General features: G+C 59.4%; 103 protein-coding genes, 3 tRNA genes, 3 pseudogenes and 1 riboswitch. Of the genes and pseudogenes, 69 read left to right on the top strand and 40 right to left on the bottom strand.

Annotated elements, in window-relative coordinates; translation table 11 throughout:
* The first annotated feature begins 183 nt into the window (after positions 1–183).
* The 11 genes from edd (at position 184) to AC07Y2_RS12175 (ending at position 13576) form a co-directional block, all read left to right on the top strand.
* On the top strand, positions 184–2010 hold the full coding sequence (gene edd, locus AC07Y2_RS12225; protein WP_103386017.1) for a phosphogluconate dehydratase: 1827 nt from the start codon (positions 184–186) through the stop codon (positions 2008–2010).
* The gene (locus tag AC07Y2_RS12220) at positions 2007–2960 is read left to right on the top strand and encodes a glucokinase (protein WP_103386018.1); all 954 of its coding nucleotides are present in this window, start codon (positions 2007–2009) and stop codon (positions 2958–2960) included. Before edd ends, AC07Y2_RS12220 begins: the two co-directional genes overlap by 4 nt.
* Before the next feature lie 172 nt (positions 2961–3132).
* The gene (locus AC07Y2_RS12215) at positions 3133–3864 is read left to right on the top strand and encodes a response regulator (RefSeq protein WP_074688312.1); all 732 of its coding nucleotides are present in this window, start codon (positions 3133–3135) and stop codon (positions 3862–3864) included.
* Positions 3865–3895: 31 nt separating this feature from the next.
* Positions 3896–5323, top strand: a complete 1428-nt coding sequence (locus tag AC07Y2_RS12210; RefSeq protein WP_163976892.1) for an ATP-binding protein — start codon at positions 3896–3898, stop codon at positions 5321–5323.
* A 104-nt stretch (positions 5324–5427) separates the two neighbouring features.
* Entirely contained in the window at positions 5428–6687 is a 1260-nt protein-coding gene (locus AC07Y2_RS12205) for a D-mannose isomerase (protein WP_103386019.1), read from the top strand.
* 118 nt (positions 6688–6805) lie between these two features.
* Positions 6806–8107, top strand: coding sequence for an ABC transporter substrate-binding protein (locus AC07Y2_RS12200; protein WP_074688308.1), 1302 nt, complete (start codon positions 6806–6808; stop codon positions 8105–8107).
* Positions 8108–8216: 109 nt separating this feature from the next.
* Positions 8217–9125 carry a carbohydrate ABC transporter permease gene (locus tag AC07Y2_RS12195; RefSeq protein ID WP_007951166.1) on the top strand — a complete coding sequence of 303 codons (909 nt, stop codon included), beginning with the start codon at positions 8217–8219 and terminating at the stop codon, positions 9123–9125.
* A complete protein-coding gene (locus AC07Y2_RS12190; RefSeq protein ID WP_007951164.1) occupies positions 9118–9963 on the top strand; it encodes a carbohydrate ABC transporter permease in 846 nt (281 codons plus the stop codon). Before AC07Y2_RS12195 ends, AC07Y2_RS12190 begins: the two co-directional genes overlap by 8 nt.
* Positions 9964–9965: 2 nt before the next feature.
* Positions 9966–11126 carry an ABC transporter ATP-binding protein gene (locus tag AC07Y2_RS12185; protein WP_103386020.1) on the top strand — a complete coding sequence of 387 codons (1161 nt, stop codon included), beginning with the start codon at positions 9966–9968 and terminating at the stop codon, positions 11124–11126.
* Positions 11127–11258: 132 nt separating this feature from the next.
* Positions 11259–12605, top strand: a complete 1347-nt coding sequence (locus AC07Y2_RS12180; protein ID WP_039766091.1) for a carbohydrate porin — start codon at positions 11259–11261, stop codon at positions 12603–12605.
* Positions 12606–12721: 116 nt separating this feature from the next.
* Positions 12722–13576, top strand: coding sequence for a D-hexose-6-phosphate mutarotase (locus AC07Y2_RS12175; protein WP_103386021.1), 855 nt, complete (start codon positions 12722–12724; stop codon positions 13574–13576).
* Positions 13577–13709: 133 nt separating this feature from the next.
* Here the strand turns inward: AC07Y2_RS12175 and AC07Y2_RS12170 are convergent, their stop codons facing one another.
* Positions 13710–14570 carry a MurR/RpiR family transcriptional regulator gene (locus AC07Y2_RS12170; RefSeq protein ID WP_169842436.1) on the bottom strand — a complete coding sequence of 287 codons (861 nt, stop codon included), beginning with the start codon at positions 14568–14570 and terminating at the stop codon, positions 13710–13712.
* Between the two features lie 226 nt (positions 14571–14796).
* Here AC07Y2_RS12170 and zwf point away from each other — a divergent pair, with 226 nt between their 5' ends.
* The 4 genes from zwf to AC07Y2_RS12150 all read left to right on the top strand — a co-directional run bounded on the left by zwf (position 14797) and on the right by AC07Y2_RS12150 (position 18563).
* Positions 14797–16263 (top strand): glucose-6-phosphate dehydrogenase, encoded by a 1467-nt coding sequence (zwf, locus tag AC07Y2_RS12165; protein ID WP_039766097.1) that lies wholly within the window; start codon positions 14797–14799, stop codon positions 16261–16263.
* The gene (gene pgl / locus AC07Y2_RS12160) at positions 16250–16963 is read left to right on the top strand and encodes a 6-phosphogluconolactonase (protein WP_103386022.1); all 714 of its coding nucleotides are present in this window, start codon (positions 16250–16252) and stop codon (positions 16961–16963) included. The genes zwf and pgl overlap by 14 nt, the downstream gene beginning before the upstream one ends.
* A gap of 17 nt (positions 16964–16980) precedes the next feature.
* A complete protein-coding gene (locus AC07Y2_RS12155) occupies positions 16981–17646 on the top strand; it encodes a bifunctional 4-hydroxy-2-oxoglutarate aldolase/2-dehydro-3-deoxy-phosphogluconate aldolase (protein WP_103386023.1) in 666 nt (221 codons plus the stop codon).
* Positions 17647–17846: 200 nt separating this feature from the next.
* Entirely contained in the window at positions 17847–18563 is a 717-nt protein-coding gene (locus tag AC07Y2_RS12150; RefSeq protein ID WP_103386024.1) for an intradiol ring-cleavage dioxygenase, read from the top strand.
* Here AC07Y2_RS12150 and AC07Y2_RS12145 read toward each other — a convergent pair.
* Both AC07Y2_RS12145 and AC07Y2_RS12140 read right to left on the bottom strand, forming a co-directional pair.
* Positions 18560–19741, bottom strand: coding sequence for an aminotransferase class V-fold PLP-dependent enzyme (locus tag AC07Y2_RS12145; RefSeq protein WP_085667962.1), 1182 nt, complete (start codon positions 19739–19741; stop codon positions 18560–18562). The two genes, AC07Y2_RS12150 and AC07Y2_RS12145, sit on opposite strands and share 4 nt — an antisense overlap.
* A 30-nt stretch (positions 19742–19771) precedes the next feature.
* Positions 19772–20008 (bottom strand): DUF3820 family protein, encoded by a 237-nt coding sequence (locus AC07Y2_RS12140; RefSeq protein ID WP_003213031.1) that lies wholly within the window; start codon positions 20006–20008, stop codon positions 19772–19774.
* Positions 20009–20213: 205 nt separating this feature from the next.
* Between AC07Y2_RS12140 and AC07Y2_RS12135 the strand changes: the two genes are divergently transcribed.
* The gene (locus AC07Y2_RS12135; RefSeq protein ID WP_039766107.1) at positions 20214–20681 is read left to right on the top strand and encodes a PA2169 family four-helix-bundle protein; all 468 of its coding nucleotides are present in this window, start codon (positions 20214–20216) and stop codon (positions 20679–20681) included.
* 68 nt (positions 20682–20749) lie between these two features.
* Here the strand turns inward: AC07Y2_RS12135 and AC07Y2_RS12130 are convergent, their stop codons facing one another.
* Together AC07Y2_RS12130 and AC07Y2_RS12125 are read right to left on the bottom strand one after the other, a co-directional pair.
* On the bottom strand, positions 20750–21220 hold the full coding sequence (locus AC07Y2_RS12130; protein ID WP_003227420.1) for a MaoC family dehydratase: 471 nt from the start codon (positions 21218–21220) through the stop codon (positions 20750–20752).
* Between the two features lie 43 nt (positions 21221–21263).
* Entirely contained in the window at positions 21264–22208 is a 945-nt protein-coding gene (locus AC07Y2_RS12125) for an alpha/beta hydrolase (RefSeq protein WP_103386025.1), read from the bottom strand.
* 248 nt (positions 22209–22456) lie between these two features.
* On the opposite strand from AC07Y2_RS12125, the gene fadD2 reads away from it, so the two are divergent.
* Both fadD2 and fadD1 read left to right on the top strand, forming a co-directional pair.
* Complete coding sequence (gene fadD2 / locus AC07Y2_RS12120; RefSeq protein ID WP_103386026.1) at positions 22457–24145, top strand: long-chain-fatty-acid--CoA ligase FadD2; 1689 nt, start codon at positions 22457–22459, stop codon at positions 24143–24145.
* A gap of 345 nt (positions 24146–24490) precedes the next feature.
* Complete coding sequence (fadD1, locus tag AC07Y2_RS12115; RefSeq protein ID WP_074688296.1) at positions 24491–26188, top strand: long-chain-fatty-acid--CoA ligase FadD1; 1698 nt, start codon at positions 24491–24493, stop codon at positions 26186–26188.
* Positions 26189–26355: 167 nt separating this feature from the next.
* On the opposite strand, the gene AC07Y2_RS12110 is transcribed toward fadD1, so the two are convergent.
* Entirely contained in the window at positions 26356–26733 is a 378-nt protein-coding gene (locus AC07Y2_RS12110) for a hypothetical protein (RefSeq protein ID WP_007951149.1), read from the bottom strand.
* A 197-nt stretch (positions 26734–26930) separates the two neighbouring features.
* On the opposite strand from AC07Y2_RS12110, the gene AC07Y2_RS12105 reads away from it, so the two are divergent.
* The 3 genes from AC07Y2_RS12105 to def all read left to right on the top strand — a co-directional run bounded on the left by AC07Y2_RS12105 (position 26931) and on the right by def (position 28792).
* Entirely contained in the window at positions 26931–27122 is a 192-nt protein-coding gene (locus AC07Y2_RS12105) for a CsbD family protein (protein WP_039766114.1), read from the top strand.
* A gap of 177 nt (positions 27123–27299) precedes the next feature.
* The gene (locus AC07Y2_RS12100; protein ID WP_039766115.1) at positions 27300–28250 is read left to right on the top strand and encodes a YihY/virulence factor BrkB family protein; all 951 of its coding nucleotides are present in this window, start codon (positions 27300–27302) and stop codon (positions 28248–28250) included.
* 2 nt (positions 28251–28252) lie between these two features.
* Complete coding sequence (gene def / locus AC07Y2_RS12095) at positions 28253–28792, top strand: peptide deformylase (RefSeq protein WP_103386027.1); 540 nt, start codon at positions 28253–28255, stop codon at positions 28790–28792.
* On the opposite strand, the gene AC07Y2_RS12090 is transcribed toward def, so the two are convergent.
* Positions 28793–29212, bottom strand: a complete 420-nt coding sequence (locus AC07Y2_RS12090) for a GNAT family N-acetyltransferase (protein WP_074688294.1) — start codon at positions 29210–29212, stop codon at positions 28793–28795.
* 351 nt (positions 29213–29563) lie between these two features.
* Here AC07Y2_RS12090 and AC07Y2_RS12085 point away from each other — a divergent pair, with 351 nt between their 5' ends.
* From AC07Y2_RS12085 to AC07Y2_RS12060, 6 genes and pseudogenes are all read left to right on the top strand, one after another.
* Positions 29564–30505, top strand: coding sequence for a fatty acid desaturase (locus AC07Y2_RS12085; RefSeq protein ID WP_103386028.1), 942 nt, complete (start codon positions 29564–29566; stop codon positions 30503–30505).
* A 7-nt stretch (positions 30506–30512) separates the two neighbouring features.
* Complete coding sequence (locus tag AC07Y2_RS12080; protein ID WP_103386029.1) at positions 30513–31304, top strand: phosphate/phosphite/phosphonate ABC transporter substrate-binding protein; 792 nt, start codon at positions 30513–30515, stop codon at positions 31302–31304.
* A gap of 127 nt (positions 31305–31431) precedes the next feature.
* Positions 31432–31977, top strand: a complete 546-nt coding sequence (locus AC07Y2_RS12075) for a sigma-70 family RNA polymerase sigma factor (RefSeq protein WP_074688288.1) — start codon at positions 31432–31434, stop codon at positions 31975–31977.
* Positions 31974–32987 carry an ABC transporter substrate-binding protein gene (locus AC07Y2_RS12070; protein ID WP_103386030.1) on the top strand — a complete coding sequence of 338 codons (1014 nt, stop codon included), beginning with the start codon at positions 31974–31976 and terminating at the stop codon, positions 32985–32987. Before AC07Y2_RS12075 ends, AC07Y2_RS12070 begins: the two co-directional genes overlap by 4 nt.
* 589 nt (positions 32988–33576) lie before the next feature.
* Positions 33577–34347: pseudogene (locus tag AC07Y2_RS12065) on the top strand (PAS domain-containing protein); the annotation flags it as partial.
* A gap of 9 nt (positions 34348–34356) precedes the next feature.
* The gene (locus AC07Y2_RS12060; RefSeq protein ID WP_371914057.1) at positions 34357–34896 is read left to right on the top strand and encodes a methyl-accepting chemotaxis protein; all 540 of its coding nucleotides are present in this window, start codon (positions 34357–34359) and stop codon (positions 34894–34896) included.
* A gap of 46 nt (positions 34897–34942) precedes the next feature.
* On the opposite strand, the gene AC07Y2_RS12055 is transcribed toward AC07Y2_RS12060, so the two are convergent.
* The 4 genes from AC07Y2_RS12055 to AC07Y2_RS12040 form a co-directional block, all read right to left on the bottom strand.
* On the bottom strand, positions 34943–35404 hold the full coding sequence (locus AC07Y2_RS12055) for a hypothetical protein (RefSeq protein ID WP_103386031.1): 462 nt from the start codon (positions 35402–35404) through the stop codon (positions 34943–34945).
* Between the two features lie 154 nt (positions 35405–35558).
* On the bottom strand, positions 35559–36125 hold the full coding sequence (locus AC07Y2_RS12050) for a hypothetical protein (RefSeq protein ID WP_039766131.1): 567 nt from the start codon (positions 36123–36125) through the stop codon (positions 35559–35561).
* A 153-nt stretch (positions 36126–36278) separates the two neighbouring features.
* Positions 36279–37700, bottom strand: a complete 1422-nt coding sequence (locus AC07Y2_RS12045; protein ID WP_039766134.1) for an MFS transporter — start codon at positions 37698–37700, stop codon at positions 36279–36281.
* 125 nt (positions 37701–37825) lie between these two features.
* Positions 37826–38266, bottom strand: a complete 441-nt coding sequence (locus tag AC07Y2_RS12040; protein WP_103386032.1) for a PACE efflux transporter — start codon at positions 38264–38266, stop codon at positions 37826–37828.
* Positions 38267–38387: 121 nt separating this feature from the next.
* Here AC07Y2_RS12040 and AC07Y2_RS12035 point away from each other — a divergent pair, with 121 nt between their 5' ends.
* Positions 38388–39260, top strand: coding sequence for a LysR family transcriptional regulator (locus tag AC07Y2_RS12035; protein WP_103386033.1), 873 nt, complete (start codon positions 38388–38390; stop codon positions 39258–39260).
* 127 nt (positions 39261–39387) lie between these two features.
* Here the strand turns inward: AC07Y2_RS12035 and gntR are convergent, their stop codons facing one another.
* The gene (gene gntR / locus AC07Y2_RS12030) at positions 39388–40419 is read right to left on the bottom strand and encodes an HTH-type transcriptional regulator GntR (RefSeq protein WP_039766142.1); all 1032 of its coding nucleotides are present in this window, start codon (positions 40417–40419) and stop codon (positions 39388–39390) included.
* Positions 40420–40635: 216 nt separating this feature from the next.
* On the opposite strand from gntR, the gene AC07Y2_RS12025 reads away from it, so the two are divergent.
* Positions 40636–41169, top strand: coding sequence for a gluconokinase (locus tag AC07Y2_RS12025; RefSeq protein WP_011335582.1), 534 nt, complete (start codon positions 40636–40638; stop codon positions 41167–41169).
* 82 nt (positions 41170–41251) lie between these two features.
* On the top strand, positions 41252–42604 hold the full coding sequence (locus AC07Y2_RS12020; protein ID WP_011335581.1) for a GntP family permease: 1353 nt from the start codon (positions 41252–41254) through the stop codon (positions 42602–42604).
* A 192-nt stretch (positions 42605–42796) separates the two neighbouring features.
* Here AC07Y2_RS12020 and alaC read toward each other — a convergent pair whose 3' ends face one another.
* Complete coding sequence (alaC, locus tag AC07Y2_RS12015) at positions 42797–44005, bottom strand: alanine transaminase (protein WP_074688274.1); 1209 nt, start codon at positions 44003–44005, stop codon at positions 42797–42799.
* 139 nt (positions 44006–44144) lie between these two features.
* Between alaC and AC07Y2_RS12010 the strand changes: the two genes are divergently transcribed.
* From AC07Y2_RS12010 to AC07Y2_RS12000, 3 genes are all read left to right on the top strand, one after another.
* The gene (locus AC07Y2_RS12010; RefSeq protein WP_039766147.1) at positions 44145–44807 is read left to right on the top strand and encodes a LysE family translocator; all 663 of its coding nucleotides are present in this window, start codon (positions 44145–44147) and stop codon (positions 44805–44807) included.
* 68 nt (positions 44808–44875) lie between these two features.
* Positions 44876–45370 (top strand): GyrI-like domain-containing protein, encoded by a 495-nt coding sequence (locus AC07Y2_RS12005; RefSeq protein ID WP_103386034.1) that lies wholly within the window; start codon positions 44876–44878, stop codon positions 45368–45370.
* 317 nt (positions 45371–45687) lie between these two features.
* Positions 45688–46176 (top strand): GNAT family N-acetyltransferase, encoded by a 489-nt coding sequence (locus tag AC07Y2_RS12000; RefSeq protein ID WP_103386035.1) that lies wholly within the window; start codon positions 45688–45690, stop codon positions 46174–46176.
* 178 nt (positions 46177–46354) lie between these two features.
* Here AC07Y2_RS12000 and AC07Y2_RS11995 read toward each other — a convergent pair whose 3' ends face one another.
* Positions 46355–46960, bottom strand: coding sequence for a pyridoxamine 5'-phosphate oxidase family protein (locus AC07Y2_RS11995; protein WP_074688270.1), 606 nt, complete (start codon positions 46958–46960; stop codon positions 46355–46357).
* A gap of 17 nt (positions 46961–46977) precedes the next feature.
* Positions 46978–47463, bottom strand: coding sequence for a GNAT family N-acetyltransferase (locus tag AC07Y2_RS11990; RefSeq protein WP_103386036.1), 486 nt, complete (start codon positions 47461–47463; stop codon positions 46978–46980).
* Between the two features lie 142 nt (positions 47464–47605).
* Here AC07Y2_RS11990 and AC07Y2_RS11985 point away from each other — a divergent pair, with 142 nt between their 5' ends.
* The 3 genes from AC07Y2_RS11985 to AC07Y2_RS11975 are packed head-to-tail and all read left to right on the top strand — an operon-like array spanning position 47606 to position 49653.
* Positions 47606–48031, top strand: a complete 426-nt coding sequence (locus AC07Y2_RS11985; RefSeq protein ID WP_103386037.1) for a YybH family protein — start codon at positions 47606–47608, stop codon at positions 48029–48031.
* A 40-nt stretch (positions 48032–48071) separates the two neighbouring features.
* A complete protein-coding gene (locus AC07Y2_RS11980; RefSeq protein WP_007951101.1) occupies positions 48072–48416 on the top strand; it encodes a YciI family protein in 345 nt (114 codons plus the stop codon).
* Positions 48409–49653, top strand: a complete 1245-nt coding sequence (locus AC07Y2_RS11975; protein WP_103386038.1) for an RNA polymerase sigma factor — start codon at positions 48409–48411, stop codon at positions 49651–49653. The genes AC07Y2_RS11980 and AC07Y2_RS11975 overlap by 8 nt, the downstream gene beginning before the upstream one ends.
* A gap of 188 nt (positions 49654–49841) precedes the next feature.
* On the opposite strand, the gene AC07Y2_RS11970 is transcribed toward AC07Y2_RS11975, so the two are convergent.
* A complete protein-coding gene (locus AC07Y2_RS11970) occupies positions 49842–50567 on the bottom strand; it encodes an SDR family oxidoreductase (protein ID WP_039766160.1) in 726 nt (241 codons plus the stop codon).
* 111 nt (positions 50568–50678) lie between these two features.
* On the opposite strand from AC07Y2_RS11970, the gene AC07Y2_RS11965 reads away from it, so the two are divergent.
* Positions 50679–51515, top strand: coding sequence for a LysR family transcriptional regulator (locus tag AC07Y2_RS11965; RefSeq protein WP_074688263.1), 837 nt, complete (start codon positions 50679–50681; stop codon positions 51513–51515).
* 1 nt (position 51516) lies between these two features.
* On the opposite strand, the gene AC07Y2_RS11960 is transcribed toward AC07Y2_RS11965, so the two are convergent.
* Positions 51517–52371, bottom strand: coding sequence for a LysR family transcriptional regulator (locus AC07Y2_RS11960; protein WP_074688261.1), 855 nt, complete (start codon positions 52369–52371; stop codon positions 51517–51519).
* A gap of 88 nt (positions 52372–52459) precedes the next feature.
* Between AC07Y2_RS11960 and AC07Y2_RS11955 the strand changes: the two genes are divergently transcribed.
* Entirely contained in the window at positions 52460–52897 is a 438-nt protein-coding gene (locus AC07Y2_RS11955; protein WP_103386039.1) for a multidrug/biocide efflux PACE transporter, read from the top strand.
* 61 nt (positions 52898–52958) lie between these two features.
* Here AC07Y2_RS11955 and AC07Y2_RS11950 read toward each other — a convergent pair whose 3' ends face one another.
* Positions 52959–53714 (bottom strand): SDR family NAD(P)-dependent oxidoreductase, encoded by a 756-nt coding sequence (locus tag AC07Y2_RS11950; protein ID WP_103386040.1) that lies wholly within the window; start codon positions 53712–53714, stop codon positions 52959–52961.
* Positions 53715–53834: 120 nt separating this feature from the next.
* Here AC07Y2_RS11950 and AC07Y2_RS11945 point away from each other — a divergent pair, with 120 nt between their 5' ends.
* The gene (locus tag AC07Y2_RS11945; RefSeq protein WP_103386041.1) at positions 53835–54731 is read left to right on the top strand and encodes a LysR family transcriptional regulator; all 897 of its coding nucleotides are present in this window, start codon (positions 53835–53837) and stop codon (positions 54729–54731) included.
* A gap of 54 nt (positions 54732–54785) precedes the next feature.
* Here AC07Y2_RS11945 and AC07Y2_RS11940 read toward each other — a convergent pair whose 3' ends face one another.
* Together AC07Y2_RS11940 and AC07Y2_RS11935 are read right to left on the bottom strand one after the other, a co-directional pair.
* The gene (locus AC07Y2_RS11940) at positions 54786–56399 is read right to left on the bottom strand and encodes an inorganic phosphate transporter (RefSeq protein WP_103386042.1); all 1614 of its coding nucleotides are present in this window, start codon (positions 56397–56399) and stop codon (positions 54786–54788) included.
* Positions 56400–56655: 256 nt separating this feature from the next.
* Positions 56656–57678: a transporter gene (locus AC07Y2_RS11935; protein WP_103386043.1), complete on the bottom strand. Its 1023-nt coding sequence runs from the start codon at positions 57676–57678 to the stop codon at positions 56656–56658.
* Positions 57679–57900: 222 nt separating this feature from the next.
* On the opposite strand from AC07Y2_RS11935, the gene AC07Y2_RS11930 reads away from it, so the two are divergent.
* Complete coding sequence (locus AC07Y2_RS11930) at positions 57901–58344, top strand: hypothetical protein (RefSeq protein ID WP_074688251.1); 444 nt, start codon at positions 57901–57903, stop codon at positions 58342–58344.
* A 276-nt stretch (positions 58345–58620) separates the two neighbouring features.
* On the opposite strand, the gene AC07Y2_RS11925 is transcribed toward AC07Y2_RS11930, so the two are convergent.
* Together AC07Y2_RS11925 and AC07Y2_RS11920 are read right to left on the bottom strand one after the other, a co-directional pair.
* Positions 58621–58926: a PepSY domain-containing protein gene (locus tag AC07Y2_RS11925; protein ID WP_103386044.1), complete on the bottom strand. Its 306-nt coding sequence runs from the start codon at positions 58924–58926 to the stop codon at positions 58621–58623.
* 141 nt (positions 58927–59067) lie between these two features.
* Complete coding sequence (locus tag AC07Y2_RS11920) at positions 59068–60195, bottom strand: glycerophosphodiester phosphodiesterase (protein ID WP_103386045.1); 1128 nt, start codon at positions 60193–60195, stop codon at positions 59068–59070.
* A gap of 217 nt (positions 60196–60412) precedes the next feature.
* Between AC07Y2_RS11920 and AC07Y2_RS11915 the strand changes: the two genes are divergently transcribed.
* Positions 60413–60739: a DUF2025 family protein gene (locus tag AC07Y2_RS11915; protein WP_039773311.1), complete on the top strand. Its 327-nt coding sequence runs from the start codon at positions 60413–60415 to the stop codon at positions 60737–60739.
* Positions 60740–60795: 56 nt separating this feature from the next.
* Here AC07Y2_RS11915 and AC07Y2_RS11910 read toward each other — a convergent pair whose 3' ends face one another.
* On the bottom strand, positions 60796–61110 hold the full coding sequence (locus AC07Y2_RS11910) for an antibiotic biosynthesis monooxygenase family protein (protein WP_039773310.1): 315 nt from the start codon (positions 61108–61110) through the stop codon (positions 60796–60798).
* Entirely contained in the window at positions 61107–61814 is a 708-nt protein-coding gene (locus AC07Y2_RS11905) for a CTP synthase C-terminal region-related (seleno)protein (RefSeq protein ID WP_039773309.1), read from the bottom strand. Before AC07Y2_RS11905 ends, AC07Y2_RS11910 begins: the two co-directional genes overlap by 4 nt.
* 15 nt (positions 61815–61829) lie before the next feature.
* Here AC07Y2_RS11905 and AC07Y2_RS11900 point away from each other — a divergent pair, with 15 nt between their 5' ends.
* Positions 61830–62771 (top strand): LysR family transcriptional regulator, encoded by a 942-nt coding sequence (locus AC07Y2_RS11900; RefSeq protein ID WP_103386046.1) that lies wholly within the window; start codon positions 61830–61832, stop codon positions 62769–62771.
* Positions 62772–62777: 6 nt separating this feature from the next.
* Here AC07Y2_RS11900 and AC07Y2_RS11895 read toward each other — a convergent pair.
* The 4 genes and pseudogenes from AC07Y2_RS11895 to AC07Y2_RS11880 form a co-directional block, all read right to left on the bottom strand.
* A pseudogene (locus tag AC07Y2_RS11895) lies at positions 62778–63215 on the bottom strand (methyl-accepting chemotaxis protein); the annotation flags it as partial.
* Positions 63216–63323: 108 nt separating this feature from the next.
* Positions 63324–64007 (bottom strand): annotated as a pseudogene (locus AC07Y2_RS11890) (PAS domain-containing protein); the annotation flags it as partial.
* A gap of 265 nt (positions 64008–64272) precedes the next feature.
* Positions 64273–65325 carry a diguanylate cyclase gene (locus AC07Y2_RS11885; protein ID WP_103386087.1) on the bottom strand — a complete coding sequence of 351 codons (1053 nt, stop codon included), beginning with the start codon at positions 65323–65325 and terminating at the stop codon, positions 64273–64275.
* Between the two features lie 145 nt (positions 65326–65470).
* A complete protein-coding gene (locus tag AC07Y2_RS11880; RefSeq protein WP_103386047.1) occupies positions 65471–66079 on the bottom strand; it encodes a TetR/AcrR family transcriptional regulator in 609 nt (202 codons plus the stop codon).
* A 213-nt stretch (positions 66080–66292) separates the two neighbouring features.
* Between AC07Y2_RS11880 and AC07Y2_RS11875 the strand changes: the two genes are divergently transcribed.
* Entirely contained in the window at positions 66293–67345 is a 1053-nt protein-coding gene (locus tag AC07Y2_RS11875; RefSeq protein ID WP_103386048.1) for an MBL fold metallo-hydrolase, read from the top strand.
* Positions 67346–67357: 12 nt separating this feature from the next.
* On the opposite strand, the gene AC07Y2_RS11870 is transcribed toward AC07Y2_RS11875, so the two are convergent.
* The 4 genes from AC07Y2_RS11870 to AC07Y2_RS11855 form a co-directional block, all read right to left on the bottom strand.
* Entirely contained in the window at positions 67358–67678 is a 321-nt protein-coding gene (locus AC07Y2_RS11870; protein WP_039773303.1) for a helix-turn-helix domain-containing protein, read from the bottom strand.
* Positions 67679–67680: 2 nt separating this feature from the next.
* The gene (locus AC07Y2_RS11865; RefSeq protein WP_103386049.1) at positions 67681–68034 is read right to left on the bottom strand and encodes a type II toxin-antitoxin system RelE/ParE family toxin; all 354 of its coding nucleotides are present in this window, start codon (positions 68032–68034) and stop codon (positions 67681–67683) included.
* Between the two features lie 42 nt (positions 68035–68076).
* Positions 68077–68394, bottom strand: a complete 318-nt coding sequence (locus AC07Y2_RS11860; protein ID WP_103386050.1) for a helix-turn-helix domain-containing protein — start codon at positions 68392–68394, stop codon at positions 68077–68079.
* Positions 68395–68487: 93 nt separating this feature from the next.
* Positions 68488–69255, bottom strand: coding sequence for an AraC family transcriptional regulator (locus tag AC07Y2_RS11855; RefSeq protein WP_103386051.1), 768 nt, complete (start codon positions 69253–69255; stop codon positions 68488–68490).
* Between the two features lie 112 nt (positions 69256–69367).
* On the opposite strand from AC07Y2_RS11855, the gene AC07Y2_RS11850 reads away from it, so the two are divergent.
* From AC07Y2_RS11850 to AC07Y2_RS11840, 3 genes are all read left to right on the top strand, one after another.
* Complete coding sequence (locus tag AC07Y2_RS11850; protein ID WP_103386052.1) at positions 69368–70183, top strand: sulfite exporter TauE/SafE family protein; 816 nt, start codon at positions 69368–69370, stop codon at positions 70181–70183.
* 55 nt (positions 70184–70238) lie between these two features.
* Positions 70239–70958 (top strand): DUF6933 domain-containing protein, encoded by a 720-nt coding sequence (locus AC07Y2_RS11845; RefSeq protein ID WP_103386053.1) that lies wholly within the window; start codon positions 70239–70241, stop codon positions 70956–70958.
* 86 nt (positions 70959–71044) lie between these two features.
* A complete protein-coding gene (locus tag AC07Y2_RS11840) occupies positions 71045–72241 on the top strand; it encodes a hypothetical protein (protein WP_103386054.1) in 1197 nt (398 codons plus the stop codon).
* A 3-nt stretch (positions 72242–72244) separates the two neighbouring features.
* On the opposite strand, the gene AC07Y2_RS11835 is transcribed toward AC07Y2_RS11840, so the two are convergent.
* The 3 genes from AC07Y2_RS11835 to AC07Y2_RS11825 form a co-directional block, all read right to left on the bottom strand.
* Positions 72245–73231: a hypothetical protein gene (locus tag AC07Y2_RS11835; protein WP_103386055.1), complete on the bottom strand. Its 987-nt coding sequence runs from the start codon at positions 73229–73231 to the stop codon at positions 72245–72247.
* Positions 73232–73399: 168 nt separating this feature from the next.
* Positions 73400–74113: an HNH endonuclease gene (locus AC07Y2_RS11830; protein WP_103386056.1), complete on the bottom strand. Its 714-nt coding sequence runs from the start codon at positions 74111–74113 to the stop codon at positions 73400–73402.
* A 116-nt stretch (positions 74114–74229) separates the two neighbouring features.
* A complete protein-coding gene (locus AC07Y2_RS11825) occupies positions 74230–74763 on the bottom strand; it encodes a BRO-N domain-containing protein (protein ID WP_103386057.1) in 534 nt (177 codons plus the stop codon).
* Positions 74764–75360: 597 nt separating this feature from the next.
* Between AC07Y2_RS11825 and AC07Y2_RS11820 the strand changes: the two genes are divergently transcribed.
* Positions 75361–77535, top strand: coding sequence for an AAA family ATPase (locus AC07Y2_RS11820; RefSeq protein WP_103386058.1), 2175 nt, complete (start codon positions 75361–75363; stop codon positions 77533–77535).
* Between the two features lie 2 nt (positions 77536–77537).
* Positions 77538–78401, top strand: coding sequence for a DUF3226 domain-containing protein (locus tag AC07Y2_RS11815; protein WP_103386059.1), 864 nt, complete (start codon positions 77538–77540; stop codon positions 78399–78401).
* Positions 78402–78522: 121 nt separating this feature from the next.
* Here AC07Y2_RS11815 and AC07Y2_RS11810 read toward each other — a convergent pair whose 3' ends face one another.
* The 3 genes from AC07Y2_RS11810 to AC07Y2_RS11800 all read right to left on the bottom strand — a co-directional run bounded on the left by AC07Y2_RS11810 (position 78523) and on the right by AC07Y2_RS11800 (position 81861).
* Positions 78523–79680, bottom strand: a complete 1158-nt coding sequence (locus AC07Y2_RS11810; RefSeq protein ID WP_103386060.1) for a hypothetical protein — start codon at positions 79678–79680, stop codon at positions 78523–78525.
* A gap of 114 nt (positions 79681–79794) precedes the next feature.
* On the bottom strand, positions 79795–81045 hold the full coding sequence (locus AC07Y2_RS11805; RefSeq protein WP_039772059.1) for a ribonucleotide-diphosphate reductase subunit beta: 1251 nt from the start codon (positions 81043–81045) through the stop codon (positions 79795–79797).
* A 555-nt stretch (positions 81046–81600) separates the two neighbouring features.
* Positions 81601–81861: a DUF2790 domain-containing protein gene (locus AC07Y2_RS11800; RefSeq protein ID WP_011335542.1), complete on the bottom strand. Its 261-nt coding sequence runs from the start codon at positions 81859–81861 to the stop codon at positions 81601–81603.
* A 452-nt stretch (positions 81862–82313) separates the two neighbouring features.
* Here AC07Y2_RS11800 and acs point away from each other — a divergent pair, with 452 nt between their 5' ends.
* The 7 genes from acs (at position 82314) to argR (ending at position 90071) form a co-directional block, all read left to right on the top strand.
* Positions 82314–84269, top strand: a complete 1956-nt coding sequence (acs, locus tag AC07Y2_RS11795; RefSeq protein ID WP_007951065.1) for an acetate--CoA ligase — start codon at positions 82314–82316, stop codon at positions 84267–84269.
* 558 nt (positions 84270–84827) lie between these two features.
* Positions 84828–85601 carry an ABC transporter substrate-binding protein gene (locus AC07Y2_RS11790; RefSeq protein WP_011335541.1) on the top strand — a complete coding sequence of 258 codons (774 nt, stop codon included), beginning with the start codon at positions 84828–84830 and terminating at the stop codon, positions 85599–85601.
* A 91-nt stretch (positions 85602–85692) separates the two neighbouring features.
* A complete protein-coding gene (locus tag AC07Y2_RS11785) occupies positions 85693–86382 on the top strand; it encodes an ABC transporter permease (RefSeq protein WP_007951063.1) in 690 nt (229 codons plus the stop codon).
* Complete coding sequence (locus tag AC07Y2_RS11780) at positions 86379–87077, top strand: ABC transporter permease (RefSeq protein ID WP_039772064.1); 699 nt, start codon at positions 86379–86381, stop codon at positions 87075–87077. Before AC07Y2_RS11785 ends, AC07Y2_RS11780 begins: the two co-directional genes overlap by 4 nt.
* A gap of 1 nt (position 87078) precedes the next feature.
* On the top strand, positions 87079–88191 hold the full coding sequence (locus tag AC07Y2_RS11775; RefSeq protein ID WP_103386061.1) for a succinylglutamate desuccinylase/aspartoacylase family protein: 1113 nt from the start codon (positions 87079–87081) through the stop codon (positions 88189–88191).
* A 23-nt stretch (positions 88192–88214) separates the two neighbouring features.
* Positions 88215–88979 (top strand): ABC transporter ATP-binding protein, encoded by a 765-nt coding sequence (locus AC07Y2_RS11770; protein WP_003227281.1) that lies wholly within the window; start codon positions 88215–88217, stop codon positions 88977–88979.
* 111 nt (positions 88980–89090) lie between these two features.
* Complete coding sequence (gene argR, locus AC07Y2_RS11765; RefSeq protein WP_011335538.1) at positions 89091–90071, top strand: transcriptional regulator ArgR; 981 nt, start codon at positions 89091–89093, stop codon at positions 90069–90071.
* 56 nt (positions 90072–90127) lie between these two features.
* Here argR and AC07Y2_RS11760 read toward each other — a convergent pair whose 3' ends face one another.
* Complete coding sequence (locus tag AC07Y2_RS11760) at positions 90128–98086, bottom strand: dermonecrotic toxin domain-containing protein (RefSeq protein WP_256586986.1); 7959 nt, start codon at positions 98084–98086, stop codon at positions 90128–90130.
* Between the two features lie 68 nt (positions 98087–98154).
* On the opposite strand from AC07Y2_RS11760, the gene AC07Y2_RS11755 reads away from it, so the two are divergent.
* The 7 genes from AC07Y2_RS11755 to astE all read left to right on the top strand — a co-directional run bounded on the left by AC07Y2_RS11755 (position 98155) and on the right by astE (position 105862).
* Positions 98155–99375, top strand: a complete 1221-nt coding sequence (locus AC07Y2_RS11755) for an aspartate aminotransferase family protein (RefSeq protein WP_103386063.1) — start codon at positions 98155–98157, stop codon at positions 99373–99375.
* A gap of 132 nt (positions 99376–99507) precedes the next feature.
* Positions 99508–100527: an arginine/ornithine succinyltransferase subunit alpha gene (aruF, locus tag AC07Y2_RS11750; protein ID WP_011335535.1), complete on the top strand. Its 1020-nt coding sequence runs from the start codon at positions 99508–99510 to the stop codon at positions 100525–100527.
* A 51-nt stretch (positions 100528–100578) separates the two neighbouring features.
* Positions 100579–101604, top strand: coding sequence for an arginine N-succinyltransferase (gene astA / locus AC07Y2_RS11745; protein ID WP_027612638.1), 1026 nt, complete (start codon positions 100579–100581; stop codon positions 101602–101604).
* A complete protein-coding gene (gene astD, locus AC07Y2_RS11740; RefSeq protein ID WP_178082850.1) occupies positions 101601–103070 on the top strand; it encodes a succinylglutamate-semialdehyde dehydrogenase in 1470 nt (489 codons plus the stop codon). Before astA ends, astD begins: the two co-directional genes overlap by 4 nt.
* Before the next feature lie 73 nt (positions 103071–103143).
* Complete coding sequence (gene astB, locus AC07Y2_RS11735; RefSeq protein WP_103386065.1) at positions 103144–104490, top strand: N-succinylarginine dihydrolase; 1347 nt, start codon at positions 103144–103146, stop codon at positions 104488–104490.
* A 59-nt stretch (positions 104491–104549) separates the two neighbouring features.
* Entirely contained in the window at positions 104550–104840 is a 291-nt protein-coding gene (locus AC07Y2_RS11730; RefSeq protein WP_011335531.1) for a hypothetical protein, read from the top strand.
* A gap of 11 nt (positions 104841–104851) precedes the next feature.
* A complete protein-coding gene (astE, locus tag AC07Y2_RS11725) occupies positions 104852–105862 on the top strand; it encodes a succinylglutamate desuccinylase (protein WP_007951052.1) in 1011 nt (336 codons plus the stop codon).
* Between the two features lie 131 nt (positions 105863–105993).
* Here the strand turns inward: astE and AC07Y2_RS11720 are convergent, their stop codons facing one another.
* Positions 105994–106503: a 6,7-dimethyl-8-ribityllumazine synthase gene (locus tag AC07Y2_RS11720; RefSeq protein ID WP_011335530.1), complete on the bottom strand. Its 510-nt coding sequence runs from the start codon at positions 106501–106503 to the stop codon at positions 105994–105996.
* Between the two features lie 102 nt (positions 106504–106605).
* Positions 106606–106777: riboswitch (FMN riboswitch) on the bottom strand.
* A 197-nt stretch (positions 106778–106974) separates the two neighbouring features.
* On the opposite strand from AC07Y2_RS11720, the gene ltaE reads away from it, so the two are divergent.
* The 7 genes from ltaE to AC07Y2_RS11685 all read left to right on the top strand — a co-directional run bounded on the left by ltaE (position 106975) and on the right by AC07Y2_RS11685 (position 112944).
* The gene (ltaE, locus tag AC07Y2_RS11715) at positions 106975–107979 is read left to right on the top strand and encodes a low-specificity L-threonine aldolase (protein ID WP_039772078.1); all 1005 of its coding nucleotides are present in this window, start codon (positions 106975–106977) and stop codon (positions 107977–107979) included.
* A gap of 146 nt (positions 107980–108125) precedes the next feature.
* The gene (gene alaS, locus AC07Y2_RS11710) at positions 108126–110750 is read left to right on the top strand and encodes an alanine--tRNA ligase (protein WP_039772080.1); all 2625 of its coding nucleotides are present in this window, start codon (positions 108126–108128) and stop codon (positions 110748–110750) included.
* Positions 110751–110840: 90 nt separating this feature from the next.
* On the top strand, positions 110841–112082 hold the full coding sequence (locus AC07Y2_RS11705) for an aspartate kinase (protein WP_007951048.1): 1242 nt from the start codon (positions 110841–110843) through the stop codon (positions 112080–112082).
* A gap of 187 nt (positions 112083–112269) precedes the next feature.
* Positions 112270–112458 carry a carbon storage regulator CsrA gene (csrA, locus tag AC07Y2_RS11700; protein WP_002554426.1) on the top strand — a complete coding sequence of 63 codons (189 nt, stop codon included), beginning with the start codon at positions 112270–112272 and terminating at the stop codon, positions 112456–112458.
* A gap of 62 nt (positions 112459–112520) precedes the next feature.
* Positions 112521–112611: transfer RNA gene (locus AC07Y2_RS11695), tRNA-Ser, on the top strand.
* A 107-nt stretch (positions 112612–112718) separates the two neighbouring features.
* Positions 112719–112795, top strand: a tRNA-Arg gene (locus tag AC07Y2_RS11690).
* A gap of 72 nt (positions 112796–112867) precedes the next feature.
* Positions 112868–112944, top strand: a tRNA-Arg gene (locus tag AC07Y2_RS11685).

The raw sequence follows: 112944 nt of genomic DNA, 5'->3' as shown, positions 1-112944 counted from the left end.
AGATTATTCGCATAAAAATAGAAAACAAGCCTTTTTAGTGGCAATATTTTGTTTTATCTACAACGAGTGACCTGAATCAACTGGTCCGAATGATCAAGAAAACCGTTCGTCATCCCACGCGAACGGGCTTTTGATCAGCATAGACAATCAGGTCGCCACATCCGTTAGCCTGGAGTTCTACACATGCATCCCCGCGTTCTTGAGGTCACCGAACGGCTTATCGCCCGCAGCCGCGCCACGCGTCAGGCTTACCTTGCACTGATTCGCGGCGCCGCCACCGACGGGCCGATGCGCGGCAAACTGCAATGCGCCAACTTTGCCCACGGCGTGGCCGGGTGTGGCAGCGAAGACAAGCACAGCCTGCGGATGATGAACTCGGCGAACATCGCAATTGTTTCGTCATATAACGACATGCTTTCGGCGCACCAGCCGTACGAAGTCTTCCCGGAACAGATCAAGAACGCCCTGCGCGAAATCGGCTCGGTCGGCCAGTTCGCCGGCGGCACGCCTGCGATGTGCGACGGCGTGACCCAGGGCGAGCCGGGCATGGAGCTGAGCCTGCCGAGCCGCGAAGTGATCGCGATGTCGACGGCGGTGGCGCTGTCTCACAACATGTTCGACGGCGCGCTGATGCTCGGCATCTGCGACAAGATCGTGCCGGGCCTGATGATGGGCTCCTTGCGTTTCGGTCACTTGCCGACGATCTTCGTACCGGGCGGGCCGATGGTCTCGGGGATTTCCAACAAGGAAAAAGCCGACGTGCGGCAGAAGTACGCCGAAGGCAAGGCGACTCGCGAAGAGCTGCTGGAATCGGAAATGAAGTCCTACCACAGCCCGGGCACCTGCACTTTCTACGGCACCGCCAACACCAACCAGCTGCTGATGGAGGTGATGGGCCTGCACTTGCCGGGCGCGTCCTTCGTCAACCCGAACACACCACTGCGCGACGCCCTGACCCGCGAAGCCGCGCACCAGGTCACGCGCCTGACCAAACAGAACGGTAACTTCCTGCCGATCGGCGAAATCGTCGACGAGAAGGCGCTGGTCAACTCGATCGTCGCGCTGCACGCCACCGGCGGTTCGACCAACCACACCCTGCACATGCCGGCCATCGCCATGGCGGCGGGCATTCAGCTGACCTGGCAGGACATGGCCGACCTCTCCGAAGTTGTGCCGACCCTGAGCCACGTTTATCCAAACGGCAAGGCTGACATCAACCACTTCCAGGCAGCGGGCGGCATGTCGTTCCTGATCCGCGAACTGCTCGAAGCCGGCCTGCTGCACGAAGACGTCAACACCGTGCTCGGCCACGGCTTGAGCCAATACACCAAGGAGCCGTTCCTCGATAACGGCAAGCTGGTGTGGCGCGAAGGCCCGACTGAAAGCCTCGATGAAAACATCCTGCGTCCGGTGGCCCGAGCGTTCTCGGCAGAGGGCGGCTTGCGCGTGATGGAAGGCAACCTCGGTCGCGGCGTGATGAAGGTGTCCGCCGTCGCGCTGGAAAACCAGATCGTCGAAGCGCCGGCCATGGTGTTCCAGGATCAGCAAGATCTGGCGGACGCCTTCAAGGCCGGTTTGCTGGAGAAGGATTTTGTCGCGGTGATGCGCTTCCAGGGCCCGCGTTCCAATGGCATGCCGGAGCTGCACAAGATGACGCCGTTCCTTGGTGTGCTGCAGGATCGCGGCTTCAAGGTGGCACTGGTGACGGACGGGCGCATGTCCGGCGCATCCGGGAAAATTCCGGCGGCCATTCATGTCAGTCCCGAGGCTTATGTAGGCGGCGCTTTGGCGCGCGTGCAAGAGGGCGATATCATCCGCGTCGATGGCGTCAAAGGCACTTTGGAACTCAAGGTGGACGCCGCCGAATTCGCAGCGCGCGAACCTGCCAAAGGCCTGTTGGGCAACAACATCGGCAGCGGTCGCGAACTATTCGGCTTCATGCGTTTGGCCTTCAGCTCGGCGGAGCAGGGCGCCAGCGCCTTCACTTCTGCCCTGGAGACGCTTAATTGAAACTGGCTTTGGTCGGTGACATCGGAGGCACCAACGCGCGGTTCGCGTTGTGGAAAGATCAGCAGCTCGAATCGGTTCAGGTGCTGGCCACGGCCGACCACGCCAGCCCGGAAGAGGCGATCAGCCTCTACCTCGGCGGGCTCGGTCTGGCGCCGGGCGCTATCGGCTCGGTGTGCCTGTCGGTGGCGGGGCCGGTGAGCGGCGATGAGTTCAAGTTCACCAACAACCACTGGCGCCTGAGTCGCAAGGCGTTCTGCCAGACCTTGCAGGTCGAGCAGTTGTTGCTGATCAACGATTTCTCGGCGATGGCGCTGGGCATGACCCGTTTGCAGCCCGGCGAATTCCGCGTGGTTTGCGAAGGCACGCCGGAGCCGTTGCGTCCGGCAGTGGTGATCGGCCCGGGCACTGGCTTGGGCGTCGGTACGTTGCTTGATCTCGGTGAAGGGCGGTTTGCCGCGTTGCCGGGAGAGGGCGGTCACGTCGATCTGCCGCTGAGCAGTCTGCGTGAAACCCAGCTCTGGCAGCACATCCACAACGAGATCGGCCACGTCAGCGCGGAAACCGCGTTGAGCGGCGGTGGCTTGCCGCGGGTCTACCGGGCGATCTGCGCGGTGGATGGTCATGAGCCCAAGCTCGACACGCCGGAAGCCATCACTGCGGCAGGTCTTGCAGGCGACCCGATTGCCCTGGAAGTGCTGGAGCAGTTCTGCTGCTGGCTCGGTCGCGTGGCCGGCAACAACGTGCTGACCACGGGCGGCCGTGGCGGGGTGTACATCGTGGGTGGCGTGATTCCGCGTTTTGCCGATTTCTTCCTCGAAAGCGGTTTCGCCCGCAGCTTCGCCGACAAGGGCTGCATGAGCGATTACTTCAAGGGGATTCCGGTGTGGCTGGTGACAGCGCCGTATTCCGGTCTCGTCGGTGCAGGAGTGGCGCTCGAACAGGAAGGCTGAAGAGCGTTCCCACGTCGAGGAGTCGAACCCTCTGCGTGGGAATACAGCCCGTGACGCTCCGCGTCACTGGACGCGGAGCGTCCCTTGATACATTCCTACGCAGAGCGTGGGAACGATCGGTCTACACATCAGGCATAATCCGCCCAATTCCAACAACAAGGATGCCTTCGAAGTGAGCTCAGTCAACAAGTCGATTTTGTTGGTCGATGACGACCAGGAGATACGCGAGTTGCTGGAAACCTACCTGACCCGCGCGGGTTTTCAGGTACGGGCCACGGCGGATGGCGCCGGTTTCCGTCAGGCGCTGAACGAAGCGCCGAGCGATCTGGTGATCCTCGATGTGATGCTGCCGGATGAAGACGGCTTCAGCCTGTGCCGCTGGGTGCGCCAGCATCCGCGTCAGGCCCAGGTGCCGATCATCATGCTCACCGCCAGTTCCGACGAAGCCGACCGGGTCATCGGCCTGGAGCTCGGCGCCGACGATTACCTCGGCAAACCTTTCAGCCCCCGCGAACTGCAAGCCCGGATCAAGGCCCTGCTGCGTCGCGCCCAATTCGGCCAGGATCGCGGCGGCAGTGAAGTGCTGGCGTTCGATGAATGGCGGCTGGACATGGTCAGCCATCGGCTGTTTCACGCCGACGGCGAGGAGGTGATTCTGTCCGGCGCCGACTTCGCCCTGTTGAAACTGTTTCTTGATCATCCCCAGGAAATCCTCGACCGCGACACCATCGGCAACGCCACCCGTGGCCGCGACCTGATGCCCCTCGACCGGATCGTCGACATGGCCGTCAGTCGTTTGCGCCAGCGTCTGCGCGACACTGAAAAACCGCCACGCCTGATCCGCACCGTGCGCGGCAGCGGCTACCAACTGGCAGCCAATGTGGTTGCCGGCAATGGTCACTGAGTTCCTGCGCACCACCGCGCGCAAAGTGCCGATGCCGCGTTCGCTGCTCGGGCGGATGCTGCTGCTGACGTTGCTCGCGGTGTTGTTCGCCCAGACGCTGTCCAGCGTGATCTGGGTGTCCCAATTGCGTGCGACGCAGCTCGAAGGGTTGGTCACCAGCGCCCGCAGCCTCGCCCATTCGATGACCGCTAGCGTCAGTTACTTCCGCTCGTTGCCGGTGGCCTATCGGCCGCTGGTGCTCGACCAATTGCGCAGCATGGGCGGCACGCGTTTTGTGGTGACGCTGAATGACAAACCGCTGGGCATGGAAGTGCTGCCGGTGACGCCACGCAAGGCGGCGGTACTGAAAGCGGTGGATGAAGTGCTGCGTCAGTCGCTGGGCCAGGACACCGACATTCTGGTGACCTTCGTCAGCCCCGATGACTTACGGATTTTCAACGCCGGGTTGAAACTCGATGAGTTGCCGCGCTCCTGGGCGCATTACGCCTTGACCCTGGAACCGGTGAATCCGCCGGTGCTGGTGACCCAGATTCAGTTGGCGCCCGGTGAATGGCTGTACATCGCCTCGCTGCTGCCCGAGCCCTACACCAGTCTCGAAGAACAAGGCCTGCCGACTCAGCAGGTGTGGTTCATCGTCTTCACCAGTGGTTTTCTGTTGTTGTTCATCGGCCTGCTGGTGCACTGGCAGAGTCGGCCGCTCAAGCGTCTGGCACGGGCCGCGCGGGATTTGTCGCTGGGCGCCGATGTCGAGCCGGTGGCCGAGGGCGGCGGCAGCGAAGTGGTGGAAGTGGGCCGCGCCTTCAACACCATGCGCGAGCGGATCAGCCGTTACCTGACCGAGCGCAGCCAGTTGTTCAGCGCGATTTCCCATGACCTGCGCACACCGATCACGCGACTGCGCCTGCGGGTCGAACTGCTGGAAGACGAAACGCTGCAGACCAAGTTCGGCCGTGATCTGGATGAGCTGGAGCTGCTGGTCAAAGGCGCGCTGCAATGCGTTAAGGACACCGACATTCACGAAAACATCGAGCCGGTGGACCTGAACCATGTGCTCGACTGTCTGGTGGAGCCGTATCTGGCGCCGGCCGGCAATGGTCGCGTGACGCAGCAGGGGCGGGCGTTGGCGGCGTATCCGGGCAAGCCGCTGGCGCTCAAGCGTTGCATCGGCAACCTGATCGACAACGCGTTGAAGTACGGGCAGAACGCCCACCTGCACATCGATGACGATGATCGTGCGTTTGTGCTGCATGTCGACGATGAAGGGCCGGGCGTGCCGGAGCAGCGGCTGGAGCAGGTGTTCGAGCCGCACTTCCGCTTGGCGGGACAGCAGCAGGGTTACGGTCTCGGTTTGGGGATCGCCCGCAACATTGCCCATAGCCATGGCGGTGAAGTGACGCTGCAGAACCTGCGCGAAGGCGGATTGCGCGTGACCCTGCAATTGCCGCGTTCGGCGGATTGATCTGATTGTCACCAGTCGGTGACAAAACCCGCCCCCTTCGTTACAAGCCCCTCCCGGCCCGTTGTTTAGACTGCCCGCAGTCATAACAACAAAAAAGGCCACCCATGGATCATTTCAATCCGGGCTTCAGCAGTTGGCTGAACGCCCCTGCCCACCAGCAATGGCTCGCCGATGAAGGCCTGCGCCTGCTGGCATTTGCCAAGGCTTCACGGCTGCCCGAAGGGTTTGGCAATCTCGATGAGCGCGGCCAGCTTCAGGCCGGCGCGCAAGCCGAAACCATGAACACCGCACGCATGACCCACAGCTTCGCCATGGCCCACATTCAGGGCCTGCCGGGGTTCGCCGAGCTGGTCGATCACGGCATCGCGGCCCTGCGCGGCCCGTTGCGTGATGCGATGCACGGCGGCTGGTTCGCTGTCGCCGAACACCGTGACGGCAACACCGGCAAGAACGCTTATCTGCATGCTTTCGTCGCTCTGGCGGCGAGTTCCGCAGTGGTCGCGCAACGTCCGGGCGCGCAGGCGTTGCTGGATGACGCCATCGACATCATCGACACGTATTTCTGGAGCGAGGAAGAGGGCGCCATGCGCGAGTTCTTCAATCGCGACTGGCGCGAAGAAGAAGCCTATCGCGGCGCCAACAGCAACATGCACGCCACCGAAGCCTTCCTTGCCTTGGCCGATGTCACCGAAGACCCGCGCTGGCTGGTGCGTGCGAAACGCATCGTCGAGCGGGTGATTCACGGGCACGCCGCCGCCAACGATTACCTGGTGATCGAGCATTTCGATCGCAACTGGCAGCCGCTGCGCGACTACAACCATGACAATCCCGCCGATGGTTTCCGTCCCTACGGCACCACGCCGGGCCATGGTTTCGAGTGGGCGCGGCTGTTGCTGCACCTCGAAGCCGCGCGGGTCCAGGCCGGCATGCTCACGCCCGGCTGGCTGGCCACCGATGCGCAAAAGCTGTTCGAACAAAACTGCCGTTATGGCTGGGACGTCGATGGTGCGCCGGGCATCGTCTATACCCTCGACTGGAACAACAAAGCGGTGGTGCTCCATCGCCTGCACTGGACCCACGCCGAGGCCAGCGCTGCCGCCAGTGCCTTGCTCAAACGCACCGGCGATGCGCAGTACGAAACCTGGTATCGCCTGTTCTGGGAATTTTGCGAAATGTATTTCATCGACCGCTGCGACGGCAGTTGGCACCACGAACTTGATCCGCAAAACCGCCCGAGTGCCGATATCTGGGCGGGCAAACCGGATCTGTACCACGCCTGGCAGGCCGTTCTGATTCCGCGTCTGCCGCTGGCACCGAGCATGGCCAGTGCTCTGGCACACCTGTCTCGAAGCGTTCCTGTGTAACCATGTGGTGACATTCGCGCGTCCCTTCGTTACCTGCGGGGGGAAACGCTCTGTTTAAACTCGTGTGCAGCGCAAGCACCAGACTTGCATGCATAACAACAAGAAAGGTACATCTCAGATGAATGCGATTTCTCGCCTCGCTACTGTCATTTCTGTCGCCTCCCTGTTCCCGCTCGCTGTGCTGCCCCTGAGTGTTTCCGCTGCCGAATCCAAAGGTTCGGTGGAAGTCGTGCATTGGTGGACGTCCGGTGGCGAAAAAGCTGCCGTCGATGTGCTCAAGGCACAAGTCGAGAAAGACGGTTTCACCTGGAAAGACGGCGCTGTCGCCGGCGGTGGCGGTGCGACTGCCATGACCGTGCTGAAAAGCCGCGCAGTAGCCGGCAACCCGCCAGGCGTTGCCCAGATCAAGGGCCCGGACATCCAGGAATGGGCGTCGACCGGTCTGCTCGACACTGACGTGCTGAAGGACGTTTCCAAGTCCGAGAAGTGGGACAGCCTGCTCGACAAGAAAGTCTCCGACACCGTGAAGTTCGAAGGTGATTACGTGGCCGTGCCGGTGAACATTCACCGCGTGAACTGGCTGTGGATCAACCCGGAAGTCTTCAAGAAAGCCGGTATCGAAAAAGCCCCGACCACCCTCGAAGAATTCTACGCCGCCGGCGACAAGCTGAAAGCGGCGGGCTTCATCCCGCTGGCCCACGGCGGTCAGCCATGGCAGGACAGCACCGTGTTCGAAGCGGTCGTGCTGTCGGTGATGGGTGTTGATGGTTACAAGAAAGCCCTGGTCGACCTGGACAACGCTGCCCTGACCGGTCCGGAAATGGTCAAGGCCCTGACCGAGCTGAAGAAAGTCGCGACCTACATGGACCCGGACGGCAAAGGCCAGGACTGGAACCTGGAAGCGGCCAAGGTCATCAACGGCAAGGCCGGCATGCAGATCATGGGTGACTGGGCCAAGTCCGAATGGACCGCCGCCAAGAAAGTCGCCGGCAAGGACTACGAGTGCGTAGCGTTCCCGGGCACCGACAAGGCGTTCACCTACAACATCGACTCGCTGGCCGTGTTCAAGCAGAAGGACGCGGGCACCGCGGCCGGTCAGCAGGACATCGCCAAAGTCGTGCTGGGTGAAAACTTCCAGAAAGTCTTCAGCATCAACAAGGGCTCGATCCCGGTGCGTAACGACATGCTCGCCGACATGGGCAAGTACGGTTTCGACTCCTGCGCCCAGACCGCTGCCAAGGACTTCCTGGCAGACGCCAAGAGCGGCGGCCTGCAACCGAGCATGGCGCACAACATGGCGACCACGCTGGCCGTGCAGGGTGCGTTCTTTGATGTCGTGACCAACTACATCAACGACCCGAAAGCCGACCCGGCCGACGCTGCCAAGAAACTCGGCACTGCCATCAAGGCTGCCAAGTAAGCGGTAGCGACGAGCTGCGAGCTACAAGCTGCGAGACAAGAGCGCTGCTCTGCTGGTCTTGCAGCTCTCAACTCGTAGCTGCTCTTCTCTTTTTTTATTGGATCTTCCCATGAGTTCTGTTGCTGTGTTCAGCAAGGCCTCGCCGTTCGACGCATTGCAGCGCTGGCTACCGAAACTGGTGCTGGCGCCGAGCATGTTCATCGTTCTGGTGGGCTTCTATGGCTATATCCTCTGGACGTTTGTCCTGTCGTTCACCACGTCGACGTTCCTGCCGAACTACAAGTGGGCAGGCCTGGCGCAATACGAGCGTCTGTTCGACAACGACCGCTGGTGGGTGGCGAGCAAGAACCTGGCCGTGTTTGGCGGCATGTTCATCGGCATCACCCTGGTAATCGGCGTGACACTGGCGATTTTCCTCGACCAGAAAATCCGTCGCGAAGGCTTTATCCGCACCATTTACCTGTACCCGATGGCGCTCTCGATGATCGTGACCGGTACTGCGTGGAAATGGCTGCTCAACCCGGGCATGGGCCTGGACAAATTGCTGCGGGACTGGGGCTGGGAAGGCTTCCGTCTCGACTGGCTGATCGACCCGGATCGTGTGGTGTACTGCCTGGTGATCGCGGCGGTCTGGCAAGCCTCGGGCTTCATCATGGCGATGTTCCTCGCCGGTCTGCGTGGCGTTGATCAGTCGATCATCCGTGCTGCCCAGATCGACGGCGCGAGCATGCCGCGCATCTACTGGAAAGTGGTGCTGCCAAGTCTGCGTCCGGTGTTCTTCAGTGCAGTGATGATTCTGGCGCACATCGCGATCAAGAGCTTCGACCTGGTGGCGGCCATGACGGCCGGCGGCCCGGGTTATTCCTCCGATTTGCCGGCGATGTTCATGTACTCGTTCACCTTCAGCCGTGGACAGATGGGCATGGGCTCGGCCAGTGCAATCCTGATGCTCGGTGCGATCCTCGCGATCATCGTGCCTTACCTGTACTCCGAGCTGAGGACCAAGCGTCATGACTAGTCTCGCCTCCAAACCGGCCATCAGCCTGAGTCGCATCGCGATCTACGCGGTGCTGATCCTCGCGGTCCTGCTGTATCTGGTACCGCTGGTGGTCATGCTGCTGACCAGCTTCAAGACCCCGGAAGACATTTCCACCGGCAACCTGCTGAGCTGGCCGACCGTGGTCAGCGGCATCGGCTGGGTGAAAGCCTGGGCCACCGTTGACGGCTACTTCTGGAACTCTATCAAGATCACCGTTCCGGCCGTGATCATCTCCACCGCTATCGGTGCGTTGAACGGTTATGTGCTGTCGTTCTGGCGCTTTCGCGGTTCGCAGCTGTTCTTCGGCCTGCTGCTGTTCGGCTGCTTCCTGCCGTTCCAGACCGTGCTGCTGCCGGCCTCGTTCACCCTCGGCAAGATGGGCCTGGCGAGCACCACCACGGGCCTTGTGTTCATCCATGTGGTCTACGGTCTGGCGTTCACCACGCTGTTCTTCCGTAACTACTACGTGAGCATTCCGGATGCGCTGATCAAGGCTGCGCGCCTCGATGGCGCGGGGTTCTTCACGATCTTCCGCCAGATCATCCTGCCGATGTCGACGCCGATCATCATGGTCTGCCTGATCTGGCAGTTCACCCAGATCTGGAACGACTTCCTGTTCGGCGTGGTGTTCTCCAGCGGTGATTCGCAACCGATCACGGTGGCGCTGAACAACCTGGTCAACACCAGCACCGGGGCCAAGGAATACAACGTGGACATGGCGGCGGCGATGATCGCCGGGCTGCCGACCCTGCTGGTCTATGTGGTCGCAGGCAAGTATTTCGTGCGCGGGCTGACGGCCGGCGCAGTCAAGGGGTAATCATGGCTACGCTCGAACTTCGCAATGTAAACAAGACCTACGGTACCGGCCTGCCGGACACCCTGAAGAACATCGAACTGTCGATCAAGGACGGTGAGTTCCTGATCCTCGTCGGGCCCTCGGGCTGCGGCAAGTCGACCCTGATGAACTGCATCGCCGGCCTGGAAACCATCACCGGCGGCGCAATCATGATCGGCGACCAGGACGTCAGCGGCATGAGCCCCAAGGATCGTGACATCGCCATGGTGTTTCAGTCCTACGCGCTGTACCCGACCATGAGCGTGCGCGAGAACATCGAGTTCGGTCTGAAGATCCGCAAGATGAGCCAGTCGGCGATCGACGAAGAAGTCGCCCGCGTGGCCAAGCTGTTGCAGATCGAGCACCTGCTCAATCGCAAGCCGGGCCAGCTCTCCGGCGGTCAGCAGCAGCGCGTGGCGATGGGCCGTGCGCTGGCGCGTCGTCCGAAGATCTACCTGTTCGACGAACCGCTGTCCAACCTCGACGCCAAGCTGCGCGTCGAGATGCGCACCGAAATGAAACTGATGCACCAGCGCCTGAAAACCACCACGGTCTACGTGACCCACGACCAGATCGAAGCGATGACCCTGGGCGACAAAGTGGCGGTGATGAAGGACGGGATCATTCAGCAGTTCGGTACGCCGAAAGAGATCTACAACGACCCGGCCAATCTGTTCGTGGCGAGCTTCATCGGTTCGCCGCCGATGAACTTCATCCCGCTGCGCCTGCAACGCAAGGACGGTCGTCTGGTGGCGCTGCTCGACAGCGGCCAGGCCCGTTGCGAATTGCCGATGGCGATGCAGGACGCCGGTCTCGAAGACCGCGAAGTGATCCTCGGCTTGCGTCCGGAGCAGATCGCGCTGGCGAACGGCGAGGGCAATGGCCTGCCGAGCATCAAGGCTGAAGTGCAGGTCACCGAGCCGACCGGTCCGGACACCCTGGTGTTCGTCAACCTCAACGACACCAAGGTCTGCTGCCGTCTGGCGCCGGATGTGGCACCGCAGGTGGGCGAAACCCTGACCCTGCAGTTCGATCCGTCGAAAGTGCTGCTGTTCGACGCCCAGTCCGGCGAACGCCTGGGGATTGCGGGCCTGCCGAAAACCGAATCGCACAGCGCCAACGTGGCCCAGTTCAAGGGTCGCTGATGAACACAGGCGGGAGCGGGCAGGCCCGTTCCCGCAGGGAGCACGCGGTGCGTGGCCTGTCGCGCGCCGCATCCGATGTAAACCGCGTTAAATAAGAAGAATAGTTAATAACAATAAAACGAGGATGTAGGGATGAAGAAGAACAACAACGCTCAGCGAATCGGCCAGTTGTCAGCAGTTGCGGCAATGATGCTGGCCGGCAGCGTCCACGCGGCTGACGCGTTCAGCTCCGATTCGGAGTGGATGACCGGGGACTGGGGTGGCGAGCGGACCAAGCTGATCGAGCAAGGCATCGACATCAAGATGGACTACGTCGGTGAGGTGGGCGGCAACCTTCACGGCGGCTACAACAACGACAAGACGGCGCGTTACTCCGACCAGTTCGGTCTGGGCGTGGCGCTGGACCTGCAAAAACTGTGGGGCTGGGACAACACCCAGGCCAAGATCCAGCTGACCAACCGTAATGGCGAAAACATTTCCAACGACCGTGTTGGCGATCCGCGTGCCGGCACACTCAGCTCCTCGCAGGAAGTCTACGGTCGTGGCCATATGGTGCGTCTGACCCAGTTGTGGATCAAACACCAGTTCTTCGACAACAAACTCGACGTCAAGGCCGGTTACTTCGGCGAAGGCGAAGATTTCAACACCTTCCCGTGCGAGTTCCAGAACCTGGCGTTCTGCGGTTCGCAAGTGGGTAACTGGGCGACCAACATCTGGTACAACTGGCCGGTCAGCCAGGCGGCCATTCGCGTCAAATACAACATCAACGACGAACTCTACGCACAGATCGGTGCGTACAACCAGAACCCGTCGCAGCTGGAACACGGCAACGGCTTCAAGTTGAGCGGCAGTGGCACCAAAGGCACCGTATTGCCAGTGGAACTGGTCTGGTTGCCTAACCCGAACAGCCTGCCGGGCGAATACCGTGTCGGTTACTACAAGAGCACGGCTGATGCCGACGACGTTCGCGAAGACGTCAACGGTTTCGACGCAGCGACCACCGGTGATGCCTACCGTACCCACAGCAGCAAACACGGTTACTGGTTCGTTGCGCAACAGCAACTCACCAGCCATAACGGTGACAAGAGCCGTGGTCTGAGCATCGCTGCCAACGCCACGTTCCACGACAAGGACACCAACTTCATCGACAACTATCAGTCCGTGATGTTTGTGTACAAAGGCCTGTTCGATGCGCGTCCGAAGGATGACTTCGGTATCGGTGCTGCGCGTATTCACGTCAACGATGACGTGAAGAAAAACGCCGAGCTGCTCAACGTCTCCAACGGTGTTTCGGACTACGACAATCCGGTGTTCTCGCCGATTCGCGAAACCGAATACAACTACGAGATCAACTACGGCTTCCACGTGACCAACTGGCTGACCGTGCGCCCGAACCTGCAATACATCACTCATCCGGGCGGTGTGGATGAAGTGGATAACGCTTTGGTCGCTGGCCTGAAAATTCAGTCTACGTTCTGACGCGTCTGCGATAAGCTCCTCTCTATGTGCGCATATTTGCGGACAGCCAAGGCTGTCCGCTTTTTTTTGGACAGGGGTGTCGCAGCCCATGAAAGTTGAATCTGGAACCGTGGCCCATGCATGAGCATCCGCTGCAACGCTTCTTCAAATCCTTGCGTGAACGACCGGTGTTCGCCTGGGAGCGCTATCAGATGCGCGATGTGCTGGTGATCGATCATCCGCTGTGTCAGGCGGTGTTCAGTCGCCAGGGCGCGCAATTGCTGCATTTTCAGCCGCGCGGGCAAAAACCGTGGCTGTGGTGCGCGGCGAAGTGGCCGCATGTCGGCGCGATTCGCGGCGGCGTGCCGGTGTGCTGGCCGTGGTATGGCCGTCACCCGAGCGAAAACGCGTGGCCGTCCCATGGCTGGGCGCGACTGCTGGACTGGAAACTGCTCGACAGCAGCACCGGCGATGACGGCGTGCGCCTGCATTGGCAATTGCAGTTGTGCGATTGGCAGGTGGACCTGCACGCGCACCTGGGCGAACGCATGGAATTGCGCCTGAGCACCGAGCATCAGGACGACATGCCGTGCCAGTTGAGCCAGGCTTTGCATGCTTACTGGCGTATTGGCGATGTGAGTGAGATAGCGCTGTCTGGGCTCGAAGGGGCGCAGGGTTACGACCAGTTGAACCGTGAGATTTGTCAGCAGGAAGGCGAGTTGCGGGTCGATGGCGGCTGTCAGCGGGTGTTTCAGCACGACGGCGAATTGCAGCTCAAGGATCACGCCTGGCAGCGCGAACTCTGCATCGATACCGGCGACAGCGCGGACACCGTGGTGTGGCATCCGGGGGCGCGGCCGTTGCTGGGCGTGACCTGGGATGAGATCTCGGAGTTTGTCTGTGTTGAAGCGGCGGCGGGTGGCACCGACAGTCTGCATCTGGCGCCGGGGGAGAAGGCGCATCTGAGTTTGCAGGCGTGGGCTGCTGCGTAATGATCGCTCCCATGCAGAGCGATGATCGTTCCCACGCTCCGCGTGGGAATGCAGCCCGTGACGCTCCGCGTCACTGGACGCAGAGCGTCCCTTGAGGCATTCCCACGCAGAGCGTGGGAACGATCAGCGCGAACTAGTTGAACTCGTCACCCACCGGATACCGGCTCGCATTCAAGCTCTCTTTGATCTTGCGCAAATGCGGCTGGAAATCCACCCCGCGACGCAGCGTCATCCCCGTCGCCAGCACATCCAGCACGGTCAACTGAATGATCCGCGAAGTCATCGGCATGTAGATGTCGGTGTCTTCCGGCAGCGGAATATTCAGGCTCAGCGTACTGGCCTTCGCCAGCGGCGAATTCTCTGCCGTCAGGCCCAGTACCGAAGCGCCGTTCTCCCGGGCGATGCGCGCCACTTCCACCAGTTCGCGCGTGCGGCCGGTGTAGGAAATGATCACGAACAGCTCGCCGGTGTGCGCCACCGAGGCAATCATCCGTTGCATCAGCACATCGGCGTGGGCGGTGACTGCCAGGTTAAAGCGGAAGAACTTGTGCTGCGCATCCAGCGCCACCGGCGCCGAAGCACCCAGGCCGAAGAAGTGGATCTGCCGGGCCTGGATCAACAGGTCGACGGCGCGGCTGATCAGGTTCGGGTCCAGTGCCTGGCACGCGCTGTCCAGGGAGGCGATCGCACTGCCGAAAATCTTCTGCGTATAGGCCTCGGGATTGTCGTCAGCTTCCACTGCGCGGCTGACATAGGCCGCGCCGCTGGCCAGGCTCTGCGCCAGTTGCAACTTGAGTTCGGGGTAGCCGCTGACGCCGAACGAACGGCAGAAACGGTTGACCGTCGGTTCACTGACCGACGCCGCCTGGGCGAGGGCGGCGATGCTGAAGCGGGTGGCCTGCTGTGGGTTGAGCAGGATCACTTCGGCGACTTTGCGTTCGGCCTTGTTCAGCTCTTCAAGGCGACTCTGGATCTGTTCCAGTAAATTTCGCACGCGGTCCATAAGAATTCCTAGATTCACCGGCGCCGATAAGCGCGCGGCTATGCAAATTGGGCCTTTGATGTGGCCCGTGACGGTGGCCTATCCTACTGATGGCTCCGACCGACCACCACTCGGAATCTGTATTTTGCGAAAATGTTGTGGTTATTACTACATTTTCCCTTGAGTGATGCCTTGAAAAAAGGTATTTGTAGCTTAACTTGATAAAAGAACAAACATCATGCCTTCGATTACGGTTGAACCGTGCACCTTCGCCTTGTTCGGCGCCTTGGGCGATCTGGCCCTGCGCAAGCTGTTTCCTGCCCTTTATCACCTTGATGGCGCCGGCCTGTTGCACGAGGACACGCGCGTTATCGCACTGGCCCGTGAGACGGGCACCGAGCAGCAGCACCTGGCGTTCATCGCCGCCGAGCTGCGTCGTTATGTGGGCAAGGAGCTGGACGAGGCCGTGGCCGAGCGCTTTCTGGCGCGCCTGACCTACCTGCACGTCGACTTCCTCAAGGCTGAAGATTACGTGGCGCTGGCCGAACTGGCCGGCAGCACGCAACGCATGATTGCCTACTTCGCCACTCCGGCGGCGGTGTACGGCGCGATTTGCGAGAATCTGGCGAACGTCGGTCTGGCGGAAAACACCCGCGTGGTGCTGGAAAAACCGATCGGCTCCGACCTCGAATCCTCGCGCAAGGTCAACGACGCGGTGGCGCAGTTCTTCCCGGAGAACCGCACCTACCGCATCGACCACTACCTGGGCAAAGAGACTGTTCAGAACCTCATCGCCCTGCGTTTCGCCAACAGCCTGTTCGAAACCCAGTGGAACCAGAACTACATCTCCCACGTGGAAATCACCGTGGCCGAGAAAGTCGGTATCGAAGGCCGCTGGGGTTACTTCGACAAGGCCGGCCAGTTGCGGGACATGATCCAGAACCACCTGCTGCAACTGCTCTGCCTGATTGCCATGGATCCGCCGGCCGACCTGTCCGCCGACAGCATCCGCGATGAAAAAGTGAAAGTGCTCAAGGCCCTGGCGCCAATCAGTCCCGAAGGCCTCACCACGCAGGTGGTGCGCGGCCAGTACATCGCCGGGCACAGCGAAGGCAAGTCCGTGCCGGGCTACCTCGAAGAGCCGAATTCCAACGCCCAGAGCGACACCGAAACCTTCGTTGCCCTGCGTGCCGACATCCGCAACTGGCGCTGGGCCGGCGTGCCGTTCTACCTGCGTACCGGCAAGCGCATGCCGCAGAAACTGTCGCAGATCGTCATCCACTTCAAGGAACCGTCGCACTACATCTTCGCCCCCGAGCAGCGCCTGCAGATCAGCAACAAACTGATCATCCGCCTGCAACCGGACGAAGGCATTTCCTTGCGCGTGATGACCAAGGAGCAAGGCCTGGACAAGGGCATGCAACTGCGCAGCGGCCCGCTGCAACTGAATTTTTCCGACACCTGGCGCAGCGCTCGGATCCCCGATGCCTACGAGCGGTTGTTGCTGGAAGTGATGAACGGCAATCAGAACCTGTTTGTCCGTAAAGATGAAATCGAAGCCGCGTGGAAATGGTGTGACCAGCTGATCGCCGGGTGGAAAAAATCCGGCGACGCGCCCAAGCCGTATGCGGCCGGGTCGTGGGGGCCGATGAGCTCCATTGCATTGATCACGCGGGACGGGAGGTCGTGGTATGGCGATATCTGATGTGAAACTGCCCGAGGGCGTGAATGCCCGCGAATTCAAGAGCCCGGTGCTGCTCGCCGAAGGCCTGGCGCTGAATGTCGCCAAGCAATTGAGCGAAGCGCTGGCGGCACGTGGCAATGCGGTGCTGGTGCTGTCCGGCGGTCGTAGCCCGGTGGCGTTTTTCCAGCACCTGGCCAAGCAGGAACTGGACTGGTCGAAGGTCGTCGTGACCCTCGCCGACGAGCGCTGGGTGCCGGTCGAACATGCCGACAGCAACGCCGGTCTGCTCAAGCAATATCTGCTCAGGGGCCCGGCGGCCAAGGCTCAGTTCCTCAGCCTCTACAGCGCGGCGGCCAACGTCGAGCAGGCTGCGGAGCAGGCTGATCGTTTGCTCGCCGAATTGCCGCCCATTGACGTGCTGGTGCTGGGCATGGGTGATGACGGTCACACCGCATCACTGTTCCCGGACAGCCCGAACCTGGCCGAAGCCCTGCAAGCCGACGGCACCCGTCGCTGCTGGCCGATGCTCGCACCAAGCGTGCCACGCCAGCGCCTGACCATGAGCCGGGCGCTGCTGGCGTCGGCGCGGCACAAGATTCTGTCGATTTCCGGTCAGTCGAAACTGACCACCCTGAATGCCGCACTGGCATCCAACGACGTCGCCGCCATGCCGGTTCGCGCGTTTCTGCAACCTACGTTAGAGATTTACTGGTGCCCATGAGCCAAGGAACAGCCGCTATGACAATTCCATCCCCGACCGTTTCCATGGCGGACAAAGTTGCCCTGATCGACAGCCTCTGCGCCAAGGCGCGGATCCTGCCGGTGATCACCATCGCCCGCGAACAGGACGTGCTGCCATTGGCCGACGCCTTGGCCGCCGGTGGTCTGACCGCGCTCGAAGTCACCCTGCGTTCGCAGTTCGGCCTCAAGGCGATCCAGATCCTGCGCGAACAGCGCCCGGAACTGGTGACCGGTGCCGGCACCGTGCTCGACCGCAATATGCTGGCCGCGGCCGAAGCTGCCGGTTCGCAATTCATCGTCACCCCGGGCATCACCCGTGATCTGCTGGAAGCCAGTGTCGAAAGCCCGATCCCGCTGCTGCCGGGCATCAGCAATGCCTCCGGCATCATGGAAGGTTATGGCCTGGGTTATCGCCGCTTCAAGCTGTTCCCGGCGGAAGTCAGCGGCGGCGTGGCTGCAATCAAGGCACTCGGCGGCCCGTTCGGCGAAGTGAAATTCTGCCCGACCGGCGGCGTCGGCCCGGCCAACATCAAGAGCTACATGGCGCTGAAAAACGTCATGTGCGTGGGCGGTAGCTGGATGCTCGATCCTGAGTGGATCAAGAACGGCGACTGGGCCCGCATTCAGGAATGCACCGCCGAGGCGCTGGCGCTGCTGGGCTGATACTTTTCAATTAGTTGCAACCCTACACTTCGTTGTGTGTTCTACGGCTTTAACGGTGCGCTTGGTCGGTGCGCCGTTTTTTTTTGCCCGCAAAAAGCTTTTGTTATTTCGAGAAACGTTATTTCGAGATACATAGTTACCGCACCAAGCTTCGAATGTGGCGTTAACCTGCGTTCATCTTATGGAAGAGAGAACGCGTCATGGACAACCAGCCTTCAGCTCCATCGGTTTATCAACTAGCCCCCGAGCAAGTCGCGGGGCCCTATTTTCGCAATCCCAAACTGCTGCGCCGCAACATCAGCGAAGGCGCCGAGGGCCTGCCTTTGCTGCTGCGCCTGACCATCGTCGATGCCATGACCGCCGAGCCGGTCACCGGTGCGCTGGTGGATATCTGGCACTGCAACGCCCGCGGCGCGTACTCCGGCTGGAGCCGGGTGAACCCGGATCTGGAAGTCGACGTCGAGGACATCGGCTCGATCCCGCGAACCGACGACGACACCTATCTGCGCGGCGGTCAGTTCAGCGACCACAAGGGCAGGGTGCGCTTCACAACGATCTATCCGGGTTTCTACGCCGGGCGAGCCCTGCACATTCACGTGGCGGTGCGTATCGTCTGCGGTAATGAGTATCTGGATGAGCGCAATGTGGCCTGGGTCGGCCAACTGTATTTCCCGGAGGTGGTCTCCCGCGGCGTGCTCAACAACAAGGCCTATCGCGGGCGAGGCTCGGCGCCGGTGTGTAACGCCGACGATGCCTACTACACCACTATGGGCGGAGAAGCATCGACCCTGACCGTCTGGCCGATCGGCCGCGACTCGCACGAGGACGGCTACTTCGGCCACCTCACGATCGGCATCGACACCTTTGCGGTGTCGTCGCAGATCAAGCCCGAGGACTTCGACAAGTACACGGTTTAACGCAGTTCGTTCAGCGCCTGAACCAGCAGCTGGATTTCCGCCGCCGTGGTGGTCAGCGACGGCGTGATACGGATGCATGGCCCACAGGCCGAGCCATTGCGCACCACGGTGAACAGGTTGTAGTCGTTGAGCAGGCGTTCGACCATCACCTGCTGGTCGGCATGCCGGGTAAAGCGTAGCGAGGTGATGCCGCAATACAGACGCGGATCGTCCGGGGTCGTGACTTCGATGCCCGGCAGATTGCGCACGGCGCTCACCCACAGGTTGCGCAAGTAATTCATCCGCGCGCCTTTGGCGGCCGCGCCACCCAGTGCGCGGTGTTCCTCGAACACCAGTGGCAAGGTCATCAACGCCGGAATGTTCGGCGTGCTGTAAGGCGTGCGCGAACGGATGTCGTCAGCCGAAAAATGCATCTCGCCCATGTCCGGGTCGATGTCGGCCAGGCGCTGCGGGGCGATGTAGATAAAGCCGAGGGTCAGCGGCGAGCCGATCCACTTGTGCAGGTTGTACCCGGCGAAGGCGATGCCCAACGCTTCGAGGTCGAACTCAATCTGCCCGAGCGCATGGGCGCCATCAAGGATGATATCGACGCCATGCTCCCTGGCCAGCGAGGCAATGGCCTGCACCGGCATTACCAGCCCGGTGCGGTGGGTAACGTGAGTCAGCGCCATCAGCTTGAGCTTCGGATAGCGGGTAAAGGCTTCGCGGTAAGTCGCCAGCAGGCTGTCGAAGCTGGCCGGGTGGGCGTGCTCGATCTCGATCACTTCGACCCCGCGATGCTGCGCCAGCCAGCGCATGGCGCCCTTGACCGTGTCGTACTCCAGGTCGCAGATCAGCACCTGGTCGCCCGGCTGCAGGCGGTTGTAGTTGCGGATCAGAGATTGCAGGCCGGCAGTGGCGTTGTGGGTGAACGCCACGCTTTGCGCGCGGACGCCGATCAGCTCGGCCAGTTGCGCGCGGATATCGAGGCTGTCGTGCTGTTCGAAACGCTGGCGCACGTAGATCGAGTTGCTGTTGTTGATCAGCTCGATGTTGCGCTGGTACTCCTCGACCACGGTGCGGGACATCCGTCCGAAGTAACCGTTCTCCAGGTTCACGGGGCCGGGATGGCGGTCGTATCGGTCAGCGAAGGTTTGCCAGAAGGCTTCGTCTCGGGCGCGGCGGGTGTTATCGGGCATGGTCGACTCGACTCGGATCAGGGTGACGCCTCAGTGGCGCGGGGCAGGTTTGCCATGTTTGGCGCGCAGCGGTTCGAGCAGTTCCGACAGGCCGTTGTGATCGATTTCCTGCATCAGGGCCAGCAGCCCGCCCAGTTCGCCATGGGGAAATCCTTCCCGGGCAAACCAGTTCAGGTACGGGCCCGGCAGGTCGGCAATGATCCGGCCCTTGTACTTGCCGAAGGGCATTTCGCGGGTGATCAACAGTTCGAGCTTTTCGGGGTTCATCGTTGGAATCGTCTGGGTTGTAAAACTCGTTGGAAAATACAGGCATTCTGCATGCAGGCCAAATGACAGATCATGCAAATAACAGGCATACAGATTTGCGCTTTATTTGTAAGCTCTTGAAAAATAACGATTAAATTCTTTAGCGAAAGCTGGCACGACCACTGCAACACTCCTTGCATCTTTCACCCACGCAAGGAATTGAAAAATGACTGACATGAATAAAGAAGCCATCTCCGTCCTCAACGACCTGATCGAAACCAGCAAGGACGGTCAGGAAGGCTTCAAGACCTGCGCTGAAGACATCAAGCACCCTGAACTGAAAACCCTGTTCACACAGCGCTCCGCCGATTGCGCAACGGCTGCGGCCGAGCTGCAAGCCGCCGTGCGTTCGATGGGCGGCGATCCGGAAACCTCGACCAGTGTCAGCGGTGATCTGCACCGTCGCTGGGTCGACGTCAAAGCAATGTTCACCGGCAAGGACGAAGAAGCGGTGCTCAACGAAGCCGAGCGCGGTGAAGACCACGCCCTGAAGGCTTATCGTGAAGCAATCGAGAAGATCAACAAGCACAACCTGGTCGGCATCCGTGATCTGGTCGAACGCCAATACCACGGCGTGCAACGCAATCACGATCAGGTGAAGGCGCTGCGTAACCAGGCTCGCGCACGCTCGTAAGCGTTCGAGGCCAACAAAAACGCCAGCTGGTCTGGCGTTTTTTTGTGCCCGGATTTAACCGAGGACGATCAGCCGATGCTGATGGCCGGCAACGTCGGGAGGGTAACGGTCTGTTGCTTGCGCGGCGCCAGGATCTCGGCCTCGCCGTCCACCACCAGCTCATCGCGCTGGTTGAATACGCGCGTGGCGATGCGCACACGGAATTTCGGCAGTTTCTCGAGGATTTCCAGGCGTACGGTCAGGGTGTCGCCGATCTTCACCGGTTTCTGGAAGCTCATCTGCTGGCCGATATAAATGGTGCCCGGCCCAGGCAGCTCGCAAGCCACGGCCGCACTGATCAGCGCGCCGCTGAACATGCCGTGGGCGATACGTTCCTTGAACATGCTGGCGGCGGCGAACTCGGCGTCCAGGTGCACCGGGTTGTGGTCGCCGGACATCGCGGCGAACAGCTGAATGTCGCGTTCCTCGACAGTCTTGCTGTAGCTCGCGGTCTGGCCCACTTCGAGGGCTTCGTAAGGGATGTTGGTAACCTGGGTCATGGGTCTGAATTCCTGTGACGGATGAAATGAATCCACAAAAAAATTATTCGCTGCGGTGCGGCCGGCGATGGCTCAGGGCCTGTTCGATCCAGGCCAACACATCGGCGGTCACTTCGTCGCGGTTGCTCTCGTTGAACAATTCGTGCCGCGCCTGCGGGTAGATCTTCAGTTGCAGGTTCTGGCTGCCGGCCGCGCGCAAGGCATTGGCCAGATCAGTCAGACGCTTGCCTTCGCTCACCGGATCACATTCGCCGCCGATCACCAGCAGCGGCAGGCCCGGATCAATCTGGGCGAGATTGGACGCTTTGCTGATTTGCTGCAACCCGCCGAGCAGGTCGATCCACAACTGATTGGTGCAGCGAAAGCCACACAGCGGGTCGGTGGCGTACTTGTCGACCTCGGCCGGGTCGCGACTGAGCCAGTCAAACGCGGTGCGCGCCGGTTTGAATTTGTTGTTGAACGAGCCGAACGACAGCCACTCGATCAGCGCGCTGCGACCCTTGGCGCCCTGGCGCAGCTTTTCGAACCGGGCGATCTGCCGGGCCGCACGGTACAGCGCAACCGGCTGGAAATTCGAACCGCTGAGAATCGCGCCATGCAGGCTGGCGCTGTGATGCAGCAGATAAGCCTGTGCAATGTAACTGCCCATGCTGTGCCCGAGCAGCACGATCGGTACTCCCGGATGACGCTGGCCGAGGAACTGGTTGAGACTCGCGAGATCTCCAACCACCTTGCACCAGCCATCGTCGTCGGCGAAATGCCCCAGAGTCCCATGATCGGCGGTTTTGCCATGCCCGCGCTGGTCGGGTGCGTACACACCGTAGCCTTCGGCGCAGAGCGCCTCTGCCAGCCGAGCGTAGCGTGCGCTGTGTTCCGCCATGCCGTGGGCCAGCAGAATCACCGCCTTCAGCGGCGCGTTCGGCAGCCACAGGTTGACGAAGAGGCGGCTGCGGTCACTCGCGTCCAGCCAGAAGGTGTCGTGGATCATGGCGATTCCTTTTGCGGCCTGTTTTTGCTCAAGCGTCTTGCAGAGGTTGCATTGTATAGCGCGTCCGATCAGCTCACGCCACGGCAGGAAGATTCACACGATCAATGACGACCTTGCCCATATTTGCCTGATTGACCATAGCTGCTAGTGTCCGTGAAGCCCCGCTTTTTGCTCTCGGCTTTTTCACGGACGGAAAGAAATGACAGCGAAGCGGCCCCGGATCGGCTCAGGTAAAGAGGACAAGAACAATGCAACCTGATTTCTGGAATGACAAACGCCCGGCGGGCGTACCCCTGGACATCGACGCGGGTGAATTCAAGTCGGTGATCGAGGTGTTCGAGCGTTCCTGCAAGAAATTCGCTGATCGCCCGGCGTTCAGCAACATGGGCGTGACCCTGACCTACGCCGAGCTGGAGCGCCAGAGCGCCGCGTTCGCCGGTTATCTGCAAGCCCACACCGATCTGGCGCCGGGGGATCGCATCGCGGTGCAGATGCCCAACGTCCTGCATTATCCGATTGCCGTGTTCGGCGCCTTGCGTGCCGGGCTGATCGTGGTCAACACCAACCCGCTGTACACCGCGCGGGAAATGCGCCACCAGTTCAAGGATTCCGGTGCCCGGGCGCTGGTGTACCTGAACATGTTCGGCCAGAAAGTCCAGGAAGTGCTGGCGGACACCGACATTCAGTATCTGATCGAAGCGAAGATGGGCGACCTGATGCCTGCCGCCAAGGGCTGGCTGGTCAACACCGTGGTCAGCAAAGTGAAGAAGATGGTGCCGGCGTATTCGCTGCCCCAGGCGATTTCCTTCAAGAGCGCTCTGCGCATGGGTCGGGGCCTGGGCATCAAGCCGCTGAAGGTCGGCCTGGACGACATTGCCGTCCTGCAATACACCGGCGGCACCACCGGCCTGGCCAAGGGCGCGATGCTGACCCACGGCAATCTGGTGGCGAACATGCAGCAGGTGCGCGCCTGTCTCGGCCAGTTCGGCAGCGACGGCCAGCCGTTGTTGCGCGAAGGGCAGGAGGTGATGATCGCGCCGCTGCCGCTCTACCACATCTATGCCTTCACCGCGAATTGCATGTGCATGATGGTGTCGGGCAACCACAACGTACTGATCACCAACCCGCGTGACATCGGCGGCTTCATCAAGGAGCTGAAGAACTGGAAGTTCTCGGCGCTGCTGGGGCTCAACACGCTGTTTGTCGCGCTGATGGATCATCCGGACTTCAAGACCCTGGATTTCTCCACCCTCAAGCTCACCAACTCCGGCGGTACCGCGCTGGTCAAGGCCACGGCCGAACGCTGGGAACAGATCACCGGTTGCCGGATTACCGAAGGTTACGGCCTGACCGAAACCTCGCCGGTGGCCTGCACCAACCCGTACGGCGAGCTGTCGCGGATCGGCACGGTCGGCCTGCCGGTGCCGGGCACCTTGCTGAAAATCATCAACGACGACGGCGTCGAGCAGCCGCTGGGCGAGCGCGGCGAGTTGTGCATCAAGGGCCCGCAGATCATGAAGGGCTACTGGAACAAACCCGAGGCCACCGCCGAAGTGCTGGATGCCGAGGGCTGGTTCAAGTCCGGCGACATTGCAGTCATCGACCCGGACGGTTTCGTGCGCATCGTCGACCGCAAGAAAGACATGATCATCGTCTCCGGTTTCAACGTGTACCCGAACGAAATCGAAGACGTGGTGATGGCCCACCCGAAAGTTGCCAACTGCGCAGTGATCGGCGTGCCGGACGAGCGTTCCGGCGAGGCGGTGAAGCTGTTTGTGGTGGCGCGGGAAACCGGGGTGAGCCTGGAAGAGCTTAAGGCCTACTGCAAAGAGAATTTCACGGCGTACAAGGTGCCGAAACACATCGTGCTGCGTGAGTCATTGCCGATGACGCCTGTCGGGAAAATTCTGCGCAGAGAGTTGCGCGATATCGCATAAAAGAATTGCGCTTCACTCTATCGCGAGCGGGTTCGCTCCCACAGGATCATCAGTGAACCTGTGGAAGCGAGCCCGCTCGCGATTTTTTGTTTCAAGGCCCCGAAAACCGGGACTTTCAAGGTGTTATAGGATTTTTGCTCTAAAATGACTGCCAGTAGTTCTTGAGTCATGAAAATGACTGTAGGGGCCGCTTTTGGCTCTAGTCGACCCTTGGCAAAGCTGCTACTCTCGGCGCGCTTTGTGACTTCTCGGCCTTGTAAAAAGCCAGACTCACCAATAAACAAACACCAATAATAATCGCATCAAATGCGGTGCTGAATTCGCGTTGCTGAGGAGTGGGCTTCCATGATCGAAGACTTTTGGAAGGATAAGTACCCCGCTGGAATTGCTGCCGACATCAATCCAGACGAGTACCCGAATATTCAGGCAGTGTTGAAGCAATCCTGCCAACGCTTCGCCGACAAACCGGCGTTCAGCAACCTGGGCAAAACCATCACCTACGGTGAACTGTACGAATTGTCCGGTGCGTTTGCCGCTTATCTGCAACAGCATACCGATTTGCAGCCCGGTGATCGAATCGCCGTGCAACTGCCCAACGTGCTGCAGTACCCGGTCGCCGTCTTCGGCGCCATCCGCGCCGGGCTGATCGTGGTCAACACCAACCCGCTGTACACCGCGCGGGAAATGGAGCACCAATTCAACGACTCCGGTGCCAAGGCGCTGGTGTGCCTGGCAAACATGGCGCACCTGGCCGAAGCCGTGGTGCCGAAAACCGGCGTCAAACACGTCATCGTCACCGAAGTCGCCGACCTGCTGCCGCCGATCAAGCGCCTGCTGATCAACAGCGTCATCAAGTACGTGAAGAAAATGGTTCCGGCCTACCACCTGCCCAAAGCCGTCAAGTTCAACGACGTGCTGAGCAAGGGCCAGGGCCAGCCGGTGGCTGAAGCCAACCCGGACAGCGGCGACGTCGCGGTGCTGCAATACACCGGCGGCACCACCGGCGTGGCCAAGGGCGCGATGCTCACCCATCGCAACCTCGTCGCCAACATGTTGCAATGCAAGGCGCTGATGGGCTCCAACCTCAATGAAGGTTGCGAGATCCTGATCACGCCGCTGCCGCTTTACCACATCTATGCATTCACCTTTCATTGCATGGCGATGATGCTGATCGGCAACCACAACATCCTGATCAGCAACCCGCGTGACCTGCCGGCGATGGTCAAGGAACTGTCGAAGTGGAAGTTCAGCGGTTTCGTCGGCCTCAACACGCTGTTCGTGGCCCTGTGCAACAACGAAGGTTTCCGCAAGCTGGATTTCTCGGCGCTGAAAGTCACCCTGTCCGGCGGCATGGCCCTGCAACTGGCCGCAGCCGAGCGCTGGAAAGCGGTCACCGGTTGCCCGATCTGTGAAGGTTACGGCATGACCGAAACCAGCCCGGTGGCCACGGTCAACCCGATTCAGAACATTCAGATCGGCACCATCGGCATTCCGGTGCCGTCGACCCTGTGCAAAGTCATCGACGATGCCGGTGTCGAGCAGCCGCTGGGCGAAATCGGCGAGCTGTGCGTCAAGGGCCCGCAAGTGATGAAGGGCTACTGGCAGCGTCAGGAAGCCACCGATGAAATGCTCGACAGCGAAGGCTGGCTGAAGACCGGTGACATCGCGCTGATCCAGCCGGACGGCTACATGCGCATCGTCGATCGCAAGAAAGACATGATTCTGGTGTCCGGTTTCAACGTGTATCCGAACGAACTGGAAGACGTGCTGGCGGCCCTGCCGGGCGTGTTGCAGTGTGCGGCCATCGGCGTTCCGGACGAAAAATCCGGCGAGGCGATCAAGATCTTCATCGTCGCCAAACCGGGTGTCACCCTGACCAAGGAACAGGTGATGGAGCACATGCGCGCCAACGTCACCGGCTACAAGGTGCCGCGCTCCGTGGAGTTCCGCGATGCGTTGCCGACCACCAACGTCGGCAAGATCCTGCGTCGCGAACTGCGTGACGAAGAGCTGAAGAAGATCAAGGCGAAGAACGCCGCATAAAACAAAAAGCCCCGCAGATGCGGGGCTTTTTGTGGTTTACCGCTTGATCGTTCCCACGCTCCGCGTGGTAACGCATCCCGGGACGCTCTGCGTCCCTGCCGTGCTGGACGCGGAGCGTCCTGGGCGGCATTCCCACGCAGAGCGTGGGAACGATCAGCTTGAGTGTCTTATTGGCGGAATGGCGCGAAGTTCACATTGGTGCCCGCCGGGCGCATGTCCTGCAGGTACGAGTCCTTGTCGGCGCTCAGTTCCAGGCTCAGGGCGGCCTTGCGCTTGCCTTCGTTTCGGATCACCAGGCCTTCGAGTTTCTCGCGCAGGAACACGGTCGGCACTTTCAGGTGCAGCAGTTCGTCGGTGGCCGGGGTGTGCATCAACAGGTGAATCCACTCGTACTGCCCGATCGCCAGACGCGACACCGGCAAGTCGAACCACCAGATGTTGCGGTTGCGGTTCAGTTCGGCGAAGTGGCAGTTGTTGGTGCCGAGCACGGCACCGCCCAGTTCCTGGTTGCGACGGGCGATGGCCTGCTTTTTATCGAGTTTCATAACATTCCTGCGGGATCGGTTCTGTGGCGCCTGGCGCCCTTGTGGTGGGCATTCTCGGGGCAACGCTCGCAAACATAAAGCCCAACCTGCACGCCGCGACGAAATGAAGCCCTGAAAATAAATGAAACTTGGCGCAAACCGGGCCAGTCAATCTTTACGTACTGACTTTCCCCGTTAATGTTCCAAGGAGAATCACCATGGGTAGCACGAGCGATAAAGTGAAAGGCATGGCCAACGAGGCGGTCGGCAACGTCAAGCAGGGTGTCGGCAAAGCCACCGACAACACCAAACTGCAAGCCGAAGGCAAACTGCAAGAGAAGAAAGGCGAGGCCCAGCAAGCGGTGGGCAAAGCCAAGGACGCGGTCAAGAAGGGCGTCGACAAGGCCTGATCCGGCCTTGAACGAAACAGCGAAGCGGCCATCCAAGGATGGCCGTTTTCGTATCCCGCTCACATGCGGTCACGGAACACAGTGTTTCAAAGTCGCCAAGTGAGCTACTTTGATGAGAGAAAAACGGCCCCTGAGTCGCCACGACTTCAACCTGTTCTGCGGCGAAAGGAGACGCGAATGATTTTTCCGGACATGAAAGGTCTGCCCCTGCACCGGGTGATGGTGCGCACGGTCACCGAATTCGTCGACGACGAGATGTCGACCTATGCCTCGGCACTGGCCTACCAGATGCTGTTCTCGCTGTTCCCGTTCATTCTGTTTCTGATTGCCCTGATCGGTTTCCTGCACCTGCCGGACTTCTTCTCCTGGCTGCGCCTGCAATCGGAGCTGGTATTGCCGCCCCAGGCGCTGGAGCAGGTCAACCCGGTGATCGATCAGTTGCAGCAATCCAAGGGCGGCCTGCTGTCGGTGGGTATCGTCATCGCCCTGTACACCGCGTCCGCCGGCGTGCGCCTGATGATGAGTGCGATGAACGCCGCCTACGACGTGGTCGAGGGCCGGCCTCTGTGGAAGCGGTTTCCGCTGTCGATCATCTACACCGTCGGCATCGCCGGCATGTTGCTGGTGGCCGCAGCGCTGATGGTGCTCGGCCCGCAGGTGATGGGGTGGATCGCCGCGCAGGTCGGTCTCGAAGAAGTCATCGTTACCCTGTGGACCATCGCCCGCTGGCCGGTGATCGTGATTCTGATGATGGTGGCCGTGGCGCTGATCTATTACGTGATGCCCGACGTCAAACAGGAATTTCGTTTCATCACCCCCGGCTCGGTGCTGGCGGTGGTGGTGTGGATCATCGCGTCCCTGGGCTTCGCGTTCTACGTCAAGACGTTCGCCAACTACAACGCCATGTATGGCAGCATCGGTGCAATCATCGTGCTGTTGCTGTATTTCTACATTTCCGCCGCCGTGTTGTTGCTCGGTGCGGAGATGAATGCGGTGATCGAACACATGTCCAGCGAGGGCAAGGATTCGGGCGAGAAAGTCCCCGGCGAACTCGATGAACATCCCAAACAACACGTTTCCGGCCTCGGGCGCGATCATTCGCTCAAGCCGAACACTGACGAAGCCTGATCATGATCCGTGAAATCCTGAAGATGGGCGACGAACGCCTGCTGCGCATCGCGCCGCCGGTGCCCGCTGAAATGCTCGACAGTCCCGAGCTGTGGCAATTGATCGACGACATGTTCCAGACCATGGAAAGCGTCGGCGGCGTCGGTCTCGCCGCGCCGCAGATCGGTGTCGATCTGCAACTGGTGATCTTCGGTTTCGAGCACAGCAAGCGTTATCCGGACGCCGAAGCAGTGCCGCAGACGATCCTGATCAACCCGCTGATCACGCCGCTCAGTCCGCTGATGGAAGAGGGCTTCGAAGGCTGCCTGTCGGTGCCGGGCCTGCGGGGCGCGGTGGATCGATACCAGCGGATCCGTTACGAAGGCGTCGACCCCAAGGGTGAGCCGATCTCGCGGGAGGCCTCAGGGTTCCATGCGCGGGTGGTACAGCATGAATGCGATCACCTGATCGGGCGCCTGTACCCGTCGCGCATTACCGATTTCAGCAAGTTCGGTTTTACCGAAGTGATGTTTCCGGATCTCGATCCCAACGCTGACGACTGACTAGCCCGCGCGCGGTGCCAGTTCCATGGCAATCATCGGCTTGCTCCGCGCATACCGGCTCAAGCGCTCGGCCATGGCCTGGGGCAGGTCAGGATCGAAAGTGAAGCCGCGCCGCTCGTAGAATTCGCGCAAGTCCGGGTGGCAGAACAACCACACCGGCCCCTCGACGTCCTTCACCGCTTCGGCAATCAGCTGTGCGGCAATGCCTTGCTCACGGCAGGCCGGATCGACGAATAACCCGGTCAACCAATGTCCGCCGAACACCGGCCGCAGGCACAGCGCCGCCACGATTTCCTCCCGCCGCGCCACCCACAATTGCGCCTCCCGCACCGCTTTCATCGACGATTGATGCTGGCGGTAGAACTTGTTCATCAGAGGCCAGGACAGGTCGTCGAGCTGGCTGTAACGGATGTCGGTCATGAATCGGACTGCCGGTGCAAAAGCCGCGGATTATAAAACAACGTGCCCGCCGGGATAGGTGTATACCTGATCTCACATCCCCTCTGAGTGGAGTACGCATCATGTCCAAAGGTATGGATTCGAAAAAAGCCGCGAAGAAGAAACCGGCCAAGACCGCCATCGAAAAACGCCACGAAAAGAGGGCGAAAAAAGTCGACATTTTTGGCCATTGATCACGCCTCTCGGGAGCCCGGATTCGGGCTCCTGTCTTGTCCTTGAAATCAGCGTCCTTAAAAAAAACCGCAAAAATAATCTGCAAGATTTCCCGTTGGTGTTGCACAGAACGATCAGACCCTCGTTCCGAGCCACGCCATGCCCCACTATTTCGACGATGCCCATCGCCAACAGATCGAAACCCTGCGCCAGCGCTTCACCGCCCGCACCGAGTGGCCGACCTGGCTGCTGCTGATCGGCGTGTACGGCGGCTGGTTCGCGATTGTGCTGGGCAGTGAATGGCTCGGCCTCGGGTGGAGCACGCTGCTGCTGATTCCGTTACTGGTGCTGTGGCTGTCGGTGCAGCACGAATTGCTCCACGGTCATCCGACGCGCTGGACCTTCGTCAACAAAATCCTCGGCTATGCGCCATTTGCGGTGTGGTATCCCTACACGCTCTATCGCGACAGCCATTTGCAGCACCATCGCGACGAAGACCTGACGATTCCCGGCGTCGATCCCGAAAGCCGTTACCTGAGCGCCGAGCGCTGGCAGGGCCGTTCGTTGTTCGAACGCAGTCTGCACTGGCTGAACAAGACCGTATTGGGCCGCTTCATTCTTGGTGCGCCGCTGGCGTTGCTGGCGCTGGCCGGTGAAGAACTGCAACGTCTGAAAAGCGGCGAGCGCCAGGCTTGGCTGATGTGGTTGACCCACGGCGCCTTGACCGTGCTGATGCTGTTCTTCATCGCGCGCTACAGCGTGTTGCCGGTGTGGCATTACCTGTTTTTGATCAGTGTGCCGGCGCTGTCGATCGCGATGGTCCGCTCCTACTATGAACACCGACCGCACGAGAGGCCGGAACAGCGCACGGTGCTCAACGAAGCCGGATGGCCGTGGCGCTGGCTGTTCCTCAACCTGAATTTCCATCTGGTGCATCACGACTTGCCGAAGCTGGCGTGGTACGACTTGCCCGAGGCCTACCGCATGCGCCGGGAACAGTGGGTGGCGCGCAGCGGCGGGTTTCTGGTGCAAGGTTATGGGCAACTGTGGCGCCGGCACGGCATCAAACCGATCGACAGCCCGCAGCATCCGTTTATTTGAGGCCAGCATGACGTCAGGTTACGCAGAGCTGTTGATGTACATCGCACCCGAGCCGATTCGCGCGGCGAACGAGCAGTGGCTGGCGCGGATTCTCGAACACCTGGGCCGTTCGCGGCTCGATGTCGACGGCTTGTCGTTGCTTGAACTTTGGCGCTCGCCTGATTTGTTGCTGACCCAGACCTGCGGCTATCCGCTGATGACCGCGCTGCGTGGGCAGGTCAGGATTGTCGGTCGTCCGCGTTACGAATTGCCTGACGCCACTGCCGGCAACCATTGCAGCCTGATCCTCGCCCGCGCCGAGGATCCGCGCCGCAATCTGGCGGAGTTCTTCGACAGTCGCGGGGTGATCAACAGCGAGGACTCCAACAGCGGCATGAACCTGTTGCGTCAGCGTTTGGCGCCGCTGCATCGGGACGGTCAGTTTTACGCCTCTGTGGGCATCAGTGGCGGGCATCGCGAAAGCCTGCGCTGGTTGCGCGAAGACCGCGCCGATCTGGCAGCCATCGACAGCGTGACCTTCGCGTACCTGGCGCAGTACGCCGCCGCAGAGGTCAGCGGCTTGCGGGTGGTGGCACGCAGTGCGTTCAGCCCGACCTTGCCCTTCATCACCGCTGCCAGCACGACGGACGAACAGATTGAACACCTGCGCCGGGCGATGAATCGCAGCCTTCAAGACCTGCCCGATGTGGCCCGCATCCTCGGTTTGCCCGAAGTCCTGCCCGCCAGTGAAAGTGATTACCTCGTCCTGCTGGATTATCAGCGCGAGGCCGAAGAACTGGGTTATGGCCGCTTGCGCTAGCAGTCTCTTGTAATTCACTAATGGAATATAAAAATTCTTTTTAAGTATTTTTAACGCATAAGGCGCCTTGCTAGGATCGCGCCACCGGACGACCGGACATTCAGCGACCCTTGACCAAGGAGCCCCCATGTCCGGCGCCGACTCATCCCATCGCAATCATGTGCACACGTTGTTTGGCGACCATTACCAGTGGTTGTGCACACGTCTGCGTCGGCAATCGAATGATGCGGCCACCGCCGAAGACATCGCCGCCGAAACCTTCGCGCAACTGCTCGAAGCCCCGGGCCTGACCGCCATCCGTGAACCCCGCGCCTTGCTCACCACCATCGCCCAACGCCTGCTGTACGAGCGCTGGCGGCGGGGCGATCTGGAGCGTCGACATCTGCACCAACTGCAACAGGGCGACCTCGATCACCCGCCGTCTCCCGAAGAACTCGCCGACCTGTCGCAAAGCCTCAAGCATTTGGACCGCACGCTCCAGCGCCTGCCGGGCAAAGTCCGCTCGACCTTTCTGCTGGCGCGCATTGACGGCCTGACCTACCCGCAAATCGCTGCCGAACTGGGCATCTCCCAGCGTTCGGTGAGCCTGTACATGACCCGTTCCCAGGCACTGTGCAACCGCCACAGCGCCAACCAAACCCTGATTTCCTCCCAGAACAAGAGGTCCGCATGAGATCGCTCAAAACCCTGCTCGGCAGTTCGCTGCTGGCCCTGACCCTGACTGCCGGGCACGTTGTCGCCGCGGAAACAAAAGCGCCGATCCACTTCGGCGACATCACTTGGGAAAGCGGCAGTTTCATCACCGAAGTGCTGCGCCTGATCGTCGAGAAAGGCTACGGCTACCCGACCGACACGCTGCCGGGCAGCACCGTCAGCCTGGAAGCGGCGCTGGCGAAAAACGATATTCAGGTGATCGGCGAAGAGTGGGCCGGGCGCAGTCCGGCGTGGGTCAAGGCTGCCGCCGAAGGCAAGGTGTTCGGCCTTGGTGACACGGTGAAAGGCGCCACCGAAGGCTGGTGGGTGCCGGAATACGTGATCAAGGGTGACCCGGAGCGCGGGATCAAACCGCTGGCGCCGGAACTGAAATCCGTGGCCGATCTGCCGCGCTACAAGGATGTGTTCAAGGACCCGGAAGACCCGAGCCGCGGGCGCTTCCTCAACAGCCCGACCGGCTGGACCTCTGAAATCGTCAACAGCCAGAAACTCAAGGCGTATGCGTTGAACGACAGTTACGTCAACTTCCGCACCGGCTCCGGCGCGGCGCTGGATGCCGAGGTGGCGTCGTCGATCAAGCGGGGCAAACCGGTGCTGTTCTACTACTGGTCGCCGACGCCGCTGCTCGGTCGCTTCAAACTGGTGAAGCTGGAAGAGCCACCGTTCGACGCCGAAGCCTGGAAAACCCTGGCCGATGCCAACAACCCCAATCCGAGAGGCACCCGCTCGATGCCGGCGAGCCTGGCGATTGGCGTGTCGGCGCCGTTCAAGGCGCAGTATCCGGAACTGGTGACGTTCTTTGAAAAGGTCGACTTGCCGATCGATCTGCTGAACCAGACTCTGGCCGGGATGAGCGAGAAACGCCAGCAGCCACGGCAGGTGGCCGAGTCGTTCCTGCGCGATCAGCCGCAAGTGTGGAAGCCTTGGGTGCCGGGTGATGTGGCAAACAAGGTGAGCAGCAGTTTGTAGTTCTTTCCGATGTTTTTGTAGTGCTGCACCGACACCATCGCGGGCAGGCCCGCTCCCGCAGGGTTGTGCGCAATGTTAAAGCCAGCGTGGTACCTGTGGGAGCGCGGCTTGCCCGCGATGGCGTCCGACCGGCAAAAACGTTTTTGCGCTGAACCGTTTCTCGTCCGCTTCCTGTCCGAACTCCCGCATTACTGGCCGACTAGTGGCCTTGCGCAAGGCCTTGCGCTGTCTATGCTCATTCATAACTAACTATGTCGACCGCCATTCAAAGCGCTCCGACGACAATCGGTTAGCCGTGAACAAAGCTGCCAGAGTGCGCAATCCAAGGCACCGACACTTGACCGACAAGGAGCTGTTTTTTAAATGGAAGTTCTTCTGCATGTTAGGAATGGCCCGCCCGCGGGCTATCAAGAAAAGGATGTCTTGATTAGAGCGTCGCTGCATGGACTCTTTGATTAATCATCGCTTATCACCTGACAACTTCCTCCCGTGGAGGAAGGCGTGTGCCTGTTCTGTGGAACGTAGTGGTGGATTCTGAAAGACCTGAACTTTCATCAAATCAAAAGAACGCGCGGAAGGTGATAGAGACATGTTCAACCTACATCACAAGGCTGATCTGCAGGAAATCGAACGTTTCAGCTGTGCCCTGACCGAAGCCAACGCCAAGCTGGCGGCGATCAGCCGTTCGATGGCAATGATCGAATTCACCCCCGAGGGCATCGTTCTGGATGCCAATGAGAACTTCTGCAAGACCATGGGCTACAGCGCCGATGAAGTGCGTGGCAAACATCACCGGATTTTTTGTGAAGAAGAATTTTATCGCAGCGAGGAATACGCCAAGTTGTGGCGTGACCTGGCCCGTGGCGAACCCATCAGCGGCACTTTCCTGCGCTTGAACAAGAGTGGGCGGGAGATCTGGCTCGAAGCCAGTTACATGCCGGTGTATGGCCCGGACAAACAAGTCCGCAGTGTGATCAAAGTGGCGGCGGACATCACCGCGCGCGTGAACAAGGAAAAAGAAGAAGAGAGCATGCTGGCGGCGATCGGTCGCTCTATGGCGGTGATCGAGTTCACCCCGGAAGGCAATGTGATCACGGCCAACGACAACTTCCTCAAGACCATGCAGTACTCGCTCAACGAAATCGTCGGCCATCACCACAGTCTGTTCTGTCATCGGGTCGAAGCCGAGTCCGCGCAGTACAAGGCGTTCTGGGCATCGCTCAATCGCGGCGAATATCACTCGCACCGCTTCGAGCGCAAGAACAAGTCCGGGCAGACCGTTTACCTCGAAGCCTCATACAACCCGCTGTTCGACGCCAAGGGCCGTTTGTACAAAGTGGTGAAGTTCGCCAGCGATATCACCCACCAGATGACTACCTTGCAGACCGCCGCGGAATCGGCCCACAGCACCTCGGTACAAAACGACGCCTGCGCGCAAAAAGGCTCACAGGTCGTGCAGCAAACGGTGCAGATCATTCAGGACATTTCCCGCGACCTCAACGAAGCGGCGCTGAGCATCGATGCGGTCAGCAAGCAGTCGGACATCATCGGCACCATCGTCCAGACCATTCGCGGCATTGCCGACCAGACCAACCTGCTGGCGCTCAACGCGGCCATCGAAGCGGCGCGCGCGGGTGAACACGGGCGTGGTTTTGCGGTGGTGGCGGATGAAGTGCGCAGCCTCGCGGCGCGAACCAGCCAGGCGACCGTGGAGATCGTCGACGTGGTGCGCAAGAACCATGAGCTGTCACTGAGCGCAGTGTCGAGCATGCAGTCGAGCCTGAGCCGCACCGGGCTCGGGGTGGAACTGGCGAACGAGGCGGGGGATGCGATTCGGGAGATTCAGCAGGGCTCGCGGCATGTGGTGGATGCGATCAGTCAGTTCAATGAGACGTTGAGATTAGAGTAGCGACTTGGGAATTGCCCCTCTGTATAGAGGGGCAAAATTTTCTCGATCACTCTTTTTCGGTCAAGGAAAAGCTACCAATGGCATTTGCATAATTGGACGCGTTGTCACGCTCTTCTGCCCTGAACTTGAAGGTTCCTCTTGCAAACCTTTTCGTAACGTCTACTTCCAGAATTGTTATTTCCCCGCCCTCTGTAACTGCAGGCCAAGAGCTGACCAATCCGCTTTGATTATAAAAACCAGTGACGCTAAGGTCCTTTGTGAAGGGATATGTGCCAGTTTTGATCTCACCATTGATGTCCACTTGGGCACCTCGTAACCCGTTGGGACCTACTTGGAAACCGCCGACACGTAGCTTTTTTGAGGTGACGATGAAAAAGAGCTCAGTAGTGGTGATGGTTTCTTCCGGGCCACCGTTTTCGCTCACTTTTAAACCAAATAGCCCACCTGCGTTGTTTTCCACGTTCATTTTTAATTCCTTTTCTTGGCTGAGCTGCTGGCGGAGCGGCATTGCTCCTTCACGGTTGATGTTGTTTCAGCTTTGATGGGGAGGACAACTGTCAGAACTTACAGGTATCGACTCTCGGGAGTAAGAAATCGACTAGCGGTAACCGGACGGTGAGGTCAGAGTCTCGAGTGAGACTCTGCTGAGGGAAGGGATCTTCTTAGAGCGAAGCGAGGAACTTGTCCGCCGACTCGTCGCTGATCTTCGCCGAGTTGGCGTCTTGCTTGTTCTGCTTCTCGGCTTCGGCCAGCTTCATCTTGTCCTGCAGTCGCTCGGCGATTTCTTTGCCGATGGCCAGTTGTTTCTCCGGCGGCATGGCTTTGATGTCGTCCTCGGTCAGGCCCATTTCCTGGAGGATACTGTCGCGCAGACGCTGTTCCGGCGTTTTGCTCATGTAGTCCTTGAACTCATCCATAGCCGATGAGCCCGTGGATTTGCTCGGCGAAGTATCGGAGGTTTGCAGGGCGACACGGGTCTTGGCGAACGCTTCGTCGACGTTGTCGCTGATACGCGTGGCTTCGCTGACTTGCTGGGTCGCCAGTTGGGTGGCTGATTCCTGCACTTTGGCGTTGGCTTCGGCGGTTTGCGCCTGGGCCTGGTTTTGAAGGGTCTGCAGCATCGCGCCATGCAGACCGCCTTGCAGGCCGGCCGCGGCCGTGGCGGTTGCATCGTCATTCAGCGGCTTGGGCAGGTGGATGATTTGCTGTTGTTTTGCACTGACCAACATGATGAAAGGACCTGTAGGTAATGACTGTCAGCCCTAGGGAGCAATTACCATGCCTATCTAATAATTTCTTTTATTTCAATGGCTTGTGGTTTTTGGTGAACCGGCAAAGCGGTCATCCCTTGCCGGAGGGCGGCAGGGGATGACCGTTGTCCGTCAGCGATGAGCGATGTTTTCCAGCGCCAGGTTACGGGTGCGAGGGCCGAAGTAGCCGATGGTCAGCATCACGATCAGCATGCTGGCGACGATGAACGCCAACACGCCCGGTGTCCCGAAGTGATCGAGGAACAGACCGATCAGCAGGCTGCTGAACACCGTCGACAAGCGACTGAACGAATAGCAGAACCCCACCGCCCGGGCGCGGATGTTGGTGGGGAACAGTTCGCTCTGATAGGAGTGGTAACTGAAGCTCAGCCAGGCGTTGCAGAAGGTGATCATCACCCCGCAGAAGATCAGGCCGAAGGCGCTGGTCTGCAACGCGAACAAGGTACCGAAAGTCATGGCACCGAGGGCTGAACCGACGATCTGCCATTTGTTCTCGAAGCGGTTGGCGAATTTGACGAACAGCAGCGGCCCGAGCGGGTAGGCGAGGGTGATGATGAACGCGTACATCAGGCTGTGCGTGACGCTGACGCCCTGGCCGGAGAGCAATGCTGGCAGCCAGTTGCCGAAGCCGAAGAAACCGATCGCCTGGAAGATGTGAAAGACGATCAGCATCAGTGCCCGGCGCCGGTACGGTGGCTGCCAGATATCGGCGAAACGGCCCTTGCCTTCGACGTCGACGGCTACCGCTTCCGGCGCATCCAGTGGCTGGCGGTGATCCTTTTCGCAGCGCGCCTCGATGCCGTCGAGAATCCGGTTCGCCTCATCGAAACGGCCATGCTGGGCCAGCCAGCGCGGTGACTCCGGCAGACGCTTGCGCAGCCACCAGATGAACAGCGCAAACACCGCACTGGCCAACACCACCCAACGCCAGCCGGAAACCCCGAACGGCGCCTGTGGCACCAGCCACCAGGACATCAGCGCCACCGCTGGCACCGACAGGAACTGCACGAAAAACGCGAAGGCAAACGCCGAACTGCGCATGCGCTTGGGCACCAGTTCCGAGAGGTAGGCGTCGATGGTCACCAGTTCGATGCCGAGGCCGATGCCCACCAGAAAACGCATGCAGATGATCCCCAACGCCGAACTCTGCACGCCCATCAGTACCGTGGCCACGGTGTACCAGACCAGCGCGAAGGTGAAGATCGCCCGCCGACCGAACCGATCGGCCATCGGGCTCAGCAGACTGGCGCCGAGAAACAAACCGAGGAACGTCGCTGAGGCGAACGCAGCCTGATCGGAGAAACCGAACACGCCCTGATTGCCGGTGGCGAAGATGCCATCGCGGATCAGGCCGGGGCTGATGTAGGCGGTCTGGAACAGGTCGTAGAGTTCGAAAAAACCACCGATCGACAGCAGCGCCACCAGCCGCCAGAGGGTGGCGACTGCGGGGAGGCGGTCGATGCGGGCGGAAATCTCGGCGGCGCGTATCGGGTCGATGCCGTCGCGTTGCGCGGCGGGGGCGTGTGCAGTCATGGGCTGATCCATTTTTTATTGATGGAAAAGCTTAGCCTGCTATCGGAAATCAAGGATTGTTTATATCGGCGGTTGGTGAGGGAAAACCGCCGATTTCTTGCAATATCCGCTTACCAATTAACGATTTATGTCGCGGGCTGCGGATCCCGTAGTGCCGATGCCGGAAGGCCGAACACCTTATCGAACAGCCAGTTGAACGCGAAGGTGTAGCAAGGGATGAACACGATCAGTGCCAGATCCAGCAAAAAGGCCTGCACCAGACTGATGTTCATCCACCAGGCGATCAGCGGAATCAGGAACACGATCAGCGTCAGCTGGAAGCCGACGGCGTGGGCGATGCGCCGTTTCACCGTGCGGGTGCGCGACACCTGACGGCTTTCCCAGCGCTCGAACAGCGAGGTGTAGATGAAGTTCCAGGTCACGGCGATGCTGGTGATGATCACCGCCAGCGGGCCGGTGCTGCCGGGCGAGGTGCCGGACAACAAGGCCAGGCCCAGGGCGGAGAAGGTCATGCCGATCACTTCATAGAGCGACACATAGACCAGTTTGCGTTTGACGCCTTGCATGGGGAATTGCCTCTTTCTTGCGACTTGTGGCCAGTGGGGCTGGCGAAGGCGACGAAAGATAGCTTCAATGCAGGTGACAGAAAAAGTCAGTAGCTTTCAGTTTTATTGATAGGTGTGTGAAGTGAATTTCAACAGTGAAAGCATCGAACTGTTTCTCGCCGTGATTGAGCGCGGCTCGTTTTCCGCAGCGGCCAGGGCATTGGGCAAAGTCCCGTCGGCGGTGAGCATGGCCATCGGCAATCTGGAGGCCGAACTCGGTTACTCGTTGTTCGACCGCAGCCACCGCGAACCGCAACCGACGGCAATGGCGCTGTCGCTGGTGCCCCATGCGCGGCTGATCGCCGATCAGCTCAAGCAATTGCAGGTGCACGCGGTGCAGTTGTCGCTGGGGCTGGAGAGCACGTTGTCGATCGGCGTGGCGGCGGATATCGACCGCCGACGTTTGCTGACAGCGATCAAGGACATCAGCGAGCGTCATCCGTTGCTCGACATTGAAGTGCTGACCGCACCGCAGGATGACGTGCTGGCGATGCTTCACAGTGGTCGGATCAGTGTGTGCCTGGCGTTCGCCGGGTTGAGCGTGAATGTGCTGGAGCGTTTTCAGTTCGTCGGCAGTGAACGGATGATCGCCACGCTGGCGGCGGACAGCCCTTTGTTGCAGGGGCAGGATCTGTTTCTCGAGGACTTGGTGCATGTGCGGCAGATCGTCGTCGGCAGTCGTGATTTGCCGATCAGCGAAACCCGGCCACTGGTGGCCGAATCCCACTGGCGCACCGACAACCTGGAAACGGCGCTGGAGATGGTCGAGGCAGGGTTGGGCTGGGGCAATTTTCCGCTGTCGGTGGTGCAGCCCTGGCTTGATAGCGGACGGCTCAAACGCCTGAATTTCCGCAACATCGAAAACGGTCTGGTGCTGCCGGTGCATGCGGTATGGCTCAAGAGCCAGCCGCTACAGAAGGGTGCGGCGGCATTGGTTGAAATACTCGGACGGTGATCGTTCCCACGCTCCGCGTGGGAATGCCTCAATGGACGCTCTGCGTCCGGCTCTGGAAGGGACGCGGAGCGTCCCGGGCTGCATTCCCACGCGGAGCGTGGGAACGATCAAACAGAAGGCTCAGAGGTCAGGTGCTCTCGCGGATTTTGAGTTCGAAGCCCATGTCTTCGACCGGCCGCGCCACGCTGTTGCCCGCCATCAATGTCAGCATCTGTTCCGCTGCACGCTTGCCGATCGCTTCGCGGGGCGTGTTGATGCTGCTCAGGCGCGGCACCATGTGTTCCGACATCGGCAGGTCGTTGAAGCCGAGGATCGCCACTTGCTCGGGGATCCTGATCCCGTTGCGCAGCGCTTCGAGCAGGGCGCCCTGAGCCAGGTCGTCGTTGCCGAAGAAGATCGCATCGACATCCGGATGCGCCGCCAGCAATTGCAGGAACAACTCGCCGCCCAGGCCCACGGACGATGAACGCGGGGTCAGCACTTCCAGATCCGGGTCGTAGCGACCGGCCTTCTGCAACGCCTTGCGAAAGCCTTCACCGCGCAGCAGGGTGCGCTGATCGAGTTGCGCGCCGATGTACGCCAGACGCTTGCGGCCACGGGACAGCAAATGTTCGGCAGCCGTTTCGCCGGCGCTGAGCTGGGAGAAACCGACGCAGTTCACCCCGGCGGCGCTGTCCAGCTCCATCATGTAGACGCAGGGAATATTGCTGGCCTCGATCATCCGCCGCGAACTTTCGGTGCGGTCGAAGCCGGTCAACAGCAAGCCGCGCGGCTGATAAGCCATGTAGTTGCGCAGCAGGTTTTCTTCTTCATCGCGGGAATAGTGGAAGTTGCCGATCAGCACTTCGAAGCCCTTCGGCGTGAGCACCCGATGAATGGCTTCCAGGGTGTCGATGAACAGCAGGTTGGACAGCGAAGGCACCAGAACCACCACCGAATGGCTCTGGGCCGAGGCCAGGGCGCGGGCGGCGGGGTTGACCACGTAGTTGAGTTCCAGCGCGGCTTTCTGGACTTTTTCCACCAATTCGGTGGCGACCGTGCTGACCCCACGCAGGGCGCGGGACGCGGTAATCGGGCTGACGCCGGCCAGGCGGGCGACTTCATTAAGGGTGGGACGGCCGGTGGTGCGGGTGTTTTTATCGTTTTTAGGGGTGGTCATCGGGCAGCTTGCCAAACAAAAATCAAGGCACTAAGGTAGCGCTGTCCTTATGCAGCTGCAAATGCGTAAGCGAGGTCCTGCCTGATCCTCGCTTTTTGGCGTACGGACAAAACCTGCTGCAACCCAAAAAAACGACAAGAAGGCGTCGGCAACTTCTGCCTGTGCACTAGAGTCATAGCTAGCAAAGGTAGCGCTGTCTGCGCGCTGAGGTGTTACATGAATCATCCCATCACCGCCCTGGTCATCATGGGCGTTGCCGGTTGCGGCAAGACGTGCGTCAGCGAGGCCCTGTGCCAATTGAGCGGCGCCACTGCCATTGAAGGCGATACTTTCCATCCGGCCGCGAACATCGAAAAGATGAGCGCGGGGATCCCCCTGAATGACGAAGACCGTGCCGGCTGGCTCGACAGCCTGTGCGATGAACTGCGTCGCGTCGATGCCCTGGGCGAACGCCCGGTGCTGACCTGCTCGGCCCTCAAGCACAGTTATCGCGAAGTGCTGCGCAGCGCCTTGCCGGGCCTGGGTTTCGTGTTCCTCGAATTGACGCCTGAAGTCGCCGCCGAACGTGTATCCCACCGTCCGGGCCACTTCATGCCGGCCACCTTGATCGAAAGCCAGTTCGCCACCCTCGAATCGCCCAAGGGCGAGCCGTTGACCCTGGCCCTGAATGCTTCGATCCACAGCGTTGAAGAACTGGCGGCGCAAGCCCACGTCTGGTGGCAGGCCCATGGCCTGAAACAGGCGGTATGAGTGTGATTGCGAAGATAGCGCTGTCCTTTCGACTTCTGATTAACCCGCTTTAATAACAACAACAAACCAGGAGACACCCCCAATGTTTGGCATGTCCCATGACGCCTACCTGCTGCTCGATGCAGTGGTCACGGTGATCGGACTCATCGTCCTGATCACCAAATTCAAGATTCACCCCTTCATTGCCCTGACCATCGCCGCCGCGTTCCTCGGCCTGACGTCCGGCATGCCGATCGGCACCATCATCAAGGCGTTCCAGGACGGCTTCGGTGGCGTGCTCGGTTTCGTCGGCATCATCCTCGCGCTGGGTACGATGCTCGGCAAGATGATGGCCGAGTCAGGCGGTGCCGATCAGATCGCCCAGACCCTGATCCGCGCGTTCGGCAAGGACAAGGTCCAGTGGGCGATGATGTTCGCGGCGTTCCTGGTGGGCATTCCGCTGTTCTTCGAAATCGGCTTCGTGTTGCTGATTCCGCTGGTGTTCATTGTGGCTCGCCGCACCGGTGTGTCGATCATCAAGATCGGCATCCCGCTGCTCGCCGGCCTGTCCGCCGTGCACGGTCTGGTGCCGCCGCACCCGGGCCCGCTGCTGGCCATCGGCGTGTTCGGTGCCGACATCGGCAAGACCATTCTGTACGGTCTGATCGTCGCGCTGCCGACCGCCATCATTGCCGGTCCGATCTTCGGTACGTTCATCGCCAAGCACATTCCCGGTACGCCAAATCAGGAACTGGTCGATCAACTGGCCCGTGAAAACGATTCGGCCAATCTGCCGAGCTTCAGCATCACCCTGGTCACCGTGCTGCTGCCGGTGTTCCTGATGCTGCTGAAAACCTTCGCCGACGTGGCGCTGCCGGACGGTCATTTCTTCCGCACCTGGATGGACATGATCGGTCACCCGATTTCGGCACTGTTGCTGGCATTGCTGCTGTCGCTGTACACCTTCGGTCACAAGCAGGGCATCGGTTCTCAGCAGATGCTCAAATGGCTGGATGCGAGCCTGGCGCCGACCGCGGCGATCATCCTGATCATCGGTGCCGGCGGCGGATTCAAGCAGATGCTGGTGACCAGCGGCGTGGGCGACGTGATCGGCCACATGGCGGTCAGCGCGCAGATCTCGCCGATCCTGCTGGCGTGGCTGGTGGCGGCGGTGATCCGCATCGCGACCGGTTCGGCCACCGTGGCGACCATTACTGGCGCGGGCATTGTGGTGCCGGTGGTAGGGATGATTCCGGGCGTGAACCGTGAGCTGCTGGTGCTGGCCACCGGTGCCGGCTCGCTGATCCTGTCCCACGTCAACGACGCCGGTTTCTGGCTGGTGAAGCAGTACTTCAACATGACCGTGGCCGAGACCTTCAAGACCTGGACGGCGATGGAAACCATCCTGTCGGTGGTGGGTCTGGGCTTTATTCTGTTGCTGTCGCTGTTCGTTTAACGTCGAACGCAAGACACAAAAAAACCGCAGCGATGCGGTTTTTTTGTGGGTGCAATTCGCGAGTGATCGTTCCCACGCTCCGCGTGGGAATGCCTCAATGGACGCTCTGCGTCCGCTTTCGGCAGGGACGCGGAGCGTCCCGGGCTGCATTCCCACGCGGAGCGTGGGAACGATCAGGTGGGGAGGAGGCAGTTACTTAGTGCCCAGGCCATCAGCCCGAAACATCCCGCGAATCCCGCGTACCGCCTGACGAATCCGATCCTGGTTTTCGATCAGCGCAAAGCGCACGTGATCGTCACCGTACTCGCCAAAGCCGACACCCGGCGAGACGCAGACCTTGGCCTCGGCCAGCAGCTTCTTGGCGAACTCCAGCGAACCGAGGTGCGCGTAGGCGTCGGGAATCTTCGCCCAGACGTACATCGAGGCTTTCGGATTTTCGACCATCCAGCCCAGCTCATGCAGGCCTTTGACCAGCACATTGCGGCGCTGGCGATATTGCTCGGCGATGTCGCGCACGCATTGCTGATCGCCTTCCAGCGCAGCAATCGCGGCCACCTGCAGCGGGGTGAAGGTGCCGTAGTCGTGGTAGCTCTTGATCCGCGCCAGGGCGCTGACCAGTTCCGGGTTGCCGACCATGAAGCCGATGCGCCAGCCCGCCATGTTGTAGCTCTTGGACAGGGTGAAAAACTCCACCGCAATGTCCTTGGCGCCCGGCACCTGCATGATCGACGGGGCTTTCCAGCCGTCATAGACGATGTCGGCGTAAGCCAGGTCGTGCACCACCAGCACGTCGTACTGTTTGGCGAGAGCAATCACCCGCTCGAAGAAATCCAGCTCCACGCACTGCGCGGTCGGGTTCGACGGGAAGCCGAGGATCATCATCTTCGGTTTCGGGATCGAGCCGCGAATCGCCCGTTCCAGCTCGGCGAAGAAATCCACGCCCGGCACCAGCGGCACCGACCGCACCTGGGCGCCGGCAATCACGGCACCGTAGATGTGAATCGGGTAGCTCGGGTTCGGCACCAGTACGGTGTCGCCCTGATCCAGGGTCGCCAGCATCAGGTGCGCCAGGCCTTCCTTGGAACCGATGGTGACGATGGCTTCGCTTTCCGGGTCGATCTCGACCTCGTAGCGTTCCTTGTACCAGTTGGAAATCGCCCGGCGCAGGCGCGGAATGCCCTTGGACGTGGAGTAACCGTGGGTGTCTTCGCGTTGTGCAACCTGCACCAGTTTTTCAACGATGTGCGGCGGCGTGGCGCCGTCGGGGTTGCCCATGCTCAAGTCGATGATGTCTTCGCCGCGACGTCGGGCAGCCATCTTCAGCTCGGCGGTGATGTTGAAAACGTAAGGGGGGAGTCGATCTATGCGCGCAAAGCGGCGCGGCGAACCTTGTTCAGCCATTGTTGCCTCGGATAACGTAAGCGCCCGGAACCGTCCGAGCGACGCTGGTCACTGCGGTGACCTGTGGCGGACGATAAGGGCAGCGATGGCAGACTGTCCAGCGCCTTTGTAAACAAATTTTTCCCAAGGAAATCGGTTAATGGAATTCACCAGCGGCTTCTTGCTGAGCCTTTCGCTGTGCCTGGATATCGGCGTGGCCAACATCGCGATGATCACCCTGGCGATGCAGCGCGGCTATTTTCAGGGCTTCGCGCTGGGTCTCGGCACCTGCGTCGGCGACCTGATCTACGCGGTGCTGGCGCTGGCCGGAATGACCGTTCTGCTGCAATACGAAACCGTGCGCTGGGTGCTGTGGATCGGTGGTTCAGCGCTGTTGATCTACTTCGCGGCGAAGATGATCTATTCGGCGATCCACCACGAGGCGCAATTGGCGGCGACCGCCGAAGTCGGCCAGAACTCCCATCGCAAGGAATTCTTCCGTGGGATCTTTCTCGCCATGTCATCGCCGAGCGCCATCCTCTGGTTCGCGGCCGTGGGCGGCACGTTGATCGCCCGTTCCGGTGGCGGCGGTCCTTTGAGCTCGGCGCTGTTTCTCGGTGGTTTCCTGTGCGCCGGGCTGCTGTGGTCGGCGGGACTGTGTTTTGCCGCGAGCCATGGCGGCAAGTTGCTGGGCGACAAACTGCTGCGCTATTCCTACATGGCATCGGCAGCGATCTTCTGCTATTTCGCGGTCTACGTGATCGTATCCGGTTATAACGAGTTCGTCGGTTCCGGCGCCGCCGAGGCCCTGCATACGCTGTAAATGTGCGAATCGGGTTTGGCTTCTATACTCCCAGCCGAACCCACTTTTTTCGTTCAAGGAGTCGAGTCATGGATGAGCAAAAACGCGTCGAAGTGGCTGAACCTCGCTTCGAACATGGACACTTCCTGCTGATTGCAGGATTTCGCGATCGCTTCACCAAAGAGACCGTTCGGGACATCTATGCACTGTGGGAAAAACTCATCCCGCACATCGGGCATATTCCGGGGCAGAAGAGCGAAGTGACTTACGGTGTCTGCAGCAATTTCGACGGTAATGGCGGTTTTGACTACATGGCCGGGGTCGAGATCAGCAAGCTCGATGAGTTTCCACAGGAAAAGTATCCGTGGATCGAAATCCTGCCACGCCAGTACGCGGTGTTCGAACACAAGGGTTCGCTGGATCAGCTGCCGCAGACCATTGACTACATCTACAACACCTGGCTGCCGAATTCCGAATACAAAGGGCTCAACGCCCCGGAGCTGGAACGCTACAGCGCCGATTTCAATCCAAAAACCAATACCGGCAAGCTGGAAATCTGCGTCCCGGTGGAAAAGAAAACCTGACGAATAACCGGCAGCGCGAACCCGCTTCGCGCTGCCGATCAGGCTTTATTTGCCCTTGATCCGTCGTGCCCGCAACAGGTCGATGCCCAGAGTAATAAACCCGAAGAAGCTGATGCCCAACACCATCAACAAACCGATTTCCACGCTGCTCATAAACGGTTCCCCCCTCGGGTGATCAGAGACAGGCACCAGAAATAGACCGTCCCGAATCCGAAGAAAAGCGCTTATACGCAGGCTTTACGCCGCCCGTGCGGATCGATATGAACACCTTATTCCTTTATCCTTGGCGGCCTTGTTTCCTCTGATTTCGAGTCGCCATGAACACCGTCATCCGCCACGTCACCGCCGCCGACCTGGACCGCTGCTACGCCATCGAAACCCTCGCCTATGAAGGCGACGAAGCCGCGACCCGCGAAAAGATCGCCACGCGCATCGCCACCTGGCCGGACGGTTTCATCGTCGCCGAAGTGGACGGGCAGGTAGCCGGCTTCATCAACTCCGGCGCGGCATTTGACGTGCAGATGTCCGACGAGGCGTTCAAGGAGTTGATCGGCCACGACCCGGCGGGGCCGAACGTGGTGATCATGTCGGTGGTGGTGCACCCGGACTATCAGGGCCAGGGCCTGGCCAAGCGTCTGCTGGGCGAATTCATCGAACGCATGCGCGAGCAGGGCAAGGCGACGATTCACCTGATGTGCAAGGAGCGGCACATCCCGCTGTACGCCGGATTCGGTTTTGCCTACATCAAACCGTCCGAGTCCGACCACGGCGGGATGGCGTGGCACGAGATGATCCTGCCCCTCTGAAGAAGAACCCCTGACCTGATCGTTCCCACGCTCTGCGTGGGAATGCAGCCCGGGACGCTCCGCGTTCCTGCCGCACCACTGATGCAACGCCTGGCACCGTCGTGACGCAGAGCGTCAAAGTCTGCATTCCCACGCAGACGGTTCGACGCCTCGACGTGGGAACGATCGGTGGGCGGGGTCAGTAGAGGGTGTCACGTACTCTGGCCGGGGCCTCGCGATCATAGGCCTCGGCATCAAACTGCCCATCATTCAGACGCTTGTGAAACGCACCCGCCGTCGGCAGCGCCGAGCGCGGTAAGTGGGTTTGCGGATTCCACGCATCCGAACGCACGAATGCCTTGGAGCAATGAAAAAACGCCGCCTCCACCGTCACCAGCAACACCGTGCGCGCCGGTTTGCCGTTCACCGCGAAGCTATCCAGTAACTGCGGATCAGCGCTGATGGACGCGGTGCCGTTGACCCGCAACGTCTCGCCAATCCCCGGAATGATGAACAGCAGCGACACCCGCGGATCGTGCAGCACGTTGCGCAAGGTATCGATGCGGTTGTTGCCCGGGCGATCCGGCAGAGCCAGAGTGCGCTCGTCGATGATCCGCACAAACCCCGGCGTATCGCCGCGCGGGGAACCGTCGATGCCGTCGGCACCCACCGAGCTGACAATCACCAGCGGCGAGACCCGGACCATCGCCTGATAGTCCTCGTTGAGAAAGCCGATCTGCTTGCGCACCGCCCGTTCGTGGGGCAAGCCGTAGATGGCTTCCAGCGCTTCGATTGAATCGATCATCGTTGCTCCCCCGACGATTAGAAAAACAGCCCCATGCGCCGCTCGTAACCGATGCGGCCCTTGTAGGCCTCGCCGCTGTCGACGAAGCCGTACTTGGCGTACAGCGCAATCGCGGCGTCGTTGTCGGCGTCCACCGACAGTTCCAGCCCTTTGATCTCCGGCCAGGCCTGACGCGCAACTTCCGGCAACGCCAGCAGGCAGGCCTTGCCATAACCCTTGCCCTGAGCGCGGTGATCGACCTGCAACGCATGCAGGGTGGCGCTGTGTTCATCGGCCCATTCCGGCAGAACCGGCGGGCGCTTGAGCAGCAGGAACGCCACTGGCTTATCTTCGGCCAGCAGCGCAAAACCCTTCACGCCGGGGCCGGGCTTCGACAGCAGGGTGTGCAACGCACCGTGGATGTCGCCGGAGAACTTGATCTGCTCGGCGTGGATTTCAATGGCCTCGACCTGTTGGCGTTGGGTGGCGTTCAGGCTTTCGTAAGGCACGAGTCGGGCTGACACGGGAATTTCCTTTTTCCTACAAAGATGAGCCTCGGATTCTAGCGAGTTTGTCTTCTCCGGAATTTTTTTGTTTCAACTGTCGATCCGGCAAATCGCCGAACGACTAAGGGTGTCTTCACAACAAAAACCAGGGAGAAACACCATGAGTACGCAAGCGCAGATTCAAAGCCTGATCGATACCTACCGCGAGGCGGTGATGACCAAGGACGTGGAAAAAGTCATGGCCCTGTACGCCGACGACATCGTTTCCTTCGATGCGATCAAGGCCCTGCAATTCAAGGGCAAACCGGCCTACCGCGCGCACTGGGTGGACTGCATGGAAATGTGCCCCGGCCCGCACATCTTCGAGTTCCACGAAATCGCCATCGAGACCGCCGACAACATCGCCTTCGCCCACTGGGTCGCCAATTGCGGCGGGACCAATGAAAAGGGCGAAACCCAGAGTTGCTGGATGCGCGTCACCGCCTGTTACCGGCAGGTCGGCGGGGCGTGGAAGATCGCCCACGAACACTGGTCGGCACCGTTCGACCCGATGAGCGGCTCGACCCTGTTCGATGCGAAACCCTGATCTTCAGCCATAGTTGATCCGTCCGATTCAGGAGAACGCCATGAAGTATTTATGCCTGGTCTACAGCGATGAGCGCCTGCTGCATTCGTCGCCCGACAGCCCGGAAGACGCCGAGTGCTGGGCCTACGCCGAGTCGATCCAGGGCAGCGGCCGGATGGTCGCCGCCGAAGCGCTGGAGTCGGTGCAGACCGCCACCACGGTGCGCATGCGCAACGGCAAACTGTCGATCACCGACGGCCCGTTCGCCGAGACCAAGGAACAGCTGGCCGGTTTCTACCTGATCGACGCGCGGGACCTCAACGAAGCGATTCAGGTCGCCGGCAACATTCCGGCGGCCCGGGTCGGCAGCGTCGAAGTGCGTCCCGTGCGCCAGTTGAATGTCTGAAGTCAGGGCGCGGGTCGAGCAGGTCTATCGCGAAGACTCGCGGCGGATCCTCGCGACCCTGATCCGCCTGCTCGGCGATTTCGACCTCGCCGAAGAAGCCTTGCACGAGGCGTTCTTCGTCGCGGTCGAACGCTGGCAGCGTGACGGCGTGCCGGACAATCCGCGGACCTGGCTGGTCTCTACCGGGCGCTTCAAGGCCATTGACGTGTTACGCCGTCGCGCGCGGTTCAAGGCCTCGCAGCCGTTATTTCTGGCGCAACTGGAAGAGCTGGAACAGTCCGAATGGGACGCTGAAGACGTGGAAGACGATCGCCTGCGCCTGATCTTCACCTGCTGCCACCCGGCGCTGGCGGCGGACGCGCAAGTGCCGCTGACCCTGCGTGAAGTCTGCGACCTCACCACCGAAGAAATCGCCCGGGCATTCCTCTCGGCGCCGGCGGCGATTGCCCAACGCATCGTGCGCGCCAAGGCGAAGATTCGCGATGCGAAAATCCCTTATCAAGTTCCAGCCCTCAGCGAATTGCCCGAGCGCCTCGACAGCGTGTTGCGGGTGATTTATCTGGTGTTCAACGAAGGCTATTCGGCATCCGGCGGCGCCCAGGTGACCCGCGAAGACCTGACCCGTGAGGCGATCCGCCTCGGGCGGTTGCTGCTGGAGTTGTTGCCGGACCCGGAAGTCATGGGGCTGCTGGCGTTGATGCTGCTGCATGAATCGCGGCGCTCGGCGCGCTCTTCGCCTGATGGTGAACTGATTCTGCTGGATGATCAGGATCGCGGATTGTGGAATGCCGAGTTGATTGCCGAAGGCTGCGGTCTGGTGGAAAAAGCGCTGACCACGGGGCGCTTCGGGCCGTACTGCCTGCAAGCGGCGATTGCTGCGGTGCATGCCGAAGCGCCGACGGCAGGGGAGACGGACTGGGAGCAGATCGTCGGGCTGTATGACGTGTTGCTGCGGGCGGTACCGTCGCCGGTGATCGAGTTGAACCGGGCGGTGGCGGTGGCCAAACGTGACGGGGCGCTGGCGGGGTTGACCCTGGTTGAAGGGATTCTGGACCGTGGGGAATTGCAGGATTACCACTTGGCGCATTCGGCGCGGGCGGAGTTTTGCCGGCAGTTGGGGCGGGTTGAAGAGGCGCGGGCGGCTTACCGGCGAGCCTTGGAATTGACTCGGCAAGAGCCGGAGCGGCGGTTTATCGAGGGGCGGCTTTCGGCTTTGGACCGCTTGCCCTCACCCTAGCCCTCTCCCGGGGGGAGAGGGGACCGATCCGGGGATATTGGGGATATACGCCGACCTGAACGGTTCGCTGTGAATCCATAATCGACTCGATTTTTCAGGTCGATGTATGACGTAAGACACCTCGGTCAGTCCCCTCTTCCTCCGGGAGAGGGTTAGGGTGAGGGCGCTTTTGATTTTGCCTTTCGCTTTTAGGCCTGCTGCCGAGTAGCAGCCATCACAATCTCCCGAATACAAACCCCCTGCGGCTGCCCATACGCATAAGCAATCGCCGTCGCCACATCCTCGGCACTCAACACCGTGCCACCCATGTCCTGCTTCCAGGCCTGGTACCCGCTCTTGATCGCCTCATCCGTGGTGTGGCTCAGCAACTCGGTCTCTACCGCGCCCGGCGCAATCGTGGTCACCCGCACGTTATGCGGCGACAATTCTTCACGCAGGTTTTCCGACAATCCATGCACCGCAAACTTGGTGCCGACATACGCCACATGGTTCGGGAAGGTCTTGCGTCCGGCCACCGAGCTGACGTTGATGATCGTGCCGTGCTTGCGCTCGATCATCCCGGCCACCACCGCGTGCACGCCGTTGAGCAGACCTCTCACGTTGACGTCGAGCATCTGGTCCCACTGTGCCGGGTCCTGCTTGCTCATCTCGCCCAGCAGCATCACCCCGGCGTTGTTGATCAGCGCATCGGCCGGGCCGAACTGCGCTTCCGCTTCGGCCACAGCGGCCAGCAATGCGGCGCGGTCGGTGATGTCGACGCGGCGGCTGAGGGTGTTCGGCAGGGCCAGTGCTTCGAGGCGTTCGATGCGCCGGGCCAGCAACAGCAGCGGATGGCCGGCAGCGCTCAAACGGCGGGCGGTGGCTTCGCCGATGCCCGAGCTGGCGCCGGTGATGATGATCAGTGGCTTGCTCATGATTGAACTCCTGAGATAAGAAAAACAAATAACCAGATTCGTGACGCAGTATATTTAGCCCGTTGGAGGCTGAAAAATGCCTTATTCCTCTGTCTGCTATCGGAATTTCCTATGGATATCCGCCATCTCAAAGCATTCCTCGCGGTGTTCGAAGAACGCAACATTACCGCTGCCGCGCAACGGCTATTCATCAGCCAGCCCACGTTGTCGGTGACCATCAAACAGCTGGAAGAAGAACTTGGCGCGACGCTGTTCGTGCGTCAGCCTCGTGGTGTGGACGTCAGCGACGAAGCGCGACTGCTGTACCCGCAGGCACGTCGGATGGTGGCCGAATCCGAGGCGCTGAGCCGGATGTTTCGCGGCCGCGAAAACCGCGCGCCGCTGACCCTCGGCATCGAGGGCGACATCGCCGCCAGTCACATCGAAGCCTTCGTGCGGATGGCTCATCAGGCGATGCCCAATCTGCTGCTGACCCTGGAGGAGGGCTGTCATGGCGACGGTCGGTTGGCGGTCGAGGAAATGTGCTGCGAGGACGAACTGTTCCTGCCGCTGTGGGAAGAGTCCTATGTGATGGCGCTGCCTCTCGATCATCCGATGGCCAACGCGCAGGCCGGCTGGGCGCCGATCGAGGACTGGATCACCTGCCCACAGCATCCTTCACATCAGCGGTTGATGGCGCTGTACGGACGCTCGCCGGAAGCGGTGGCGGGACATGCCGGTTCACTGCAACAGGCGTTGCATATGGTGGCGGCGGGTGTCGGTGTGGCGATGTTGCCGCAGTCACTGGTCAGCGGGCATGAGCGCATCGTCGTGCGCGCGCTGCACCTGCCGGCGCCGACCCGGCGGGTGGGATTGTGTTACGCGGCGCAGGCGCTGGAGTTGCCGACGATGCGTGGGTTGCACGAGTATTTTCAGGTGAACCGCCCGGCAGCGATCGAGGCGGCCTGAGCTATTCCAGCATCTTGCTCAGCAACCAGCTCCCCGCCGGCCCCGGCGGGTACAGCCGCGACCACAGGGCATCGACGAACACCGGTTTCGGCCAGCCGCGCACCTTCAGTTCCACCAGTAAGTCATTGCCGAAACGCTCCACCAGCCAGCGCGGCAGCGGCGCCCAGCCGAAACCTTTCTCTGCCATTTCCAGCAACATCAGATAACTCGGCGCCGACCACACCCGGCCTTTGCCGCGACTGTCATAGGGATTGACGATGGTCGCCAGGCGCAGCTCGCGATGCTGTTCAAGGATCGTTTGATCGATGGATTCCTGTGTCGCCAACGGATGGCCGCGCCCCACGAACAAGGCGATTTCCGTACGCTCGGCGACGGTCGCGCTCGCCAGATCCGGTGGGTAGTTGTCCTGCATCTCGGCGAACGCCAGGTGCGCCCGCCCGCGCTGCACCAGTTCGATCAGGTCATCGCACTCGGCGATCAGGCATTCAAGCTCCAGGTCCGGATAACGTTGTTCGAAGCCCACCAGTGCCGCTTCGAAACGGTCGGACTGATAAGTGTCGGAAATCGCCACCGTCAGTTTCGGCTCGACGCCCTGAGCCAATTGCCGGGCGGTCATTTCCAGGCGGCTGGTGGCCGCCAGAATCGCCTCGGCCCGTTGCAGCATCACGTGCCCGGCCGGGGTCAGCGTCGGTTTGCGGCTGCTGCGGTCGAACAGCACCAGGTCCAGATCGATCTCAAGGCTGGCCACCGCCGCACTCACTGTCGACTGACTGCGCCCGAGCTTGCGCGCTGCCGCTGAAAACGAGCCTTGAGTCGCCGCCTGGACAAACGCCAGCAACACTTCCTGAGAAGCCATGAACTATCTCCTTGATCGATGGTTATTGGTTATGAAGTATCGGTGCGGTGCTGGATCATGGCAACCATCTTCACAGAGGACTTCGGCCATGACTGCCAACAAATCCATCACTGAGCGTATCTTCCAGGCCATCGGTTTCGAACTGCTGGCGATCCTGATCTGTACCCCTTTGCTGGCGTGGATCATGGGCAAACCGCTGGTCGAAATGGGCGCCGTCACCATCGCAATCGCGATGCTGGCCCTGGGCTGGAACGTGGTGTTCAACGGCTTCTTCGACCGGATGCTCAAACGCTGGAACATCGCCCACAACGCCTGGGTGCGAGTGGCGCACGCGCTGCTGTTCGAGGGCGGGTTGATCGTGATGGGCGTGCCGCTGATTGCCTGGTGGCTGTCGGTCAGCCTGTGGCAGGCGTTCCTGCTCGACATCGGCGTGCTGCTGTTTTTCCTGCCGTACACCTACGTTTACCACTGGGGTTATGACGTGGTGCGCGAGCGGCTGGTGATGCGCAGCGTCTGCCAGAACTGAAAACAAAAAATCGCAGCCTGTGAGGGCTGCGAATTTTTTTTGTCCGGGTTTTTTGCAGGGTTTAGAGAAACATCCCGCCCGACGCTTCAATCCGCTGACCGTTGATCCACTGCGCCCCCGGCGACAGCAGCAGCGCCAGCGCACCGCCAATGTCATCCGGCTGCCCGGCACGGCCCAGGGCGGTGTTGCTGGCGACCATGGCGTTCAGTGCCGAATTGTCGCGCACCGCGCCGCCGCCGAAATCGGTTTCGATGGCACCCGGTGCCAGGATATTCACCGCGATCTGCCGCGCCCCCAGCTCCTTGGCCTGATAACGGGTCAGCACTTCCATCGCGCCTTTCATCGCAGCGTAAGCGGCATAACCCGGCAGGGTGAAACGCGCCAGACCGCTGGAGATGTTGATGATCCGCCCGCCATCGTTGATCAGCGGCAGCAGTTGCTGAGTCAGGAAGAACGGCCCTTTCAACTGCACGTTCATCAGCAGGTCGAACTGCTCCGGCGTGGTGTCGGCGAACGACGCATGCACACCAATCCCGGCGTTGTTGATCAGGAAATCGAAGCGCGGACGCTCCAGCTGTTGCAGCGCCTGCTCGACTCGCACAGCGAAATCGGCAAAGCCTTCGCTGCGCCCGACATCCAGTTGCAGCATCACGGCGTTGGCGCCGAGTGTTTGCAGTTCCTGCACCAGCGCCTGGGCTTCATCGGCGCGGCTGTTGTAGGTGCCGATGATGTCCACGCCTTGCGCGGCGAGGTGCAGGGCGGCGTTCTTGCCCAGGCCACGGCTGGCACCGGTGATCAATGCGATTTTGCGGTTCATGGGTTTTCCTCGATGGCGGTGACGGTTGATGGGGCAAAGTTTATTTATCCGCCATGAGGTGATAAACAGACTGAAACCGGAATCACTGGTCGAACTGTCCGAACAATCAATGGGTGGCCCATGAACAAACTGGAACTGCTGCGCACCTTCGTCCGGGTCAGCGAATTGTCGAGTTTTACGATGGCGGGGGAGAGTCTCGGGCTGCCGCGCTCGACGGTGTCCGAGCAGGTGCAGGCGCTGGAAAGCCTGCTCGGCACGCGCCTGCTGCAACGCACCACGCGCAAGGTCCAGGCGACTCAGGACGGCCTCGCGCTGTATGAGCGGAGCAAGGATCTGCTGTCGCACATGGACGAAATCGAAAACCTGTTCCGTCAGGACGAAGCGTCGCTGACCGGGCGGATCCGGATTGACATGCCGAACATTCTGGCGCGGCGGCTGATCATGCCGAAGTTGCCGGAATTCATGACCCGTCATCCGAACCTGGAACTGGAAATCAGCAGCACCGATCGCCGGGTCGACCTGCTCGCCGAAGGTTTCGATTGCGTGCTGCGCATCGGCGCGCAGCCCGATCAATCGGTGGTGGCGCGGCATCTGGGGGATTTCAGCATGATCAACTGCGCCAGCCCCGCGTATCTCGAGCGTTACGGCGTGCCGCAGACTCTGGAAGACTTGGCGCAGCATCGGCTGGTGCACTACGTCGGTGTGCTGGGTTCGCGTTCGGAAGGGTTTGTCTACGAGCAGGACGGACAGGTCCACCGAGTGCCGATGGCCGGCAGTGTGACGGTCAACAGCACCGATGCCTACGAGTCGGCATGCCTTGGGGGCTTCGGTCTGATTCAGGTGCCGCGTACCGGGATGAACTCCTATCTGGATACCGGTGAGGTGGTGACGGTGTTGCCGCAATACACCGCGCCGGCGATGGGCATTTCACTGTTGTACGCGAGGCAGCGGCATCTGCCATTGCGGGTGCGGGTGTTCATGGACTGGCTGGGGGATTTGATTCGTTCGACGCTCTGATTCCTGCCGCAAATCCCTGTGGGAGCAAGGGCTCTCACAGGGATTTGGGGTGGATCAGAAAATCTGGGTAAACAGCCAATACAGGCTGCCCGACAACAGAATCGCCGCCGGCAACGTCAGTACCCACGCCATCAGCAGATTGCGGATGGTCTTCATCTGCAAACCGCCACCGTTGGCGACCATGGTCCCGGCCACACCGGACGAAAGCACATGAGTGGTCGACACCGGCAGACCGAACATGTCGGCAGCGCCGATGGTCAGCATCGCCACGGTTTCCGCCGAGGCGCCCTGGGCGTAGGTCAGATGGGTCTTGCCGATCTTCTCGCCGACCGTGACCACGATCCGCTTCCAGCCGACCATGGTGCCCAGCCCCAAGGCAATCGCCACGGCAATCTTCACCCACAGCGGAATGAACCGCGTGGCGTTGTCGATCTGCTGTTTGAACAGTTGCAGCTTGCCTCTGGTGTCGGCGTCGAAGCTGCCGACATTGTTCTTGTCCATCAGGCGAATGGTTTCGCTGGCCAGGTACATGTCGTTACGCACGTTGCCCATGGCCTCGGCCGGGACTTTCGCCAGCGAGCCGTAGCCCTTCACTTCTTCACCGATGTGCCCGGCCAGGACGGCGAGGGCGGGGATCAGTTGTGGCGTGGCTTCCTTGCTGCGCACGTAGTCGGAGAGCACAGCGCGCGGATCGGCCGGTGCCGGCAATGGCGCACTTTTCACCAGCGCTTGCTGGGTCACTTGAGCGACAGCGGCGAATTGCAGCGATTGTTCTTCCGGCATGGTGCGGTTCAGTGCATAAGCCATCGGCAGGGTGCCGACCAGAATCAGCATGATCAGGCCCATGCCTTTCTGGCCGTCGTTGGAGCCGTGGGCGAACGACACGCCAGTGCAGGTCAGGATCAGCAGACCACGAATCCACCACGGCGGCGGGGTGTTGCCTTCCGGTGCCTTGTACAGCGAACGGTTCTTCACGAACGCGCGCAGCGCCAGCAGCAACAGCGCTGCGCAACCGAAACCCACCAGCGGCGACAGCAGTAGCGCGTAACCGATCTTGGTCGCCTGGGCCCAGTCCACACCGCTGGTGCCGTCGCGACCATGCATCAACGCGTTGGCCACGCCGACGCCGATGATCGAACCGATCAGCGTGTGCGATGACGAGGCCGGCAGGCCCAGCCACCAGGTGCCGAGGTTCCACAGGATCGCCGCGATCAGCAGGGCGAAGATCATCGCGAAACCGGCGGACGAGCCGACTTGCAGAATTAACTCTACTGGCAGCAGCGCAATGATGCCGAACGCGACTGCACCGCTGGACAGCAGCACGCCGAGGAAGTTGAAGAATCCCGACCACACCACGGCCACATTCGGCGGCAGAGAGTGGGTGTAGATCACCGTGGCCACGGCGTTGGCGGTGTCGTGGAAGCCGTTGACGAACTCGAAGCCCAGTGCAATCAACAGCGCTACGCCGAGCAGCAGGAATGGGGTCCAGGTGGTGACCACCGTGCCGAGTTCGTGCATGTCGTGCATCAGGCTGTAGGCGGTGAACAGCATTCCCATGGCCAGCACGGCGAAGAACACCACGTAAGTGAAGGGGCCGGTTTTTTTGTCGAGCGCCGGTCTGCCACTGGCAGCGGAGGCCGGGCTGACGGTCAGGGAGGGAGTAGCCATGGGCGGACAATCCTGAGCGGGGGAAGGAGTGTTGCCCATGATCGTTGCTAAATATTACAGAGAGACTGCGACAGATCAGTGTTTGGCGGATTAGCCGCGCCGCTGGTCTTCTGACTGAAGACGGTGATCGTTCCCACGCTCTGCGTGGGAATGCATAAGGTGACGCTCCGCGTCACAGGGACGCGGAGCGTCCCGGGCGGCATTCCCACGCAGAGCGTGGGAACGAGCGTGCGACTGTAGCGGCGCTGAAGAAAGGTCAGTAATCCCGTCGCTTGCGAAACGCCCAGCGCCCGGCGATCACGGTAAACGTCGCCACCAGCGCCACCAGAATCCAGAACCCTTCCGGATCGGTGGCCAGCGGCACGCCGCCAACGTTCATGCCGAAGAAACCGGCGATGATGTTGATCGGCAGCGCCAGCACCGTCACCACGGTCAGAGTGAACAGCGTGCGGTTGCTCTGTTCGTTGAGGTTGGCGGCGATCTCTTCCTGCAACAGCTTGATTCGCTCGCCGAGTGCGGTCAGGTCGTTGATGATCAGCGCGAACTCCTCGGTGGATTTGCGCAGCTCCTTCACGTCGTCCTTCTGCAACCAGGGCGGCGGCCGATTGAGCAGGCGCAGCAGCGAACCCGGTTCCAGCGCCAGCAGTCGTTGCAGGCGCACCAGCACTCGCCGGTTGGCGCCGAGTTCGGCGCGGTTGGTCGACAGTCGCGAGGACAGCAATTCGTCTTCGACCTGATCGACACTCATGCTGGTCTTGCGCACGATCTGGGTCAGCACTTCGCCCTGGTCGCGCAGCAGGTGCACCAACAGTTCTGACGGCGAACGAAAGCACTCGCCGGCCTTCACCGAAGAACGCAGCTTGTCCACCGAGTGCAGCGGTTGCAGGCGCGCACTGACGATCAGTTTGCTGCGCACGCAGACCCAAAGCGTCGAAACGTCCGACGACACCATGCTGCTGAGGTTGAACACCACATCGTTGACCACCGCCAGCAACGCCGAATCGACATGCTCGATGCGGGTCGAACGTGAACCTTCGTGCAGCGCTTCGAAAAATTCCTCGGGCAATTGCAGATGGCTTTTCATCCAGCGCTCGCACGCAGCGTGGGCCAGGTTCAGGTGCAGCCAGAGAAATTCTTCGCTGTCGCTGTCGTCTTGCAGGCAGCGCAGGGCGGTCGCCGAATCCACCTCGCGCCCGCGTTCGCCGGGGCGAAACCGAAAGCCGTAAAGCAGGCCGAACAGGTCAGGGTCACGATGACTGATATCGAGGCTGTGGTTCATGAAGGCTCGCTGCGAAAAGGCGTCTGTCGCGGGATTTGCAGATTCACCTGAGCCGCATCATCGCAATGTCACATGACGCTTGTGTGACGGCAGGGTGACGTGAAATCTGACCGGCCAGGGACTGTGTACCGGTTCGGATACCGAGTCGGTACACAGTCGATCTCAATTCGTGCAGGCCGCCGCCGATGCCCGGTTATCTATCACCGGCATTGGAGATTCCCCATGGTCAGCATCACGTCTGTTTCGATCAATCAGACCGTCACCACGCCCACCAGCAAAACCTCGATTGCCGACACCGGTGACGACACCTCGACCACCGCGGCGGCCAGCACCGGCGTGAAAGCCGACACCAGCAAAGTCACGGCGGGCGGTGGTGCGGCGCCGGCGGGCGACAGCAGTTCCAGCAGCGATGAATCGGATACGGTGAAGGAACTGCGCAAGCAGATCGCCGAGTTGCAGAAGCAGTTGCAGGAAGAGCAGCAGGCGTTGCAAGCGGCTCAGGCCAAGCAGGAAAGTCAGGACGCCAAGGCTGCGGATGTCGCGGCTGCGCAATCGCAGATCGCGACGACGTCGGCTTCGTTGCAGACGGCGACGGCGGCGTTGTTGGCGGCTTTGCAGGATTCGGACAGCGGTACTTCCGGTTCGTTGGTCAGTACGACCGCGTGAAGCCTTTTCCCCTCATCGGAACGCCGCCCGCCTAGCCCTCTCCCAAAGGGAGAGGGGACTGACGGAGTTGAATGTTCGAGTTGCGCCGACCTGACAGTTCTGAGTCGAACTCAGGTTTGAACAGCATGAAAATCGGCTCCCTTTCCCCCTCGCTCTCTTGGGGAGAGAGCTGGGGTGAGGGGATGGTTCTCACAGGCGAAACCGGAGTTTCGTCAAACGCCAGACACAAAAAAGCCGCACAACCCAAAAGTCGTGCGGCTTTGTCTTATCAGCCAATCAAGTGTCTTGCTTGTTGCTCAGCACCTTGCCGGTGGTCGCATCGAAGTCCACATCGAACTCCTTGCCATCAGCAGCACGCAGTTCAACTTCATACTCATAACCATTGAAGTGGTTATCCAGATCCGTGTCGGTAATGGTCGCACCCGGATGCAGTTTCAGCGCTTCTGCGTTCATCGACTCCAGCGACTTGATCTTGCCTTCCTTGACCAGTTGCGGGATCTGGTCAACGCGAACGTCAGCCTGGGCCAGGCCAGCGGTGAGGGTCAGGGCGGCAGCGGTAAACAGGGCAGTCAGGGTTTTCATCGGTTATTCCTTTGGGTGATTCGTTTAAGTGAGTTCAGGTTAATCGCCGCAACTTAACTCACCCTTAAAACGCAGCGAGCAGGCTGGACTCCCGAGGGAGCGAGCCTGCTCGCGATACTGACTGACGCGCAGATTTACAGATCAGAAACCGTTGTTCTTCAACACCTGATCCACACTGGCGGCGGCCGGGCGTTTGAAGAATTTCAGCAGTTCGCTGGCGCGGTTGGTGAAAATGCCGTCGACGCCGGCGGCCATGACTTTTTCGAAGTCCACCGGCTCATCCACGGTGTAGACGTGCACCAGCAGGCCCTGATCGTGGGTGTATTTATTCATCCATGGCTGCACCAGATCCGAATAGCTCTGATCGCCGCCGTGGGTCAGCTTCGCCGAAGGGCCGGTGCCGATTGCACCCTGTGCCTTGGCGTAGTCGATCCACTGCTTGAACTCGGCTTCGGATTTCGGCTCTTGCTTGCCGTAGAACGCGTTCTTGTCCTTCTCGCCGGAGTCGGCAAAGGTCACTTTGGATTTCGGCTCGATGCTGCCTTCGCCGACCCACAGCAACAGGATTTTCGGCACCTGCGGCATTTCCTTTTGCAGCATTTCCAGGCTGCTCTTCTCGAACGTTTGCAGGATCACCTTGCCGTTGCTCTCGCCGACGCTGGCGACGTTTTTAGCCTGTTTGGCGCCGGCCGGTATCAGCCAGCCGCGGGCCTGGAGTTTTTCCTTCAGGTCATGTTCGATCCCCGGGAACAGCTTCGGCTCCTTGGTTTCGATGTACAGGCCGGGTTTGTGCTTCGGGTTGGCCTGGGCGATGTCGATGATTTCATCGAGGGTCAGAATCTTCAGGCCGACGTAGGACGGGCGGGCGCGATCCGGGTACTTGGCGTTGTACCAACTGCCGGCGTCGAGGGTTTTCAGTTCGGCCATGGTGAAGGCATTGGCCGGGCTGTCCTTGCGCTCCGGGAACTTGGTCGCGACGTCGGTGGTGCGCTGCAGGTTGTCGTCGTGCAGGGCGAACAGCACGCCGTCCTTGCTGCGCTGCAAGTCCATTTCCAGGTAATCGGCGCCCAGGTCGCGGGCCAGTTTGTAGGACGCAGCGGTGGATTCCGGGGCATCGAAGGACGCGCCACGGTGGGCGATCACCGCCGGGTGCGGAATGCCCTCGGAGGCAGCGAGCGCAACCGGGGTTGGCTGGCCGGCGGCGTGGGCCTGACCGAGGCCGAGCATCAGGCTCAGCAGCAGTGCGCTTTTGGTGAACGTGGCGGGCATGTCGAGGTCCTTTCGCAGGTATTTTCGAAGATGTACCTTTTAGCAACTCAAACGAAAACGTGCTATCGCGAGACCGACATAAACGTACTGAAAGCGAAAATTTGCGCACTTTTGTGCGTTCGTTTGCAGTACGCTTGGCCACGGCAACCGCCCCGGCAGAGGGCGCGCCACCCATTGCCCTGCGTGTAGACCATCGATTCTTTTCGTGAGGTTTACCATGCGCATCACATCGCAACTCATCTGCCAGGCCGCCGACGACCTCAAAGGCTTCGTCGGCCTCAACCGCAAGACCGGCCAGTACATCGTGCGCTTCAGTGAGGACTCGTTCGGCATGGACGTGGCCGATGACGGCATCATTCCGTGCAGCGAATTCGTCTGGGCGCCCACCACCGAACAGACCATGACCCTCAAGCGCGAACTGATCCAGTTGCTGCTGGACCAGAACATCGATGACCGGATCAACATTACCGAGCCGTTGCGCGTTTATATGAGTAAACGCGAAGTGCCGGAGATTGAGGCGGTGCGTAGTCTGGTGAAGGGCTGAGATGCTTCGGTGAATCATTTGCCGCCATCGCCAGCCTGCTGACGATGGCGCAATATTCATTTCCCGAACCGATACTCCCGCTCCACCCGACACACCCGCGTATGAAACGCCGAATACCACTCGGCCCGTCCACGCGCCTGAATCACCCGGTGCTCCGGATGCTCGCGCCAGGCCAGAATTGCCGCCTCACTCTCCCAGTACGAAACCGTAATCCCCGCCCCGTCCGCGCCCCGGATCGAATCGATGCCGAGAAAACCCGGTTGCTCGGCAACCAATTGCATCATGCGCTCGGAGGCCTCGGCATAGCCGTTGTCGCCCTCGGTGCGGGTCGACGTGAAGATCACGGCGAAACACGCAGTGTCCGGTTTCATCGACAGTGCTCCGAGCAGGCTTCAACAAACGCCCGCACCAGCGGCGGCAATTGCCCCTTGAGCGCCGCACGTTCCGGCTGGAACAGTGTGGCGACAAAGAACACATGGTTTTTAAGTTCGATGGCACGCAGATCGCCTGCCGAATCGTGACCCACGGCGTGTAGTTCATGGGTCAGCAACTCCCGTTCGAACTGCGGATTCACACCGTAGCGGCAGCGATAACCTTCGCGAATTACCGACGTTTCGTACGCCCTAGCGATCAACGAACCGGGCACCAGATGAATGCTGTCCACTGCTTCCACCAGCGAGCAGGTCAGCGGTGTGAGCACTGCGCGGCTCGAGTCAGGCGAAGTTTCGCCATGCTCGGCGTCGGCCCAGCCCAGCACGTTGCGGGAAAACTCCAGCACCGCATGCTGAAAACCGCCGCAGGTGCCGAGGAAAGGGCGCTGCTGCTCGCGGGCAAAGCGGATGGCCCGCAGGGCGCCGTCTTCACTTTTATAGGGGCTGGCCGGCACACACCAGAAGCCGTCGAAATGTTCCAGCGGTGTCTCGGGCAGGATTCGGTCGGTGGCCAACCATTGGAAATCGACCGGACGGCGAAGGTGTTCCGCCGCCAGTCCAAGGGCGACCGGGATGGCCTGGTGGGCGGTGACTTGCGGATCGTAATCACCGATCAGGGCGATGCGCAGGGCTCTGGATTCCATGAGGACTCGCTGTGCTTGTTGAGGGATGACGCTCACTATAGATTGGCGTTCACGCACTCTAAATTGGCGTTTGCCCAAGTGATCAATGCAGCCACGCAATACCAACTGGATTTCCCGGATCTGGCCCTGATTCTCGCCTTAGTGCGCGGCGGCTCTCTGGCCCGAGCCGCGCAGTTGTTGAAGGTCGATGTGTCGACGGTGTTTCGCGCCGTGCGCCGACTGGAAGCGTCACTCGGCCAGCAACTGTTCGAAAAAAGCCGCGCCGGTTATTTGCCCACCAGCCTCGCGCAGACACTGGCCGAGCAGGCCGAACGTGCCGAGCAAGCACTGGAAGCAGCGCGTATCGGTGTGGAGCAGGGCGGCGAAGTGGTCAGCGGTACGGTGCGCCTGACCTGTACTGATTCGGTGTTGCAAGGTCTGCTGCTGCCGGCGCTGGCGCAGTTCATGCCGAACTATCCGGCGCTGACCATCGAGCTGAGCACCTCCAACGATTTCGCCAACCTCAGCCGCCGCGATGCCGACATCGCCCTGCGCCTGACGCGTACACCGCCGGAGCATCTGGTCGGACGAGAGCTGGCGAAGATTTCCTACCGGGTCTGCGCCAGTCAGCGTTATCTACAAAAGGTTGAAGCGACCGATCTGGCGGCGCTGACCTGGATCGCCCCGGACGACTTTTTGCCTGATCACCCGACCGTCGCCTGGCGCCGTCAGCAGTTGCCGGGTGTGACGCCGAGCTATCGCTGCAACAGCATGTTGTCGGTGACGGAACTGGTGCGTGCGGGGCTGGGCGTGGCGGCGTTGCCGGACTTTCTCATCAACGAAGGGCTGCAAGCCCTGAGCGAACCCTTGCACGGTTACGACACCGCGTTGTGGTTGCTCACCCGCCCGGACTGCCGCGCATTGCGCTCGGTGGTCACGCTGTTCGATGAACTGGGGCGGGCGCTGCGGTTGCCGTGATCGCGTTTAACCCGGCGCCCGGTCATTGGCGAACATGCTCACGGCTTCCACCGCTTCGCTGGCGCCGTCACGAATCTGCAAAATCACCGTACCGGCCTGATCCGCCAGTTCGACACCCTGCGCCGCGCGACCACGGGTGCCGTCCATGCTCTTGATCGCCTGACGGGTTTCGGTCTGGATCAGGCCGATCATGTTGGAAATTTCCGCTGTCGAGCCGCTGGTGCGCGCCGCCAGTTGCCGAACTTCATCGGCTACAACGGCAAAGCCACGACCCTGCTCGCCGGCACGCGCAGCTTCGATGGCGGCGTTCAGGGCCAAAAGGTTGGTCTGATCGGCAATAGCGCGGATGGTGTTGACAATGGCGGTGATCTGCTCGGAGCGCTCGCCGAGTTGCGCGATCAGGGTTGAGGATTCGGCGATGTCGTCGGCAATTTCGCGCATTTCACTGGCCGCTTGCTGAATCACTTGCGTACCTTGCTCGGCAACTTTTCGGGTGGCTACCGAGATGTGATAGGCGGCGCTGGCACTGCGCGCATCCTGCTCGTGCTGCTCGACCCGGGCGGTCACGTCCGACGCGAACTTCACCACTTTGCACAAGCGGCCGGCAGCGTCATAGACCGGGTTGTAGTTGGCTTCAAGCCACACGGTCTGCCCGCGTTTGTCGACGCGTTCGAATTGGCCCTGAAACAGTTCGCCCTGATTCAATCGGCGCCAGAAATCCTGGTAGGCGCTGCTGTTGACCAGTTGCGCGGGGCAGAACAAACGGTGATGTTTGCCTTTGAGTTCGGCGAGGGTGTAGCCCATGCGCGTCAGAAAATTCTGATTGGCGGTGAGGATATTGCCGTCGAGATCGAATTCGATCACCGCCATGGCGCGGTCGATCGCCTGCAATTTCGCATTGGCTTCGCTTTCCTGCTGCACTTTGGCGGTGACATCCATGGCGTACTTGACCACTTTCACCACGCGACCCGAGTCATCCTTGATCGGGTTATAGCTGGCTTCGAGCCAGATTGGTCGGCCCTGGCTGTCAATACGTTCAAAGGTGCCGGACTGGAACTGGCCGCTTTTCAATCGCGACCACAACTCGGTGTACTGATTGCCACGGGCAAACTCTGGAGAACAGAAATGGCGATGGGGCTGGCCGACTACCTGTTCACGGGTGTAACCCATGGTTTTCAGGAAGTTGTCGTTGGCGCGCAGAACGACACCGTCGACATCGAATTCGATCACTGCCATGGAGCGGTTGATCGCCTCCAGCAGGCCGGCTTGTTGGTTGATGGTGTTTTGGAGATCGACGAGGGCAGTCTTGTGGCGGTTGAAAATCATGTTCATGGCACTCTGGAAATAGGACTGAAGGTGGGGTCCCTGTTTCCGCGTCAGCCAGCCAGATATATCGATGGCTGGAAGCAGTGTGCCAGCATCCCGGCTGGCGGATTAACTTATACAAAACTTTATAAACTTGTACAAGAAATCGATTTTTCTCAATTTTGTACAAGTTTTTTCAGGCGGGTGATCGGCTCAACGCTACGCTGATTGTGTTACGTCCCGTGTGCTTGGCCGTGTACAGCGCCTTGTCGGAATCTTCGAACCACTCAAGGGCATCGGCGTACGAGGTTTGATAGCGAGCAAGCCCGATACTCAGGCTGACTCGCAGCTCGGGGACGTCGGGATGGCGGTATTGATCCATTCCCTGACGCAGGTGCTTCATCAGCGCTTCGGCCTTGCTCAGGGGCAGGTTGGGCAGGATCACGCAGAATTCGTCGCCGCCGTAGCGTCCGGCCAGCTCGCTTCCGTCGAGCACGAACTTCAGCTCGTGACTCAATTGCCGCAGCACCGCATCGCCGACGATGTGTCCGTAACTGTCGTTGATCGACTTGAAATGATCGATGTCGATCAGCGCCAGAATCGCTTGGGAATTGTGCTGGCGGCACTGCTGGAACTTGAGATGCAGCAGGTCTTTCCAGGCGCCGTGGTTGAGCAGGCCGGTCAGGCTGTCGGTGCGGCTCAGGGCGCTCAGAGTGCGTTTGTGTTCGGCGAGTTTGATCGCCAACCGGTAGCAAACCATTCCCAAAGCCAGCGGATAAAGCGTCAGCATCGGCAGGCAGGCCCAGACTTGAGTCTGCGTGGCCGTCAGAGTGAACTTGACCCCGAACATTGACCAGCCCAGCAGCACGCCGATCACCTGGGCGAGCGCGCCAAGCCAGAACAGGCGCACGCCACCGGCGGCCACGTTGTTCATGGTCATCATCGACAGAATGGTCACGGTGGTCAGTGGGTTGAACTGGAAACAGGCGGTCCAGAAACCGCCAAACATCGAGTCATAGAGCAGGTTGCGGCGTTCGGCGCGATAGGGAAAGGCCGAGCGGGTCGACCATTGATAGGCCACATGCGGCCAGAGAAAGCCATTAAACAGCAACAAGGTCCAGAGCCAGGACGGCATGTTCAACGGATACACCGCGGCGCCCACACTGAAGAAGCCGATGCCCAGCCCGATGGCTCGCGGCAGGTAAATGCGTCTGGCGAATGACAAGCCTTTGCCGCGTTGGTTTTCCATGGTGTTCTGCGCCAGATTCATCTGAAACACTTTGCAGTGTAATTCTTCAGCGTGACCGTTCATCGGCCAATGGCAGGCATTGTCATTTATTCCAGCGGGGAAATTCAGTGTCCTTGTGAGCCATTTACCGTGGCGCAGGCCTGATCTAGAGCTGATAGCAGGCCAGGAACATGTCGATTGCAGAATCGACCACGGCATTTTGCATCGTGTTCTCGAGCGAGGGCTGGCCCAGGGAGATCTGCGGCCAGAAGGCAAAGGTTTTCAGCAGCCCCTGCACTTGATGGGCGGCGAACTCTGGATCGACCGGTTTCAATCGACCATCCGCCTGGGCGGCACGGATCCACACGGTCACGCTTTCCTCACGTTCGCCCATGCGCGCCACCATGTTCTGCGCGCGTTCCGGCGAATGGATTGCGGCGGCTATGGCGACACGGGCCAGATTCATGAAATTGTCGTCTGCCATCATCTGCAGCTTGGCCATCAGCATCGTTCGCAATTGATCGCGCAAAGGCTGATCCGGCTGATAGGACACGGCTTGCTCAGTGCTGATTCGTGCCCACAACTGATTGAGAATTTCGGCGAAAAGCTCTTCCTTGCTGGGGAAATGGTTATACACCGTACGCTTTGATACCCCGGCCGTGGCCGCGATCTTGTCCATGCTGGTGACCTCAAACCCGTTGGTTCGGAATTCGGCGATCGCGGCCTGGATGATGGCTTCGCGTTTACGGTCGGTGAGGCGCTTTGGAGCTGTCATAAATTCGATTCGGCAGAAAAAGGTGAAATTACACTCGGCAGTTTACTTGTCACCGGGTTTGATGCAACCTAGAAAGTACACCGATCAGTGTAATGTTGCCTTAATCGGTGCACCCTAAAACCAGATGTCCGGCTGATGCGTGCGTGCCTTGGCCCTCTTTCGTCCCACCGTGGAAAGCCGTGAGTTGCGCGGTGTTTCCGGAGTCATTCAGTCATGGCCAAATCCATTGCTTCTGCGGGCAGTCAATCACCTGAACCTTCGCGTCAGGCCGATGGTGTGTTCCGTAACCACGCGCCGGTGCAGCGTGAAGGCTTGCGCAAGATGCTGCGCATCATGTGGAACATGATCTTCCACAAACCACGTAACACTCGGCCGGCGGCAGCCATCCCGGTGCAGCCACTAACCCGCGCCGACCTGATCGCCGCTCCCAACCAGAGTGTCTACCGCCTCGGCCACTCGACCTTGCTGCTGAAGCTGCAAGACAAGTTCTGGATCACCGACCCGGTGTTTGTCGAGCGCGCTTCGCCTGTGCAATGGGCCGGCCCGAAACGCTTCCACCAGCCACCGATCAGCATCGACGAGTTACCGCCGATCGAAGCCGTGATCCTGTCGCACAACCACTACGACCACCTCGACTATGAAGCTGTGTTGAAACTGGCGGACAAGGTCAACGTGTTCCTGACCCCGCTGGGCGTCGGTGACACCCTGATCAAATGGGGCATCGATGCCGGCAAGGTTCGCCAGTTCGACTGGTGGCAAGGCACCGAAGTCGCCGGCATCCGCTTCATCGCCACCCCGTCGCAGCACTTCTCCGGACGTGGTTTGTTCGATGGCAACCAGACGCTGTGGGCTTCGTGGGTCATCATCGACGGCGACACTCGCATCTTCTTCAGCGGCGACAGCGGTTATTTCGACGGCTTTAAACGCATTGGGGAACAGTACGGCCCGTTCGACGTGACCCTGATGGAAACCGGTGCCTACAACGTCGAATGGCCTCACGTGCACATGCAGCCGGAAGAGACCCTGCAAGCCCACATCGATCTCAAGGGCCGCTGGCTGTTCCCGATCCACAACGGCACGTTCGACCTGGCGATGCATGCCTGGCATGAGCCGTTCGACCGCATTCTTGCGCTGGCCTGGGAACGCAGTGTGTCCATCACCACGCCGAAAATGGGCGAGGTGTTTAACCTGGCACAACCGCAACGAGGTAATGCATGGTGGTTGGCGGTTGAAGGGGAGAATGAGGCAGTGGTTCAAAGGGCGTAGTGGAGCTTCGCGTTATGCGAACACCACCTCAATTCGGCCCTCTTTGCGAGAGCGGGGGGCCGGTTTGACCACAATCTGCACATCTCGGCCGAGGTGGGAAAGGCATTCCATCATCTTGGCCTCACTGATGCCGCGGAATTTTCCTCTCAGCATTTCGGATAGCTTGGGTTGTGATAACCCCAAGATTTCAGAAGCTTGAGATTGAGTGAGATGACGCGCTTTGATGATTTCACCGATCTTTGCGGCGAGTTGAGACTTGACCTGCATTTCACTGGCGTCGGGCAAGCCGAGGTCTTGATAGACGTTGCCGCTGCCTTCTTCGATTTCAATCATTTCTAAGTTCCTTTCGCGTGGTCCTGAGCGGCTTGAAGTCTCTTTCGGATCAGATCGACATCGCACTGCGCGGTTTTTATACCGGTGGTCGACTTTTTCTGAAAACAATGCAGGACGTAAATTGCATTGCCAAAACGGACCGTGTAAACGGCGCGGTAGGTATTCGTATCAAAGTCCTCAATCAACTCGAGGACACCCGCGCCTCCAAACCCCTTCAGAGGTTTTGCATCTGGATGTCTGAGACCGCTTTGGGCCAAATCCAGTGCGTAACCAAAAACATCCTGTACATCAGTGGGCATCTGCTTGAGATCTTTCTTGCTACTGCTAACCCACAGGAGTGGCTTCCTTGTACTCATGCGAAAAATATACCTATATTGGGATAATCTCAATCAATTGGTTCAGTCAGCCATCGCATAATCTCCATGACTCGCTGATTCCGGCATCGCACTTCTGACATTTCCCCCACGCCCCGGCGCAAACCCCGGAAAGAACACCAACCCCTGCGCCTCAAACCGATAGGTCAACGCCAGCCGCACCTCATCCGCCACGTCCTGCTGCGCTTCGAACCGCTGAATGTCGTCTGTTGAAACCTTGGCCTCCCGCGACAACTGTTCAATGCTCCAGCCCAACATCCCTCGGGCCTGGGCGCAATGGGTCGGGGTGAACTGGAAAAGGGCGATACGTTCGAGGATGAGGTTCATCGCTGAAGAGGCCATGGTGTGCTCCGGGCTCGAGAGTGCTGATGGAAAATGTACTGTGTTTTTGTACAGTTGTTTTCGGCCGGGATCAAATGCATTTTTTGATTTGCCCTAGTTCGCCGTCTCCAACCAGACGGACGGTGCCTGACCGAGGATCCGGCGGAACATCGTCGAGAACGCCGCCGGGCTGTCATAGCCGAAATCCAGGGCAATCCGCGTCACTGCTTCACCCGCCGCCAGGCGTGCCAGCGCCAATACCACGCAGGCGCGCTGGCGCCATTGACTGAAACTCAGGCCGGTCTGCTGACGAAACAGTCTGTTGAAGGTGCGTAAGCTTACGTGCAGCTGATCGGCCCAATGCTGGGGTGATTGGTGAGTATTCGGCTGATGCAGAAAGGTCTGACACAATTCGAGCAGTCTTCCGTCAGACGGCAGCGGGATATGCAACGGAAGCGGTGCACTGCGCACCAATTCATGCAGCAACAAGTCGATCAGCACGCCGTCACGCCCGGTCAGGTCATAGGCCAACGGCAGCTCCACTGCTTCCATCAGCAAGTGCCGCATCAGCGACGACACGCTGATCACCTGACAACGCTCACCCAGATCCACCGCCCCCGGCTCTATATACAAACTGCGCGTGCTGACCCCCAGCATCAACACCTCATGCGCCACACCCGGCGGAATCCACACCGCTCGCTGCGGCGGCACCACCCAGTTGCCATCATGCGTGCTGACCTGCATCACCCCCGTCGCGCCGTACAACAATTGCGCCCGTCGATGCGTATGACGTGGCAACAGATAGCCGTGGGAATAATCCGTACCGATCGCCACCACCGGGCGTGGCGTGTCATCCAGCAGATTGATCGAAACATTGCGCATCGAGCGGCACCCGGCAGTTGGCGTAAACGCGAACATTATTGGCTGACTTGCTGAAGCAGGCCAAGCACCGACGCTCTATCGTCGACCGCTCCCCAACCACGGACGACGCGCCATGTTCTACCTCTTGCTGACACTTTTCGGCTGCCTGACCGGCATCACCGCCGTGCTCTTCGGCTTCGGCGGCGGCTTCGTCGTCGTGCCGCTGCTGTACCGCATGCTCACCGCGAGCCACGGCGCCGACGACCCGATCAACCAATCCGCCATGCACATCGCCGTCGCCACCTCGACCTGCGTGATGATCGTCAACGCCCTGGTCGCCACCGGCAAACATCGCCGTGCCGGCAACCTCATCCGTGATTACCTGTGGCCCTTGGGCGGGTTCATCGGATTGGGCGCGGTCGTCGGCGCAATCGCAGCGGTGTGGGTCAGCGGCGAAGTCATTCGCTATGCCTTCATCGCCTACCTCGGCGTGACGATTGTCGATTGCCTGCTGCGACGCGGATTTCTTACGCAGTCCGAAGGCGCCATCCCACGGCGATTGGGAACACTGGAAACTTCTGGCGGCGGTGTAGGCATCGGCGCCATCGCAACCTTCCTTGGTGTAGGAGGAAGCGTCATGACCGTGCCGTTGTTGCGGCGTTGCGGGTTGAGCATGTCGCAGGCGACTTCGATGGCCAATCCATTGAGCGTGCCTGTGGCATTGGCGGGGACGCTGACTTACATGTTGTTGGCGGGGTTCAGCGAGACAGAAATCGGGCCATGGTTTATCGGGTATGTGGATCTGCTGGCGTTCGCGGTGCTGACGTTGGGCTCGATGCTGGGGATTCGACTGGCCACGCCGTGGATCGGGCGGATACCGGATCGGGTGCATGCTTGGGTTTATATTGGATTGTTGGTTATTGTGATGTTGGGAATGTCGATGAAGTAATCGTCTACCGACAGACCCATAATCCATCGTCCCCAGTATTTATCAGAGATCAAGGATGCTGATCTTCAACTGCACCGAAGCTGCCAGCAAGTTCTTCAGTCGCGTCCATCAGGGTAAAAAAATCACCCCGGTGGATTTCGCCCCGCCATCATCAACCATCGAAGATGATGAGATGGACAGTGGTGTCGAACAGTGGCTGGTGCATGCGATCACTGTGCAACGAAAGCATGTGCTGTTCGCCATGCATATCAAGACTCGCTATTGCATGGTTTTCGCCGACATGAAAAAGGCTGATCTGGATGCATTTGTGGGGCAATTCGCTGATCGCTGGTTCAACGGTGTAATGCTTCATGCAACCCATCACGGGCTCTCCGAGTGGATTGATATCGAACCGTTGATTGAGCGATTCCAGTGGATGTGTCGACCGCAGCAGTTCTATCGCCGCAGCCATCGCAGCGCACAAAAACACATCGATGAAATTGCCTGGGTCTTCCAGGACAAGGCCGCAGGGGCCGGTTGTTTACCGCCTCATGAAGTCGCAGCCATGGTGTTCGACGCGCAGATGAACGACACCCCAAGAAACAGCAAGGGCGCCAAGGGTTACTACTACCCGGATGAGGAGATGACCGTTCATTGGCTTCGTCGTTATTGCGCGCTGGATGAGGACGAAGTTCAAGCGGCCAAGGACCGGCGCAAGCAAGTGTATCGGGAGATCGCAGCAGTCGAGCGCGCAGCCTGGCTGGAAGAATACAACCGACGAAACTCGATTACTTGAGCAACCCTCGCCATAATCCGCCCCGCATTCAGTAGCGCCGGCATCAATGTCCCGGCGCGACCTCCGACTCACTCAGGGATCGATCCATGCTCAAGGGACTGTTGCGCCTGGCGCCATATGCCGCCGCGTTGTTTTCACTGCTTTCCACTGCTCAGGCTGACGATGGCAGACGTGTGTTTACCGGCACGCTGGGCAAGACGCCGATTGTGGTTGAGCTCAATACCCAGCAGCAAGATGAAGTGACCGGCCGCTACTTCTATGAGAAATACCATCGCGATCTGCCTCTGAGCGGTGCGTTGCAGGACAGTACGCTGACGTTGGTCGAGGGCAACAATCGCTATGGCGATGACAAGCCTTTGCCGACCCTCAAGCTGGAAGAAACTGCCGACGGCTGGCACGGCGAATGGCAAAGTCCTCAGGGCAAAAAGCTTACGGTGCAACTCTCCGAGGCCAAACTTGCGGCGCCGGTCTCCACAACTTTGCCCTTCATCGCCACGCTGCCCGCCAGCGAACCGTACGAATATCTGCGGCTGCAGGGGCTCAAGCTCAAAGCCACGAAGAAAGAAGACTTCATGGGCTACACCTTGCAATGGTGGACGGAGCCCGAGTCGAAGATCGCGTTGTTTACCGTGGAATCCGGCCTGCCGAAAGATGACCTGCAGCGGGTCAACCAGCAGTTGCTCGGGCGCTTGTGGAGCGAAGTCATCAGCTATCACGGCTGCCAGTTGCAGGGCGGGGAAAACGTCGAGTTCATGCAGCAAGCCCAACCGCAACTGATCTCGCCAGCCGTGGTCAGCCTGAACATCTCGACCAGCTATTACTGCGGCGGCGCGCATCCGGACTTTGGCGATTCGCCGCTCAACATCGACGTGAACACCGGCCATCCGTTGTCGCTGGAAGATGTGTTGTGGGTAGGTGAGGGCAAACCTTTGCTGCACGCCGAGCGCGACAGCTTGGGCGATCAGCCGCTGAACGAAAAAGAAAGTGCAGCGCGCTCGACTTACCAGCGCGAAGTGCTGGTGCCGTGGCTGATCAAACAACTCACCGCGCTCTACCCAGATGAAATGAAGAAACCGGCGGAGAGCGATGAAGACAGTTGCGACTACACCGATGAAAGCATCTGGGGTTATCCGTCCTGGCACTTCACCCCGAAAGGCCTGTACCTGGGCGCCTACTTCGCCCGCGTCGCCCGCGCCTGCGATGCGCCGGAGTGGTCAGTCCTGCCGTACTCCTTGATCAAACAACACCCAGGCGCCGTCAAACTCCAACTGCCCCAGGGTTAACCATCACGCCAAACCCGGCGCTTCACGAATGATGAAGTGATCCAGGTTCTCGATATTGGCATTGAAGACCTCGAAAGGTTTTTCGGGGTTCTTCTTGCCCGGCACCTGCTTCAACTCCGGCGTCACGCCATAAAAGAAACAGAACAGCTCTTTGTCGCTATCAATGGCGTGCTTGATCTCTTCCAGAAACGCCTTGCGCTTGCGGTAGTTGTCGATCAGCTTTTTGTTGAGATAGACACTGACCGGATAAGGTTTCTTCTTGCTGTCATCCGGCTTCTTGAACCAGACCTTATCCTCGAAATCGATCCGGAAACTGGCGCTGTGGAAGTCCTCGATCTTCTTGATCCGACCCCAATAAATCAGCCCCTTGTTGTCCATCAAGTACTCGATCTTCTTGAAGAACGAACTGTACGGCGCCGTATGCTCGCCAATCTTCAACGGCATACGCTTGAGCAAATCCTTGTCCGCGAAGTTCGACACAAAACACTCCACGGGATGGGCGAAGACACTGGTCTTGTCCGGCGCCGTCTCACGACTCGGCGACTCTTTCGAGGGGGGAGCCGCCACCCGCACCGGATCATCCCGCAATACATCCGCCGCCCCCGCTGGCGCGGCAGGCTTGCGTACATACTCACGGCGCGTCAGCAACAACTCCGAAGGGAAATGCTCCTCCCGCCCGTCATCCGATTCCCCATCCGCCGCCTCAACCCCCGACGCCGACGGCTTCAAACTCACATACGGACAACCCGCCACATGCTGCGTACCGGGCAGATTCTTGAAGTGCGGCGTGCGCACGTAATTCACGTTCTTGGCGTTGAACGTGCCCAACTCGTTGGAAGCATCGAACGCCGAACGACAGGCGTCGTTGGGGCACTGGAAGTGTTCCTTCGCAGAATCGAACGCCACCGTCTCATCAAAATTGAGATCGCGAACGTCATAGATCGACAGTTTGTCGTCGAGGCTGAGGCAGTAGGCGAGGTCGAATTTCATGGTGGGGCTCGGATCCTTGAGTGGGGAGGGGTATTAATAGCGGGTGGTGGGGTGGGTTGCACTGTTTGTTTTCGGGGTGATGCTGGATTTGTGGGGGATGAGCCTCACCTCAATCCTTGATCTTGAATTCCCAATCCCGCAGCAATGCTGTGAAGTGAGGTGATCCCTTCACTCCCGTCTCAGCCGCTTCACGCTCAGATATAGCGACTCAGTGAACGCCTCGCTGTCATTCGAATGGTGACAGCGTCGATGGCAGTTTGGACAGAGCGCCACAGCATTGCTGGTTCGATCAGACCCTTTATTTGCCAAGTGCTTAACATGGTGGACTTCAAGATAGGGTGAGTCATTTTTGGTGAACGGCGCAGGTTGCTTACATCCCTCGCATACACCTTTAGCCTTCTTTCGAACCCAAGCTCTAACTTTCGGGTCACGGATGTAGGCAGTGCCTGATGATGGAGCACGCTTGGGCTTCAGAATCCCAGCCGGTTCATCTCCAAGTGGCAGTTTTTCCAGTGCTACCGCCCTTTGCTCCAGCGTTTCCTCATCAGCAGTAGGAGCTGTCGGGTCTCCAGGCTTCACGCCCTTTTCAATCAGCACTGCTCGAATTGACTGCTCGACATTTGAGCCAACGTTTCGGGCGGGTTTATATCCTTTGATAAATTCTCGATGCATTTTCATCAGAACGGCGGAGATGTTCTGCATCCGGAATTCGACCGAGCCTTTTGTTCGATTCGGTAGTGCCGTTTCACGCAGCGCAAGATTCTCTGCGGTCTTAACAAATTTTTGACCGCGTTTCTCTAACGCGAGCATCTTCAGATAGGCAGCTACTGCGGCCCTAACCTCAGCAATGCTCCAATCGCTATCTTTGTTCGTTGTGCTCATAAAATCGCCGAGGGCTAAAAACCCTCGGACGATACTGAGTGGCCATCACTGCTGTCTAGGAAAACTCCTACAGATGTTGGCGATAGATCTCGCAAGCGATCTTACAAACACAACACTTAGCCCATCGAATGCTTTGACGACTGAAACATCTTCGAAACCTTTTGCCACCAAGGCTTAGGAACCGTTGCTCGCTTCTGTGTCTGATTTTGCAACAGATACGGCATGTCTCGGAGTCGAATCCAACTCTCATCCTGCCAGTGCAGCAGACTCACTGACATCTCCGGCCAATTCAGAAAACTCAACATAGGTCGATCCGAGTTCTCTGAGGATGCGGCATCGCGTAAGGCTGGCACCACCTGATGGGTCAGCCATTCCCGCAGCAAACGATTCCCAGGGACGTAGTGGTACACCAACAGTGCATACACCCCGGACTCACTGAGCATTAACTGCTTGTCAGGTTGCCGGTAATACTCAATCCACAAAAAACGATGCTGGTCCTTGTCCAGTTTGCTGACCATGCGATCACTGAGATGGACGCCCATCAAACGACCGATATCGCGTGCGCAAAACCATGGCTGGTTTTCGAGGAGGAGGGCGTGGAGAGAAAGCTTGTGCAGGGTGAAGAGTTTTGAATTGTGGGGTTCAGACATGGCGGGCCTCCTGTGCTGGAAGCATGCAGTCCGTGCTGATGTTGAAGCTGATTTCCTTCGTGCCGAAGGAGACATTCTTAGGCATATCCTTTTACCTCTGTGTGATGTCAGCTTTCTTAGGGCTGGGTGCCGGGAGCTAAGAAACCCCACACAGAGGGCCGGACATATTCCCCTTTCGGGTCTTTTATTCGCCCACTCCCGGCATAACAGAGATTTTTTGATGCGCACGGGGAAACCATAGGCACAAAAAAGCCGCGACTGTCGGGTGCGGTGAGTCCGCTGTGTGAGGTGTTTCTTAGGCACCAGGGAACAGAGATTATTGGCGTGTGAAGCTTAGGTCAATATCGATTTATTAGAAAAGGTGTAAAGCTATAAGCGGCTGTAATGCTGCTGTAGGAATATTCGCGTGGGTCGGATGTGGAACGGTTGAATTGTTGCACATGTAGCATCAGAAAAAGAATTGTCAATCGCGGTGAATCTATTTGAATATCCGTCTTTTTTATAACGCGAAAATGTGGGATAGTCACCAGTATATGCGTGTTTGATTAGCTATATGAAGACCGTTTCAATTGGTTTCTTGGAAAAGAGGTTAAGTCAATGAGTGATTTGCCAAAAAATATTGATTCCAGTTCAAAAAGATTTAGTTTAAAAAATTTATACTTAGATCCAAATAACTATCGGCTGATTCATGAAAAAGAACAGGTCGAGGTTTCTGAAGATAAAATAAAAGATAAAAACGTAGCGCAGCGCACATTAAGATTGATTAGTGGGGATCGCAATCAAAATATTCAGGATCTGATTGATAGCTTCAAGTCTAATGGATACTTGCCGGTAGATCAGATACAGGTGCGTGAGTTAGCAGATGGCGGTTACGTTGTAGTTGAAGGTAATAGGCGTATTGCGGCGTTAAAGTATTTAGAAAATGAATTTGAACAGCGAAGTGTAGAGCTAGGTCGATTGGATCCTGCTATTTTCACAAGAATTCCTGTTGTTCTATATGCTGATGCCGACGAAATGCATCACTTAACTCTTATGGCTTTGAAACATATCAGTGGTAATAAAAAGTGGGGGGAGTGGAATCAAGCAAAGCTTTTAGAAAAAATGCATACTACCTATCAATTAGGTGAGGGTGAGATTTGCAATAGAATTGGAATTTCAAAAATAGAGCTGCGCAGGAGTTTAAGAGCATTGTCGCTGGTTCAACAGTATGCTGAATCAGATTATGGAGATCAGTTTGATGAGGCGAAATTTCCGATATTTCGCGAAGCTGCAAGAAATTCTGCTTTGAAAAATTGGCTGGTGTGGGATGAATCAACATTTAAAGTAACTCATAAAACTAATGCTGATTTGTTTTTTTCGTTGATGTCATTGGAGCCTTTAGAGGAAGAGGATGATAGTGGGCAGGTTAGTTTCAATGATAAGTATCTAGAGCCTGCGATCACTAAACGAGATGATATAAGAATATTAGGCCAGATTATTGGTGATGAAAGAGCTTTGGCGAATTTGATCGCACATAGAGATCTAAACGCAGCTTATCGTGCAAGTGATTTGGTATTTAAGGAGCGACAGGAACTGGCGATCAAGTCAGTTACTAGTGATATCGCTATTTTGAGTCAGCTAGCGATCGATAGCAAACAACTACCAGACCTTGAGAGCGCGCTGGGTCGTTTGCAGGGGATAGTTGATAAAACACGTGGTTCAGGGTTGTTGGGTGTAGAGCAAAAAACTGTTTTTCATGATCGTGTAGATCGGCACTATAGCTCGCTTTATATCGATTCTTATAAGAAGCTAAAAAATCTAAAATTGAATAAGCTGTCGAAAATCAACATATTTGCTGGTTTTAATAACTGCGGTAAAACCACCCTGCTTGAGTCGATATACTTGTTAAGTCGTCAAAATGATTTCGCCGGTATTCTCGAGGTTATTCGCAGAAGAGGGAAAATACCCGAGGATCACATAAATCCAGAGTGGTTAATGGAGCAGTTGTCCGGCGAAATAAAGATATCTGGTGTTTTTGATAATCAGAACGCATCTGTTGCGGTTAGGGACTTCTCTGATAGTAATGGGAATTTAGATCGTACTAGGTATTTAGGTAGTGTCGAAATTGTTTCTGAGTTTGGGGGTAATAAACAGGAGTCACTAACTAACTTGTTTAAAGGTCGGGATCGAGAGACGCTCGCGGACTCCATTAAAATTATCAGTCATGTGGTTTACAGTAGTCCATTCTTTCTAAATGAGCCTCATAGATACACTGCTTTTTACCATAAAAGTTTCCAGTCAAAAGCATTGCCAAAAATATTTGATTTTATTCGGTTTGAAATATTGCCGACTTTGAATGATATTCGGCTTGTGGATGAGTTACAGCGATTTTTGGTTGATGATGGAAATTACTCAACAGCTCTAGATTTAATGGTTTATGGAGAAGGGTTGCAGCGGATATTCTTTATTTGTTTGCTGTTCGCTTCAGCGCAAAACGGGGTTCTTTTGATTGATGAATTCGAAAACGCAATTCATGCGGATCTCATTGAGAAATTTGCGCCTTTTGTACATGGTCTGGCAGAATTGTTTAATGTCCAAGTTTTTCTTACTAGTCACAGTAAAGAGTGTATTGATGCGTTTGTCTTGGGGACACCATCAAGCAAAGATCTTTCGTGTCATGCGTTAGTTACGAGTGCTGATGATCCATCCGTTATAGAAGTGCGAGAGTTTTCAGGTGGTGAGTTTAAACAGCTTGTATTGGCTGGTAACGTTGACTTGCGGAAGGCTAAATAATAATGAAAGCACTTTTAGTTTTTTGCGAGGGGCCACATGACGTCGCATTTATCAAAAAGATCATGGAGTCAATCTTTGCTTTTGAGCGAGTGACCTGGAAGTTTAGTGAGTATCCATCGCCATTTAATCAGTTGTTCAAGAGTAGCGTGGATAAACATGCCGCCCGAGATATGGCACTAGATATGGCCCATAAATTTTTCCTTCCTGATCAGGTTTTTAAGCGTAAAGATGATTTGGTATTACTATTCAATAGTGGCGGAAAAGAGCAGATCGTAAAAATAAAAGAGCTGTTGTCTGATGTTGTTCCAATGCTCAATAATGCTAGCGTTTTTTTGCAAGGTGCCACTGAGTTTATTAGTGAGAGTAGATATCTTTTCTTTTACGATGCCGATGATATCGGCGCTGAACGTGTGAGAAATCAAGCTTTTGCATCATTTGAAGAAGTAGTTGATGGTGAGCGTTGGATGCTTTCTCCCTGGACTCCAGATGAGACCAATCCGTTCGCTGCTGTCAGTGATAACAAAGCTATATATATATGGGGGGAGACGCCTGAAAAAGGTACATTAGAAGATTTGTTGCATCCGATTTTTGCAGTAGAAAACTCCGAGTGCATGGAAAGGGCGGAGAGCTATATAGATGGAGCCTTCAACTGGGATCTCGGTAGCGAAGAATTAAAAAAATCTGTGGCGGAAATCGCTCGAAGGAAAAAGGCAATCATTACTGCGATTGGCCAAAGAAAAAAGCCGGGCTCATCAATGAATGTAGTGCTTGAACAAGCTAAATTAATTAGCAATAAGACTCTTCGTGAAAATAGGTCTGTGAATGATTTAGTTGTTTTTATAGATGGATTTGCCCAGTTTGAGTGAGTTCCTCGAAGCCTTGCGCTGTTGTGAGGCTATTTATCGATTTTATATTGGCTCGGTTTTTGAGATTTTCATCCATAAAAGAATTGGGCCACATAGGTGGCCCAGGAGAATCTGTTATATTTTAAGCTTGCAGTGCAGCTTTGAATACGGCTTCTTCTGGTGTCCTTATAGCGGATAGTATATTTTCAGCTATTTTTTCTATTAGCTTGTTCCCCCAGAAGGGATCCGTAACGTCGTAGTAAATAACCCGTATGTGCTGTAGGTCAAATGGTACATCTGACTCATTTGAGCAAATGAGAACTACTGGTTTGTTCAAAGCGTGAGCAAGACCAAGCTCATAGAAAACATTTGGATTTCTATGGGTCAGTTCCGCTACGAGTATTTTTGAATTGTTAATGCCTTGCCAAATCTGGTCAATTATTTTTCCAGTGCCAAATATATCTGCGTCTGCTCTTATCGGAGTGAGTCCAGCCTTCTGAATAGCCGGCTCATAGATCGTAGAGTAATAGGAACCAATAGGGTTCGCAAAAGGCATCATAACAAAGCATGTGTCAGTACTTTTAATTGAAACTTGTCTTCCCAGTTTCTTCAGTCTGTCGTCGCTTGCGTCTTTTGAAGGCTCATTTGAAATGTCTAAAATTCGCCTTTTTCCATTATGTTCATCTAGCAACTTAGCTTCACGCATTGTTTCTAAGAAAATGTTCTCAAATTCTGACGCTTTATCCTCCGGTAGGTTGAATTTGTCAATTAGAGCATTTCTGAAAAATTGTGCGTCTGGAAGATTTTCGCCACGATAGTGTTGGTAAACTTCGCCAATGTCAGGGGCATTTATAGCCGCCTCTCTTAACCCAATTACTTCGTCTTCGGTTTGTTGCGGCCGTATTATTCTGCGCGCTAGATCCGTGATAGCTATCTGACCAGTTCCCTTACGCTCAAGTAATCCGTATTTTAATGCTGAGCTGACTTCTACTCGGAAAGGACCGCCGAATCCTACACCAACAAACTGAGCAGCTTCTCGTTCAGAGCATGTTTTTCCTGCATTTTGTTCTTGTATTGCGCGCGGGATTCGGAGAACTTTTTCTATGGTGTGGCGAGGGAATTTTGCCGTCTTTGAACTGGAGGCAATTGGTTTTTTTTGGCCCTTCGTTGTTGTTACTTTTTTGAGTGGTGAAGCTTTTTTAATAACTTTCTCGACTCTGGTGCTATTTTTTTTTCGCGTAATAGTTGGTTTAGAGACTGGCGGACTATCTGTTGAAGTTTTTTCGACACCGTCGACCATTTTTCTTCCTCTCTATCGTCACTCTCATAGCATGATTTAAAAAAAAGCCCTGCATCGAGCAGGGCTTTTTTTGTTTCGGCCCAAGTTAAAAACTTTAGGTCACGGAAAGCGGCATCAATCCCAGCTCAAAGCCCCACCAGTCTGATACTCAATAACCCGAGTCTCAAAGAAATTCTTCTCTTTCTTCAAGTCCATAATCTCGCTCATCCAAGGGAACGGGTTAGTCGTCCCTGGGTACTCTTCCTTCAAACCGATCTGCGACAGACGACGGTTAGCGATGAACTTCAGATAGTCCTCCATCATCGCCGCGTTCATGCCCAACACACCGCGAGGCATGGTGTCGCGGGCGTATTCGATTTCCAGCTGAGTGCCCTGCAGGATCATCTGCGAAGCTTCTTCCTTCATTTCGGCATCCCAGAGGTGTGGGTTTTCGATTTTGATCTGGTTGATCACGTCGATGCCGAAGTTCAGGTGCATGGATTCGTCGCGCAGGATGTACTGGAACTGCTCGGCGACGCCGGTCATTTTGTTGCGGCGGCCCATGGAGAGGATCTGGGTGAAGCCGCAGTAGAAGAAGATGCCTTCCAGAACGCAGTAGTAGGCGATCAGGTTGCGCAGCAGTTCTTTGTCGGTTTCGACGGTGCCGGTGTTGAATTCCGGGTCGGAGATGGCGCGGGTGTATTTCAGGCCCCAGGCGGCTTTTTTCGCGACCGACGGGATCTCGTGGTACATGTTGAAGATCTCGCCTTCATCCATGCCCAGCGATTCGATGCAGTACTGGTAGGCGTGGGTGTGGATCGCCTCTTCGAACGCCTGGCGCAGGATGTACTGGCGGCATTCCGGGTTGGTGATCAGGCGGTACACGGCCAGGGCCAGGTTGTTGGCCACCAGGGAGTCGGCGGTGGAGAAGAAGCCGAGGTTGCGCATCACGATGCGGCGCTCGTCGTCGGTCAGGCCTTCCGGGTTTTTCCAGAGGGCGATGTCGGCGGTCATGTTGACTTCTTGCGGCATCCAGTGGTTTGCGCAACCGTCCAGGTATTTCTGCCAGGCCCAGTCGTACTTGAATGGCACGAGCTGGTTGAGGTCGGCGCGGCAGTTGATCATGCGCTTTTCGTCAACGGCGACACGGGCGGCGGAGCCTTCGAGTTCGGCGAGGCCTTCGGCGACGTCGAGGGAGTCCAGTGCAGCCTTGGCGCGGGCCACGGCGGCCGAGTCTTCGGCGGTCACGGCGCGGGCTTCGAGGGCGGCGGCACCGCCGGCGGTGTCGAGGCGGTCCATGTTGGCTTCGCTAGCGTGGCCGGCGTTGGCGCCTTTCACTGCTGCTACTTCACTGTCTTCTTTGTCGAATTCGTCCCAGCTCAGCATGACGTGTCGTCTCCTGCGTGAGGGCCTGTGCCCGTGTGAAAACTGATTGGTTGGTTTTTCACACGGCCGTACAGGCCGCGTTGGATGTCGTTTTTTGCAGCGGTGCTACGCAGGCAATAAACAGAAAATTTTTACGGGTTTCCGAGAGCCTCTGACGGGCGCAGGTCAGCGTTGTCGCTACTGCGGGGCTTCAGAATGGCTTTGATCCCTGTAAGGGAATATTGCTGACCCGATTGGGGCGGCATTATAGGGAAAAAAACACGGGCGTGGGGGAGGGCGAAACAGCGCAGGGCGGTCGAGCGCGCGGGTGATTTCGATCGGAGCGAGGGTTTACAGGGCTTTCGCCGGGATTGGCCCCGGAGAATTTTTTTTCATTAATTTTTTGGCGTGTGATTGATTGCTCAAAAAACGAGCAAAAAACCGCGTTTTTCACTATATCTTGTGTTTTGCAACCCTTTTGCGCCGCTTCAAACACAACTGAGCCCGACCGAAGCCGGGCTGGAATCGACCCTCGATGTTGCGCTGAGTGATCCGATTCGGTGCAGTCTCAACGCATCAATTGGTGCAGCCGTTGCCCATGATGCTGTAACGCAGGATGTGACGCTGACCCTTGGAGTCGTCGTATTCCATTTTTGCCGGAACAACTTCGCAGACATTCGGAACTTCGCTCATGGAAACAACTTTGGCGATGTCCAGGTGAGTGGAGTAAGTGTATTCCTCGATAGCCGGTTGTTGCTGTGCGACATCAGTCGGAACCTCGTCTGCCATGGCGGTTGCGCACAGACTGCTGAGGGCCAGAACCAATAAAGCTTTCATTTGAAATTTACCTTCTTGAGGTCGAGTGGGGTCACGCAACCTTTTTGGGGTTGCGTGTGGAACTTCATCGTTTTGCTTTGTTACTTCAGAACTGGATTAACGGCCTTCGTGGGGGCTGTAACCTTGTTAATCGCTTTGCCTTGTCGGCGAGGTGAATTTTAGGGAGGCGGGGCAGGGGTAAACAGACCCGGTTTTGATAAACACCTTTGGCAGATTTGGTAACAATCCTTGGATGCGGTGTTACCGGCGCTGCGGCTTTCCCGGGAAACCGGGTCGTCTGAATCGCTGGCAGGCCAGCTCCCACAAGGGTTGCGTGCGTTGCTTCAAAGGTGGTTCGGGCATTTCTGGATGTTTTGTAGGGGCTTGTTACTACCATCGTCGAATGGTTCTATACGGGCGCCCCGGCTACAACAGGGTCATACAAAAACAACTATTACACCGAGGTAGGAAAGATGAGTGCGGCTTCCCTGTATCCCGTTCGTCCCGAGGTTCTGGCCAATACGCTGACCGACGAGGCGACCTACAAAGCCATGTACCAACAGTCGGTCGTCAACCCTGACGGCTTCTGGCGTGAACAAGCCAAGCGCCTCGACTGGATCAAGCCTTTCACCACGGTGAAACAGACTTCGTTCGACGATCACCATGTCGACATCAAGTGGTTTGCCGACGGCACCCTGAACGTTTCCTACAACTGCCTCGACCGTCATCTGGCCGAGCGCGGCGACCAGGTCGCCATCATCTGGGAAGGCGACGATCCTTCCGAAAGCCGCAACATCACCTACCGCGAACTGCACGAACAAGTGTGCAAACTCGCCAACGCCCTGCGTGGCCAGGACGTGCACCGCGGCGACGTGGTGACCATTTATATGCCGATGATCCCCGAAGCCGTGGTCGCCATGCTGGCCTGTACCCGGATCGGCGCGATTCACTCGGTGGTGTTCGGCGGTTTCTCGCCGGAAGCCCTGGCCGGTCGCATCATCGACTGCCGCTCGAAAGTGGTGATCACCGCTGACGAAGGCATTCGTGCCGGCAAGAAGATTTCCCTCAAGGCCAACGTCGACGACGCCCTGACCAACCCGGAAACCAGCAGCATCCAGAAAGTCATCGTGTGCAAGCGCACCGGCGGCGACATCAAGTGGAACCAGCATCGCGACATCTGGTACGAAGACCTGATGAAAGTGGCGGGCACTGTCTGCGCGCCGAAAGAGATGGGTGCCGAAGAAGCGCTGTTCATCCTTTATACCTCCGGCTCCACCGGCAAGCCGAAGGGCGTGCAGCACACCACTGGCGGCTACCTGTTGTACGCAGCGATGACCCACGAGCGCGTGTTCGACTACCGTCCGGGCGAAATCTACTGGTGCACCGCTGACGTGGGCTGGGTCACCGGTCACTCCTACATCGTCTACGGCCCGCTGGCCAACGGCGCGACCACGCTGCTGTTCGAAGGCGTGCCGAACTATCCGGACATCACCCGGGTGGCGAAGATTGTCGACAAGCACAAGGTCAACATCCTCTACACCGCACCGACCGCGATCCGCGCGATGATGGCCTCCGGCACCGCCGCTGTTGAGGGCGCGGACGGCAGCAGCCTGCGTCTGCTCGGTTCGGTGGGCGAGCCGATCAACCCGGAAGCCTGGGACTGGTACTACAAGAACGTCGGCAAGTCCCGTTGCCCGATCGTCGACACCTGGTGGCAGACCGAAACCGGCGGCAACATGATGAGCCCGTTGCCGGGTGCTCATGCGCTGAAACCGGGTTCGGCCGCACGTCCGTTCTTCGGTGTGGTGCCGGCGCTGGTGGACAACCTCGGCAACATCATCGAGGGCGAGGCCGAAGGCAATCTGGTGATTCTCGATTCGTGGCCGGGTCAGGCGCGCACTCTGTACGGCGACCACGACCGTTTCGTTGACACCTACTTCAAGACCTTCCGTGGCATGTACTTCACCGGTGACGGCGCCCGTCGCGATGCCGACGGTTACTACTGGATCACCGGTCGCGTGGACGACGTGCTCAACGTGTCCGGCCACCGCATGGGCACTGCCGAGATCGAAAGCGCGATGGTTGCTCATCCGAAAGTCGCCGAAGCGGCGGTGGTCGGTGTGCCGCACGACATCAAGGGGCAGGGCATTTATGTCTACGTCACTCTGAAGAATGGCGAAGAACCGAGCGAGCAACTGCGCCTGGAGCTGAAGAACTGGGTGCGCAAAGAGATCGGGCCGATTGCTTCGCCGGACGTGATCCAGTGGGCGCCGGGGCTGCCGAAGACCCGTTCGGGCAAGATCATGCGCCGCATCCTGCGCAAGATCGCTACCGCCGAATACGAAGGGTTGGGCGACATCTCCACCCTGGCGGATCCGGGTGTGGTGCAGCATCTGATCGATACGCACAAGACCATGAACGTCGCGTAGCGGCGGGTCTGAAGGCTGAAAAAGCCCCGTCCGGCATCGCGCCGGGCGGGGCTTTTTGTTTTCCAATAATTATCGGTTTCATCCGTCAGACACTTCCCACTGTTACCCGTCCGCCTTCAAGTAACTGAATGTGTAACCGCCCGCTCCGCAACGGGGCATCCGGAAACGCATCGCCCCGTTTTAGAGCCTCAAAACACCCGGTGAAAAATAAGACATAACCCCGCGCTTGCCGGATTAGAAGGGTTTGCGAATAATAGGCCCGCAATTTGCAGCATAGATCGGTTCACTGTCTTTCGCTCTTGCATGAAATTGCAGGGCTGTCAATGTGCTCAAGCGGGTTTCTCGGTGCATCTGTAATTAGTTGTCGCATTGAAGAAATATCGGCTTCGGGCCTGTCGTTAGAATGCCGATCACTCGCTCGTCGTGGCTTGCGTTGAAGCCGTCGCGGTTTTGACTGGAACTGTCCCACGCACGCAGCAACCGATTTCGTTACACCCATTCGCATATTGGGCTGTCGCTCACTCTGCCGTTTTTGCCCTTTACCGATGGAGTCCCAAGATGAAGAAACTTGTGCTGCTTGGCGCCCTGGCACTGTCCGTGCTGTCCCTGCCGACGTTCGCCGATGAAAAGCCTCTGAAAATCGGTATCGAAGCGGCTTACCCTCCATTCGCCTCCAAAGCGCCGGACGGCAGCATCGTCGGTTTCGACTACGACATCGGCAACGCGCTGTGCGAAGAAATGAAGGTCAAGTGCCAGTGGGTCGAGCAAGAGTTCGACGGTCTGATCCCGGCACTGAAAGTGCGCAAGATCGACGCGATCCTGTCGTCCATGTCGATCACTGACGACCGCAAGAAGTCCGTGGACTTCACCAACAAGTACTACAACACCCCGGCCCGCCTCGTGATGAAGGAAGGCACTCAGGTCAGCGAAGGTCTGGCTGAGCTGAAGGGCAAGAACATCGGCGTGCAGCGTGGTTCGATCCACGAGCGTTTCGCCCGCGAAGTCCTGGCCCCGCTGGGTGCCGAGATCAAGCCGTACGGCTCGCAGAACGAAATCTACCTCGACGTGGCCGCCGGCCGCCTCGACGGCACCGTGGCGGACGCTACGCTGTTGAATGACGGCTTCCTGAAAACCGACGCCGGCAAAGGCTTCGCGTTCGTCGGCCCGGCGTTCACCGACGTCAAATACTTCGGCGACGGCGTAGGCATCGCGGTACGCAAGGGCGACGCCCTGAAAGACAAGATCAACACCGCCATCGCGGCCATCCGCGAGAACGGCAAGTACAAGGCAATCCAGGACAAGTATTTCGACTTCGACATTTACGGCAAGTAAAGACGTCGCTCGACCCGTCCGAAATGGCGCAAGCAACAGGATCTCTGCGGTTTGCGCCATTTTTTCATCCCAACTTTCGAGGACCTGAATCATGTTGAAAGGCTACGGGGCTGTCATCCTCGATGGCGCTTGGCTGACGCTTCAGCTCGCCTTGTCGTCCATGGCCCTGGCCATCGTTCTCGGGCTGATCGGCGTCGCGTTGCGCCTGTCGCCGGTGCGCTGGCTGGCGTGGCTGGGCGATCTGTATTCCACGGTGATTCGCGGGATTCCCGACCTGGTGCTGATCCTGCTGATCTTCTACGGCGGTCAGGACCTGCTCAACCGCGTCGCACCGATGCTCGGCTATGACGACTACATCGACCTGAACCCGCTGGCCGCCGGTATCGGCACCCTTGGTTTCATCTTCGGTGCGTACCTGTCGGAAACTTTCCGCGGCGCATTCATGGCGATCCCCAAAGGTCAGGCCGAAGCCGGCATGGCGTACGGCATGAGCAGCTTCCAGGTGTTCTTCCGGGTGCTGGTGCCGCAGATGATTCGTCTGGCGATTCCGGGCTTCACCAACAACTGGCTGGTATTGACCAAGGCCACCGCGCTGATTTCCGTGGTCGGTCTGCAGGACATGATGTTCAAGGCCAAGCAGGCGGCCGACGCCACCCGCGAGCCTTTCACCTTCTTCCTCGCAGTGGCGGCGATGTACCTGGTGATCACCAGTGTCTCGTTGCTGGCGCTGCGTCACCTTGAGAAGCGCTACTCGGTAGGCGTAAGGGCGGCTGATCTATGATCTTCGACTACAACGTCATTTGGGAGGCCCTGCCGCTGTACTTCGGCGGTCTGGTCACCACCCTCAAGTTGCTCGCGCTGTCGCTGTTCTTCGGTCTGCTCGCGGCCCTGCCGCTGGGCCTGATGCGCGTATCCAAGAACGCTGTGGTCAATGGCGCAGCCTGGCTCTACACCTACGTGATTCGCGGCACGCCGATGCTGGTTCAACTGTTCCTGATCTACTACGGTCTGGCTCAGTTCGAAGCGGTGCGTGAAAGCTTCTTGTGGCCGTGGCTGTCCAGCGCAACGTTCTGTGCGTGCCTGGCGTTCGCGATCAACACCAGCGCCTACACCGCCGAAATCATCGCCGGCAGCCTCAAGGCCACGCCGAACGGCGAGATCGAAGCGGCCAAGGCCATGGGCATGTCGCGCTTCAAGATGTACAAGCGCATCCTGCTGCCATCGGCCCTGCGCCGGGCGCTGCCGCAGTACAGCAACGAAGTGATCATGATGCTGCAGACCACCAGTCTGGCGTCCATCGTGACCCTGATCGACATCACCGGCGCGGCCCGTACCGTCAACGCGCAGTTCTACCTGCCGTTCGAGGCGTACATCACCGCCGGCGTGTTCTACCTGTGCCTGACCTTCATTCTGGTGCGCCTGTTCAAGCTGGCCGAGCGTCGCTGGCTGAGCTACCTGGCCCCGAGGAAGCACTGATATGGAACGCATCGACCACGTTCTACCGTGGAGCCACCTGGGCAGCGAGCGCCGGATTTCGGTTTTTCGCTTCGGCAGCGGCGAGCGCAAGGCCTACATCCAGGCCAGCCTCCACGCTGACGAACTGCCCGGCATGCGCACCGCCTGGGAACTGAAAAAACGCCTCGGCGAACTCGAAGCCAAGGGCCTGCTTAACGGCGTCATCGAACTGGTGCCGGTGGCCAACCCGCTGGGTCTCGGCCAGTTGCTGCAAGGCAATCATCAGGGCCGTTTCGAGGCCGGCAGCGGCAAGAATTTCAACCGTGATTTCGTCGAGCTCAGCGCGCCAGTGGCCGCCAGGCTGGAAGGACAGCTCGGTGATGATCCGCACGCCAACATCCGTCTGATCCGTCAGGCGATGGCCGATCACCTGGCCGCACTGCCTGAGGCGAGCAGCCAGCTGCAAGGCATGCAGCGCATCCTGCTGCAACACGCCGCCACCGCCGATGTGGTGCTGGATCTGCATTGCGATTGCGAAGCCGCGCTGCACATGTACGCCTTGCCGCAGCACTGGCCGCAGTGGCGTTCGCTCGCCGCACATCTGGATGTGAAGGTCGGTTTGCTGGCGGAAGACTCCGGCGGCAGCTCGTTCGACGAGGCTTGCTCGCTGCCGTGGCTGCGCCTGTCGCGGCTGTTCCCGGACGCGCAGATTCCACTGGCGTGCCTGGCGACCACCGTCGAACTCGGCGGTCAGGCTGACACCACAGCGGCGCAGGCCGAAGCCTGGGCCGAAGGCATTCTGGCGTTCCTCGCCGAGCAGGGCCTGATCCGTGGCGAGTGGCCGAGCGCGGCACACGAGCCGTGCGAAGGCATGCCGTTCGAGGGCACTGAATTGCTCCTGCCGCCGCATCCCGGCGTGGTGAGTTTTCTGCGCAAGCCCGGCGAGTGGGTTGAAGCCGGTGACAAGATTTTCGAAGTGATCGATCCGCTGTCGGATCGGGTCAGCACGGTGTGTGCTGGTACGTCCGGGGTGCTGTTTGCCATTGAGCGGCTGCGTTACGCCCAACCCGGTTTCTGGCTGGCCAAAGTGGCGGGGCGCGATGCGCTGCGCGACGGCCCTTTGCTCAACGACTGACTGTTTTTGTGAGAACCGACCGCATGTACAAACTTGAAGTCCAAGACCTGCATAAACGCTATGGCAGTCACGAAGTGCTCAAGGGCGTTTCCCTGAAAGCGGCCGCCGGCGATGTGATCAGCATCATCGGCTCCAGTGGCTCCGGCAAAAGTACTTTCCTGCGTTGCATCAACCTGCTCGAGCAGCCGCACGCGGGCAAGATCCTGCTCAACAACGAAGAGCTGAAGCTGGTGGCGAACAAGGACGGCGCGCTGAAAGCCGCTGATCCGAAACAGCTGCAACGCATGCGTTCGCGACTGTCGATGGTGTTCCAGCACTTCAACCTGTGGTCGCACATGACCGCGCTGGAAAACATCATGGAAGCGCCGGTTCACGTGCTGGGCGTGTCCAAGGCCGAAGCCCGCGAGAAAGCCGAGCACTACCTGAACAAGGTCGGCGTGGCTCATCGTAAGGATGCGTTCCCGGGGCACATGTCCGGTGGCGAGCAGCAGCGCGTGGCAATCGCCCGTGCGCTGGCGATGGAACCGGAAGTGATGCTGTTCGATGAACCGACTTCCGCCCTCGACCCGGAACTGGTCGGCGACGTGCTGAAAGTCATGCAGGCCCTCGCTCAGGAAGGCCGGACCATGGTGGTGGTGACCCACGAAATGGGCTTCGCCCGTGAAGTGTCGAACCAGCTGGTGTTCCTGCACAAAGGCGTCGTGGAAGAAAGCGGCAACCCGCGTGAAGTGCTGGTCAATCCGCAATCGGAACGTTTGCAACAATTCCTCTCGGGCAGCCTCAAGTAATCGCTCCCGTTATGCACCAGATTAGGTCATGCTGCGCAGCGCGCCAGATGGTCTAATTTGGTTGCAGCCGATTTCGGTTTTTCCCTCTGTTTACGTTTCGGATCGCCCGCCATGACTGCCCATCGAATTGGTTTCCTGATTTGGCCCAGCACTAAAGCTCTGACTTTGGCGCTGGCAGAGGAGGCCTTGCGTGTTGCCCAGCGTGTGCATCCGGACGTGGTTTACGAGTTGTCGTTCCTGCAGGCCGAAGCACCGGCCGAAGGTGAATGGCAACTGCCCGGCGAACCTTGGGCGGGCAAGCTCGAAAACTTCCAGAAACTGTTCCTGCTCGCTGATGAGCCACCGACCACTTTGGCGCCGGCGCTCAGCAGCGCGCTCAAGCAGCTGGTGCGTGCCGGTTGTGTAATCGGCGGTCTGTCGGCCGGTGTGTATCCGCTGGCGCAACTCGGTCTGCTCGACGGTTACCGCGCGGCGGTGCACTGGCGCTGGCAGGACGATTTCGCCGAGCGATTCCCGAAAGTCATCGCCACCAGCCATCTGTTCGACTGGGATCGCGATCGTCTGACGGCGTGCGGCGGCATGTCGGTGCTCGATTTGCTGCTCGCTGTTTTGGCCCGTGATCACGGCGCGGAACTGGCCGGTGCGGTCTCCGAAGAACTGGTGGTCGAGCGCATCCGCGAAGGCGGCGAGCGTCAGCGCATTCCATTGCAGAACCGTCTCGGCTCCAGCCATCCGAAGCTCACCCAGGCGGTGCTGCTGATGGAAGCCAACATCGAAGAGCCACTGACCACCGACGAAATCGCCCAGCATGTGTGCGTGTCCCGTCGCCAGCTGGAGCGGATCTTCAAGCAATACCTCAACCGCGTGCCGAGCCAGTACTACCTGGAACTGCGCCTGAACAAGGCCCGGCAGATGTTGATGCAGACCAGCAAGTCGATCATCCAGATCGGCCTGTCGTGCGGGTTCTCCTCGGGGCCGCATTTCTCCAGCGCCTACCGCAACTTCTTCGGCGCCACGCCGCGGGAGGATCGCAACCAGAGGCGCAGCAGCAGCCCTTTCGAATTGTCCTCGGTGCCACCCGAGCGCGGATGACCCGCAAGACCAACGCCATGGATTCCGATTCCATGGCGTTGTCGTTTTCAGGGCTTTCAATCTTCCATGGCGACACCGGGACGAGTTACAGGAGCCTGCTGTCCGACCACGTTGTCGACATTCAGCGTATGACCCGTTTCCTGGTAATACATACGAATGCGGTTCATGGCCTCGGCGGAGAAGGGGTTGCCGCGCAGGTCGTAACGATCACCGATGTAGGCCGGTACTTCCAGAAGTTCGTCCGGAACTTCGGTGATTTCATTGCCTGACAGGTCGATTTCCATCCAGTTGTGATTTTCGAGCACGCCCCTGGGGATTTCGCGGATGCCGGTGGTGCTCAGGTCGAGATCGCTCAGGCGCTGCAGATTGCTCAGGTCGGGCGTCAGTGTCAGGGGGTTGTCCTGCAGATGCAGGAGCTCAAGCGAATGCAGCCCGGCCAGCCCGTTGACTTCATGCGGGGTCAGGGTGATGCGGCAGGCGGGCAGACTCAGGGTGGTGAGCCGGTTCATCCTGAAGATGGCCTCGGGCACCGTGCCGAGGTCGTAGCCACGGATATCGACATGTTCAAGGTTGGGAAACGCGTCCAGGAACCGGCCGAGGCGTGGCCAGTGGTCGGCGGTATTGACCAGGTAAAAGTCCGACACATGGCTGAGCTCGACCTGCAATGTCGGCAGTTCACCCCGAACCGAAACGGTCGAGGTGAATCGATGCTCGGCAACGCTCCCACCCTCCACCGGAATCTTGCGCCAGCACATCAACAACCCTTCCGCGAGGAGCGCCCTGTTGTATTCCTCTTGCAGGCGCTCCTGCGTGCTCAGCGGCAGTCCGGTCAGCGGATGGTCGGGAATGTCGGCTTCCCATGCAGCGAGATTTCCCCGCAGCGTTTCGAGCTCTGCTTCCAGGCGCGTCAACTCGTTTCGGCCGTCCGCCAGCGTGCCGTCCAGACGATAGACGAAAGTGCTGGCGTGCTCATCGTCCAGCGCCGGATACAGTGTGCGGGCGCGGGCGATATCCGCCGGCTCGGCCAGCACGCCCAGATCCTCGCCGTTGCGACGAAAGTAATCCTTGATGCGCTCACGAGTGCCGGCGCTCAGCGGGTTGTCCCCAAAGTCGTAGCCGGCGCCTGCAGTGGCTGGCAGTTCGAAGACGCCCACGGGAATGTCAGTGATTTGATTGTTGTTGAGTACCACGGTCTCGATGTTCGGCAGATCCAGCAGACCCTCGGGCAGTTCGCGGATGCCGGTGCTGGCCAGATCCAGATACTCAAGGGCTGTCATGCGTCGCAAATCGGGCGCCCGGCCCAGCGGATTGCGGTAGAGATCCAGGCTGGTGAGTCGGGTCAGCGCCGAAAGAGCCGTCCGGCCCTCGTTGTCCAGTACCAGGTCGCAATTGCTTAACACCAGCTCTTCAAGTGCAGGCATCCCGGTGATCGCTCGCGGAAACTGTCCCAGTCCCAGGTCGCGTAACTCCAACGCCTTGAGCCCGCTGAAACACTGGAGAAACCGGTCGTTGACCCGCAGTTGCGTATTGCCCGTGAGCGACAGGCTCAGCACATGGCTGAAGTCTGTGCGCAATGGAGGCAGGTCGCCGACAAACCCAATATTCAGGTTCAGCGTCTGTGACCTGATCTCGGGCTGTTCTTGCGACCGTTCACGCCAGAACGCTTCGAGTTCCCGGCAGAACGTTTCGCGATCCGCCTGTTCTGCCAGTCGCAGATCGTTACTCAGCAACTCACCGGTGGCCGGGAAGCGCTCGGGTACATCGACAACCCAGGCGGTGAGATCTTCGTCAAGTTGTTGCCACTGCGTTTCCAAGTTCGCAATCTGCATCCGGCCGTCCTCAAGCGTTCCCGGCAACAGATACAGCACGCGATTGGCATCCTCGCGATCCAGGTCTGGAAAGAGCGACAGGGTCCGGTCCAGATCCTCTTGAGGCATGAAGACTCCAAAATTCTGCCGTTTCTCCTGGAAGTAGACCTTGATGCGTTCGAGGCTGGCCGCACTCAGCGGATTACCGGTCAAGCTCAGTTGCGCGGGGTGTGGTGACGGGATATTGAACACGCCATCGGGCAGCTCGCTGATCAGGTTGTTGTCCAGGATGGCGGCACTCAGTCGTGGGTGATCGAACATGCCGTCCGGCAGGCGGGTGATTGCCGTGTCTGTCAGTCGCAAATGCACCAGTGCCGTCATGCCCGACAGCGAGGGCGGGGCGCCCAATGGGTTGCGGCTCAGGTTCAGGTATTGCAGCCGGCTCAGGGAGGAAAGGCTGGCCTGTGTCTGCGGGGTCAATGTCAACGCACAGTTTTCGATGATCAGGCGCTGCAACGACGGCATGCGTTCACAGGCCGGGGGAAGTTGATTGAAGGAGAAGTCATGCAGTTCCAGATGTCGCAGTCCGCTGAACGAGTCGAGGAAGGTGTCCATTGCGTTCAGTGCATTGTTGCCTCTGAACGAGAGGTCGGAAACGTGACTGAAGTCCGCCGACAGGGCAGGCAGGTCACCGATGAGCGCAACGTTCAGGATCAGTGTGTCGTTCCTTTGCCTGGGGGTGTCCGGTGTTCTCGCACGCCAGAACTGTTCCAGTTGCCGGGCGAATGTCGTTCTTTGCGTATGCTCCGCGAACATTTGCGTCGGACTCATCGTCTCCCCGGTAATCGGGTGTCTGGTCGGCGTCGCATTGATCCAGTGCGCGAGGTCCGACGAGAGCTGTTCAATCTCCGCCTGCCAGTGCCTGAGCCGGGAGCGGCCATGCTCGATATCGCCAGGCAAGCCATAGAACACTTCACTGGCTTCTTCATCGTCCAGACCGGGGAACAACGATTTGGTGATGCCAATATCCGTCGGGTCGGCGAGGACGCCGAAGTCCGGGCCGTGCTCGCGGGAATAGGTCTTGATTCTTTCCCGCGTCTCGGCGGTCAACGGGTTGCCGGAAAAATCGAGCCCTTCGCTGGCGCGGGCCGGGAGCGAGAAAAAGGCGTCGGGAATTTCTGTTATGCGGTTTTCGCTGATGATCGCGGTTTTCAGTTTCGGATGACCCGCCAGGCCGGGCGGCACCTCCACGATGCCGGTATTGGACAGGTCAAGGTAAGTCAGTTCGCCCAGTTCACTCAGATCGGGTGCGCTGCCAAGCGGGTTGTCAGGCAGTTCCAGCAGTTCCAGTTCGGGCATCGCTGCCAGTGCCGCCTGGATTTCGGCGGTGAATTTCAAGTCGCAGTTGTTCAACGTCAGCGTTGTCAGAGCGCTTTGCTGCGCCAGGGACTGGGACGCACCTTCGAGTGTGAAGTCCTGAAGAATCAGACTGGTCAGGCGTGGGAAGGTGCGCAGAAAGGCGCCGATGCTGCTGATGCCCTTGTTGCCGGTCATGGACAGCGTGGTGATGTGGCTGAAATCGGCCGTGAGCTCGGGCATCTCCCCCCTGAACGTCGCTTGAGCGGTGAACACTTCCGCCCTCATCAGTGAATGCGCTGTCGAGCGATGACGCCAGAGCCGTTCCAGCCGCCCGGCGAACACGTCTCGCGCCGAGTGCTCGGCGAGTCGCTCATCGAAGCTGAACAGTTCGCCCGTGAGCGGGTTGCGGTCGGGTATGTCCCTGACCCAGGCGGCCAGGTCGGCGGTCATCTGTGCAATCTCGGTTTCCCAGCGAGTCAGCTGGATCTGCCCTTGAATGAGCGACCCCGGCAATCGATAGACCAGCTCACTGGCCTGACGATCATTGAGATCGGTGAACAGGGCCTTGGTCCGGTCGATCTCCGATTGTGCGGCCCGCACGCCCATGTGGTTGCCTGTCCGGTTGAAGTAGACCTTTATCCGTTCCCGCGTGACGCTGGAAAACGGGTTGCCGGAAAAATCGTATCCAGCGGTGGTGCCGGGGGAGAACTCGAACATGACCTCGGGAAGAACGGTGAGCCGGTTGTTGGCAAGCCAGACACTTTTGATCCGTGGGTGAGCCAGCAAGCCGTGGGGCAATTCGGAAATTCCGGTATCGGTCAGGTTGAGGTGATGCAGTGCCGACAGGGCATTGACGTCCATCGTGATGCCCAGGGGATTGCCTTGCAGGTCAAGGGCGGTCAGCTCATTGAGCGATGACAGCAGCAACTGGTTTTGCGGAGTGAGAGTAATGCCGCAATGGCGCAGCCTCAGTTGTCGCAGCGAGGTCATGGTGGTGATCGGGTGCGGCAGGTCATCCAGGTCGAAGTGATTCAATGCCAGTCGTCGCAGGCGTGTGAAACCTTGCAGGAATCGTACGATCTGGCCATTGCTGTCGGAGCCTGTCAGCTCAAGGCTGGTGACATGATCGAAATTCGCGCTCAGGACCGGCAGTTCGCCCGTCAGAGGCTCTGCAAACTGCAATCGGAAACCGCCCGGCTCCGACGTTTCCCTGCGCCAGCAGCGACGCACTGCATGGGCGAATTGTTGGCGGTCGCGCTGGGCGGCTGCGTGTCGGATCGGTGAAAGGGCCTGTCTTGTGTCCGGATCGACCCGCGGAGTATTGATCGTCCATTGGGTCAGGTCGCTGTCCAGTTGTGCGTACTCGAGCTGAAGGCGCGACAGTTCCGCGAGCGGGCCGTCAGGGTGATTTCGAAGGTGCTGCACCATGGCAGGCATATCGTCGTCCGCCATGCCTGGATAAACCTGCCTGATGCGGTTTTCCAGGGTGCGCGGACTTTGCGGGTTTTCCCGGGCATAGCCTTGTGTACCGACCAGTCGCAATGTGTCGACGACCTCTGGCTGCTGGGGGATATCGGAAATCGTCAGGCGCAGGTCGTTCCGATCCACTGGATTGTCACGAATGGCTTGCCTGAGTTTTGTGCCTTCGCCGATCTGCAGGTTCAGGGCCTGTCGTTGCACATCCGGCAGTGCCTGCAGCACGCAGGTGTAGAAATCGGTGGGCGCGTGCAATTCCAGCCCTTGATCATCGAACGGTTGCCAGTGGCCATCGGTTCTGCGCACCAGCACTTTCCGGACAGCGGCCGATTGCGGACCGGTGCTGTCCAGCAATGCTCCCTCGGGGGATCCGGCCCGGACTTCGAGTAGGACGTCCTTCGACCATCCCGGCAGCCTTTTGAGGCTGTGCAACGCCAGCGTATCGGTGTCCGGGTTGCGCACCGAGTCCAGCTCCAAGCCTTCATAGGCGCGGGCGATACGCAGTTCGTGGGTCGCGGCGGTGGCGAGATGCTGTTGGCGCTCCGGCCATTCTCCGGCGTCGATGGCCAGCAGTTCGGTGCCCGTGGCGGTGTGCAGCAATTCTTCGGTGAGCCTGGCGGGCAGGTGCGGCTCCTTCACGGCAACCTTTTTCACCAGCGCATCTTCGCGATGTTGAAGCGCCTGATAGCGTGCCTCGAACAATGCCGTACGGCGCGATGTCGCGATCTGCGCGATCCGGCTTCTCAGTTGGCGAGTGCGGGCATCCAGGGCGATCATCTGGCCGAACTCTTCCGCCAGCAGGGCGTTGATGTCCTGTTCGCCGAGCGACTGCAGCAAGGTCTTGAGCAGGTCGCCGTCGGCCAGTCGATCCTGGTGCAGGTCAATCAGCGGCAGTTGGTCATCGGCGGAGGATTGCCAGAGAACTTCTCCGTGCCCGTCGATCAGGCGCAGGCGTCGGGTGGCAGGCAGCAGCTTTTGATCATTGAGCAGCTGGAGCTGCAGCAGCGGATCGGCACGAAGGTAGTCCTCGGCCTGGTCGCTGGCCATCCTGCTGATGAAATCCTGCAGATCCTGATCGATCCGAAAGCGCTGGATCGTGTCGGCCAGCAGCGGGGGGACGCGCTCGTGATCGACGTGCATCCTGCGCAAGGCATCTTCGTGGCAACCGCTGACCTTGAGGATCTGTTCACGACGGGCGGGGGAGAACGGCTCGATGTTCGGACCCAGACGCTGCAATGCAACCGCCTTATCCCATTCCAGCGGTCGATCGAGTTCGGTATGAAAGGCGCCTTCGCCATTATGAAAGACGACCGGGCGGTAAGCATCCGGTCGGGTCGGGTGTTCGATCTGCAACTTGTCGGGATGGGCGTGATCGCTGACCGCGTAATGCTTCTGATCGACCGGCATCAGTTTTTTGCCCTGATGCCAGTGCAACCCTTGCTGGTCGGGTGCGGCACCTTCTGGGGGCACGATCGGGCTTTCGTAGGGTTTGAGGTCCGGTTTCCAGTACAGGGTCTTGCCGTTGCGCAATTTGACGGGCTGGAACCGGTCAGCGAATGAGACGACGCTCGGTGGCAGTACCTTGGGCAGCTCCGTCATGGCGATGCCGCCGCCGATGGCGAAGGCTCCCAGTTGAACCAGCGATTCGAGGGCGCTGAACAATTGTTCACCGGCCTCGGTGACGGCCCCCTCGGCCCAGTCGACAATGCCTTCGAAGACCTCGTCGAGAAATTGCCAGGCCATGTAAGCCATCATCATTTCGCCCAGGAACGGCACGAAGGGCAGCACGACAAACGAGGCGATCTGCAGGATCGAGGAGGCTATGTCGACGAGGGAATCCCAAAGCGCCCAGCGCGCTTTTCGGTCGGCGTAGGCAGTCGGGACGGCAAGGGTGGCCGCGTCGTTGAGTATTTTATTCAGTTTGCGTTGGTAGAGGTGTTCCCAGAGGTCGCCGGTGATGGGCGATACAGCCAGTTGCAGCTTGGGCTTTTCGATCGGTGTGTCTCGCCAGGAGGGCAGTTGGCTGCCTGGCTCCGGTTTATGCCATTTCACCTGGCTCAGGCGCCGGTTCAGATCGGCAAGGAAATGCCCTCGTTGTTCGTGGCCGACGAACTGGACAAAAAAGCGTTGGTACTCCGGCGAACGCAACTGGCGGGCCAGTTCCTTTTCCATGGCGGCGCTCGAGGCGTACTCCTTGATCGGGTGTTCCGGGTCGCCCGGTATGTAGGCCACCACTCCGAGCGCGACCCTCGCCTGTTCCAGATCCGCCGCGAAAACCACGATGCCGGTGAGGGGGGCCGACATCATCGTCAAATCCTGGCAGCGCAAGGTGTGACCGTTGATGCGCATGCCCTGTATGCCGTCGAGCATCCCGTTGATCAGCCGCAACCAGTTCTCGCCGATGTCTCCGTTGATGCGTGCCAGTTGCAGGGCCGCTTTCAGGGCAGTTTTCTGACTCTCCCTCAGCCTGTTGGGCAGGATGGCGGCAACGACCGGGTTGGAGATGCCCAGACAGTCTTCAAGATAGGCCTTATAGCTGGCGCCGATATCTAGCTCCCGGCAGAGGCTGATGAAGGCGGGAATGCTGATCTTCGCGCGGATCTGCGGCAAGGTTTCGAACTGGCCGGTCTGGGACGGGCGAGTGATGAAACCGGAGTCCGTGTCGTAGGCCTCGTCCCGGGTCTCGTCCTTCTGGAAGTTGTGCAGTGCGGCATCGATCAGGGAAACCGTCCAGCTGCGCACACCTGTCCTGATGCCGAAAATGGGCGTGGTGGCAGGTAGATAGAGGCGCAGGAAGGTTTCCTTCACGTCCAGCTCCAGGCCGAATCGTGACTTGAGTGCCGCCTTGAGCAGGGGCTCGGCATAAGCGCTGGCGTCCTGCACTTGCTCAAGTCTCTGGTCGATGCCGTTTTGCACCTGCATATGCCCAGCAATCGCGGCGCGCAATTGATCGTGTTGTGCCTGGGGGGCTTTCCTGATGCTGTCGGTGACCGGGCGGCGGTTGTTCTTCAACGCCGCGCGCCGGCTGGAAGAGGCCTGGCTCAGCCATTCGGGGATCGCATCCACCAGAAGTTGATAGTGTGAGGGGGGATTGCCGGGTATGACGCCCGGTTGTGGTTCGGTCGGTGATTGCATGGGATTGCGCCTTGGCGTCTGGAAATGAGCCAAGCAAATCAAAAAGTCCCGAGTGGGGTGCGGTATATAGATATGACCTCGCTGTGGCCTGCAATTGATATCTTCTCGGGCCTGCTGCAATTGTCGTCGACGGTTTAAACTGCGCCTTTGCGACGGTATATGTCGCATTGCCGTAAACCCGGGAAAATCCGGGGTTTGCGCTATAAGAAGTTGTCGCTTGGCGACAAGGCCGGGCACAAAACTGTCCTTACAATCCCCCCATCGCTCGCCAGTTTCAGGCGGGTGGCCCTCATCAGGAGACTCCGATGTCCGTTGAGCACGCTGCGGTACAACGCGCCGATTTCGACCAGGTTATGGTTCCCAACTACGCGCCTGCCGCTTTCATTCCGGTGCGTGGCGCCGGTTCCCGCGTCTGGGATCAGGCCGGCCGCGAGCTGATCGACTTCGCCGGCGGTATCGCCGTCAACGTATTGGGTCACGCGCATCCGGCGCTGGTCGGTGCCTTGACCGAGCAAGCGAACAAGCTGTGGCACGTGTCCAACGTGTTCACCAACGAGCCGGCCCTGCGTCTGGCGCACAAGCTGATCGACGCCACCTTTGCCGAGCGCGTGTTCTTCTGCAACTCCGGCGCCGAAGCCAATGAGGCCGCCTTCAAGTTGGCCCGTCGCGTCGCGTTCGACCGTTTCGGCACCGAAAAATACGAAATCATCGCCGCGCTCAACAGCTTCCACGGCCGCACCCTGTTCACCGTGAACGTCGGTGGCCAGTCGAAGTACTCCGACGGTTTCGGCCCGAAGATCAGTGGCATCACCCACGTGCCGTACAACGATCTGGCGGCACTGAAAGCCGCTGTTTCGGACAAGACCTGCGCGGTCGTTCTGGAGCCGATCCAGGGTGAAGGCGGCGTGCTGCCGGCCGAGCTGGCTTACCTGCAAGGCGCCCGTGAACTGTGCGACGCGAACAACGCGCTGCTGGTGTTCGACGAAGTGCAGACTGGCATGGGCCGTACCGGCAACCTGTTCGCCTACCAGCATTTCGGTGTGGTTCCGGACATCCTGACCAGCGCCAAGAGCCTGGGCGGCGGTTTCCCGATCGCGGCTATGCTGACCACCGAAGCGCTGGCCAAGCATCTGGTCGTCGGCACTCACGGCACCACGTATGGCGGCAACCCGTTGGCGTGTGCCGTGGCCGAAGCGGTGATCGACGTGATCAACACCCCTGAGGTGCTGAACGGCGTCAACGCCAAGCACGACAAGTTCAAGACCCGCCTGCAACAGATCGGCGAGAAATACGGCCTGTTCACCCAGGTGCGCGGTCTCGGTCTGCTGATCGGTTGCGTGCTGAGCGATGCCTGGAAAGGCAAGGCCAAGGACATCTTCAACGCCGCTGAACAAGAAGGCCTGATGATTCTGCAGGCCGGCCCGGACGTGATCCGTTTCGCCCCGAGCCTGGTGGTTGAAGACGCGGACATCGACGCCGGTCTGGATCGCTTCGAACGTGCTGCGGCGAAACTGACGCAAGCCTGATTCATGCAAGACCGCCCGGCGTCTGTCGTGATCGACAGGCGCCGGGACCATTTTTCCTGTGCCGGGCCTGCCCGGCATTTTTTTCCCGAGTCGGCGCTTTCGCCGACCTGAAGTAGAGAAAGGAGTGACACCATGCTGGTGATGCGCCCCGCGCAAATGGCTGATCTGGGCGAGGTACAGCGTCTGGCTGCGGACAGCCCGATTGGTGTCACTTCCTTGCCGGATGACGTTGAACGCCTGAGCGACAAGATCGCCGCGAGCGAAGCCTCGTTTGCCGCCGAGGTGAGCTTCAACGGCGAGGAGAGTTATTTCTTCGTCCTCGAAGACACTGCCACCGGCAAATTGGTGGGCTGCTCGGCAATAGTTGCTTCGGCCGGTTATTCCGAGCCGTTCTACAGCTTTCGCAACGAGACCTTCGTGCACGCCTCTCGCGAGCTGAAGATCCACAACAAGATCCACGTCCTCTCGCAATGCCATGACCTGACCGGCAACAGCTTGCTGACCAGTTTCTACGTGCAGCGCGAGCTGGTGGGTTCGCCGTGGTCTGAGCTCAACTCTCGTGGCCGTCTGCTGTTCGTCGCCAGCCACCCTGAGCGCTTCGCCGATTCGGTGGTGACCGAGATCGTCGGTTACAGCGACGAGAACGGCGACTCGCCGTTCTGGGACGCCATCGGTCGCAACTTCTTCGACCTGAACTACGCCGAGGCCGAGCGTCTGTGTGGCCTGAAAAGCCGGACGTTCCTCGCCGAGTTGATGCCGCATTACCCGATCTACGTGCCGCTGCTGCCGGACTCCGCTCAGGAGGCGATGGGCCAGGTGCACCCGCGTGCGCAGATCACCTTCGACATCCTGATGCGCGAAGGCTTCGAGACCGATCACTACATTGACATCTTCGACGGTGGCCCGACTCTGCATGCGCGTGTCTCGGGGATCCGTTCGATCGCCCAGAGCCGCGTGGTGCCGGTGAAACTCGGCGAGCCGGTCAAAGGTGCCGGGCGCCAGTATCTGGTGGCCAACGCCCAGTTGCAGGATTACCGCGCGGTATTGCTTGAGCTGGATTACGCGCCGGGCAAACCGGTGACTCTGGATCTGGAAGCGGCCGAAGCCCTGGGCGTCGGTGAAGGTGCCAGCGTGCGCCTGGTGGCGGTTTAACGCCTTAGCGAGTTTCACGGGTGGCCACGGCGGCCCGTTTGAGGAGATAGCATGATTGTTCGTCCCGTACGCAGCAGCGATTTGTCCGCTCTGATCGACCTGGCCCGCAGCACCGGCACCGGCCTGACCACCTTGCCGGCCAACGAAGAGCGCCTGACCCACCGGGTCGGCTGGGCCGAGAAGACCTTTCGCGGTGAAGCCGGCCGTGGCGACGCGGACTACCTGTTCGTGCTCGAAGACGACAACGGTCGCGTGGTGGGGATTTCCGCCATCGCCGGCGCCGTCGGTCTGCGCGAGCCTTGGTACAACTTCCGCGTCGGCCTGACCGTCAGCGCCTCGCAGGAGCTGAACATCTATCGCGAGATCCCGACGCTGTTCCTGGCCAACGACCTGACCGGCAACTCCGAGCTGTGCTCGCTGTTCCTGCACGCCGATTACCGCACCGGCCTCAACGGCCGCATGCTGTCCAAGGCGCGGATGCTGTTCATCGCCGAATTCCCGGAGCTGTTCGGCAACAAGATCATTGCCGAGATGCGCGGTGTATCCGATGAAGCCGGTCGTTCGCCGTTCTGGGAAAGCCTGGGCCGTCACTTCTTCAAGATGGAATTCAGCCAGGCCGATTATTTGACCGGTGTCGGCAACAAGGCATTCATTGCCGAACTGATGCCGAAATTCCCGCTGTACACCTGCTTCCTGTCGCCGGACGCGCGCAACGTCATCGGTCAGGTGCACCCGGACACCGAGCCGGCGCTGGCGATGCTCAAGAGTGAAGGCTTCAGCTATCAGGGTTACGTCGACATCTTCGATGCCGGCCCGGCCATCGAGTGCGAGACCAGCAAGATCCGCGCGGTGCGTGACAGCGAAGCGCTGGTGCTGGCCATCGGCACGCCGGGCGACGACGCCACGCCGTTCATCATCCATAACCGCAAACGCGAAGATTGCCGCATCACGGCTGCGCCGGCCCGTCTGGCCGCCGGCACCCTGGTGGTCGATCCGCTGACCGCCAAACGTCTTCAACTCAACGCTGGCGATCAGGTTCGCGCCGTGGCGTTGTCCGCTGCCCGGGAGTCGAAATAATGAATTCGCTATACATCGCAGGTGAGTGGCTGGCCGGTCAGGGCGAGGCCTTTCAATCGTTGAACCCGGTGACCCAGCAAGTGCTGTGGTCGGGGGAGGGCGCCACCGCCGCTCAGGTCGAGTCGGCCGTGCAGGCTGCGCGTCAGGCATTCCCAAGTTGGGCCCGGCGTACCCTGGAAGATCGCATCAGCGTGCTCGAAGCGTTCGCCGCTGCACTGAAAAATCACGCTGACGAACTGGCCCGCACCATCGGTGAGGAAACCGGCAAGCCGCTGTGGGAAGCCGCGACCGAAGTCACCAGCATGGTCAACAAGATCGCGATCTCGGTGCAGAGCTACCGCGAACGTACCGGCGAGAAGAGCGGCCCGTTGGGCGACGCCACCGCCGTATTGCGCCACAAGCCCCACGGCGTGGTCGCGGTGTTCGGCCCTTACAACTTCCCTGGTCATTTGCCGAACGGCCACATCGTGCCGGCGCTGTTGGCCGGTAACAGCGTGCTGTTCAAACCAAGCGAGCTGACCCCGAAAGTCGCCGAGCTGACGGTCAAGTGCTGGATTGAAGCCGGTCTGCCGGCCGGTGTCCTGAACCTGCTGCAAGGCGCCCGCGAAACCGGTATCGCTCTGGCGGCGAACCCGGGCATCGACGGTCTGTTCTTCACCGGTTCCAGCCGTACCGGCAATCACCTGCACCAGCAGTTCGCAGGTCGTCCGGACAAGATCCTCGCGCTGGAAATGGGCGGCAACAATCCGCTGGTGGTCGATCAGGTCGCCGACCTCGACGCAGCGGTGTACACGATCATTCAGTCGGCATTCATTTCCGCCGGCCAGCGTTGCACCTGCGCCCGGCGTCTGCTGGTGCCGCAAGGCGCGTGGGGCGACAGCCTGCTCAAGCGTCTGGTGGAAGTCAGCTCGACCATCGAGGTCGGCGCGTTCGACCAGCAGCCGGCACCATTCATGGGCTCGGTGGTTTCCCTTGGCGCGGCGAAAGCGTTGATGGATGCCCAGGCGCATCTGCTGGCCAATGGCGCAGTGTCGCTGCTGGCGATGACTCAACCGCAGGCGCAGTCGGCGCTGCTGACTCCGGGCATCGTTGATGTGACGGCGGTTGCCGATCGTTCCGACGAAGAACTGTTCGGTCCGCTGCTGCAAGTGATTCGCTACACCGATTTCGAAGCCGCGATTGCCGAAGCCAACAACACCGCGTTTGGCCTGGCCGCTGGCCTGCTGTCGGATTCCGAACAGCGCTACCAGCAGTTCTGGCTGGAAAGCCGTGCCGGGATCGTCAACTGGAACAAGCAACTGACGGGTGCCGCGAGCAGCGCACCGTTCGGCGGTGTCGGCGCTTCGGGCAACCATCGCGCCAGCGCCTACTACGCGGCGGATTACTGCGCATACCCGGTGGCCTCGCTGGAAACCCCGAGCCTGGTGTTGCCGGCGGCCCTGACGCCTGGCGTGAAGATGGTGTGAGGCGCGTCGCGCCTCGATTGCACTCGATTGTTATTTGATGCCTATAAAAACAGATTCTCGTGGAGCCTCGCTGATGAAATCCTATGAAGTCAATTTTGACGGTCTAGTGGGGCCGACCCATAACTACGGTGGTCTGTCCTACGGCAACGTTGCGTCCCAGAGCAACAGCCAGCAATCCTCGAACCCGAAGGAAGCGGCGCTGCAAGGTCTGGCGAAAATGAAAGCGCTGATGGAAATGGGCTTTCAGCAGGGCGTGCTCGCACCGCAGGAGCGCCCGGATGTGGCTGCTCTGCGCCGCCTGGGTTTCAGCGGCACCGACGCTCAGGTGATCGAGCGCGCCGCCAAAGAAGCGATGCCGCTGCTGGTCGCCAGTTGCTCGGCGTCGAGCATGTGGGTGGCCAACGCCGCCACGGTCAGCCCGAGTGCCGACACCGCTGACGGTCGCGTGCATTTCACCGCCGCCAACCTGAACTGCAAATACCACCGCAGCATCGAGCACCCGACCACCAGTCGTGTGCTGGGCGCGATGTTCGCCAACCAGCAACACTTCGCTCACCACGCCGCGTTGCCGGCGGTGGCGCAATTCGGTGACGAAGGCGCAGCGAACCACACGCGTTTCTGCCGTGAGTACGGCGAGGCTGGCGTTGAGTTCTTCGTGTTCGGTCGCAGTGCGTTCGACACCCGCTATCCGGCACCGCAAAAGTATCCGGCGCGCCAGACCCTCGAAGCGTCGCAAGCAGTCGCTCGTTTGCACGGCCTGCGTGACGACGGCGTGGTCTACGCGCAGCAGAACCCGGCGGTGATCGATCAGGGCGTGTTCCACAACGACGTGATCGCGGTGGGCAACGGCGAGGTGCTGTTCTATCACGAGGACGCGTTCCTCGACACCGATCAGATGCTGGCCGAACTGCAAGCCAAACTGGCCAAGGTCGGCGGCAAGTTCCAGTCGGTCTGCGTGCCGCGTTCGGCGGTCACCGTGGATGACGCGGTGCGTTCCTACCTGTTCAACAGTCAGTTGCTGTCGCGCCCTGACGGTTCGATGCTGCTGATCGTGCCGGAAGAGTGCCGTGGCAACGAGCGCGTATGGAATTACCTGCAAGGCCTGACCAGCTCCGGCGGCCTGATCCGTGAAGTGAAAGTCTTCGACCTCAAGCAAAGCATGCAGAACGGCGGTGGCCCGGCGTGCCTGCGACTGCGCGTCGCGCTCAACGAAACCGAGCTGGCGGCCGTCAACCCGGGGGTTATCATGACCGCCCCGTTGTACGGTTCGTTGACCGCATGGGTTGAAAAGCACTACCGCGATCGCCTGACCGAAACTGATCTGGCGGATCCGCAATTGCTGCTTGAATGCCGGACGGCACTGGATGAACTGACGCAAATCCTTAAACTGGGCGCGGTTTATCCATTCCAGATCAATTGATGACCGATACGCCGCCTCGTCGCGGCGAACGGTTCCATCTCCCCAAGAGAGCGTAAAACATGAGCGATTCCCTGCAGCTGATCCTTGAAGACACTGACGGCACGCAACTGCAAACTTCCTGCACCCGCGTCGCGGTCATGTGGCAAGGCAAAGAGCTGTGGATCCAGCAGGACGGCCGCGGCCAACTGTTGATCGGCGTGGACGTCGAAGAGGGCGACGAAGAGTACGCCAACCTGCTGTTGCGCCCATTGGCGACTAATCTGGTAAGTCTGCAACTGGAGATGGAACCGGCTGACCTCGGTGACGATGACGGCCACGTGCACGGCCCGGATTGCAATCACGACCACTAAGGAAACGCTCTATGCTCGCCCTCGGCAAACTGCTTGAACTGACCCTCGCCGGCCGCGAACCGGCGGAGAAGACTCAACTGACTGTCGAAGGCGTGCGCATGCGCTGGTTGAGCGAGGGGGCGCTGGAAGTCCGGCCACCCGAAGCGCGCGACAATGGCCTGGACCTGCTGCTGTCGGCAGGCATCCACGGCAATGAAACGGCACCGATCGAACTGCTCGACCGGCTGCTGCATGACATCGCTCGCGGCGATCTGAAGCCGCGCGCACGTATTCTGTTCCTGTTCGGCAACCCGGAAGCGATTCGCAAGGGCGAGCGTTTCGTCGAGCAGGACGTCAATCGGCTGTTCAATGGCCGTCACGAACAAAGCAGCGGTTCCGAAGCCCTGCGTGCCTGCGAGCTGGAACGGCTGGCGGCAAGTTTCTTCAGCCTTCCTGATCGTCAGCGCCTGCACTACGACCTGCACACCGCGATTCGAGGTTCGAAGATCGAGCAGTTCGCTTTGTATCCGTGGAAGGAAGGTCGCCAGCATTCCCGCCTCGAACTGGCACGCCTGCGCGCCGCCGGCATGGAAGCGGTGCTGCTGCAGAACAAACCGTCGATCGTGTTCAGCTCTTACACCTACGACAAGCTGGGGGCCGAGTCCTTCACCCTGGAACTGGGCAAGGCGCGGCCATTCGGGCAGAACGCCGGGGTCAATGTGTCGCTGCTGGAAACCCGCCTGAAGCAGATCATCGAAGGCACCGAACCGGAGATGGCCGAGCAGGGCCTGGACGGTCTGCAACTGTTCAGCGTGGCCCGGGAAATCATCAAGCACAGCGATGCGTTCCGGCTGAACCTGCCGGCGGACATCGAAAACTTTTCGGAACTGGATGTGGGTTATGTGCTGGCCGAAGACCTGGCCAATACCCGCTGGATCATCGAAGAGCAGGGCGCACGGATCATCTTCCCCAATCCCAAGGTCAAGAACGGCCTGCGAGCGGGCATTCTGATCGTGCCGACCACTGACGAAAATCTTGCCTGATGATCGTTCCCACGCTCCGCGTGGGAATGCAGCCCGGGACGCAGAGCGTCCCAAAGCGGACGCAGAGCGTCCATTGAGGCGTTCCCACGCAGACGGTTCGACGCTTCGATGTGGGAACGATCATTGTGGGGTCAGACCGCTACAGCACGCGGCTCGGTGCGGCGCAACGCTCGCACCTTCTGCAGCGTATCGGCGCAGGTCTTCGCCGCTTCCTGACCCTTGTGCACGAAATGCTCGAAGAAGAACTTCTGGTGCTCTTCGCCGGCATGGAAGTGGTGCGGGGTCAGCGACACCGAGAACACCGGCACTTCGGTTTCCAGTTGCACCTGCATCAGGCCGCTGACCACCGACTGGGCGACGAACTCGTGACGGTAGATCCCGCCGTCCACCACCAGCGCCGCCGCGACGATACCGGCATAACGACCGGTCTTGGCCAGCAGCTTGGCGTGCAGAGGCATTTCAAAGGCGCCGCCGACTTCGAAGAAATCGATGTCCGATTCCTGATAACCCTGAGCGATCATTTCGGCGAGGAAGCCTTTACGGCTCTGGTCGACAATTTCCTTGTGCCAGCAGGCCTGGATGAACGCGACGCGCTCGCCGTGGGTGTGTTTGCTTTTGCTGTCGATAGCGGTGGGTTGCATGTTCTGACTCCTGTTTGTGTGAAAAACAGGGCGTTATGAATCGAAAGGGATTCAAGGGTACGCACGCTCGCGCATACACGGCGGACGGCCCTTTGGCGTCAATCCCGTTCTCTCTTCATCCGGACTGTGACCGTCGGCCCCGGAATCACACCGGGTCTGCTGACCTTGCCGCCGCTCACGGCTTTTGCCGTGCTCGTCACCAAGCGCTCGCGGGCTATGCGCATTGCGCGCAATTACCGCCGGTGGGGAATTGCACCCCGCCCTGAGAACGTTTCGCCGCCCTTTATCGGGCGGCGCAGCGTTTTTAACACAGATTGCCAGGCCGTGCATTGCGCCTTTGTGATGATTGCCATCTGATTATTCGAAGCGTGAAAACGACTTTTCCTTGCGCAAGGGTTGATTAATCCGCGCCATGCCCGCAGTAATTCGTCTTCGAAAAGGGATTTTCCCTGCTGACTTGAGGCCAGGTTCATGAGCGTTATCGATCTTCGCAGCGACACCGTCACTCAACCGACCCCCGCCATGCTCGACGCGATGACCCGCGCCGACACCGGCGATGACGTGTATGGCGAAGATCCGACGGTCAATCGTCTGGAAGCGGAACTGGCAAAACGACTGGGTTTCGCCGCCGCGCTGTTCGTCCCGACCGGCACCATGAGCAATCTGCTGGGCTTGATGGCGCACTGCGAGCGCGGTGACGAATACATCGTCGGTCAACAGGCGCACACCTATAAGTACGAGGGCGGCGGCGCAGCGGTGCTCGGTTCGATCCAGCCGCAGCCGCTGGAAGTGCAGGCCGATGGCTCGCTGGACCTGGATCAGGCGGCAGCGGCGATCAAGCCTGATGACTTCCACTTCGCCCGCACCCGCCTGCTGGCGCTGGAAAACACCATGCAGGGCAAAGTGCTGCCGCTGGAATATCTGGCCCGGGCCCGTCAGTTCACTCAGGACAATGGCCTGCAACTGCATCTGGACGGCGCGCGGCTGTATAACGCGGCGGTCAAGCTCGGAGTCGATGCCCGGGAAATCACCCAGTATTTCGATTCGGTCTCGGTGTGCCTGTCCAAAGGCCTCGGCGCGCCGGTCGGTTCAGTGCTGTGCGGTTCGTCGGCGTTGATTGCAAAGGCCCGGCGCCTGCGCAAAATGGTCGGTGGCGGCATGCGTCAGGCCGGACTGCTGGCGGCGGCGGGGCTGTATGCGCTGGATCACAATGTGGAGCGTCTGGCCGACGACCATGCCAACGCGCAGTTGCTGGCCGAAGGCCTGCGCGAGGCCGGTTTCAGTGTCGAGCCGGTGCAGACCAACATGGTTTACGTGCAGATGGGCGACCGCGCCGAGGCGATCAAGGCCTTTGCCGCCGAGCGCGGGATCAAATTGAGCGCTGCCGCCCGTCTGCGGATGGTCACGCACATGGACGTCAATCGCTCGCAAATCGAGCAAGTGATCGCGACATTCGTCGAGTTTTCGCGCAAGTGACAGCGTTAGCGGCCCAATTGACCGTTTCTATCGTATAAACACGCTGTACCCCGCGCGCAGGGCCGATATAATGCGGCCCTTTGCCGTCGTTTCGTCTGTTGACGTTTCGTACAGGCCTTTGGCCGCAGCCTCCGTGGAAGAACCTAATGAAAAGCGCAGAAATCCGTGAAGCCTTCCTTCGCTTCTTCGAAGAGCAAGGCCACACCCGTGTAGCCTCCAGCTCTTTGATTCCGGGCAACGACCCCACCCTGCTGTTCACCAACGCGGGGATGAACCAGTTCAAGGACTGCTTCCTGGGCCAGGAAAAGCGCGCGTACACCCGCGCCGTCTCCAGCCAGAAATGCGTGCGCGCCGGCGGCAAGCACAATGACCTGGAAAACGTCGGTTACACCGCCCGTCACCACACCTTCTTCGAAATGCTGGGTAACTTCAGCTTCGGCGACTACTTCAAGCGTGATGCCATAACCTACGCCTGGAACTTCCTGACCTCCGAGAAGTGGCTGAACCTGCCGAAGGAAAAACTGTGGGTCACCGTCTACGCCAGCGATGACGAGGCCTACGACATCTGGACCAAGGAAGTCGGTGTGCCGGCCGAGCGCATGGTGCGCATCGGCGACAACAAGGGCGCGCCTTACGCCTCCGACAACTTCTGGACCATGGGCGATACCGGCCCGTGCGGTCCTTGCACCGAGATTTTCTACGATCACGGCGCCGACATCTGGGGTGGCCCGCCGGGCTCGCCGGAAGAAGACGGCGACCGTTACATCGAAATCTGGAACAACGTGTTCATGCAGTTCAACCGCACCGCCGACGGCGTGTTGCACCCGCTGCCAGCCCCGTCGGTGGACACCGGCATGGGTCTTGAGCGGATCAGTGCCGTGTTGCAGCACGTTCACTCGAACTATGAAATCGACCTGTTCCAGAGCCTGCTGGCCGCATCGGCCAAGGCCATCGGCTGCAGCAACGACAACCAGGCGTCCCTGAAAGTCGTGGCGGACCACATCCGTTCCTGCGGCTTCCTGATTGCCGACGGCGTACTGCCGTCCAACGAAGGTCGCGGTTATGTGCTGCGCCGGATCATCCGTCGCGCCTGCCGTCACGGTAACAAGCTGGGCGCCAAGGGCAGCTTCTTCTACCAGATCGTTGCCGCTCTCGTGGCCGAGATGGGCGAAGCGTTCCCGGAACTGAAATCCCAGCAGGCGCACATCGAACGCGTACTGAAAGCCGAAGAAGAGCAATTCGCCAAGACCCTGGAGCAGGGCCTGAAAATCCTCGAGCAGGATCTGGCCGAGCTCAAAGGCGACGTGGTGCCGGGCGACGTGGTGTTCAAACTCTACGACACCTACGGTTTCCCGATGGACCTGACCGCAGACATCGCCCGCGAGCGCAGCCTGACCATCGACGAAGCCGGCTTCGAGCGTGAAATGGAAGCCCAGCGCGTCCGTGCACGTTCCGCCAGCTCGTTCGGTCTGGACTACAACAGCCTGGTCAAGGTTGACGTCGACACCGAGTTCACCGGTTATCACGCCACCAGCGGTTCGGCGAAAGTCGTTGCTCTCTATAAAGATGGCCAGTCCGTGGACGTCTTGAGTGAAGGACAGGAAGGCGTTGTGGTGCTGAACCAAACGCCGTTCTACGCCGAATCCGGCGGCCAGGTCGGCGATTGCGGTTACCTGCAGGCCGGCAACAGCCGTTTCGACGTGCGCGACACCACCAAGACCGGCGGCGCGTTCCTGCACCACGGTGTACTGGCGTCGGGCAGCCTGATCGTTGGCGCACCGGTGGAAACCCACGTCGAGGCCGACGTGCGTCACGCCACTTCGCTGAACCACTCGGCCACTCACTTGCTGCACGCTGCGCTGCGCAAAGTGCTGGGCGACCACGTTCAACAGAAGGGCTCGCTGGTCGACAGTCAGCGCCTGCGTTTCGACTTCAGTCACTTCGAAGCGATCAAGCCTGAGCAGATCAAGGCGCTGGAAGACATCGTCAACGCCGAGATCCGCAAGAACTCCGCCGTTGAAACCGAAGAAACCGACATCGAAACCGCCAAGCAGAAAGGCGCGATGGCGCTGTTCGGCGAGAAGTACGGCGACAACGTGCGCGTGCTGAGCATGGGCGGTGATTTCTCCGTCGAGCTGTGCGGCGGTATCCACGCCAACCGTACCGGCGACATCGGCCTGCTGAAAATCATCAGCGAAGGCGGTGTGGCATCGGGCGTGCGTCGTATCGAAGCGGTCACTGGCGCTGCGGCGCTGGCTTACTTGAACGCTGCTGAAGAACAACTCAAGGAAGCGGCCAGCCTGGTCAAGGGCAGCCGCGACAACCTGATCGACAAGCTGTCGGCGGTGCTGGAGCGCAACCGTGCGCTTGAAAAGCAGCTCGAGCAGTTGCAGGCCAAGGCCGCTGCCGCTGCCGGCGACGATCTGTCGGCTTCGGCTGTGGACGTCAAGGGCGTGAAAGTGCTGGCCGTGCGTCTGGATGGTCAGGACGGCAAGGCGCTGCTGGCGCTGGTCGATCAGCTGAAAAACAAACTCGGCCGCGCAGTGATCCTGCTCGGCAGTGTCCATGAGGAAAAGGTCGTACTGGTTGCAGGTGTAACCAAGGACCTGACTGGCCAACTCAAAGCCGGTGATTTGATGAAACAGGCTGCTGCGGCAGTGGGCGGGAAGGGCGGTGGTCGTCCGGACATGGCGCAGGGCGGCGGTGTCGACGCCGGCGCACTGGATGGCGCACTGGCGCTGACCGTTCCATTCGTCGAGCAGGGTTTATAAGACGGCCCGTCGGGCCCGCAGTCTAGTGGCGGGCCCGGCGGCTGTTCGAGTGATTATTGGGCGCCCTTCATGGGCAGAGGCGGCTTTGAAATGGCTTTGATCGTACAGAAATTTGGAGGCACCTCGGTCGGCACTGTCGAGAGAATCGAGCAGGTCGCCGACAAGGTTAAGAAATTCCGCGATGCCGGCGATGACCTGGTGGTTGTGCTGTCTGCAATGAGCGGCGAGACCAACCGTCTGATCGATCTGGCCAAGCAAATCAGTGGCGAAGATCAACCGGTTCCGCGTGAACTGGACGTGATCGTTTCCACCGGTGAGCAGGTGACGATCGCCCTGTTGGCCATGGCGCTGATCAAGCGCGGTGTGCCGGCGGTGTCGTACACCGGCAACCAGGTGCGGATCCTGACGGACAGCGCGCACAATAAAGCGCGTATCTTGCAGATCGATGACCAGAAGATTCGCGGTGACCTGAAAGCAGGTCGCGTGGTGGTGGTCGCCGGTTTCCAGGGCGTCGACGAGCACGGCAACATCACGACCTTGGGTCGTGGCGGTTCCGACACCACCGGCGTGGCGCTGGCCGCTGCGCTGAAGGCTGATGAGTGCCAGATCTACACCGACGTCGATGGTGTCTATACCACTGACCCGCGCGTGGTATCGGTTGCTCAGCGTCTGGACAAGATCACCTTCGAAGAGATGCTGGAAATGGCCAGCCTCGGTTCCAAGGTGCTGCAGATCCGCGCGGTGGAATTCGCCGGCAAGTACAACGTTCCGCTGCGCGTACTGCACAGCTTCAAGGAGGGTCCGGGCACCCTCATTACTATTGATGAAGAGGAAACCATGGAACAGCCGATCATTTCCGGCATCGCTTTCAACCGCGATGAAGCCAAGCTGACCATCCGTGGCGTGCCAGACACCCCGGGCGTGGCGTTCAAGATTCTCGGCCCGATCAGTGCCGCGAACATCGAAGTCGACATGATCGTGCAGAACGTCGCGCACGATAACACCACCGACTTCACCTTCACCGTGCACCGCAACGACTACCAGTCCGCGCAAACCGTGCTGGAAAACACCGCTCGCGAGATCGGTGCCCGTGAAGTGGTGGGTGACACCAAGATTGCCAAAGTCTCGATCGTCGGCGTCGGCATGCGTTCCCACGCAGGCGTGGCCAGCCGCATGTTTGAATCCCTGGCAAAGGAAAGTATCAACATCCAGATGATCTCGACCTCGGAAATCAAGGTTTCCGTGGTGATCGAAGAGAAGTACCTGGAACTGGCCGTGCGCGCCCTGCACACGGCTTTCGAGCTCGACGCTCCGGCCCGTCAGGGCGAGTGATGCGTTGTCTGAAGGGCGCGGTCTGACCGCGCCCTTTATTTTTTGAATGGCGCGAGCCCCCGAACTGTTCTTTTGCTCGCGCTGGTCAATACTCAGGCATGTAGGGCTACGATCGCTCCGGTTGTAGGTCGGGTGCCTTTTTTTTGCAGACTGTTGTCCCTGAAATGATTCGCGTGAGGAGAAAGGTATGCTGATTCTGACTCGTCGGTGCGCAGAAAGCCTGATTATCGGTGATGGCGAAATCACCGTGACCGTGCTCGGCGTCAAAGGAAATCAAGTGCGTATCGGCGTCAATGCCCCGAAAGAGGTGGCCGTGCACCGTGAAGAAATCTATCTGCGTATAAAGAAAGAGAAGGACGAAGAACCAAGCCATTAATTTTTATCGATTTTTATGTTTGCAAACGGGGAAGAAGGTGGTTAATATACGCCCCGTGTTGCGGAGAGCTGGCCGAGTGGCCGAAGGCGCTCCCCTGCTAAGGGAGTACACCTCAAAAGGGTGTCGGGGGTTCGAATCCCCCGTTCTCCGCCATTATTTGCTTAGTACGTTGTAATCTGGCTTTTTCTGTAAGTTGTTGAAATTTATAGAAAAAGTGGTTGGAATAGAGATTAGACGGGCTATAATGCGGCGCAACAAATGCACTCGTAGCTCAGCTGGATAGAGTACTCGGCTACGAACCGAGCGGTCACAGGTTCGAATCCTGTCGAGTGCACCATTTAAGAGTTAATTGCAGCAATGCAGATAACTTGGTTACAGCCAGTTGTGGTCTGGTCTAAAAACACAAATTGCACTCGTAGCTCAGCTGGATAGAGTACTCGGCTACGAACCGAGCGGTCACAGGTTCGAATCCTGTCGAGTGCACCA

The sequence above is a fragment of the Pseudomonas sp. GW456-12-1-14-TSB6 genome, assembly GCF_059424205.1.
This window is presented reverse-complemented; position numbering and strand designations above follow the sequence as displayed.

Bases quoted from the DNA above. Each gene is read 5' to 3' on its own strand.
- edd (WP_103386017.1), top strand. From the start codon at position 184: ATGCATCCCCGCGTTCTTGAGGTCACCGAACGGCTTATCGCCCGCAGC.
- AC07Y2_RS12210 (WP_163976892.1), top strand. From the start codon at position 3,896: ATGCCGCGTTCGCTGCTCGGGCGGATGCTGCTGCTGACGTTGCTCGCG.
- AC07Y2_RS12205 (WP_103386019.1), top strand. From the start codon at position 5,428: ATGGATCATTTCAATCCGGGCTTCAGCAGTTGGCTGAACGCCCCTGCC.
- AC07Y2_RS12200 (WP_074688308.1), top strand. From the start codon at position 6,806: ATGAATGCGATTTCTCGCCTCGCTACTGTCATTTCTGTCGCCTCCCTG.
- AC07Y2_RS12195 (WP_007951166.1), top strand. From the start codon at position 8,217: ATGAGTTCTGTTGCTGTGTTCAGCAAGGCCTCGCCGTTCGACGCATTG.
- AC07Y2_RS12190 (WP_007951164.1), top strand. From the start codon at position 9,118: ATGACTAGTCTCGCCTCCAAACCGGCCATCAGCCTGAGTCGCATCGCG.
- AC07Y2_RS12185 (WP_103386020.1), top strand. From the start codon at position 9,966: ATGGCTACGCTCGAACTTCGCAATGTAAACAAGACCTACGGTACCGGC.
- AC07Y2_RS12180 (WP_039766091.1), top strand. From the start codon at position 11,259: ATGAAGAAGAACAACAACGCTCAGCGAATCGGCCAGTTGTCAGCAGTT.
- AC07Y2_RS12175 (WP_103386021.1), top strand. From the start codon at position 12,722: ATGCATGAGCATCCGCTGCAACGCTTCTTCAAATCCTTGCGTGAACGA.
- zwf (WP_039766097.1), top strand. From the start codon at position 14,797: ATGCCTTCGATTACGGTTGAACCGTGCACCTTCGCCTTGTTCGGCGCC.
- pgl (WP_103386022.1), top strand. From the start codon at position 16,250: ATGGCGATATCTGATGTGAAACTGCCCGAGGGCGTGAATGCCCGCGAA.
- AC07Y2_RS12155 (WP_103386023.1), top strand. From the start codon at position 16,981: ATGACAATTCCATCCCCGACCGTTTCCATGGCGGACAAAGTTGCCCTG.
- AC07Y2_RS12150 (WP_103386024.1), top strand. From the start codon at position 17,847: ATGGACAACCAGCCTTCAGCTCCATCGGTTTATCAACTAGCCCCCGAG.
- AC07Y2_RS12145 (WP_085667962.1), bottom strand. From the start codon at position 19,741: ATGCCCGATAACACCCGCCGCGCCCGAGACGAAGCCTTCTGGCAAACC.
- AC07Y2_RS12140 (WP_003213031.1), bottom strand. From the start codon at position 20,008: ATGAACCCCGAAAAGCTCGAACTGTTGATCACCCGCGAAATGCCCTTC.
- AC07Y2_RS12135 (WP_039766107.1), top strand. From the start codon at position 20,214: ATGACTGACATGAATAAAGAAGCCATCTCCGTCCTCAACGACCTGATC.
- AC07Y2_RS12130 (WP_003227420.1), bottom strand. From the start codon at position 21,220: ATGACCCAGGTTACCAACATCCCTTACGAAGCCCTCGAAGTGGGCCAG.
- AC07Y2_RS12125 (WP_103386025.1), bottom strand. From the start codon at position 22,208: ATGATCCACGACACCTTCTGGCTGGACGCGAGTGACCGCAGCCGCCTC.
- fadD2 (WP_103386026.1), top strand. From the start codon at position 22,457: ATGCAACCTGATTTCTGGAATGACAAACGCCCGGCGGGCGTACCCCTG.
- fadD1 (WP_074688296.1), top strand. From the start codon at position 24,491: ATGATCGAAGACTTTTGGAAGGATAAGTACCCCGCTGGAATTGCTGCC.
- AC07Y2_RS12110 (WP_007951149.1), bottom strand. From the start codon at position 26,733: ATGAAACTCGATAAAAAGCAGGCCATCGCCCGTCGCAACCAGGAACTG.
- AC07Y2_RS12105 (WP_039766114.1), top strand. From the start codon at position 26,931: ATGGGTAGCACGAGCGATAAAGTGAAAGGCATGGCCAACGAGGCGGTC.
- AC07Y2_RS12100 (WP_039766115.1), top strand. From the start codon at position 27,300: ATGATTTTTCCGGACATGAAAGGTCTGCCCCTGCACCGGGTGATGGTG.
- def (WP_103386027.1), top strand. From the start codon at position 28,253: ATGATCCGTGAAATCCTGAAGATGGGCGACGAACGCCTGCTGCGCATC.
- AC07Y2_RS12090 (WP_074688294.1), bottom strand. From the start codon at position 29,212: ATGACCGACATCCGTTACAGCCAGCTCGACGACCTGTCCTGGCCTCTG.
- AC07Y2_RS12085 (WP_103386028.1), top strand. From the start codon at position 29,564: ATGCCCCACTATTTCGACGATGCCCATCGCCAACAGATCGAAACCCTG.
- AC07Y2_RS12080 (WP_103386029.1), top strand. From the start codon at position 30,513: ATGACGTCAGGTTACGCAGAGCTGTTGATGTACATCGCACCCGAGCCG.
- AC07Y2_RS12075 (WP_074688288.1), top strand. From the start codon at position 31,432: ATGTCCGGCGCCGACTCATCCCATCGCAATCATGTGCACACGTTGTTT.
- AC07Y2_RS12070 (WP_103386030.1), top strand. From the start codon at position 31,974: ATGAGATCGCTCAAAACCCTGCTCGGCAGTTCGCTGCTGGCCCTGACC.
- AC07Y2_RS12060 (WP_371914057.1), top strand. From the start codon at position 34,357: ATGACTACCTTGCAGACCGCCGCGGAATCGGCCCACAGCACCTCGGTA.
- AC07Y2_RS12055 (WP_103386031.1), bottom strand. From the start codon at position 35,404: ATGCCGCTCCGCCAGCAGCTCAGCCAAGAAAAGGAATTAAAAATGAAC.
- AC07Y2_RS12050 (WP_039766131.1), bottom strand. From the start codon at position 36,125: ATGTTGGTCAGTGCAAAACAACAGCAAATCATCCACCTGCCCAAGCCG.
- AC07Y2_RS12045 (WP_039766134.1), bottom strand. From the start codon at position 37,700: ATGACTGCACACGCCCCCGCCGCGCAACGCGACGGCATCGACCCGATA.
- AC07Y2_RS12040 (WP_103386032.1), bottom strand. From the start codon at position 38,266: ATGCAAGGCGTCAAACGCAAACTGGTCTATGTGTCGCTCTATGAAGTG.
- gntR (WP_039766142.1), bottom strand. From the start codon at position 40,419: ATGACCACCCCTAAAAACGATAAAAACACCCGCACCACCGGCCGTCCC.
- AC07Y2_RS12025 (WP_011335582.1), top strand. From the start codon at position 40,636: ATGAATCATCCCATCACCGCCCTGGTCATCATGGGCGTTGCCGGTTGC.
- AC07Y2_RS12020 (WP_011335581.1), top strand. From the start codon at position 41,252: ATGTTTGGCATGTCCCATGACGCCTACCTGCTGCTCGATGCAGTGGTC.
- alaC (WP_074688274.1), bottom strand. From the start codon at position 44,005: ATGGCTGAACAAGGTTCGCCGCGCCGCTTTGCGCGCATAGATCGACTC.
- AC07Y2_RS12010 (WP_039766147.1), top strand. From the start codon at position 44,145: ATGGAATTCACCAGCGGCTTCTTGCTGAGCCTTTCGCTGTGCCTGGAT.
- AC07Y2_RS12005 (WP_103386034.1), top strand. From the start codon at position 44,876: ATGGATGAGCAAAAACGCGTCGAAGTGGCTGAACCTCGCTTCGAACAT.
- AC07Y2_RS12000 (WP_103386035.1), top strand. From the start codon at position 45,688: ATGAACACCGTCATCCGCCACGTCACCGCCGCCGACCTGGACCGCTGC.
- AC07Y2_RS11995 (WP_074688270.1), bottom strand. From the start codon at position 46,960: ATGATCGATTCAATCGAAGCGCTGGAAGCCATCTACGGCTTGCCCCAC.
- AC07Y2_RS11985 (WP_103386037.1), top strand. From the start codon at position 47,606: ATGAGTACGCAAGCGCAGATTCAAAGCCTGATCGATACCTACCGCGAG.
- AC07Y2_RS11980 (WP_007951101.1), top strand. From the start codon at position 48,072: ATGAAGTATTTATGCCTGGTCTACAGCGATGAGCGCCTGCTGCATTCG.
- AC07Y2_RS11975 (WP_103386038.1), top strand. From the start codon at position 48,409: ATGTCTGAAGTCAGGGCGCGGGTCGAGCAGGTCTATCGCGAAGACTCG.
- AC07Y2_RS11970 (WP_039766160.1), bottom strand. From the start codon at position 50,567: ATGAGCAAGCCACTGATCATCATCACCGGCGCCAGCTCGGGCATCGGC.
- AC07Y2_RS11965 (WP_074688263.1), top strand. From the start codon at position 50,679: ATGGATATCCGCCATCTCAAAGCATTCCTCGCGGTGTTCGAAGAACGC.
- AC07Y2_RS11960 (WP_074688261.1), bottom strand. From the start codon at position 52,371: ATGGCTTCTCAGGAAGTGTTGCTGGCGTTTGTCCAGGCGGCGACTCAA.
- AC07Y2_RS11955 (WP_103386039.1), top strand. From the start codon at position 52,460: ATGACTGCCAACAAATCCATCACTGAGCGTATCTTCCAGGCCATCGGT.
- AC07Y2_RS11950 (WP_103386040.1), bottom strand. From the start codon at position 53,714: ATGAACCGCAAAATCGCATTGATCACCGGTGCCAGCCGTGGCCTGGGC.
- AC07Y2_RS11945 (WP_103386041.1), top strand. From the start codon at position 53,835: ATGAACAAACTGGAACTGCTGCGCACCTTCGTCCGGGTCAGCGAATTG.
- AC07Y2_RS11940 (WP_103386042.1), bottom strand. From the start codon at position 56,399: ATGGCTACTCCCTCCCTGACCGTCAGCCCGGCCTCCGCTGCCAGTGGC.
- AC07Y2_RS11935 (WP_103386043.1), bottom strand. From the start codon at position 57,678: ATGAACCACAGCCTCGATATCAGTCATCGTGACCCTGACCTGTTCGGC.
- AC07Y2_RS11930 (WP_074688251.1), top strand. From the start codon at position 57,901: ATGGTCAGCATCACGTCTGTTTCGATCAATCAGACCGTCACCACGCCC.
- AC07Y2_RS11925 (WP_103386044.1), bottom strand. From the start codon at position 58,926: ATGAAAACCCTGACTGCCCTGTTTACCGCTGCCGCCCTGACCCTCACC.
- AC07Y2_RS11920 (WP_103386045.1), bottom strand. From the start codon at position 60,195: ATGCCCGCCACGTTCACCAAAAGCGCACTGCTGCTGAGCCTGATGCTC.
- AC07Y2_RS11915 (WP_039773311.1), top strand. From the start codon at position 60,413: ATGCGCATCACATCGCAACTCATCTGCCAGGCCGCCGACGACCTCAAA.
- AC07Y2_RS11910 (WP_039773310.1), bottom strand. From the start codon at position 61,110: ATGAAACCGGACACTGCGTGTTTCGCCGTGATCTTCACGTCGACCCGC.
- AC07Y2_RS11905 (WP_039773309.1), bottom strand. From the start codon at position 61,814: ATGGAATCCAGAGCCCTGCGCATCGCCCTGATCGGTGATTACGATCCG.
- AC07Y2_RS11885 (WP_103386087.1), bottom strand. From the start codon at position 65,325: ATGGAAAACCAACGCGGCAAAGGCTTGTCATTCGCCAGACGCATTTAC.
- AC07Y2_RS11880 (WP_103386047.1), bottom strand. From the start codon at position 66,079: ATGACAGCTCCAAAGCGCCTCACCGACCGTAAACGCGAAGCCATCATC.
- AC07Y2_RS11875 (WP_103386048.1), top strand. From the start codon at position 66,293: ATGGCCAAATCCATTGCTTCTGCGGGCAGTCAATCACCTGAACCTTCG.
- AC07Y2_RS11870 (WP_039773303.1), bottom strand. From the start codon at position 67,678: ATGATTGAAATCGAAGAAGGCAGCGGCAACGTCTATCAAGACCTCGGC.
- AC07Y2_RS11865 (WP_103386049.1), bottom strand. From the start codon at position 68,034: ATGAGTACAAGGAAGCCACTCCTGTGGGTTAGCAGTAGCAAGAAAGAT.
- AC07Y2_RS11860 (WP_103386050.1), bottom strand. From the start codon at position 68,394: ATGGCCTCTTCAGCGATGAACCTCATCCTCGAACGTATCGCCCTTTTC.
- AC07Y2_RS11855 (WP_103386051.1), bottom strand. From the start codon at position 69,255: ATGCGCAATGTTTCGATCAATCTGCTGGATGACACGCCACGCCCGGTG.
- AC07Y2_RS11850 (WP_103386052.1), top strand. From the start codon at position 69,368: ATGTTCTACCTCTTGCTGACACTTTTCGGCTGCCTGACCGGCATCACC.
- AC07Y2_RS11845 (WP_103386053.1), top strand. From the start codon at position 70,239: ATGCTGATCTTCAACTGCACCGAAGCTGCCAGCAAGTTCTTCAGTCGC.
- AC07Y2_RS11840 (WP_103386054.1), top strand. From the start codon at position 71,045: ATGCTCAAGGGACTGTTGCGCCTGGCGCCATATGCCGCCGCGTTGTTT.
- AC07Y2_RS11835 (WP_103386055.1), bottom strand. From the start codon at position 73,231: ATGAAATTCGACCTCGCCTACTGCCTCAGCCTCGACGACAAACTGTCG.
- AC07Y2_RS11830 (WP_103386056.1), bottom strand. From the start codon at position 74,113: ATGAGCACAACGAACAAAGATAGCGATTGGAGCATTGCTGAGGTTAGG.
- AC07Y2_RS11825 (WP_103386057.1), bottom strand. From the start codon at position 74,763: ATGTCTGAACCCCACAATTCAAAACTCTTCACCCTGCACAAGCTTTCT.
- AC07Y2_RS11820 (WP_103386058.1), top strand. From the start codon at position 75,361: ATGAGTGATTTGCCAAAAAATATTGATTCCAGTTCAAAAAGATTTAGT.
- AC07Y2_RS11815 (WP_103386059.1), top strand. From the start codon at position 77,538: ATGAAAGCACTTTTAGTTTTTTGCGAGGGGCCACATGACGTCGCATTT.
- AC07Y2_RS11810 (WP_103386060.1), bottom strand. From the start codon at position 79,680: ATGGTCGACGGTGTCGAAAAAACTTCAACAGATAGTCCGCCAGTCTCT.
- AC07Y2_RS11805 (WP_039772059.1), bottom strand. From the start codon at position 81,045: ATGCTGAGCTGGGACGAATTCGACAAAGAAGACAGTGAAGTAGCAGCA.
- AC07Y2_RS11800 (WP_011335542.1), bottom strand. From the start codon at position 81,861: ATGAAAGCTTTATTGGTTCTGGCCCTCAGCAGTCTGTGCGCAACCGCC.
- acs (WP_007951065.1), top strand. From the start codon at position 82,314: ATGAGTGCGGCTTCCCTGTATCCCGTTCGTCCCGAGGTTCTGGCCAAT.
- AC07Y2_RS11790 (WP_011335541.1), top strand. From the start codon at position 84,828: ATGAAGAAACTTGTGCTGCTTGGCGCCCTGGCACTGTCCGTGCTGTCC.
- AC07Y2_RS11785 (WP_007951063.1), top strand. From the start codon at position 85,693: ATGTTGAAAGGCTACGGGGCTGTCATCCTCGATGGCGCTTGGCTGACG.
- AC07Y2_RS11780 (WP_039772064.1), top strand. From the start codon at position 86,379: ATGATCTTCGACTACAACGTCATTTGGGAGGCCCTGCCGCTGTACTTC.
- AC07Y2_RS11775 (WP_103386061.1), top strand. From the start codon at position 87,079: ATGGAACGCATCGACCACGTTCTACCGTGGAGCCACCTGGGCAGCGAG.
- AC07Y2_RS11770 (WP_003227281.1), top strand. From the start codon at position 88,215: ATGTACAAACTTGAAGTCCAAGACCTGCATAAACGCTATGGCAGTCAC.
- argR (WP_011335538.1), top strand. From the start codon at position 89,091: ATGACTGCCCATCGAATTGGTTTCCTGATTTGGCCCAGCACTAAAGCT.
- AC07Y2_RS11755 (WP_103386063.1), top strand. From the start codon at position 98,155: ATGTCCGTTGAGCACGCTGCGGTACAACGCGCCGATTTCGACCAGGTT.
- aruF (WP_011335535.1), top strand. From the start codon at position 99,508: ATGCTGGTGATGCGCCCCGCGCAAATGGCTGATCTGGGCGAGGTACAG.
- astA (WP_027612638.1), top strand. From the start codon at position 100,579: ATGATTGTTCGTCCCGTACGCAGCAGCGATTTGTCCGCTCTGATCGAC.
- astB (WP_103386065.1), top strand. From the start codon at position 103,144: ATGAAATCCTATGAAGTCAATTTTGACGGTCTAGTGGGGCCGACCCAT.
- AC07Y2_RS11730 (WP_011335531.1), top strand. From the start codon at position 104,550: ATGAGCGATTCCCTGCAGCTGATCCTTGAAGACACTGACGGCACGCAA.
- astE (WP_007951052.1), top strand. From the start codon at position 104,852: ATGCTCGCCCTCGGCAAACTGCTTGAACTGACCCTCGCCGGCCGCGAA.
- AC07Y2_RS11720 (WP_011335530.1), bottom strand. From the start codon at position 106,503: ATGCAACCCACCGCTATCGACAGCAAAAGCAAACACACCCACGGCGAG.
- ltaE (WP_039772078.1), top strand. From the start codon at position 106,975: ATGAGCGTTATCGATCTTCGCAGCGACACCGTCACTCAACCGACCCCC.
- alaS (WP_039772080.1), top strand. From the start codon at position 108,126: ATGAAAAGCGCAGAAATCCGTGAAGCCTTCCTTCGCTTCTTCGAAGAG.
- AC07Y2_RS11705 (WP_007951048.1), top strand. From the start codon at position 110,841: ATGGCTTTGATCGTACAGAAATTTGGAGGCACCTCGGTCGGCACTGTC.
- csrA (WP_002554426.1), top strand. From the start codon at position 112,270: ATGCTGATTCTGACTCGTCGGTGCGCAGAAAGCCTGATTATCGGTGAT.